The following is a 115,343-nucleotide window of genomic DNA, read 5'->3' on the forward strand; positions in this document are numbered from 1 at the left end:
GCCCACCGCGAGGTCGATCCCGCCGATGGTCACGCTGGCGGGGCGGTCGGCGCTCACCGCGGGGTACGGGGCCCAGCGGAAGTGCGGGAACAGCTCCGGCCGGTTGGCCTTCATCGAGGGGTAGACGAAGGGGTAGTTGAGTTCGAAGGCGGCCGTCCCGGACTCCATCGCGAGCCGGTTCTGGTCCTCCATCTGGTTCGGCAGCGAGGGGTCCGCGGCCACCGACGTCGCCAGGTCGTGCATCACCCCGGCGGCCGTGACGGCGGGCGCCCCGAGCGAGGGCGCCTGCGCGTCGGGGGTGAGGATCGTGCCGCCCGCGCTGGTGACCAGCGTGTTGAACCAGACCGTCAGCCCCTCGTACTGGGCGCCCTGGATCTCCACGAAGTGCGGCTTGCCCTCGGCGGCCAGCTGCTGCGCCCGGGAGAGCATCTCCGCCCAGGTCCCGGGCGGGGCCGGCACCAGGTCGTCGCGGTACCAGAGCAGCTGGGTGTTGGAGTTGTAGGGCACGGCGTACAGCCGGTCCCGCCAGGTCGCGGTCCGCACGGCCGCGTCGAGGGTGTCGGCGGTGGCCCGCGCGCGCATCTCCCCGGTCCACTCGCGGATCCAGCCGGCCTCGGCGAACTCGGCGGGCCAGGTGACGTCCAGGCCCAGGACGTCCACCTCGGTGTCGTGCGCCGCCATCCGGCGCACCAGCTGCTGGCGCTGGCCGTCGGCGCCGCGGGGCAGCTTGTTGTAGCGGATCGTGTAGCGGCCGCCGGACTGCTGCCCGCAGCGGTCGGCGGCCTGCTGGAGGGCGCCCGAGTCGTCCGGGAAGTTGTACCAGTTCAGGGTGACCGGGCCGCCGCTCCCACCGCCCCCGCAGCCCACCAGGGCGGAGGCGAACACGGCCAGTCCGGCGGCGGCGCTCGCCCACCGCGAGCGGAACGTGGGGACCCTCGGCATCGTTCTCCCGCGCTGGGACGGACCGGTCCGGCCGACCCTAGCCGGGCTCCCCCGGCCCGGCCCGGCCTCCCGGGCCGCCGGGCCGGGCGACCAGCCGGACGGCGGAACCCGGCCCCGGGCTCCCGGGAGGCGCCGGTCCGGGTCGGCACGGATACTGGCCGCACCGAAACCTCCGGAGGCTGGGACCGCACCGGAACCGAGGAGCACGCCGTGACCGGACCCGTCGTCGTCGGATTCGACGGCTCACCCGAGAGCCTGGCCGCCGCCGCCTGGGCCGCCCATGAGGCGCAGCGCCGCGGCCTGCGCCTGGACGTCCTCCAGGCCTGGCCCCGGCCGAAGCAGATCGCCCCCGGGAGCAGACCCGGCGACCACCCCGCGCTGGCACAACTCGCCGAGCGGGAGAGCGAGTTGCGCACGCTCGCGCCGGAGGTGGAGGTCGCCGCCACCTCCGTGGCCGCCGATCCCGTCGAGGCGCTGGAGGCGGCCGCGCGCGGGGCCGCCCTGCTGGTGCTCGGCTCGCGCGGGCTGGGCACCCTGCGCGGCTTCCTGGTCGGCTCGGTGAGCCAGGAGGTGCTGCGCCGGGCGGACTGCCCGGTGGTGCTGATCCGGGTCGGCGGGGACGAACCGGACGGCGCGGTGACGGTCGGCCTCGACCTGGCGCACCCGGCGGACGAGGTGCTGGCCTTCGCCTTCGAGGCCGCCGCCCTGCGCTCGGCGCCGCTGCGCGTCCTCCACGTCTGGTCCCCGCCGGCCGGCAGCGAGTACATGTCCTACGGGGCGATCGGCGGTCTGGAGGGCGAGGTCTCCGCCGTCGAGCGCAGCGGGCTCGACGGGGCCCTGGACCCCTGGCGGGCCCGGCACCCCGAGGTGACGGTGACCACCGACCTGATCCGCGGCAAGCCCGCCGTCGACCTGGTGGACGCCGCCGCGACGGCCCGGCTGCTGGTCGTCGGCCGCCGCGTCCGGCGGATGCCGCTGCGCCACCACCACCTCGGCCCGGTGGCGCACGCCGCGATCCACCACGTGCACTGCCCGGTCGCGGTCGTCCCGTACGGCTGACCGGGAGCCGGCCCGGGCGCGCTACAGTCCGGTGCCATGAGTGAGTCCGTACGCCCGCCCTTCGGGAACTTCGCCTCCGCCGTGGCCGCGCTGGAGGCCGGCGCGGAGCTCGCCGCGCCCGTCGCCGACGCGCTGAAGAACTGGGACGACCAGGAGGCCGCCGCCTCGGTGCTCTACGTGGACAGCGATCCGCTGAAGGCGGACACCGCCGTGTTCTGCGCGGCCTACGACACCCCGCCGGAGCTCTCGGCGAACTGTGTGGTGGTGGCCGCCAAGCGCGCCGGGGAGGTGACCCTGGCCGCGTGCCTGGCCCTGGCCACCACCCGGGTGGACGTGAACAAGGCGGTGCGCACCCACCTGGGGGCGCGCAAGGCGTCCTTCGCGCCGATGGACACCGCGGTCGAGCTGACCGGCATGGAGTACGGCGGAATCACCCCCGTCGGCCTGCCCGGCGACTGGCCGCTGCTGATCGACGAGGCGGTGGCCGCGGCCCCGTGGGTGCTGGTCGGCAGCGGGCGGCGGCGGGGCAAGCTCATCCTGCCCGGGTGGGCGCTGGCGAAGCTGCCGGGCGCCCGGGTGCTGCCGGGTCTGGCCGGCAGCACCGGCTGACCGGCCCGGCGGCACCCAGGCCCGGAGCCAGCGGAGCCGAGCCGGCGGGCCCGGAGTCAGCGGGCCCGGGGGGCGAGGCCGACCGGGCAGACCACCGGGGTGCCGTGCACCGGGTCGGTGAGGATCACGCTCTCCACCCCGTACAGCTCGCGCACCAGCTCCGGGGTGACGATGTCGCGCGGCGCGCCCTGGGCGGCCACCTCGCCGTCGCGCATGGCCACCATGTGGTCGGCGTAGCGGCAGGCGGTGCTGAGGTCGTGCAGGACGAGGACGACGGTGCGGCCGCGCCCGGTCGTCAGGCCGCGCACCATCTCCAGCACCTCCAGGGCGTGGCCCATGTCCAGCGCCGAGGTGGGTTCGTCGAGCATCAGGATGTCGGTGTCCTGGGCGACGGCCATGGCGATCCAGGCGCGCTGGCGCTGGCCGCCGGAGAGGGTGTCCAGCGGACGGTCGGCCAGCTCGTGCAGGTCGGCGGCGGTGAGCGCGTGCTCGACCGCCTCGGCGTCGGCGGCGGACCACTGCCGCAGCAGGCCCTGGTGCGGCTGGCGGCCGTAGCGGACCAGGTCACGGACGGTCAGCCCGTCCGGGGCGGTGGCGGACTGCGGCAGCAGGCCGATGATCCGGGCGATCGCGCGGGTGGACAGCGAGGTCAGCGGCTTGCCGTCGAGCAGCACGGCGCCGGAGCGCGGGGCGATGGTCCGGGCGAGGCCGCCGAGCAGGGTGGACTTGCCGCAGCCGTTCGGGCCGACGATGACAGTGACCTGCTGCCGCGGCAGTTCGAGGTCGAGCTCGCGGACCACGATGGTGCGGTCGTGGCCGAGGCTGAGCGCGCTGGTCGCCAGCCGGGGCGCTCCGGCGGCGGTCCCGTCGGGCGCGGTGGTCGCGTCGGGCACGGTGGTCGCGGCGGTCGCGGCGGTCGCGGCGGTCGCGCTGGTCGCGGTGCGGGCGGTCATGCGGTCCTCCGGGGACGGGTGGTGAGCAGCAGCCAGAGCAGGTACGGGCCGCCCACGACGGCGGTGACCAGGCCGGCCGGGACCTCGATCGGCGACAGGACGGTGCGGCCGAGCAGGTCGGCGAGCAGGGTGAAGGCGGCTCCGGCGGCGGCCGAGGTGAGCACCGGGACGCAGCGCGGTCCGGCGATCCGGCGGGCGGCCTCGGGCGCGGCGAGCGCGATCATGCCGAGCGGTCCGGCGACGGCCACCGCCAGGCCCGCGCAGACCACGGCGACCACCAGGACGCCGACCCGCAGGCCGCGCACCCGGACGCCCAGCCCGGTGGCGACGGCGTCGGAGAAGCGCAGCAGCGACAGCCGGCGGCCGAGCAGCACGGCGGCGGGCAGGCAGACCAGCAGGCCGAGCAGGAGCAGACCGACGGCGTCGGCGTCCCGACTGTTGAGGGTGCCGACCGTCCAGGCGTACGCGGAGTTGGCGGCGTCGATGGCGGCGCGGGAGAGCATCAGGTTGGTCACCGCTCCGAAGACCGCGCCGATGCCGAGGCCGACGACCAGGAAGCGGTAGCCGTTGCGGCCGGCCCCGCCACCGAGGGCGAAGGCGAGCGAGGCGGCGGTGGCGGCGCCCACCAGGGCGGCGGCGGAGGGCAGCAGCTGGGTGGCGACGCCGGTGACGGAGGCGACGGCGAAGGCGGTGGCGCCCTCGTTGAAGCCGACGGTGTCCGGGGTGGCCAGCCGGTTCTGGGCGAGGGTCTGCATCAGGCAGCCCGCGACGCCGAGGGCGGCGCCGACGGCCAGTGCGGCCTCGGCGCGGGGCAGCCGCAGTTTCTCCACCAGCAGCACGTCGCGTGCGGTGCCGTCACCGAAGGCGGCGCGCAGGGCGGTCACCGGGTCGAGGTTCGTCTCACCGACGGCCAGGCAGACGGCGGTCACCGCGACCAGGACGAGCAGCAGGGCGGCGCCGCCGAGCAGCGGCCGGACCGGGACGAGCACCGAGCGGCCGCCGAGGGCGAGCAGCCGGGTGCCTGGCGGGGTCGGCGGCCGGGTCGCGGCCGATGGCGTGTCGGGGCTCGCGGCGTTCTTCGCGGCGGCGGCTTTCGCGGTCTTCACGGTGGAGGTCACAGCGCGGGCATTCTGTGCGAGCGGACGACGGCGACCAGGACGGGGGCGCCGCACAGGGCGGTCATCACGCCGAGCGGCATCTCGTACGGGCGGGCCACCAGCCGGGAGGCCACGTCGGCGAGCAGCACGACGGCGGGCCCCAGCAGGGCGGAGACCACGAGCAGCCGGCGCAGGTCCGGGCCGACCAGGGCCCGGGCGGCGAAGGGCACCACCAGGCCGACGAAGGAGACCGGTCCGGCGATCGCGGTGGCGGCGCCGACCAGCAGGGCGACGGCGGTCACCGCGAGGGCGCGGGCCCGGCGGGGCTTGTGGCCGAGGCCGGTGGCGACGTCGTCGCCGAGGCTGAGCGCGGTCAGCGCCGGGCCGGAGAGCAGGGCCAGGACCAGACCGAGCAGCAGCACCGGCAGTACGGCCAGCAGTTGGTCGGTGCCGCGGCCGGCGACCGAGCCGATGGTCCAGAACCGGATCTCGTCGGCGGCCCGGGCGTCGGACAGCAGCAGGACGGAGGAGCCGGCGTTCATCAGTCCGCTCAGCGCCGCGCCGGCGAGCACCAGGCGGACGGGGTCGTCGCCGGCGCCGCGCAGCCGGGCCGCGCCGAGCGCCAGCAGGCAGCCGGCGGCGGCGCCCAGCACGGCGACGTACGGGCCGACGCTCGCGGCGCTGGCGCCGAGCACGATCGCGATCACGACGGCGAAGGAGGCGCCGGTGCTGACGCCGAGCAGGCCGGGCTCGGCCAGCGGGTTGCGGGCGGCGGCCTGCAGCACGGTGCCGGCCACGCCGAGCGCGAGCCCGACCGCGAGGGCCACGGCGGTCCGCGGGACGCGCAGGTGGAAGACGGTGAACCGGGAGTCGGAGTCGCCGTCACCGAGCAGGGTGGCGAACGCCCGTGACGGCCCCACGTCTCCCGCGCCGAGCAGCAGGCTCGCCAGCACGGCGAGCAGCAGTATCGCGCCGGCGGGCAGCAGTCCGCGCAGCAGGAGTGATCGGAATGTCACACCGGGCCTCCCCGTCAGGGCCTTACGTATGGTTAGGCTAACCTCAGAAAAACGGTTCGTCCGTAAACTACCATTCCTCGGAGAACACCCATGCTTGGCACCCGCTTTACCAAGACCCTGCTCGGAACGGCCGTCGTCGGCGCCCTCGCCCTGGGCCTGACCGCGTGCGGCTCCTCGGGTTCCGGCAGCTCCGCGGGTGGCTCCGACTCCTCCTCCACCGCCGCCAAGGGCGGCAAGCGCAGCATCGACACCGCCTTCGGCGCCGTGGAGGTCCCGGCCGAGGCCAAGAAGGTCGTCGCCCTCAACGACACCTCGCTGGACACCGCCCTCTCGCTCGGCGTCACCCCGGTGGGCACCAGCGCCAGCCGCGGCGGCACCACCGCCCCCGCCTACCTGAAGGCCGACGCCGTCCCGCTGGTCGCCACAGTCAAGGAGCCCAACATCGAGGCCATCCTCAAGGCCGGCCCCGACCTCATCCTGGCCTCCTCGGGCATCGAGAAGTCCCAGTACGAGAAGCTCTCCGCGGTGGCGCCGACCATCGTCCCCAAGGCCGGCGACTGGCGCTCGGTGCTCGCCGTGTACGGCGACGCCCTCGGCCGCAAGGACGACCTGACCGCCAAGCTGGACGCGCTGGACAAGCGCGCCGCCAAGGCCGGCGAGGGCAGGACCGGCAGCGCCGTCGTGATGCGCTGGATGCCCAACGGGCCGATCGTGATGAACACCACCAACATGCCCGGCGACCTGCTGAAGAAGGCCGGCGCCGGCACCATGCCGATCGCCGACGGCCTGGGCGCCCAGCCCCACTCGGACCCGCTGTCCCTGGAGAACCTCAACAAGGCCGACGCCGACCGGGTGTTCGTCGCCACCCTGAACGCCGAGGGCGAGAAGGCCCTGGAGACCGCCCGCAAGCAGGAGGCGTTCACCCGCCTCAAGGCCGTCGGCACCAACCAGCTCATGGGCGTCGACGGCCAGGTGTGGAGCAGCAGCTCCGGCCCGATCGCGGCGGAGAAGGTCGTCGAGGACATCGAGAAGGCCTTCGGCGCGAAGTAGCCGCCCCGGCCGGGGAATTACCCCCCCCCGAGCATTCCGAAGGGCCGCCGTCGCAGCGAATGCGGTGACGGCCCTTCCGGCGGTTCCCACCGGCGGCGCGGGCCGGCGGCGACGCGTTGTGGACAACGGACCCCCGGGCAGCTGCCCGGGGGTCCGCCGTCATGCCTCCAGGACCAGCCGCAGGAGTTCGCGCAGCGACCCGCGCTGCTCGGTGTCGAGCCGGGCCAGCGGGTCGCCGGCGAAGGGCATGCGGGCGCGCAGATCCGCGGCGACCTCGCGGCCGGCGGCGGTGGCGGCGACGTGCTTGACGCGACGGTCGGCGGGGTCGACGCTGCGCTCGACCAGGCCGCGGGACTCCAGGCGGTCGACGATCACCGTCACATTGGACGGCTCCGCGTGCAGCCGCTCGGCGATCCGGCGCGTCGGGACCGGAACCTCGGCGGCGAGCAGCGCCTTGGCCTGCAGCGCGGTCAGGTCGTGGGCCGCCGCGGCCGCCTCGGACTCCCGGCCGTAGCGGCGGTTGACGGCCGCGAAGAGTCCGACGATCTCCTGGGTGAGGTCATCCGATGGGTGGGACATGACCACCAGACTATCCAGGTGCTTGACAAAGTGAAATGTCAGCCCACATAGTTATGAATCATATTGGTTATGATCCATAAGCACTGGGAGTCCAGCGAGATGAGCGACCGGACCGTCCTGATCACCGGCACCTCCTCCGGCATCGGCCTGGCCACCGCCGTCGCCGCCGCCGCCCGCGCCGGCTGGCACGTCATCGCCACCATGCGCAACACCGCCAAGGCCGGCCCGCTGCTGGCGGCCGCCGAGGAAGCCGGGGTCACCGTCGACCTCCGGACGCTCGACGTCACCGACCCCGCGTCGGTCGAAGCCTGCCTGGCCGGCGTCGACCGGCTGGACGCGCTGGTCAACAACGCCGGCGCCGGCCACATCGGCACCCTGGAGCAGGAGAGCGTCGACGACGTCCGCGCCGTCATGGAGGTCAACTTCTTCGGGGTGCTGCACGTCACGAAGGCCGCCCTGCCCCTGCTGCGGGCGAGCAAGGGCCGCGTGCTGACCGTGACCAGCGTCGGCGGCGTGGTCGGCCAGCCCTTCAACGAGGCCTACTGCGCCGCCAAGTTCGCGGTCGAGGGCTACATGGAGTCCCTCGCCCCGGTCGCGGCCACCGCCGGTGTGTCCGTCAGCGTCGTCGAGCCGGGCGCGGTGGCCAGCGAGTTCGTCGGCAACGTGGGCCTGACGGACGACGCGACCGAACAGGCCGGGCCGTACGCCCCGGCCCTGGCCGCCTACCTGGACCGCACCCGCGGCGCCTTCGCCAACGCCCAGGCGCCCGAGGACGTGGCCGCCGGGATCCTCGACCTGCTCGCCGCCGAACGACCCGCCTTCCGGATGCTCACCTCCGACGCCGCCCGGGCCTTCGCCGGGGTCAAGCTCAAGGACCTCGACGGCTCGGCCGTCCAGGGCCTCACCTCCGGCTGGGTCGCCTAGCCGATCACCGGGCAGGAGGCCCGCGAGCGGCACGATGGCCGGGACCGGGGTGGGCGCGGCAAGGCTGCCGCGCCCACCCCGGCCGCCGTCAGCCGGCGAGTTCCTCGCGCAGCAGGCGGGCCGCGGCGACCAGGCTCTCCAGCGAGGCCCGGGTCTCCGGCCAGCCGCGGGTCTTCAGCCCGCAGTCCGGATTGACCCAGAGCCGCTCCGCCGGGATCGCCGCCAGGCCCGCGCGCAACAACGAGACGGCCTCGTCGGTGCTGGGGACGCGCGGGGAGTGGATGTCCCAGACGCCGGGGCCGACCTCGCGCGGATAGCCCGCCCCGGCCAGCTCGCCGGCCACCTCCATGTGGGAACGGGTGGCCTCCAACGAGATCACGTCCGCGTCGAGTTCGTCGATCGCCGTCATGATCGCGCCGAACTCGGCGTAGCACATGTGGGTGTGGATCTGGGTGTCCGCGCGGACACCGGAGGTGGCGAGGCGGAAGGCCTCGGTGGCCCACGCCAGGTACGCCGGGCGGGCGGCGGCCCGCAGCGGGAGGGTCTCGCGCAGCGCCGGCTCGTCGACCTGCACGACGGCGGCGCCGACCGCCTCCAGGTCGACGACCTCCTCGCGCAGGGCGAGGGCCACCTGCCGGGCGGTGTCGGCGAGCGGCTGGTCGTCGCGGACGAAGGACCAGGCGAGCATGGTGACCGGGCCGGTCAGCATGCCCTTGACCGGGCGGTCGGTCAGGCCCTGCGCGTAGCCGAACCAGTCGGTGGTCATCGGATGCGGACGGGAGATGTCCCCGGCCAGCACCGGCGGGCGCACGTACCGGGTGCCGTACGACTGGACCCAGCCGTGCCGGGTGGCGAGGTAGCCGGTGAGCTGCTCGGCGAAGTACTGGACCATGTCATTGCGCTCGGGCTCGCCGTGCACCAGGACGTCCAGCCCGGCTTTCTCCTGGTAGGCGACGACCTCGCGGACCTCCGCCTCCATCCGCTCCCGGTAGGCCGGGGCGTCGATCCGACCTGCCGTCAGATCGGCGCGGGCGGTGCGCAGTTCGGTGGTCTGCGGGAAGGAGCCGATGGTGGTGGTCGGCAGCAGCGGCAGCCCGAGCCGGGCGTGCTGGGCCTCGGCCCGTACGGGGTAGGGCTGGGCGCGCCGGGTGTCGTCGACGGTGACGGCGGCGGCGCGGGCGCGCACCGCCGGGTCGCGGGTGATCGGGGAGTTGGCGCGGGAGGCGAGGCCGGCGCGGTTGGCGGCGAGCTCGGCGGTGATCGCGCCGGTGCCCTCGCGCAGGCCCCGGGCGAGCAGTGCCGCCTCGCCGGCCTTCTGCCGGGCGAAGGCCAGCCAGCGGGCGATCTGCGGGTCGATGTCGCGCTCCGCGGCGGCGTCGATCGGCACATGCAGCAGCGAGCAGGACGGCGCCACGTCGACGGTGCCGGCGAGGCCCAGCAGGGTCGCCAGGGTCGCCAGCGACTTCTCCAGGTCGTTGATCCAGATGTTGCGCCCGTCGATCACCCCCGCCACCAGCCGCTTGCCGGGCAGGCCGCCGGCGGCGGCGAGGTCCTCCAGGTTGGCGGCGGCCGGGCCGGTGAAGTCCAGCGCCAGGCCCTCGACCGGGGCCTTGGCCAGCACCGGCAGCGCCTCGCCGAGCCGGTCGAAGTAGCTCGCGACCAGCAGCTTGGGCCGCTCGGTGAGACCGCCCAGCTCGCGGTAGGCGCGGGCGGCCGCGTTCAGCTCGGCCGGGGTGCGGTCCTGCACCAGCGCGGGCTCGTCCAGCTGCACCCACGCGGCGCCGGCGGCACGCAACTCGGCCAGCAGCCGGGCGTAGACGGGCAGCAGCCGGTCCAGCAGGGTGATCGGCTGGAAGTCGGCGGTCACCCCGGGCGCCGGCTTGGCGAGCAGCAGGTAGGTCACCGGGCCGACCAGCACCGGCCGGGCGGCGTGGCCGAGCAGCAGCGCCTCGCGCAGCTCGCCGACCGCCTTGGCCGGGTTCGCGGCGAACACCGTGTCCGGGCCCAACTCCGGCACCAGGTAGTGGTAGTTGGTGTCGAACCACTTGGTCATCTCCAACGGGGCGACGTCCTGGTTGCCGCGCGCCATCGCGAAGTACCCGTCCAGCGGGTCGGTGTCGACCGCCTCCCGGTGCCGCGGCGGGATCGCACCGACCGCCACGGTGGTGTCCAGCACGTGGTCGTAGAGCGAGAAGTCGCCGGTCGGCACCTCTTCGACGCCGGAGTCGGCGAGCTGCTGCCAGTTCGTCCGACGCAGGTCGGCGGCGGTCGCCAGCAGCGCCTCGGCCGCTACCGCGCCGTTCCAGTACCCCTCGATCGCCTTCTTCAATTCACGGCCCCGGCCCTGGCGGGGGTAGCCGTGGGCGGTGGCGACGCTCGCCGCGGCTGCGGACTTCGTGGTCAAGGGACTCTCCTTCGCGAGTCTGGATCCTCAAGTGCCCGGTGACGGCACGAGGACGCGAAGGGATGACGGACCGGACCGACGACCGCACCCGTGCGCGGCTCCGCCCGATATGGTCGCCGACCCGCCCACGAGGTCACCGGATGGCCGGGCGCGAACGCTCGCGCACGGGCAGTGGCAGGTCTTCGGACTCGCGGGCACACCCACCTCGGCCGAAACCGGGGCGGACACCTACTGGCCGTCGCTTCCCAGACCCGTCCCGGGTCCAGTGCGTATGACGGCGGTCGTTCCCACTCACCGCTGCGGGGCAGTCCCGGACTGGCCAGTTGAAAGGCGTCACCGGGTTCCCTCTTACGACACCCTGCCTGGCGGACAGGGCGAACCAGCTGCACCGCCAGCTTAGGGGCAAACCGTCGGCGTCGAGGCGGAAATCTCGCAAGGCGTCCGCGTGCTGAGACGCGGGCTCCGCGCCCGCTCCCGGGCGGCGCACCCGGGAGCGGGCGGCGCACCCGGGAGCGGGCGGCAGAATGGCTCCCATGCGGCACATCTTCGTCATCGGCATCGGCGCGGGCGACCCCGACCACCTCACCCTGCAGGCGGTCAAGGCGATCGGTCGCACCGACGTCTTCTTCATCCTCGACAAGAGCGAGGAACGGCAGGACCTGATCGGGCTGCGCCGCCGGATGCTGGCCGACCACGGACGGCCCGGGCACCGCGTGGTCGCGGCGCCGGACGCCGAACGGGACCGCGCCACCCCGGCGTACGCGGCCGCCGTGGACGACTGGCGCGTCCGCCGCGCCGATCTGGTCGAACGGCTGGTCGCCGAGCACCTCGGCCCGGGCGAGAACGGCGCCTTCCTGGTCTGGGGCGACCCCGCCCTCTACGACAGCGTCATCGCCGTGGTGGACGACGTGTCGAACCGGGGCGGCGTGCCCTTCGCGTACGAGGTGATCCCGGGCATCAGCAGCGTCTCCGCGCTCGCCGCCCGGCACCGCACCACGCTGACGCGGGTCGGCCGGCCGGTGCAGATCACCACCGGCCGCCGCCTCGCCGAGGGGTTCCCCGAGGGGGTGGACGACGTGGTGGTGATGCTCGACGGCCGGGCCGCCTTCGCCGGGATCGACCCCGAGGGGCTGGAGATCCACTACGGCGCCTACCTCGGCACCCCCGACGAGGTGCTCGTCTCCGGTCCGCTCGCCGAGGCCGCCCCGCGCATCCGCGAGCTGCGTGAGCGGGCCCGGGAGCGCAAGGGCTGGATCATGGACACCTACCTGCTGCGACGCTCGGACGGCGGCTCCGACGCCTGACGGACGGCCGGCACGCGGTCGGCGCGCACTCACGCGCCGCTCTCCCTCAGCATGGTGATGATGGCGGAGAAGTCCCGCCCGGCGTCCTCGCCGGAGCACCGGCCTGTCACGGCCCGCCGCATCGGGCGGCGGCCTCAGTCCAGGAGCTTCGCCACCACCCGGTCGAGCGCGCGGAGGTCCTCCGGCGGCAGCGCGAGCAGCGCGTCCGGCGGCGTGGCGAGGATCCCGGTGGCGAGCGCGGCCTTCGCCTCGCCCTCCTCGGTGAGGTGGACCAGCTTGGAGCGCCGGTCCGCCGGGTTGGTGATGCGCTCGGCGAGCCCGCGCCGCACCAGGTCGTCCACGATGACGCTGGTGTACGGCGGGTCGGCGGTCAGCCGCTCGGCCAGCTCCCGCAGGGTGATCGGGCCGGCGGCGAGCCGGCGCAGCGCCCTGACCCGGCTGAAGCTCATGCCGAGGGCTTCGGCGACGGTCCTGCGGCGGTCGTGGCGCTCCAGCACGAGCGCGTACATCCCCTGCCAGACCCGGGCCGCCGTCGCGGCGTCCGTCCCGCTCCCCTCCGGGTGCCCACCGGTGTCGAGGCGCTCCATCAGGCGTCCACCGTCTCCTTCGTCTCCGTGCTTCCCTCGGCCGACTCCTCGGCGGCGAGCCGCCGCGCCGTGCGCTCGGCCGTCGCCCGGGCCCAGCGGCCGGAAGTGAGCGTACCGGTGACCAGCACGGCGACGCCGCAGCCGGCGATGATCCACCATGCCGTCCGGGCCGCCCCGGTGAAGGCCGCCGGGTTCGCGAGGGCGCTGCCGGCCATCAGGGCGCCGGTGACCGCGACGCCCAGGGACTGGCCGACCTGTCGGCTGGTGGAGGCCACCGCCGCCGCCACGCCGGCCTGCGAGCGGGGCATCCCGGAGACGGCGGTGTTGGTGATGGGCGCGTTGACCAGGCCGAAGCCGGTACCGAAGAGCAGGAAGGCGAGGACCAGCAGCCAGCTCGGCAGGTGCTCGGAGTAGCCGACCGCCTGGAGCACGGCGCTCGCGGTCAGCGCCGCCCCGGCCAGCAGCAGCGGCGTGCGCGGCCCCCGGGCGGCCACCATCCGGCCGGACAGCGGCGCGGTGAGCAGCGACATGACCGCCATCGGCAGCATGAAGAGTCCGGCGTGCAGCGGGTCGAGCCCGCGGACGTCCTGGAGGTACAGGGAGGTGAGGAAGAGGAAGCCGCCGAGGCCGGCGAAGGCGGCGACCGCGATGACGGTGGCGCCGGAGAAGGGCGCGGAGCGGAAGAACCGCAGATCGATCAGCGGGTCGGTGCGCCGGGGTTCGTACCGCAGCAGGCCCAGCAGCGCGCCGAGGGAGGCCGCCGTGCAGCCGAGCACCACGGGCGAGGTCCAGCCGCGCTCCGGCGACTCGATGATCGCGTAGGTGAGGGCGGCGAGCACCACGACGACCAGCAGCTGGCCGACCGGGTCCACCCGGCGGGTGCGGGCCGCCCGCGACTCCGGCACGTAGCGGGTGGTGAGGAAGAGGGCGGCCAGGCCGATCGGGACGTTGATCCAGAAGATCGCCCGCCAGCCGGCCGACTCCACCAGCGCCCCGCCGATGATCGGCCCGGCGGCCATGCTGATGCCCACCACGCCGCTCCAGACGCCGATCGCCCGGGCGCGCTGCCGGGAGTCGGTGAAGGTGTTGCTGATGATCGACATGGCGACGGGGTTGAGCATCGATCCGCCGACCGCCTGGAGCATCCGCGCGGCGATCAGCCAGCCGAGCCCGGGGGCCAGGCTGCACAGCAGGGAGGCCGCGGTGAACACCACCAGTCCGATCCGGAACACCCGGCGGCGGCCGATCCGGTCGGCGGTCGAGCCGGAGAGCATCAGCAGGCTCGCCAGCACCAGGGTGTAGGCGTCGACCGTCCACTGCAGGCCGGACACCGTGGTGTCCAGGTCGCGCCGGACGGCGGGCAGGGCCACGTTCAGGATGGTGTTGTCGAGGCTGACGATCAGCAGGCTCATGCAGCAGATGGCGAGCACGAGCCAGGGCCGCGGTCGAGCGGCATCGGGCATGACGAACGCTCCAGAGTTAGTTGTGTTGTTGTAATCATTGTGATGCTACAACTAATCCGGGAGGCGACTCCACCCCCGACCGGCCCTGGACAGCGCAACGGCCGCGCCCCGCCGATCTCCTCGACGGGGCGCGGCCGTTGGAGGCCCGCGGATCAGGCCTTCTTGACCACGCCGGACTTGAGCTGCATGGCACCGAAGCCCTCGATGCGGCAGTCGATGTCGTGCCCGTCGACACCGTCCACCAGGCGGATGTTGCGGACCTTGGTGCCGGCCTTGATACCGGAGACGCTGCCCTTGACCTTCAGCGCCTTGACCACCGTCACGGTGTCGCCGTCGCTCAGCACGTTGCCGACGGCGTCCTTGATCACGCGCTCGCCGGCCGGCGCGCCGGCCTGGTCGGCGCCGCCGGGCACCCACTCGTGGGCGCACTCGGGGCAGACCATGAGGGCGTTCATCTCATACGTGTACTCACTGGAGCACTGCGGGCACGGGGGAAGGTTGTCGCTCATGTGTTCAGGATATCCAGCTGTTCGGAGCTGGTCCGGGGCACGAGTGAGGAGGTCAGCGGGGGTACCGGCACCGGTCGGCCGCCGCTGCCGGTGGGCACGGGGTCGTGGCCGGCCGCCGCACCCGCCCGGCCTTCCCCATCCGCCCCCCGCCGGGGCCGTCACTCCCCGCCCAGCGGCGCGGGCAGCGGACGGGAGTGCAGGACGTCCAGCCGGGAGACCGCCCGCGTCACCACCACGTACAGCCGGTGCAGGCCGCGCGCCTCGGCCTCCACGATGGCGGCCGGCTCCAGCACCACCACGTGGTCGTACTCCAGCCCCTTCACCAGCGAGGCGGGCAGCACCGTCACCCGCGCCGTGGTGCCGACCTGTTCGGCCGCCCCGGTCGGGATCCCCGCCGCGAGCAGCGCCTCGGCGGCCTCCGCCACCGCGCCGTCCGCCGCGATCACCGCGATCGAGCCCTCGCGCTCCAGCGCGGCCCGCACCGCCGCGACCGCCGCTCCGCCCAGGCCGCCCCCGGCCACCCGCCGCACCGTCAGCTCCCCGTCCTGCCGCAGCGACACGGCCGGCGGAACGTCCACGTCGAGCGCGCCCAGCAGGGTGTTGGCGAGGGCCGTCACTGCGGCCGGGACCCGGAAGCCGGTGGTCAGCGGCACCACCGCGGCCTGTGGCTTGCCCAGGTGGGCGAGCTGCTCGGGCCAGCTGCGGGCGGCCCACGGGGCGGTCGCCTGGGCGAGGTCGCCGAGAACGGTCAGGGAGCCGAAGGCGCTGCGGCGGGCGATCGCCCGGCACTGCATCGGGGAGAGGTCCTGGGCCTCGTCCACCACGACGTGGCCAAAGCCGGCCGGGCGCTCGATCAGGCCGGCCACCTCGTCCAGCAGCATCAGGTCGTGCTCGGACCACTTGGCGCTCTTCTCCGAGCGCGGCGGCCGGCGCCACAGGATCGCCGCCTGCTCCTCGGGGCCGAGCACCCCCTCGGCGGCCTCGGCCAGCAGGGCGGGGTCGCTCAGCAGCGCGGCGACCACGGCCTCCGGGCGCAGGTTCGGCCAGGCGGCCTCCAGAAAGGCGGCCACCGGCCCGCAGCGGCCGATCTTCCGCGACCAGGCGCCCGACCGGACACCGGTCCGCCGCTCGGCCTGATCCTGGAGCATCGCCACCAGCCGGGTGCGCAGGCTCTCCCGGCCGATCGCGTACGGCGGCGCCTGCTCGCGCAGTTCGGCGACCGTCCGTTCCAGCCGCTCCGGGGGCACCCGCCACCGGTAGGAGCCGTCCGGTACGACCAGCGGCTCCGGGCCCGTCGCCCGGATGCGGCCGTACAGCGCCCGGCGCAGCACCGTCGCCATCCGCGCGTCCTGCTTGACCGCGGCGGCCCGCTCGTCGTCCACGGCGGCGACCGGCCGGGTGGCGACCAGGTCCTCGACGGTGCGCTGGGTGACGTCGATCTCGCCGAGCGCGGGGAGCACCTCGGCGATGTAGCGCAGGAAGGTCCGGTTGGGGCCGATGACCAGCAGGCCGCCGCGCTGGATCCGCTGCGGGAAGCTGTACAGCAGGTACGCGGCGCGGTGCAGCCCGACCGCGGTCTTGCCGCTGCCGGGCGCGCCCTGCACGCAGACCGACTCGCTCAGCTCGCCCCGCACCAGCACGTCCTGTTCGGGCTGGATGGTGGCGACGATGTCCCGCATCGGGCCGGTGCGGGGCCGCTCGATCTCGGCGGCCAGGATGCCGCCGGCACCGGCCTCTCCGCCCTCGCCGCCCTCACTGCCGTCCGCCGCGGCGCCGGCCGCCGGGCCGTGCCCGCCGTCCGCGCCGAGGGGTTCGTCCTCCAGCCCGGTCAGCTCCTCCGGCGCGCCCAGACTCCACGGCGCCCAGCCGAACCGGCGGCGCCGCGCGAGCCCGAGCGGGGCGTGGGCGCTCGCCTGGTAGAACGCCCGGGAGACCGGGGCCCGCCAGTCGACCACCAGCGGCGGCACGGTCGGGTCCTCGGAGATCCGCCGGCGGCCCACGTAGTAGCGCTGCTGCCGGTGCTCCCCGGCCTCCGCGGTGTCGGCGAAGTCGAGGCGGCCGAAGAAGGACGGGCTCTCCGGCAGCTCGTTCATCCGCTTGGCGCGGGTGCGCAGGTACCGGCCGAGCGCCTCCGCGCTCGCACCGTCGCCGGAGACGTCCTCCGCGGCGACGACCTGGTGGCCCGCGTCCTCGACCTGCCGGGCCGTCGCGACCCGGCAGACCTCGACGTAGGCCCGCTCCCGTTCCAGTTCGCCGTCCAGGTTCCGGATTTCCGAGGTCATCGTTCGCGCCCCTTCCCGCACAACGGGCTCGCCTGCCGTTCGGAGTCCAGCATAACTTAACTCAGTAAAAATACTGACTTGGTTGCTACTCCAGGGGGCGGGTTCGACCCGGGCGCCTCAGGACACCAGGGGCGCCTCCTCCAGCTCGGTCAGCGTCACGGTGCACAGGCCGCCGCGCTCCGCCCGGACATCGGTGACCTCCAACTGCGTGCCGGGCAGCAGGATGAACTCCTCCTCGCCGGTGAACGCCGAGAAGTTCCTGATGCCGGCGGCCCGCACCGGACGCACCTCGAACAGCGTCCGCTTGCCCCGGCTGCCCAGGAAGGACCGCGCGACCCCGAGCTCGGAGGTGCAGGAGGAGACGCCCCACCACGTCACCGTCCTCCCGAGCGGATACTGCCGCCGCAGGTCCAGCGAGACTCCGCGCCACAGCGGCGCGGTGCGGACGGGCAGCCGCGACACCGCCGTGAACAGCAGCCGCAGGTACGGCAGGTAGGGCACCAGCCGGCTGCGGTCCGGCGAGCGCAGCACCGCGTTGATCTCCCGGTAGAACGCGGACTCGCAGGTGTACAGGTACAGCGCGGCGATCTCGTCGGCGGACAGGCCGGTGGCCGCCTCGTCCGCCCGCCGCTTGCCGAAGTCGTGCGACAGCGACACGTGCCGGTCCAGGCCGCGCAGCAGCTCGGCGACCGGCGACACCGCCTCCCGGAAGCCCGTCGGCGGGGTGTCGAACACACCGGTGATCGCCGGCAGGACGAGGCCCTCGTCCTTCACCCCGGCGAGTCGGTCCAGGTAGAGCTGGTGCAGCTCCATGGTGGAGGCGATGAAGGCACCCATCCGCTCGGCGACCCCGGCCTCCGCCCCGCCGCCCTGCACCGACGGCGCGTTCCACCCCGTGCTGGGCAGCCAGTCGACCTCGTCGGCGCCGAGCGAGGCCAGAGCGGCGTTCACCGTGGCGAAGTGCTCGCCGTCGCAGAAGATGTCACCCTGGGCCGCCGGGTTGGCGTGGTCAATGTGGCGGACCTCGACCTCGGGGTACTTCTCCTGCAGCCGCAGGACGACGTTCTTCAGGCTGCGGGCGTGCGCGCCCCACCAGGCGAAGACCACGTAGCGGTCCTCCTCGGCGGCCCGCTGCTTGGCGCGGAGGATCTCCTCGACGATCCGCTCGGCGACCGGCCGCCAGAACCCGGTGTGCTCGTCCGGCCCCATCGCGCCGTCGCTGCTCGCGGTGAGCGCCGCGTTCAGCAGCAGCACGCCCTGGGTCAGCATCGCCTGGAACCACTCCGGCGGCTGGACCGTCTCCTGCTTCTTCAGCAGCGCCCGTATGTCGGCGATCGGCGTCTTCTTGGGGATGCCGTACTTCCACATCGCCGCGGCCTTGATCAGGCAGCGGATGCTGATCACCCGGCCGAACTGGCTGTCCTTCCAGTCGTGGAAGGTGTTGTCGAACATCGCGATGCCGGTGGCGCTCTCCGGCCTCGGGTACGGGTTCTGGCCGAAGACGACGACCTTCCACCGGTGCGGCGCGTGCGGCTTGAGCGCCTGGAAGGTCAGCTCCCGGACCGGGACGACCTCCGGGCCGCGGCCCGGGCCGATGAACGAGGCCGCACCGGGCTGCGCCTCGATCACCGGCTTCAGCAGCGGCAGCCACGGCTCGCCGCCGCCCGTGAAGAGGTCGGCGAGGGCGAGCGGGTCGTTCGGGTCGGGCTGGGTGGCGGGGGTGTCGACAGCGCTCATGGTGGTGCGACTCCGGCTGGTCGGGACCGTACGAATGTCAGACGAACGGCAGGTGATGGCCCGTCAGCTTCCCTGGCGGACACCACAGTCCTACCAGCAGGGTCCGACAATCCGGCCCGCGCCGACCGACCGCCGACCGGCGCGGGCGAGGTGCCGACGGGGCCCGGACGGATTGTCAGTGCCGGGCGCTAGCTTCGTCGGTGTCACCAAGGAACCGGCCCACCGGGCACCCCCGACCGACAGGAGCCCAGCATGACCACGGACCGCACCGAGCCGCCGCTCAAGGTGGTGCTGACCGACCTCAACGCGACGGTCGTGGAGTCCTGGCGGGCGGCCTTCGCCGACGTCCCCGGGATCGACATCCGGCACGCCTCGCTGCTCACCGCGAAGGCGGACGCCTGGGTCAGCCCCACCAACTCCCGCGGCCGGATGGACGGCGGAACGGACGCCGCGATCAAGCGCCACCTGGGCGCGGGCATCCAGCTGCGGGTCCAGAAGGCGATCCGCGACCAGCACGCCGGCAGCCTCCCGGTCGGCAGCGCGGTCTGCGTCCCGTCCGGTGCCGTCAACCCGGCGTTCCTGATATCGGCCCCGACCATGCGGACCTCCTCGCAGAACGTCAGCGAGACCTTGAACGTGGCCCTGGCCTGCGCCGCCGCGTTCCAGGCCGTCCACCGGCAGAACCGGCTGCGGCCGGGCTCGATCCGGTCCGTCGCCCTGGTCGGCATGGGCGCCGCGACGGGCAAGGTCCCGCCCCGGGTCTGCGCCAACCTGATGTGGTCCGGCTACACCCTCTTCAACGACCACCACTTCGAGGACGACGACGACCTGCGCGCCACCGTCCTCGCCCAGTTGGACGACCTCGAAAAGGCGCCCGCCACCGAGCGGGTGCGCATCGTGCCGCCCGCCCGCCGCGGTTCGCCCGCCCGCCGGGCCTGACCCCGCCCCGGAGCGGCCACCCGCACCGCCGCCCTCTGCCCCACGGCCGCCGGGCGGCGGCGCCCCCCGCCCTGCTCACCCCGGCCGGACGCCCGGCCCGCGCACCCTCAGCCCGCCGTGAGCGCCAGCCGGATCCAGCGCTCGGACTCGGCGACCGCCAGCCCCACGTCGAAGGCCTTCGGAGCGGCCGCGGCCTGCACCACCAGCCCCTTGAGCAGCCCCACGAAGGCCAGCGCGAAGGCGCCCGGGTCCACGCCGGGGCGCAGCTCGCCCTCCCGCTGCCCCTGCCCGACCACCTCGGCCGCCCACTCCCGGGTCCGGGCGTCCAGCTCCGCCACCGCGGTGGTCAGCTCCGAGGCCCCGGCGAGCGCCTCCGCGCCCAGCACCACGAAGGCCCGGCCCAGGTCGGTCGGGTTGCGCACGCCCTCCAGGCAGCCGCGCGCGAACCCGCACAGCTCGTCCACCGCGCCCGCCCCGCTGCGCTCCGGCGCGGCCGCCGCCATCGCCTCGGCCAGCGCCGCCTCCTGGAGCCGGGCGAGCAGTGCGGCCTTCGACCCGAAGTAGTGGGTGGCCAGGCCCCGACTGAAGCCCGCCTCCTCCCCCACCCCGGCCAGCGTGACCCCGGTGCTGCCGTGCTCGGCGATCAGCCGGGCGGCGGCGGCGATCAGCGCGGACTCGGCCCGGGCCCGCCGTTCGGCCTGGGTGCGGCGCGCGGGCGCCTCCCGGAGCGTCCCGGGTCCGCCGGTTCGGCCCTCATCGTGCGTAGACATGCCACCATGCTACGGTGAACTTGCTTGTTGGATAACAAGTAACTTCCGGAGCGGCGGACACTCCCCCGGCCCGCCGCCCCCGCGAGAAGGGAAGTCCCGATGACCGCCACGATGCTCGCCGGCCGGCTCGACGTCGCCAAGGGCGCTTTCGCCGTGGAGGAGGTCCCCGTCCCGGTGCCCGGTCCGGGCGAGGTGCTGATCAAGGTCGAGGCCGCCGGCGTCTGCCTCTCCGACGTGCACCTGATCGAGGGCATGCTCAAGCCGCTCTTCCTCAAGGGCGACAAGGTCACCCTCGGCCACGAGGTCGCGGGCACCGTGCACACCCTCGGCGAGGGCGTGACCACCGCGGCCGTCGGCGACCGGGTGCTGCTGCAGGCCGGCGAGAACCGCGACGGCGTCGTGCACACCCGCGGCGTGGACTACGACGGCGGCTGGGCCGAGTACGCGCTCGCCACCGCCACCACCCTGGTGCCCATACCGGACGAACTCCCCTTCGAGCAGGCCTGCTTCATCCCCGACGCGGTCTCCACCCCCTGGGCCGCCATCACCGCCACCGGCGCCGTGCGGCCCGCCGAGGCGGTCGGCGTCTGGGGCGTCGGCGGCCTCGGCGCCCACGGCGTGCAGCTGCTGCGGGCCATCGGCGCCTTCCCGATCGTCGCCGTCGACCCGCTGCCGGCCGCCCGTGAGCGCGCCCTGGCCTTCGGCGCCGACGCCGCCCTCGACCCGGCCGACCCCGCGTTCGCCCAGCTGCTGCGCGAGGCCACTGGCGGTCGCCCGCTGTCCGTCGCCTTCGACTTCGCCGGGGTCGCCCCGGTGCGCGAGCAGGCCATGGCCACCCTGGGCGAGCACGGCCGCCTGGTGCTGGTCGGCCTCACCGACAAGCCGCTGACCGTCACCAACGGCACCCTGGTCAGCTACCTGCGCCAGCAGATCCGCGGCCACTACGGCTCCGAGGGCCAGGACGTCGTCGACCTGGTCAACCTGGTCCGCGGCGGCCGGCTCGACTTCTCCCGCTCGGTGAGCGGCACCTTCCCGCTGGCCGAGGCGGCCCGCGCGGTCGAGGCGCTGGAGCGCAAGGAGGGCAACCCGATCCGCCTGGTGCTCAAGCCCTGACCCGGCCCCGCCGACCCGGCGCCGCACCTCCGGACTGAGCCCGGCGGGTGCGGCGCCGCCGTTTCCCCGGCCGCTCCACCGCCGGGACCCGCGGCACCGGGCCCGGCACCGCCGCCACCACCTCGGCCGACTCCCGGGACAGCACGCCCCCGCACCCGACCCCGCACCTCGACCCCGCAGCCCGCAGCCCGACCCCGCTGCCCAAACGCCCCAACTCCGCGCCCCCGCCTAGAAAATGGCATGCACGCCACTAGCCAACCGGCCAGTAGCACCCCTACCGTCGACTCTTCCGTGAGACTTCGACGGAGGAGTCCGCCTTGCGTTCACGCCAGCGCCCCCGCCCCCGCTCCCTCCGACTCCCGGCCGCCGCCCTCGCCTCGGCCCTGCTCGTCACCGCCGCCCTGACCACCGGCCCCACCGCCACCGCCGCCCCCACCCCGGCGGTGACCGCCGCCGCCAACGACTACTGCGGCGGCCACTGCGCCGACATCCTGCCGCCCGGCGAGAACGGCAACGCCACCCTCGCCGACATCCTGCTCAACCGGGCCTTCGGCACCCGCCCCGCGCACACCGACGACCAGCTCGGCCCCTACGCCGCCCTCGCCTCCGGCTACCCCGGCCTGACCGAGGCCAAGCTGCGCGACTTCTTCAACGACGCCTCCTTCGGCGTCCCCGCCGACCAGGTGGCGAGCACCACCAGCCCGCGCCCGGACGTCACCATCGTGCGCGACAAGGCCACCGGCGTCCCGCACATCTCCGGGACCACCCGCTACGGCACCGAGTTCGGCGCGGGCTACGCCGCCGCCCAGGACCGCCTCTGGGTGATGGACCTCTTCCGGCACGTCGGCCGCGGCCAGCTGTCCGGCTTCGCGGGCGGCGCCGCCGCCAACCGCCAGCTGGAGCAGACCTTCTGGCAGGCCGCGCCGTACACCGAGGCGGAACTGCAGCAGCAGATCGACGCCATCGCCGCCCGCGGCGGCCGGGCCACCCAGGCGCTCGCCGACGCCAACGCCTACCTCGACGGCATCAACCAGTACGCCAAGGAGTCCTACAACGCCCGCACCTTCCCCGGCGAGTACGACCTCACCGGGCACATCGACCCGATCACCAACGCCGGCTCGATCGAGCCGTTCAAGCTGACCGACCTGGTGGCCCTCGCCTCCGTGGTCGGCGCGCTGTTCGGCTCCGGCGGCGGAGGCGAACTGGCCTCCGCCCAGGTCAAGTCGGCCGCCGAGGCCCGGTACGGCAAGGACGCCGGGGACGCGGTCTGGACGTCGCTGCGCGAGGCGGACGACCCGGAGGCCGTCCAGACCCTGCACGACGGGCAGAGCTTCCCGTACGCGACCGTCCCGGACCAGCCGCAGGGCACGGTGCTGCCGGACCCCGGCTCGGTGGTGCCCGAGCGGGTCGTCTACGACGCCACCGGCTCGGGCAACTCCGCCACCACCGAGGCGAACGGCGTCCTGCCCGGAAACCTGCTGACCGCCAAGCACGGCATGTCCAACGCCCTGCTGGTCTCCGGCGCGCACACCGACGACGGCCACCCGGTGGCCGTGTTCGGCCCGCAGACCGGCTACTTCGCCCCGCAGCTGCTGATGCTGGAGGAGATCCAGGGCCCCGGGATCAGCGCGCGCGGCGCCGCCTTCGCCGGCCTGAGCTTCTACGTGCAGCTCGGCCGCGGCCAGGACTACGCCTGGAGCGCGACCTCCGCCGGTCAGGACATCACCGACACCTACGCCGTCCCGCTCTGCACCACCGACGGCTCCCCGGTCACCACCGCCGCCAACTCCTACCTGTGGCACGGCCAGTGCCTGCCCTTCGACCGGCTGGAACGCAAGAACGCGTGGAAACCCACCACCGCCGACTCCACCCCGGCCGGCTCCTACACCCTGGTGATGTACCGCTCCAGGTACGGCCTGGTCAGCGCCCGCGGCACCGTCGGCGGCGCGCCCGTCGCCTTCACCTCGCTGCGCTCCACCTACCGGCACGAGGCCGACTCCATCATCGGCTTCCAGGAGCTGAACGACCCGGGCGCGGTGCAGGGCGCGGCGGGCTTCCAGCGGGCCGCGCAGGACATCAACTACACCTTCAACTGGTTCTACGCCGACTCGCGCGACATCGCGTACTACAACTCCGGCAGCAACCCGGTCCGCGCCCCCGGGGTGGACCCGGGCCTGCCCGTCCAGGCCCAACCCGCCTACGAGTGGGCCGACTTCGACCCGGTCGCCAACACCGCCCGGTACACCCCGGCGGCCGAGCACCCGCAGTCCGTCAACCAGGACTACTACATCTCCTGGAACAACAAGCAGGCGAACGGCTTCACCTCGGCCGGTTTCGGCAACGGCTCGGTGCACCGCGGCAACCTGCTGGACGACCGGGTCAAGTCCCTGCTGAGGAACGGCGGCAGGGCGAGCCGGGTCTCGCTCACCCAGGCGATGGAGAGCGCCGCCCTGGCCGACCTTCGGGCCGAGGACGTGCTGCCCGACCTGATCCGCGTGCTGCGCAGCGCGCCCGTCACCGACCAGGCCGCCCTCACCGCCCTGCAGCAGCTGGAGGCCTGGCTCGCCAACGGCGGCCAGCGGAGGGAGACTTCGGCGGGCAGCCACGGCTACGCGGACGCCACCGCGATCCGGGTGATGGACGCCTGGTGGCCACTGGTCGCCGAGGGCGTCATGCGGCCGGGCCTCGGTGACCCGCTGTTCGGCGCGCTGACCGGCGCCCTCCAGATCAACGAGTCCCCCTCGGGCGGGCAGACCGGCTCGGCCACCGGCCCGGTGAGCGCCAACGAGGCCATCCCGCACAAGGGTTCGGCCTTCCAGTACGGCTGGTGGAGCTACCTGGACAAGGACCTGCGCGCCGTCCTGGGCGACCAGGTGGCCGGCCCGCTGGCCCGGCCGTTCTGCGGCGGGGGCGACCTCGCGGCCTGCCGGACCGTCCTGCTGGACACCCTGAAGCAGGCCGCCGCCCGGACCTCCGCCCAGGTCTACCCGGGAGACGCGGACTGCTCGGCCGGTGACCAGTGGTGCGCCGACACGATCATCCAGCGTCCGCTGGGCGGCGTGACGGACGCCAAGACCACCTGGCAGAACCGCCCGACCTACCAGCAGGTGGTCCAGTTCCCGAGCCACCGCTGACCGACGCGGCCGGTGCCCCCGGCGAGGGGCACCGGCCGCCGGTCACTCAGCCGCGCCCACCCGCTTCACGACCGCCGCCGTGTCCTCGCGCAGGTACCGGGGCTGGACCCGCAGCCGCCGGACCGCCTTGATGTACGTCTCCCGGCTGTCACCCGTGGTCATCCGGTCCGAGGCGGCTTCGGCCAGCTCGACGATGGACTCCATCAGCCCGGCGAGCGCCCCCAGCAGAGCCGCCTCCTCCTTCTCCGGAACCCTCTCCCGGCTGCTGTCCCGCGCCTTCGGCAGCGCGTTCTCCCGCAGCTGCCGCCGCGCCTCGTCCACCGCGTCGACCATCGCCCGTACGCCACTGTCCATCGCGACCCCCTCGTCCCTTCGCTCCTCCGGTGTACTCCGCGAGCCTTCCCACCCCGCCCGCCACTCAGACCCGACCCGACGCGCGGCCCGCGGGAACTGCCCCTAGCGTGGTCCGGGGACCGCCCGACCACCCCCGGGCCGAGACCCGGGCCCCGCACCAGGAGGCATGCCGACCATGACCGCCAACCTCGCCGAGCTCACCGGCGACTACGTCCTCGATCCCACCCACACCCGGATCGGCTTCGTCGCCCGCCACGCCATGGTGACCAAGGTCCGCGGCGCGTTCCACCGCTTCGAGGGCACCGCCCACCTCGACGGCGGCGACCCGTCCAGCTCCTCCGGCCAGGTGGTGATCAAGGCCGAGAGCATCGACACCGGCGTGGAGCAGCGCGACCAGCACCTGCGCACCAACGACTTCCTGGACGCGCCGAACTTCCCCGACATCACCTTCCGCTCCACCGCGGTCGAGGTGCGCTCCGACACCGACTACCGGGTCACCGGGGACCTGACCATCAAGGACACCACCCGCCCGGTCACCATCGACTTCGAGTACACCGGCAACGCCGTCGACCCGTACGGCAACCTGCGGGTGGGCCTGGAGGGCTCGGTCACCATCAGCCGCAAGGAGTACGGCGTCACCTGGAACGCGGCACTGGAGGGCGGCGGCGTCCTGGTCGGCGACAAGGTCGTCCTGGAGTTCGACATCTCGGCGATCCGCCAGGGCTGACTCCTCCCCCGAACGGCCGGAACCGGTACCCCCGCGAACGGGTTCCCGCCGCGGCCCGCCAACCGCCGGACCGTGCGGCGGCCGCCCGGCTAGTCTCCTGGCATGCCAACAGAAGACTCCCTCGCGACCGGCCAGCGCTCCCTCGGCGATCCCGCCCTCGACTACCCGCTCTGGCCCCCGCTCACCGCCGGCTGCCCGCGCACCGGCACCGAGGACGTCTCCTACCCCGTCGAGGTCGACTACGCCTACGACAAGGCCGACCCGGCGGGCCTGTTCGCCCCTGCCCCGGTGCGCGGCGGCCTGGAGCGCTGGGCCCCGCTGCTGCCCCCGCTGCTCGCACCGGGTCTGGGCGAGGGCGCCACCCCGACGGTGGAGATCGAGCCCGGGGTGTACGTCAAGGACGAGTCCCGCAACCCCACGTGGAGCCACAAGGACCGGCTGAACCGCTGCACCACCAGTGCGGCCGTGGGCGTCGGCGCGCCGGGCCTCGCGGTCGCCTCCTCCGGCAACCACGGCGCCTCGGCCGCCGCCTACGCCGCCCGCGCCGGACTGCGCTGCGTGGTGTTCACCGGCCCGGACCTGCCGCCGAACGTCGACGCCTTCCTCAACGCCTACGGCGCGGTGGTGCTCCCGGTGCCGTGGGAGGCCCGCTGGCCGCTGCTGCGCCAGGTGGTCGACCGGCTGGGCCTGCACCCGGTCAGCAATCTGACCACCACCCACACCGGGCACGCGTACGGCCCCGAGGGCTACAAGACCGTCGCGTACGAGATCTTCCAGGACGTCGGCCTGCCGAGCGCGGTGTTCGTCCCGACCGGCTACGGCGAGCTGCTGTTCGGCGTCTGGAAGGGCTTCACCGAGCTGCGCCGGCTGGGCCTGACCGACCGCGTTCCGCGCATCCACTCCTGCGAGACGGCCGCCTCCGGGCCGCTCGCCCTGGCGATCGCCGAGGGCCTGCCGGCCGCCCGGGTGACGGTCGGCCCGAGCGACGCGTACTCGATCGCCTCCCCGGTCAGCGGCTACCGTGGCGTGCTCGCCGTCCGGGAGAGCGGCGGCCGGGCACTGACCCTGGACGACACTCAACTCGCCGACGCCCAGCGGGAGCTGGCCCGGGCCGGGCTCTGGACGGAGCTGTCCTCGGCGGCCGGCCTGGCGGGGCTGCGCAGCCTCGGCGAGCCGGACCTCGCCGAGGGCCCGGTGGTCTGCGTCTCGACCTCCAGCGGGTTCAAGGACAAGGGCGTCGGCACCGGTCGGACCGAGCCGGTCGCCCCCGACTGGGAGGCGGTCGCCCACCGCCTGCGCGCGGCCGGCATCACCGGCTGAGCCCGGTCCTTCACCGCCGCGAGGCCCGCTGTTCGCCCGCCCGCCCACGCTCGTAGGGTCGCCGTAGGGTCGGTGTTCGCCGAGCGCCAGCAGGCTTGCACTCTCCGTCAACTCCCGTCACCTGCCGAAGGGTAGCCACCGTGTCGCGTTCCCTCCGCCGCCTGCTGCCGCTCGCCGTCGCCGTCGCGGCGGTGCCCGTGCTCGCCCTGCCCGCCCTCCCGGCCGGCGCGGTCTCGTACGGCACCCCGACGATCACCTTCTCGGCCGGATACCTGTCCGGCGCGGTCGGCGCCACCGGCGACCCGACCGTGACCGTGACGGTCGCCCAGTCCGGCGCCGCGGCCTCGGCGCTGACCGTCGCCGCCTCGGCCACCACCCGCAGCTCCGTGGCCCGCACCGGCGACGTCACGGTGACCGGCACCGGCGGCACCCGCACCCTGGCGGTCGCCGCCCAGGGCGTGGGCTACGCCGACCTCACCGTCAAGGTCACCGGCCTCGGCGGCAAGAGCGCCACCCGCACCCTGCACTACGCGGCCTCCCCCGCCGTGCAGTCCTCCGCCACCAGCCGCTACCTGACCGGCTCCAGCGACGCCTCGGCCGCCGTGGACGCGGGCGGCGGCTACATCGTGGTCGGCGACGACGAGTCCAACACCCTGCGCCTGTACGACCGCAACAACTCCGGTGCGCCGATCCGCACCTGGGACTTCAGCTCGGCCCTCGGCGTCTCCAAGGAGATCGACATCGAGGCCGCCACCCGGGTCGGGAACACCATCTACTGGACCGGCTCGCTGGGCAACAACAAGGACGGCGTGGTCAAGCCCGACCGGCACACCGTCTTCACCACCACCGTCACCGGCTCCGGCGCCGACACCCAGCTGTCCCTGGCCGGCTCCTACGACGGCCTGCGCGACGACCTGATCGGCTGGGACAACGCCCACGGCAAGCGCTACGGCTTCGCGGCCGGAGCCGCCGACGGCCAGGCGCCCAAGCAGATCGACGGGTTCAACGTCGAGGGCCTGGAGTTCGCCCCCGGCAGCACCAGCACCGCCTACGTCGGCTTCCGCGCGCCGCTCACCCCGGCCGTCACCGGCGGCCGGGCGCTGCTCGTCCCGGTCACCAACCTCCCGTCCCTGCTGAACGGTTCGGCCGCCCACGCGACCTTCGGCGACCCGATCGAGCTGGACCTCGGCGGGCTGTCCGTCCGCGACATCCGGCGCAACGACCTCGGCCAGTACCTGATCGTGGCCGGCTCCTGGGCCGCCGAGGACAACTCCGCCCCGTACGCGCTCTACCGCTGGAACGGTCAGCCCGGCTCCGCCCCGACCAAGCTGATCGACCTGCCGACCAGCGACTACGGCGCCTGGGAGGCCGTCCCGGACGTCCCGGACCTGGACGCCCCCGGCGCCCGCGCCCAGCTGATCACCGACGACGGCTCCGCCGACCTCTACAACGACGCCACCGCCGCCAAGGACCTCACCCACCCCGAGTGGAAGAAGTCCCGCAGCACCTGGTTCACCCTGAACTGACCGTCCCGGACCGGCCGCGCGCCAGGGCCCTTCGGCACATCCGCCGAAGGGCCCGCGGGCATCCTGGAAACGAACACGCTCAGAGTTCGACCAGCACCTTCCCCTTGCTCGCCGACCGGTCCCGGTACAGGCCGCGGTAGGCCGCCGGAATGCTGTCGAACCCCTGGTGCACGGTCTCCTGGTAGGTCAGTTCCCCGCTGCGGACCAGCGCCCCGAGGTCCCGCCGCAGGGCGGCCCAGTTCTCCTCGGTGAACCACTCCAGCGAGAAGATGCCCCGGATCGTGGTGCGCGGGAACATGATCATCGGCAGCAGCCGCGGCCCCGCCCAGTCCCCGCCGACCTGGCTCCCCCACTGCCAGCAGACGGCCACCCGGCTCTCCACCGCGAGCATCCCGAAGACCACGTCGGTCAGCGTCCCGCCGAGGCTGTCGAAGTAGCGGTCGATGCCCCCCGGGGCCAGCTCGGCCAGCTCCTTCTCCAGCCGCTCCGGCGCGTCGCCGTCGCGGTACAGCAGCACCCCGTCGAAGCCCAGCTCCCACAGCCCCGCCGTCTTCTCCGGCGACGCCGTGGTCCCGATCACCCGTGCGCCCCGGTGCTTGGCCAGCTGCCCGACCAGCGAGCCGACCGCCCCGGAGGCGCCGCCGACCAGCACCGTCGACCCGGGGCGCACGTCCAGGAACTTCTCGACCGTCGCCCAGGCCGTCATCCCGGGCCCGCCCAGGATGCCGAGCGCGGTGGACAGCGGCAGGTCCTCGTCGTAGTCGGCCGGGTCCAGCCGGCGGAAGGCCGGGAAGACCATCGGGAACGTCCCGGTCTGCCAGAGCCTGGGCGCGCCGTTGCTGACCAGGTGGCTGCGCCAGCCGCCGAAGCCCTGCACCAGGTCGCCCGCCGCGAAGCGCGCGGCGGGCCCGGCGTCCAGCACCTCCATGATCGAGTCCGCTCCCATGTGGTCGCCGATCGGCGTGTCCAGCGCGATGCCCTGGAGGTACGGGTCGACCGAGACGTACCGGGTGCGCAGCAGCATCTCGTCCGGGGCGAGCCGGACGTCCAGTTCCTCCACGACCTTCCGGTACATCCGCTCGACGTCCGGCACGCCGTCCACGTGCTCCCCGACGACCCACTTCTCGATCCTCACGAGGTGACTCCAAACTGGCGGTCGGTGGGGCCGACCGGTTCGATGAGCACGGTGGGCAGCGGTGCGCTGTCGTCCACCTCCGCGGTGAAGGGCTTGCCGTCGTCCCGGCAGATGAACTGGACGACGTGCCGGCCGGCCGCCGCCGCCCGGATCAGTCCGCCGGTGGTCGCCCAGACCCCGGAGAGGTAGAAGTTCGCCAGGCCGGGCAACCCCGGGCCGTTGCGCTTGACCTCCTCCTCCAGCGTCTCGCCGCTCTCCACGAAGGGCTGCCAGCCCAGCACCGTCCCGTTGTAGTTGCCGGTGTAGCGGACCTGGGTGAGCGGGGTGGAGACGTCCTTGACGGCCACCGCCTCCCGGAGCCCGGGGTGGTGGCCGTCCAGGAACTCGACGATGGCGTCGCGCACCCGGCGCTTCTGCCGCTGGTACTCCCGTCCCCGGCCGACCGGCAGGGTGTGCAGTTCCTCGCCGCGCCGCACCCGGGGCTCCTGCTCCGGCCCGGTGCTCAGCTCCCGCCAGGGTTCGATGTCGCAGAAGTAGCTGGCGTACACCACGGTGGTGTCGGCGGGCGACAGCTCCGGGTAGTGGCGGCTGCGGAACTGGACGTTGATGCTCGGGTGCCGGATGCCGGTGAGCCGTTCGGCGACCTCGTCCTCCAGCAGGTAGGTGGTGCACGGGTCCCCGGCCGGGAAGGGCCGGCGCAGGCCGAGGAAGACGGTGACGTAGCCGGGGAAGACCATGCCCGGCTCGGTGATGGTCTGGGTGTACAGCCGACGGTAGGTGTCGCTCAGGTAGCGGCCCTTGAGCAGGTCCATCATGGTGGTCCGGCCGTCGCAGGCGGCCACCACGATGTCGGCCCGCACCTCCTGGCCGTCGCTCAGCCGCACCCCCACCGCCCGGTCGCCCTCGATCAGGACCTCGGTCACCTTGGTGTTGTACGTGATCTCGCCGCCCAGCCGCAGGTAGCGCTGCTCGATCGAGTTGGCCAGCCCCAGCGAGCCCCCCTCCGGCACCCCGGCCGACTGGCCGGCGTGGCAGGCGAGCTGGAAGTAGTTGGGCAGCACCGGGAAGTTGGGGTGCTTCTCGTACAGGATGAAGTTGAAGGCCTCGCGCAGCAGCGGGCTCCTGAACTTCGCCGAGTAGTCGCTCATCAACACCGTGATCGAGCGCCGGATCACGTTGAAGTACGGCAGGAAGGAGGCGAGCATCCGCGTCCGCTCCCACCGGCCCATCAGCCCGACCGGCTTGAGGAAGGGGTAACGGGCCAGCGCCAGACGGAACTTGCGCAGCCCCGCGCAGAACTGCCGGATCTGCCGGGCGTCCTCCGGGGCCAGTTCCAGCAGGTGGTCCTCCAGCCGGTCGGGGTCGGAGTAGAAGTAGACCGCCCCGCCGTCCCGGGTGCGCACCACGTTGAAGACGTCGAAGTTGCGCATCCGCTTGCCCTGCAGCGCGCCGAGTTCGAGCCAGATCTGGTGCATCTCGTTGCCCGGGCCGCTGCCCAGCAGCCAGCTGATGCAGCAGTCGAAGGTGAACTCCCCGCGGTCCCAGCCGGTGCAGCAGCCGCCGGGGATCTCGTGCATCTCCAGGATCCGGGTGCGGTAGCCGTTCATCCGCGCGAAGCAGCCGGTGGACAGGCCACCGAGCCCTCCGCCGATGATGACCATGCTCTGCCGGCCACCGGTCGTCGTCCCGCTCACTCCGCCGCTCCCACTTCCGCCACTCCCACTTCCGGCGCTCCCACGGTGGCCCGGCCGAGTTGCGGCAGCCGGCCCCACTTGCCCGCGTGCCAGGGTTCCCGGTTGTCGCTCGGCCAGGCCCGGAACGGCCGGCCGAGCTCCTGGCAGAGGTACTGCGCGGCGAACCGTCCGCTGGTGGCGGCCCGGATCAGCCCGCCGAGCGAGGTCCACTGGCCCGCCATGGAGAAGCCGCTCAGCCCGGGCAGTCGCATCCGGTCCCGGTTGACCAGCCGGTTGGCGGCGTCCTCGGCCTCGGAGAAGGCCTGCCAGGCGAGGATGCTGCCGTAGGTGTTACCGGTGAACCGCTCGGTGGTCACCGGCGACGCCACGTCGACGAGTTCGATCCGCGGGCCGAGCTCGGGGTAGGTCCGCTCCAGGAACTCCCGGACGAACGCGGCGACTTCCTGCTTGCGCGCCCGGTAGGCCCGGCGGTCGCTGCTCCGCAGGTCCTTCCAGGAGCGGTAGTCGCTGAAGTAGGTGCAGTGCAGCACCGACTTGCCGGGCGGGGCGAAGCCGTCCGCGTAGGTGGAGCGCAGCTGCACCACCAGGCTGCGCTGGAGCGAGCCGGGCAGCCGCGCACCGTCCTCGGGCGACAGCAGGTAGGTGGTGCTGTGCGGTTCGCCCTCGGGCAGCGGGCCGTCGACGCCGACGAAGGCGGAGACCACGGCCGGGTACAGGTTGCCCGGCTTGTCGAGCAGTTCGCCGTACAGCTTCTCGGTGGCGGGGCTGGAGTACCGGCCCTCCAGCAGCCGGTCGAGCACCGTCGGACCGTCGCAGGCGGCCACCACGTGGTCGGCGAAGTGCCGGGAGCCGTCCTTGAGTTCCACGCCGATCGCGCGCCCGTCCTCGATCAGGATGCGCTCCACCCGGCAGCGGTAGCCGATCACCCCGCCGAGCGAGGTGTAGCGCTCCTCCACCGAGCGGGCCAGCCCGAGCGAACCGCCCTCCGGGAACCCCGCGTTGCCGTTGTGGGCGGCCGCCAGGGTGTACAGGTACGGCAGCAGCGGGAAGCCCTCGGGCTCCTGGAGGAACATGTTGGGGAAGGCCCGCCGCAGCAGCGGGTCCTGGAACCGCTCGGCGAAGCCGCTCATCGGGGTGGTCGCGGTGCGCCAGAACAGCCGGAAGGCGGGCAGGACGGTGCGCAGGGTGCGCAGCCGTTCCGCCGTGGTGCGCAGCGGCGGCGGGGTGAGGTCCCAGGGCAGCTCGATCGCGGCGTAGCGGCGCAGGTCCCGGCAGAAGGCCCGGATCGGCTTGGCGTCGCCGGGCGCGATGGCCAGCAGGTGGGCCTCCAGCCGGTCCGGGTCGCCGTAGAAGGTGACGGCCCGGCCGTGTTCGTCGACCACCCGGTTGAAGGTGTCGAAGCGGGTAACCGACTTGCCGTCCAGGGCGCCGAGTTCGCTCCAGACCTGGTGCGCTCCGGTGCCCTCGGCGGTGCCGATCAGCCAGTCGATGCAGTAGTCGAACAGGTAGCCGTGCCGGGACCACGCGGTGCAGCAGCCGCCGGGCAGCACGTGCTTCTCGAAGATCCGGGTCTCCAGGCCGCTCATCTGCGCGTAGCAGCCGGTGGCGAGGCCGGCCAGGCCGGCCCCGATCACGATCACCCGGGGCGGGCCGCCGGCGGCCCGTTCCCTGGTGGACCAGTCCGGCCCGCGGTCAGCCGAGGACATCGGCGGTGCCCCCGGCCAGGATGGCGCCGGCCAGTTCGGCGTTGCGGGCGGCGAATTCCCCGTCGAGCATCTCGGCGTGGGCGCCGTGCCCGACGTACACCGCGGTGCCCGTGGTGGAGGCGCCGTGCCAGGCGCCCGGTTCGCCGCCCACGTGCACGGAGAGCCGGTCGCTTTCGCAGACCACGTCCAACTGGGCCCTGACGGTGCCGGTGTTGGGCGTCCTGCTGCTGAACTCCAGGTAGTCCCTGGCCTGTTCGATGGTCTCCCGGGCGACGATCCGCGAGCCGGTGTGGCGGTGCAGGTGCTCGTGGAGTTCCCGTTCGAAGACGGCCAGGTGCTCCTCGCCGAGGTCGAAGGCCTCGGTGACCCGATAGGCGTCCACCAGCAGCACCGAGGCCACCGCGCGTCCGCGCCGCTCCAGCTCCTTGGCCACCTCGAAGGCGAGGTTGCCGCCGAGCGAGTAGCCGAGCAGGACGTACGGCCCGGAGGGGTGCAGCTCCTCGACCAGGTCCGCGTAGCGGGCGGTCTTGTCGTCGCCGGTCAGGTAGTTGAAGGAGGCGATGCGGTGCTCCGGCAGGTGCGCGGCGAGCTGCCGGTAGACCAGCCCGTGGCCGCCGGCCGGCGGGAAGCAGAAGACCGTGCGGTCCTCGGGCGCCGCGGCGTTGAACCAGAGGTAGGGTTCGCCGCCGGCCACCTCGCCGGTGATGATCTGCTCGACGGTGCGGGCCATGCCGTGCAGGGTGGTGACCTTGAACAGCAGGCCGACCGGGATGCTGATGTTGAACTCGCTCTGCAGGTGGTGGATCAGCTCGATGAGCCGGATCGAGCTGCCGCCGAGTTCGAAGAAGTCGTGCTGGAGGCCGACTTCGTCCAGGCCGAGCAGGTTCTGCCAGTGCTCGGCGACCCTCGTCTCGTAGAGCGTGACGGGCGGTTCGTGCTGGGCCCCGGCGGTGTCGGCCTTCGGCTCGGGCAGGGCCGCGAGATCCACCTTGCCGTTCGGGGTGAGCGGCAGGGCGGGCAGCTCGGTGAGGTAGGAGGGGATCATCACGGTGGGCAGGTGCTCGGCCAGGTGGCGGCGCAGCTCGCGGCGGTCCAGCACGGTGCCCTCGGCGGGCACCACGTAGGCGGCGAGGGCGGCCTCGCCCCGGGCGTCCTGGCGGACCGTCACGCAGGCCTGGGCGAGTTCCGGACGGGCGGTGAGGTGGGCCTCGATCTCGCCGAGCTCGATCCGGTGGCCGCGGACCTTGACCTGGTTGTCGATGCGGCCGAGCAGGTGCAGGGTGCCGGCGGCGTCCCAGTGGCCGAGGTCGCCGGTGCGGTAGAGCCGCGCGGACGCGCCGTCGAGCTCCAGGGTGACGAAGCGCCGGGCGGTCTGCTCCGGGTCGTTGGGGTAGCCGGCCGCGACGCCCGCGCCGCCGATCCACAGCTCGCCGGGCACGCCCACCGGGACGGGCTCGCCGTACGGGTCCAGGACGTACACCGCGCTGTTCGGGAACGGCCGGCCGATCGGCACCATCCGGCCGGGTTCCAGCTGCTCGGTCGCGCCCTCGTAGTAGGTGCTGTCGACGCTGGCCTCGGTCAGCCCGTAGGAGTTGACCAGCCGGGTCCGCGGGCCGCACAGGGCGCGCACCCGCTGGTGCTCGGCGGCCTTCCAGGAGTCGGAGCCGACGATCAGCAGCCGCAGGAAGTCCAGCGTCAGGCCCTCGCGCTCGCAGTGGGCCAGCAGCCCGCGGGCCACGGCGGGCACGAACTCGCCGCCGTCCACGGCCTCCTCGCGCATCACCCGGTACAGCCGGGCGGTGTCGAAGAGCAGCTCGCGGTCGACCAGGACGAGGGTGCCGCCGGTGCTGAGCGCCCGGGCGAAGTCCCCGGAGAAGACGTCGAAGGCGGTGCCGGCCATCTGGAGGTGCACCCGGACCTCGGTGTCCAGCCGGTACTCGGCGCGCCAGCCGGCGGTGACGGCGGCCAGGTTCCGGTGGTCGACCCGGACTCCCTTCGGCCGGCCGGTGGAGCCCGAGGTGTGGATCAGGTAGGCGGGCCGGTCCGGGTCGGCGGCGGGCAGCGGCACGGCGCCCCCCAGGACCGGCCGGTCCAGCTCCTCCAGGGTGACCGGCTCGGCGGGCAGGTCGGCGGGGATCGGGCGCCGCTGGTCGACCACCACCAGCGCCGCTCCGGCGTCCGTCACCTGGTGGGCGAGTCGGTCGGCCGGGTGCCCGGGGTCGAGCGGCAGGTAGGCGGCGCCGGCCCGCCAGATCCCCAGCAGGGTGGTGATCAGCTCGGGCGACTTTTCCAGGCAGACCGCGACCACCGAGCCCTCGCCGACGCCGAGTTCGCGCAGTCTCACGGCAGTGCGCTGGGCCTGGCGCTCCAGTTCGCCGTAGGTCAGCCGGCGGACGCCGTCCCGGCCGGGCGCGACCACCGCGACGGCCTCGGGCCGTTCGGCGGCGGCCTTGGCGATCAGCTCGGGCACCGGGGTGTCGTGCTCGATCCGGCGCTCGGCGCCGCTGAATCCGGTGAGGATCTCCCGCCGTTCGGCGTCACCGAGCATCCGCAGCCGTCCGACCGGCTCGTCCTCGGCGGCGCGGGTCATGGCGTCCAGCAGGTTGCGGTAGTGCGCGGCCAGCCGCTGCACGGTGGCGGGCTCGAAGAGGTCCGAGTTGTACTTGAAGACGCAGTGGAAGCAGCCGTCCGCGCGGTCCTCGTAGGCGGACAGCGTGAGGTCGAACTGTCCTTCCTCCTCGGGGAGTTCGATGTACTCCAGGCGGTAGCCGAAGCGCTCCACGGCGACCTTGTGGGTGAGCAGGATGAACATCGCCTGGAACACCGCCGAGCGGCTCGGGTCGTGCTGGAGGCCCAACTGCTCGACCAGCAGCGGGAAGGGGTACTCCTGGTTGTCCAGCCCGCCGAGCACGCTCTCCCGCACCCGGCCCAGCAGCTCGGCCACGGTCGGCTCCCCGGCCAGGCTCACGTGCAGCGGCAGCGGGTTGACGAAGTAGCCGTAGACGGAGGCGAACTCCTCCTGGGTGCGGCCGGTGACCGGGCTGCCGACCACGATGTCCGGCTGCCCGGACCAGCGGTGCAGCAGCAGGTAGTAGGCGCTGAGCAGCACCATGAACGGGGTGGCGCCGTTGGCCCGGGCCAGCTCGTGCACCCGGGCGGTGAGTTCGGCGTCCAGCCGGAAGAACTCGGAGGCACCGTTGTGGGTCTGCACGGCCGGGCGCGGCTTGTCGGTGGGCAGGGCCAGCACCGGCATCTCGGCCGGCAGGTGGCCGCGCCAGTAGTCGAGCATCCGCCGCGCCTCGGGCCCGGCCAGGAAGCGGTTCTGGCGGTTGAGGAAGTCCAGGTAGCGGGCGGGCACCGGGGGCAGTTCCGGGGTTCGGCCCTGGCGCAGCGCCTCGTAGACCTCGAACAGCTCCTCGATGAAGGTGAAGGTGGAGATCGCGTCCGAGACGATGTGGTGGACGGCCTTCATCAGCACCCAGCGGTCCGGCCCGCGCCGGAACAGCCGGAGCCGCACCAGCGGGTCCTCGGCGAGGTCGTACGGCCGCCGGTACTCGTGGACGATCAGGTCGTGGATCTCCTCCCACGGCCGGCCCTCGACGTCGAACAGTCCGGTGTCGGCCTCGGCCTCCTCCCGGATCCGCTGGACCGGGCGGCCCTCCTCGGCGGTGAAGGCGGCGCGCAGTTCGGGGTGCCGGGCGACGAGGTGGCGGAAGGCCCCGAACATCAGCTCCGGGTCGAGCTCCGCGCGGACCTCGACGGCGCCGCCGATGTTGTACGCGAAGCCGTCCGGGTGCAGCAGCCGCAGGAACCAGAGCGCCTGCTGGTTGTGGGTGAGCGGGAAGCGGGACTCGTCGGCGTACAGCTCGACCTCGGCCTCGGCCGGGCCGCCGTCGGCGGTGAGCCGCTCGGCCAGGCCCTCGGTGAGCAGGTCGACCAGGTCGCCGACGGTGCCGTTGCTGAGCAGGGCCACCACCGGCAGGGCGACGCCCTGTTCGCCGTGCACCCGGGCGCGCAGCTCCATCGCGAGCAGCGAGTCCAGGCCGTGCGCGCCGAGCCTGGTCTCCGCGTCGATCCGTTCGGCGCCGATCCGCAGCACGGCCGCGGCGGCGGCGGTGAACCGTTCGACGACCAGCTCCCGGCGGGCCTGCGGGTCGGCCGCGCGGTAGGCGTCCAGGAAGCCCCCGGTCTCGACCGGGGCCTGCTCGGCGGCGCTCGCCGCCAGGTCGGCGACCAGCGGCGGCGGCGCCGGGTACCAGGCGAGGAAGGTCGGCCAGTCGACCACGGTGGCGACCAGCAGCTGGGCGCGGTCCTGGCCGAGGACGCGCTCCAGGACGGCCGTTCCGGCGTCCGGCGGCAGCGAGCTCATGCCCCGGGCGTCGCGGTAGTGGGCGACCAGGCCCAGCTCCTCGATCATGCCGGTGGCCCAGGGCCCCCAGTCCAGGCTGAGCCCGGGCAGCCCCTCGGCCCGGCGGTGGTGGGCCAGGGCGTCCAGGAAGGCGTTGCCGGCCGCGTAGTTGGTCTGGCCGGCGGTGGTGAGCAGCGAGGCGACGGAGGCGAACAGCACGAAGTGGTCGAGCGGTTCGTCCCGCAGCAGCCGGTGCAGCAGGTGGCCGCCGATCACCTTGGGGGCGTAGCCGGCGTCGAAGGCGGGCCGGTCCATCTGGGCCAGCAGGGTGTCCCTGACCTGTCCGGCCAGGTGGAACACGCCCCGGATCGGCGGGAGTTGGCGCTGCCGGTAGTCGGCGAGCCAGTCGGCGAGGGCGGCCTCGTCGGTGACGTCGATCGGGGCGAGCAGCGGTTCGGCGCCGAGCGCCTGGAGCTCGCGCAGGAAGGCGATCCGCTCCCCGACCGGGGTGTCCGGTTCGGTGTACGCCCACTCGGAGCGCTCGGGCAGGGCGGTGCGGCCGACCAGGATCAGCCGCCGGGCGCCGCGCCGGACGAGGGCGCGGCAGAGCAGCCGGCCGAGGGCGCCGAAGGCGCCGGTGACCAGATAGCTGCCATCGGGGCGCAGGACCGGCGGCAGCGGCCGGGTGAGGCCCTCGGCCTGCCGCAGCCGGCTGGTGAGCCGGCCGCCGGACCGCAGGGCGATCTCCTGCTCGTCCCGGGCGGCGAGTTCGCCGAGCAGCGCCTCGGCCTGGTCGGCGGCGTCGACGGCCGGGTCGAGGTCGATCAGGGTGCCGCGCTGGGCGACCAGCTCCTGCTGCCACAGCACCCGGCCGATGCCCCAGGCGGGGGCGCCGAGCGGTTCGACCCGGTCGCCGGGGGCGGCGGGCTGGGTGCCTCGGGTGACGATGTGCAGCCGGCCGTCCGGGCGGGCGGCGGGCAGGGCCTGGGCGAGGGCGATCAGGGAGTAGGCGCCGAGGGTCGCGAGCGGGCCGAGCCGGTCGGCGGTGGTGGCGGCGAGGGCGGGCTGGTCGAGGTTCCAGAGGTGGACGACGGCGGCGAAGCCTGGGTCGAGGTCGGCGAACAGTCGCCGGACGTCCTCGGCGGAGTCGGGCCGCACGGTCGAGTGTCCGTCGCCGTGCCGGTACTCGGTGCCGGGGCGGACCAGGTGGCAGCGGGCGCCCCGGCCGGCGGCCAGGGCGGCCAGCCGCTCGGCGAGGCCTCCCTCGTCGGCGAACAGCAGCAGGTCGCCGGGGGTCCCGTCGCCGGCCGGCGCGGCGGCCTCCACCCAGTCGACCTCGGTGAGCCAGCCGTCGATGGTGGCCAGCCCGACGGAGGCCGGGGCCTGGGCGACGTCGGCGACCCGGAAGCCGGTGACCCGGCCGACCGGGGTGCCGTCCTCGGTGTAGAGCGCGAGGTCGCCGACGAGTTCCTCGCCGCTGTCCCGGGTGACGGTGGCGTGCACCCACAGCGGGCGGTCACCGATCTCGTCGAGCCGGACCTCGGCGATCGAGACGGGGAGCCGGACGCTGCCGCCCTCGGGCTCCTCCAGCCGGGTGGTGAGCAGGGTCTGGAAGCAGCCGTCCAGCAGTACCGGGTGCAGGTGGTGGTCGGCCGCGTCCGGGCCGAGCTCGGCGGTCGGCCGGATCCGCGCGAGCGCCTCGCCGGGGCCCGCCCACACCTCGGCGATGGCCTGGAAGGCGGGCCCGTAGTCGTAGCCGCGCGCGGCCAGCTGCCGGTAGCAGTCCGGGCCGTCGAGGTGCCGCCCCCGGGCACGGAGGGCGTCCGCGTCCAGCGCGGGGCCGTAGCCGCGGCGCTGGCCGGTGCGGACCCGGCCGCCGGCGTGCACGGCGGGCTCGCCGCCGGCGGGGGTGGAGGCGATGGTGAAGCGGGCGTCCTCCGGCGCGTAGCCGAGCTGGACGGGGACGGGCTCGGTCTCGGAGAGGAACAGTGCCCGGTTCAGCTCGATCTCGGCCAGCGTCACCTCGGTGCCGCCAGTCAGGGTGCGGACGGCCTGGGCGGCCATCTCCAGGTACCCGGCGGCGGGGAAGACGACCTGGCCCTCGATCCGGTGGTCGGTCAGGTAGGGCAGCCGCTCGGGGTCGAGCGCCACGGTCCAGCCGGGCTGGGCGCTCGCGGTGCGGCGGCCGAGCAGCGGGTGGTCCAGCTGCCCGAGCCTGACCTGCTCGACCGGCTTGGGCTCCACCCAGTACCGGTCGCGCCGCCACGGGTAGGCCGGCAGCGGTACCGGGCGGCCCGCCGGGTGCAGCGCGTCCCAGCTCAACTCGACGCCGAGGGTGTGCAGTTCGGCGAGGCTGCGGGCGAGGCGCTCGGGCTCGTCCTGCTGCCGGCGGATCGACGGCAGGACGTGCGCCCGCTCCGCGCACTCGCGGATCGCGTGGCCGAGCACCGGGTGCGGGCCGATTTCCAGGAACAGTCCGTGGCCGTCCTCGGCCATCCGCTCGACGGCGGCCCGGAAGCGCACCGGGTTGCGGACGTTCTGCCACCAGTACTCGCCGTCCAGCTCCGGCCCGCGGGCGAGCTCCTCGCGGGCGGTCAGGTAGAGCGGCAGCCGCGCCTCCTGGGGCTTGATGACGGCGAGCGCGGCCACCAGCTCGTCCCGGATCGGGTCCATCCGCACGCTGTGGTAAGGGACTTCGACGTCCAGCAGGCGGGCGAAGACGCCCTGCTGCCGCAGCTCCTCGGCCAGCTCGGCCAGCGCCTCGGTGTCCCCGGCCAGGGTCACCGCGGAGGGGCTGTTGATCGCGCCGAGCGAGATCCGGGAGCGGTACGGGCGGATGCGGCGCTCGGCCTCGGCCTCCGGCAGACCGACCGCGAGCATGCTGCCGCTGCCCGCCAGGCGCTGCTGGAGGCGGCTGCGGGCGAGCACCACCCGCACGGCGTCGGCCAGGTCGTACACCCCGGCCTCGTGGAAGGCGGCGACCTCGCCGGTGCTGTGGCCGACCACCGCGTCGGGGCGCAGGCCGTGGCTCCGCCAGAGCGCCGAAAGACCCACCTGGACGGCGAAGTTGGCGGGCTGGGCGAGCCAGGTCTCGGCCATCCTGGAGTCCGCCTCGTCCCGGCCCAGCTCGGCCAGCAGCGACCAGCCGGCCTGCGCGCGGATCTCCTGGTCGACGGCCTGCACGGCCTCCCGGTAGACCGGCTCGTGCTCGTACAGCCCCCGGCCCATGCCCCACCACTGCGGGCCCATGCCGGTGAACACCCAGGCCAGCCGGCGCTGCCGGCGTTCCCGGGCGCGGCCCTGGACCACTCGCGGGTGCTCCTCGCCGCGCGCGTACGCGGCCAGCGCCTCGTCCAGGTCCTCCCGGGTGGAGTAGACCACCCCGAGCCGCTCGGGCAGGTGCTGGCGGCGGTGGGCCAGGGTGTGGCCGAGGTCGGCCAGGGAGGTCCCGCCGGCGAGCTCCTGCCGTACGGCGTCGGCCAGTTCGGGAAGTGCGGCGGTGTCCTTGGTGCTCAGCGGCAGCACCGAGCGGGCCGGCCCGGCCACCGCTGCGGCGGGATCGGGCCGCGGCGGCTCCTCCAGCAGCACGTGGGCGTTGGTGCCGCCGAAGCCGAAGGAGTTGACGCCCGCGCGGGCCGGCCCCCGGTGCTCGGGCCAGTCCACCGGGACGGTCGGGATCTCGAACGGCAGCGCGTCCAGGTCGATGCCGGGGTTGGGCCGCTCCAGGTTGAGGTGCGGCGGGATGCGGCGGTGCTTGATCGCGAGCGCGGTCTTGATCAGCCCGGCGACGCCGGCCGCCGCCTCGGTGTGTCCGATGTTGGTCTTGACCGAGCCGACGTAGCAGCGGTCCCCGGGCCGGCGGCCGATGCCGAGCACCCGGCCGAGGGCGGCGGCCTCGATCGGGTCGCCGACCGGGGTGGAGGTGCCGTGCGCCTCGACGTACTGGAGGCTGCCGGGCACCACCCCGGCCTCGGCGCAGACCCGCTCGATCAGGGTGACCTGGGCGTCCGCGCTGGGGACGGTGATGCCGTTGGTGCGCCCGTCCTGGTTGACGCCGGTGCCGAGGATGACGGCGTGCACCGGATCCCCGTCGCGCAGCGCGTCGGAGAGCCGCTTGAGCACGACCACGCCGACGCCCTCGGCCCGGACGTAGCCGTCGGCGGAGGCGTCGAAGGCGCGCGACCGGCCGTCCGCGGAGAGGAAGCCGCCCTTGGTCTCGGCGATCGTGTACTGCGGTGCCATGTGCAGCAACGCCCCGCCTGCCAGGGCGAGTTCGGTCTCGCCGCGGAGCAGGCTCTGGCAGGCGAGGTGGACCGCGACCAGCGAGGAGCTGCACGCGGTGTCGATCGAGACGCTGGGCCCGCGGAAGTCGAAGCAGTGCGAGATCCGGTTGGACACCATCGTCATCATGGTGCCGGTGGCGGTGTGCGCCGCGATGGTGCCGAAGTCGAGGTCGGCGAACTGGAGGATCTTCCAGTCGAGGGTGAAGGCGCCCATGTAGACGCCGACCTCGCGGCCGGCCAGTTCGCCGGGGCGCAGGCCGCCGTCCTCCAGGGCTTCCCAGCTGACCTCCAGGAGCTTGCGCTGCTGCGGGTCCATGTGTTCGGCCTCGCGCGGGCTGATCCCGAAGAAGTCCGGGTCGAAGGTGTCGAAGCCGTCGATGTAACCGCCCCGGCCGCCGATCAGCCGCCCCGGCTTGGCCCGGTCCCTGCTGCCCAGGGTGCCGGTGTCGTAGCGGTCGGCGGGCGTCTCTGCGAGACAGTCCCGGCCCTCGATCAGGTTGCTCCAGTAGGACCGGTGGTCGTTGGCGTGTCCTGGCAGGCGGCAGCCGATACCGGTGATCGCGATGCGTTCGCGGGGCACGGCGAAGGGCGAGGAGGTCATGGTCCAATCCGGGGGTGATGGCGTGGCGCCGGGGACACGGGCAAGTGGGAGCGGCCGCTCGGGCCGGGGTTCAGACGGACTGCTCGGTGGTCTTCGCCCGGCGCCAGGGGTGCAGCAGAGTGGCACCGAGCTCCCCGGTGGTGGGGAACGCGGCCGGGTCGGTGAGGCCGACGGCCTTCGGCACCCTGCCGGGCCGCCAGGTGAAGCTCCCGAACACGTGGTCCCAGAGCGAGAGGTCGGAGGCGTAGTGGCCGGCTTCGGCGAGGTCGGTGCTGTGGTGCAGGCGGTGGAGTTCCGGCCCGGCCAGGACGTGGCCGAGCGGGCCGATTCGGACTTCGATGTTGGCGTGGACGAAATACCCCTGAGCCAGGACGAATATTCCGACCACGAACACTGAATCCGGCGAGAATCCGATCAGCGCCAGCGACAGTTGGACCACGGACTGTGCGACGAGCACGTCCAGGAAATGATTCACGCCGTTGTTCGCGACGTTCACCTTGTCCGGGACGTGGTGCACCCCGTGCAGCCGCCAGAGCCACCGGTTGCGGTGGGACCAGCGGTGCACGAGGTAGTCGCCGAGCGAGCCGACCAGCAGCGCGAGTGGGATCTCCATCGCGAACGGCAGCGCCGGGTGGGCCGGGCCGAGCACCTCCACCAGCGTCGCCACCAGCCCCTGGGCCAGCGCTCCGCCGACCATGCTCAGCACGAAGTAGACGCTGTACCAGCCGAGTTCGCGTCGACTCGGATGCCAGTCGACCCGGTACGGGATCACCCGTTCCAGGACCGCCAGGTATCCGAGGACGGCGACCAGGAAGAGCGGGGAGACCCGGTCCGGCGCCCAGTGGAAGTGCAGGGTCGCGACGGCCGTGCACAGCACACCCAGCAGCAGCAGCGGGTGGGCGAGCCGGCGGGCAATGGCTGACAGCACGCGCCCCCCGTTCTTCGCGGACTAACGACTGGAAACGTCAGAGACTCTAGCGGCAGACACGCGCCGTGACAGTCATTCGACGTGTTAACTCCATGAATGACCCGATCGGCGGACTATACGCTCACGAAGTTGACGTTCGTACGGCGTGAAGGGGGCGCATTTTCGAGAAGTCATGGAAATTGGCGGCGTGCGACTGCAGCTGTCCAGGTCGGCGGGCGCTGGTGTGCGCCCCTTTCGCGCCACCCCGCGCGGCCACCTGATCCGGCCAATCGGGCGGCCGGCGCCGCGGCCCCCGGAGCACCGCCCGATCAGGAGCGGGCCGGCTCCGCCAACCGGTGTGCGGCACGGGGCGCGTGCGCCGCGAGACGGTCGCGCAGACCGCGCAGCTCGTACTCGACCAGCGCGGGCAGGGCGGTCACGCCGGTCGCCTCCAGGGCGGGGCCGAGCAGTTCGACGGCCGTCGCCGGGTCGTGCGCGCAGACGTGGCAGTCGGCCGCCCGGACGATGAAGAGCAGTCGGCTGGAGGGCAGTTGGTCCGGACCCAGCAGGCCGAGGGCGGTCTCGGTGGCGTCCAGCGCGCGGCGGGCCAGCCGGGGGTCGTCGGTGGCGGCGGCCAGGTCGCGCAGCGCGGCGGCCGCGGCGGACTCCACCCGCATCCGCATCGAGGCGATCGAGAGCCAGGGCACGTCGACCTCGTCCTCCGCGCCGATGTGGTCCAGGTGCGCCCGCGCCAGCCCGATCTGCCGGACGGTCGCCCGCACGTCACCGGTGAGCGCGTACGCCCGGGCCCGGCTGATCCGGCCCATCGCGCCGGCCCAGTGCCGGTCCGGAGCGACCCGTTCGATCTCGCGGGCGTAACCGAGCGCCGCGACCGGGTCGCCGTCCAGCCGGGCCAGGATGCTCATGTCACTGAGCGTGCCGACCTGGGTGGCCCGGTCCACGGCCAGCCCGGCCCAGGTGAGGGCGCGGTCGTAGCAGGCCATCGCGGTGGCGTTGCGACCGTCCTGCATCCGCAGCGCACCGGCCGCGTGGGCGTGCTCGGCGGCCAGCCGGACCAGCGGACCGCGCTGCACGGCGGGGGCGCCGGCGAGCCGGGCGAGCACCGCGTGCAGGGTGCGCTCCACGGCGGCGGCCAGGCCCGGCCGGTCACCGGTCTCGCCGGAGCGCAGGTGGGCGGCGAGCAGCCCGGTCAGGGCGTGCGCGGTGACGTCGTCCAGCGGGCGACCGGCGGCCGGGCCGGCCGGGCCCTCCGGGGCGCAGAACTCGGCGTGCAGGGCGACGAGTTCTCCGGCCTCGGGGACCGCGCAGCCCTCGGCGCCGTGCAGCGGGCAGAGCAGGCCGTAGTCCGGCAGTCGCAGCGGAGCGGGGGCCGGGGGCGGGACGGGCGCGCCGGGCGCTGCCCCGCCCGGCAGCGGAGGTCGGAGCAGAGCGGGTGAGAAGGCGTCCAGCACGCACAGCTCGGCGCTCTCGGCGCGCTGGCAGGCGGCGCTCAACTCGCCTTCCGCGCCGAGGAGCTCGTCGATCCGGTCGGCGACCCGGGGGGTGACCCGGCGGGCGCCGTGCTCGATCTTGCTGACCGCGGTGTGGTCGTAGCCGATCCCGGCGCCGAGCTGCGCCTGGGTGAGTCCGGCCCGGCGCCGCCAGTGCCGCAGCCGGGCACCGAACTCGCGCCAGGCGTCCTGCCCCCGGCCGGTCGGCGGTGCCGGCACCGCCGCCGCAGGGACCACACGGTTGCGCTGCACGGCTGCCTCCCCGGGCGGGTCGTCCTCGGCCGGTCGCAGGGACTGCCGACGGTTCCAGTGATTCCGACGACTCCGATGACGAGGACGGTACTCGATCGCCACCCGCTCCGTACATGAGGTGGTCTCAACCACTTGAAGGAAAGCCCAGCTTGACGCAAAGCCGGACCTGCGGGCTTGACGGAATTTGCCAACCCCTTGCCTCGCACGCACCAGGCATTGACCTGGGCATGACGCCGTGTGAGGGTTCGGGCACCCGAGCGCGGACGGCCCGCACGGCCGTCCCCCAGATGCGGCCCCCTGCGGTGTGCCACCGGCCTGCCGTCCGCGGTCGAGGACCCCCCACACGCGAGGAGCCCCGATGCAACGCAGGATTTCCGCGGGAAGGTTGCTGACCGCGGCGACCACCCTGACCGTGCTGGCCGGCATGATCGCCGCCACCGCGGGGCCGGCCACCGCCGCACCCGCCCCCTCCCCGGCGCCGCCGAGCGCCCTGGCCGCCGCCGTCAACGCCGCCGACGCGGCTGCGAACGCGGGATTGGACGCGCTGGCCAAGGGCCCGGGCGAGACGTACGAGCGCAAGGCCGTCACGCCCTGGCTCGGCGGCCTGTACTCCGTCTCGTACGAGCGCAGTTACCACGGCCTGCCGGTGGTCGGCGGCGACGCGGTCGTCCTCGCCGACTCCCGGGGCACGGTCCGCGCCCTGCAGTCCGCCGCCACCGGCCCCGTCGGCGGCTCGACCACCCCGCAGGTCAGCGCGGCGGACGCGGAGAAGACCGCCCGTACGAAGCTGGCCACCGTGGACTCGGTGGACTCCCGCCGCCTGGTCGTCCGGGTCAAGGACGGCACCGGCCGGCTCGCCTGGGAGACCGTCCTCAAGGGCCGCACCGCGTCGGCGCCCAGCACGCTGCACGTCTTCGTGGACGCGGCCACCGGCGAGGTGCTCGACAGCTACGACGACGTGCGCGCCGGCACCGTCAACAGCAAGTGGAACGGACCCGCCCCGGTCACCATCAGCACCACGAGCTCGGGCGGCTCCTACTCGCTGCGCGATCCCAACCGGCCCGGCCTGTCGTGTTCCGACTACAGCACCGGACAGGTCTTCTCCAAGTCCTCCGACTCCTGGGGCACCGGCAGCCCGTCCAGCAAGGAGACCGGCTGCGGTGACGCGATGTTCGCGGCCCAGAAGGAATGGGACATGCTCCGCGACTGGTTGGGGCGCAACGGCCACAACGGCAACGGCGGCAGCTGGCCCGTCAAGGTCGGCCTCAGTGACGTCAACGCCTACTGGGACGGCAGCACGATATCCATCGGCCACAGCCAGGCCAACGAGTGGATCGCCGCGATCGACGTGGTCGGCCACGAGTTCGGCCACGGCATCGACCAGTACACCCCGGGCGGCGCCAACAACGAGTCCGGCCTGGGCGAGGCCACCGGCGACATCATGGGCGCGCTGACCGAGTCGTACGCCAACGAGCCCTCGCCGTACGACACCCCGGACTACACCGTCGGCGAGATGATCAACCTGGTCGGCAACGGCCCGATCCGCAACATGTACAACCCCTCCCTGGTGAGCAACAACCCCAACTGCTACTCCGCGTCCATCCCGAACACCGAGGAACACGCCGCGGCCGGCCCGCTCAACCACTGGTTCTACCTCCTCGCCGAGGGCTCCGCCCCCGGCGGCGGCAAGCCCACCAGCCCCACCTGCAACAACTCCTCCGTCACCGGCATCGGCATCAAGGACGCCGGCCGGGTCTTCTACGGCGGCATGCTCCTCAAGACCAGCGGCATGACCTACAAGCGCTACCGCACCGCCACCCTGACCGCCGCCAAGAACCTCGACCCCACCTGCACCTTCTTCAACCGCGCCAAGGCCGCCTGGGACGCCGTCAGCGTCCCCGCCCAGACCGGCGACCCCACCTGCACGCCGTCCGGCACCAACGACTTCTCGCTGTCGCTCGGTCCGGCCTCCGGGTCCGTCCAGCCCGGCGCCTCCACCTCCTCCACGGTGAGCACCACGGTGACCTCCGGCACCGCCCAGACCGTCGCCCTGACCGCCTCCGGCCTCCCCGCCGGCGTCACCGCGAGCTTCAACCCCTCCTCGGTCCAGGCCGGCTCCTCCGCCACCCTGACCCTGAACGCCTCCGCGGCGGCAGTGGCCGGGACCTACCAGATCACCGTCACCGGCACCGCCGGCACCACCACCCACACCGCCCAGTACGGCCTCACCGTCGGTGGCGGGGGCAACCCCGGTGGTTCCGCGCCCGACATCGACGTCGCCAAGATCCAGGCCCACCTGTCCCAGCTGAACAGCATCGCGAGCCAGAACGGCGGCCACCGCCGGGCGGGCAGCGCCGGGCACAGCCAGTCGCTGGCGTACATCAAGGGCAAGCTCCAGGCGGCCGGTTACAGCGTCACCGAGCAGACCTGCACCTCCTGCACCTACCAGTCCAACAACCTGATCGCCGACTGGCCCGGCGGCCCGGCCGACCAGGTCACCATGTTCGGCGCCCACCTGGACAGCGTCTCGGCCGGCCCCGGCATCAACGACAACGGCTCCGGCTCGGCCACCCTGCTGGAGAACGCGCTCGTGCTCGCCCAGCAGAACCCCAGCCTGACCCGGCACGTGCGGTTCGCCTGGTGGACCGGTGAGGAGCAGGGCCTGCAGGGCTCGCAGTCCTACGTCGGCCAGCTGGGCTCCGCCCAGCGCTCCGCGATCAAGGCGTACTACAACTTCGACATGATCGCCTCGACCAACGCCGGCTACTTCATCAACAACATCAACTCCGCGGCCTCCGCACCGATGAAGGCCTACTGGGACTCGCTGAACCTCAAGCCGGAGGAGAACGTCGAGGGCCAGGGCCGCTCGGACGACTACTCCTTCCAGCAGGCCGGCATCCCGACCTCCGGCTACGCGGCCGGCGCCAGCGACACCAAGACCTCGGCCCAGGCGGCCAAGTGGGGCGGCACGGCGGGCCGTTCCTACGACTCCTGCTACCACTCCTCCTGCGACACCACCGCCAACATCGACGCGACGGTGCTGAACCGCAGCGCCGACGGCGTGGCGTACACCATCTGGAAGACCTCGGTCGGCGGCACCACGCCCACCAACGACTTCTCCGTCTCGGTGAACCCCGCCACCGCCACCGTCAAGCCCGGTGAGACCACCACCGCGACGGTCGCCACCTCGACCACCTCCGGCTCGGCCCAGACGGTCAACCTGACCGCCTCGGGCGCGCCGACCGGCGTGACGGTCTCCTTCAACCCGTCCTCGGTGCAGTCCGGCGGCTCGGCGACGCTCACCGTCGCCACCTCCGCCTCGACCCCCACCGGCACCTACAACATCACCCTGACCGGGACCGGCTCGGCCACCCACAGCACCAGCTTCTCGCTGGTGGTGGGCAGCGACTCGCCCAACCCCGGCGGCACCTGGGCCGCCGGCACCACCTACCAGGCCGGCGACATCGTGACCTACAACGGCGTCAGCTACCGCTGCCTCCAGGGCCACACCGCCCAGGTCGGCTGGGAGCCGCCGATCGTGCCCGCGCTCTGGCAGCAGGTGTGACCGGGACGTCCTGACACCCGGTGAAGCCGCTGCGCCGCGGTCCGTCGAGGGGACGGACCGCGGCGCAGCCGTGCGCCCGGGCCGTCGGGGTCCCGACCCGGGCCGTCTCGGCCCGCGCCGTCTCAGCCCGGGTGGAAGGCGACCCGGACGGTCTCGTCGAATGGGACGATCAGGCCGTTGCCCGTCTCCCAGGTCCAGGTGCGCGGGATCAGGAACATCCGGCCGCCGGAGTGGGCCAGCAGGCGCAGGCCCTCGTAGCGGTAGCGGAACCGCGCCCCCGGCTCCACGCCCGGCAGCGCCGTCTCCCGCACCCCGGACCACCCCAGGTGGAGGTGCTCCGGGGTGTCCAGGACGACCGCCGGACGCCGGTAGAGGTGCCGGGCCAGCTGCTCCGCGTCGGCCGTGCCCTTCTGCTGGGCGTAGCCGCCGACCGCCCAGAACGCGCAGAGCACGACGATCGCCACGCTGATCCCCAGCGCCGCCCGCTCGCCGGTCAGCGGGTACGGCGCGCCGGTGCCGCGCACGTACAGCAGCCGGGCCAGGACCGCGAGCAGCAGTCCGCCGCCGATCAGCAGCGGGGTGCCCATCGGGCCGGCGTCGAACACCTCGAAGCCGGCCAGGAAGCCGAGCAGCAGCAGCGGGACGACCAGTACGGCGACGGCCGAACAGGCCCGTCGCACCGTCCGGGCGCCGACCGTGCCGGCCTCGGCCGCCCTGGTCGCGACGTGGTAGCCGAGCGCGCCGACCAACGCCCCGCACAGGGCGACCCCGGCCGGCACGTACAGCGCGGGGGAACTGCGGAGCAGCAGGTCCTGGGTGGCGAAGCCGATCATGCCGGCGTCGATGCCGAAGTAACCGTAGAGCGAACTGGTGTAGGCGTAGCCGAAGAAGAAGAGCAGCGCGGTGAGGAGGGTGGTCGGGGCGACCCAGGTGGCGAGCTTGGCGATCCAGTCCGACCAGGAACGCGAGGACGGCCGCTCCGGCTCCCCCGGGGGTGCCTCCTCGGCAGGGCTCAGTAGGTGCTCCCGGTGCCGGTGGGGGCACCGGTGTACGGGCTCGACCCGCCGGTGGGGGTCGAGCCGTTGGTCCCGCCGTTGCCGGTGCTGGCCCCTGCGCCGGGGTTGCTGATGATCACCGAGCCCACGGCCTCGATCCGCTTGGTGGAGTTGTCGGCCGTCACCGTGAGGCAGATGTTCCGGCTCTCGGTGCCGGGCTTCCACGGCGGGAGCTGGAACTCGACCCGCTCGCTCTGCCCGTTGATCACCTGGACCTGCTGCGAGGCGGGGGTGGCGTACTCCGTACTGCCGCAGTCGGACACCTTGCTGATCACGGCCGTGAAGTCGGTCGTGGTGCTCGACGGGAAGGACAGGCTGATCCGCGCGGTGCGGTCGCTGCCCTGGACGTTCGCCGAGGGCTCGCCGGCGTTCCGGAAGCTGCCCTGGTCCCCCTCGTCCTTGGTCCGCTGGTCGTCCGGCTGCCCCGAGGCGCTGTTCTGGCCGGTCTGCCCGGCCTGGGGGGCACCGGCCGACCCGGAGCCGCCACCGCCGCCACCGCCGCCGCAGGCCGTGAGGGCCGGGAGGAGCAGGGCCACCGCCAGCCACCGGGCCGCTCGGCGGGTCCGGCCGCCTCCGAAGTGCCGGGTCCCGGGCATGCGTTCTCCCATCCGCGCAACGAGCAGGGGCCGGTCGGCCCGGTCGCACGCTAGCCGTGCGCGGACGTCCCGGCGGGCCCCCGCGCCGTCCCGGGCCGGGGCCGCCACCCGTTCGGCGCAACCCGGACGGGCCCGCCCTGGCATAGAGTCGGGCCGCAACGGACGCACCGTCAGCCGAACGGAAGGACCCGCCCCGTGAGCACGGACACCCGCCCGGTACCGGAGCTGGCCGCCGAGGCCGTCGAGCAGTGGCGGGCCGAGGAGGCCGAGCTCGTCGAGCTGCTGGCCCGGACGCGGCGCGGCGTCGGCGGCATCGCAGCGTTCCGGCTCGGCCCGACGCCGACCGTCCTGGTCACCGACCCGGCCGCCGTGCAGCACGTCCTGGGCCACCACCCGGACCGGTACGTCAAGCGCTCGCACCGCGCCCGGATGCTGGTCGGGGACGGCGTGCTGTCCGCCGCCGGCGACGCCTGGAAGCGTCAACGGCGGCTGCTGCAGTCGCAGTTCACCGGCACCGGGATGCGCCGCTACGAACACCGGATCGCCGCGGCGGCGCGCCGCACCGCCGAGCGCTGGGAGGGGTACCGGCGCACCGGGGAGACCTTCGACGTCGGCGAGGAGATGCGCGGCTTCGCCCTGGACACCGTCTGGCGGGCGCTCACCGGGCAGCCGCTGGACGACCGGACCGACGGCGAACTCCGGTCGGTGGAACGGGTGGTGGCCGCCATGCCGACGCTGCCGACCAACGCGGCGGACGCCCGCGACGCGGTCGCCGCGGACCTCGCCCGGATCGACGCGGTGGCGCACGCGGCGATCGAAGCGGCCCGCTCGGCCGACCCGACCGAGGAGCCCGGGGTGCTGCGGATGCTGGTCGAGGCGGGCGAGCGGCACCCCGAGTACACCGACCGGCTGATCCGGGACGAGCTGGTCACCCTGCTCGTCGCCGGCCACGAGACCACGGCCACCACGCTCACCTGGCTCTTCCTGCTGCTCGACCGCCACCCCGAGGCCCGGACGGCCGATCCGCAGGCGCTGGTGAGCGAGACACTGCGGCTCTACCCCTCCGCCTGGCTCCTCCCCCGGCACGCACTGGAGGACGACGTCATCGCCGGGCACCGCATCGCCGCCGGGACGGACGTGCTGGTCTGCCCGTACCTCACCCACCGGGACCCGGCACTGTGGCCCGACCCGGAGCGCTTCGACCCCGCCCGCTTCGCCACCGACGCCGACCGCCCCGGGCAGCTCGGCGCCTACTTCCCGTTCGGCCTCGGCGCCCGCGCCTGCCTGGGCACCCGGTTCGCGCTGCGCGAGACCACGGCGCTGCTGGAACTCCTGTTGCCGATGGGGCCGTTGGTTTTCCGTTCACGGCCGGCGGGGGCGGCGTACAGCATCACCGTACGGCCGGACGGGCCGACGCCGGCGGTGCTGGGCTGAGGCCTCCTACGGCGCGGAGCCGTCCGGCAGCGGGTGCTCCGGCAGCGGGCCGTCCGGCAGCCCGGGCAGGAAGCCGTCGGAGAGCTCCTCGCCCGCCAGGGCGGCGTCCACCCGGGCGCTGATGTGGGCCCGGGTGGTCGGACAGTCGAGCGGGCGGTCCCGACTGCACAGCAGCATGTGGGTGAGGACGGCCGCGGCGTGTTCCAGCCGGCGGGCGCGGACGAGCATCCCGTCCCGCTGGGCGTGCAGCAGCGCCCTGCGCTCGGCCGCCTGCTCGCTGGCCAGCACGGCGGCGGTCCCGCCGACCGGGATCATCCCGTCCACGTGCCAGAGCTGGACCAGGGCGAGGCGTTCCAGCGCCTCCCGGTCGTAGTGGCGGACCCGGCCGCGGCGCGCGGCGGGGGCGACCAGGCCGCACTCCTCGTAGTAGCGCAGGGCCGGTACCGAGAGACCGAAGGCCGTCGCGACCTCGGTGATCGAGTGGAGCTCCGCCATCTGCCGCCTCCTCCGTCGGGGGTGGGCCCGGACCTGATCATGTTCGGACCGGATCGTGTTCGGGCCGGGTTGCGCTCAAGCGCGCTTGAGCGAGAAAGCTTAGGCAAGCCTAACCTCTTGTCGAAGCGAAGGGCCCTCCTCTCATGCCGCCCACCGATGCGCCCGCCACCACCGCGCCGGTCACCGCCGTACCCGCGCCCGGCACCCCCCGGGCCTCCGGAGCCCTGCTCGTGCTCGGCTTCGTCCTGCTCAGCCTCAACACCCGGGTCGCGTTCGGGCAGATCGGGCCGCTCGCGCCGGTCGCCGGGTGGGGCCCGGGCACCGTGACGCTGCTCGCGCTGCTGCCGCCGCTGTGCATGGGCCTGTTCGCCCCGCTCGGCGCCCTGGCCCGGCGGCGGCTCGGCGAGGAGCGCGGACTGTTCTGGGCGAGCGTGCTGCTGCTGGTCGGAGCGACACTGCGGACGGCGGGCCTGACCGGGCTGTATGCGGGCACGGTGCTGGTCGCGGTCGCGGTGGCGGTGGTGAACGTGCTGATCCCGGTGTTCGTCCGGGCCCGCTTCGCACCCCGGCGGATCGGCACCATGACGGGCGTCTACGCGCTGTCCATGGGCGCCGGTTCGGCGGTCGTCGCCGCGCTGGTCGCGCCGGTCGCGGACGCCTGGTCCTGGCAGGCCGCGATCGCGATCGCCGTCGTCCCCGCGGCCCTGGCGGCGGCCGGCCTGGTACCGCAGCTGCGGGTCGCACGGGAGCTTCGGGCCGCACCGGAGCCGGCCGGGCCCGCCGCACCCGTCGGACGCCGACCGGTCGGGCGGACGGCGCTCGGCTGGAGCCTGACGGCCTTCTTCGGCGTCCAGACCCTGGTCTTCTACGCGACGCTGGCCTGGCTGCCCACCCTCCTGGTCGACGCGGGAGTGAGCCGGACCGCCGCAGGCACCGACCAGGCCGTGCTGATCCTCGGCCTCGCCGTCGGCGGGTTCCTCGTCCCGACCCTGGCCGCCGCCCGGAGCGACCAACGGCCGCACATCCTGGGCGTGGTGGCCGTCTGCGTCCTCGGTCTGCTCGGCCTGGTGCTCGCCCCGGCCGGCGGGGCCCCGCTCTGGGCCGCCGTCCTCGGCATCGGCATGGGCGGCGGGCAGGCGCTCGCCGCCGTCCTGTTCGCCCGCCGGGGCACCGACCCGGAACACGTCGCCGCGCTCTCCACCATGGCCCAGACCTGGGGCTACCTGCTCGCCGCCACCGGCCCCGCGCTCGCGTCGGCGCTGCGCACCGCGAGCGGCACCTGGACGGCACCGTTGCTCGCGATGGCCGGCCTGCTGGTGGCCGGCTGCGTCCTCGGACTGCGGGCGGGGAGGGCTGTCACAAACCCGCGCCGGGATCCGTCGGACAGGTGACCGCACGGTCCACCCACCCGCTCGGAAGAAGAGGAACGCCAGCATGAACGCCAGCACGAACACCCGCCCGATCACCGCCGAGGTCCCGCTGCGCCCGCGCATGGCCCAGGATCCGGTGGAGCTCGTCCCCGAGATCACCGAGGTCTCGGCCGCGCTGTTCAGGGCCACCGGCAACGGGTCCGTCCCCCGGAGCACCATCGGCCTGGTCCAGCTGCGGGCCGGCCAGATCGCCGGCAGCACCTACCTGACCGTCCTGCACACCGGTTTCCTCCGCGCGGCCGGCGAGTCCGAGGAGCGGATCGCCTCGGTCGCCGGCTGGCCGGACTCGCCCTGGTTCACGGCCCCCGAGCGCGCGGCGCTCGCCCTGGTCGAGGCCGTCCTCCGGCCCAGTCCGCACGGCGAGCGGGTGTCGGACGCGCTGTACGCCGAGGTCGCCGGGCACTACGACGACAAGGCGCTGACCACGCTCATGCTCGCCATCGGCCAGGTCAACTTCTTCACCGCCATCGCCCTGGTCGCCAAGCCCGTCCCCGGCCGGTCCTTCACCGACCCCTGGGCCTGACCGGCCCGCACCCCTGCGGCCCGCCCGGCCGATCACCGGGCGGGCCGCACCGGTCGACCGATCACCCGTCCCGGCATAGGCTGATCCGCGCCCGAACGGACTTTCGTCCGGCCGGGCCGGGGCGGGCCGACATACCGGAGGGGGCGTGCCCGCGGCACACGAGGGATCACAGGGGGGACGGCGGCATGTCCGGGGAGCGGAAGAACGACCGGCACGACCAGCACGACGAGTACGACCGATATGACCAGTACGACGAGGACGACGGGCACAGCGGGCACAGCGGGCACAGCGGGCACGCCGGGGTCCACGGGCACGAGGGGCTTCACGGGCACGACGGGCTCCAGCCGCACGAGGGGCTCCAGCCGCAGGACGGCTACGGCGCCCACCGGGAGTACGACGAACTCGCCGACGACGACGTCCGGTACGAGCCGTTCGACGAGGACGAGGAGCAGGACGGTGGCGGGGCCCCGCGCGGATCGACCACGCGCCGGGTCGTGATGGTGGCGGCCGGAGGGGTGTTCGCCGCCCTGCTGGCGGTCGGCGGCTACGGCGCCTACAACGTGCTGAACGCCGTGACGGACAACGGCCCGTCCGGCGCTCACCAGGGTGCCGGCACCGTGTCGAAGGCCCCGCAGGACCCGCCGACCGCCGAGCAGGCCGAGGCGGCGGCCAAGGAGTTCCTGGCCGCCTGGAGCCGCGGCGACATCGCGGCCGCCTCCGGTCTGACCGACCGGCCGGAGACCGCCCGCGCCGCGCTGACCACGTTCCAGGAGCAGGTGGGCCCCCGCTCGCTCGCCCTGACCGGGACGGGCCGCGCCCAGGCCGACTCCCCGAGCGAACCGGCCCTGGGCTTCCGGGTGAAGGCGGAGTTCGAGGGCACCCCGGACGCCTGGGAGTACGACGGGGTGCTGAGCGTCGTCCGCTCCCAGGACGGCCGGCCCGTGGTGCGCTGGAAGCCGTCCGTGATCCACCCGCAGCTCGCCCAGGGCGGGACCATCGCGGTGAAGGCACTGCCCAACGCCGTCTCCAAGCCCACCGACCGCAAGGGCCGGCCGCTCGACACCTTCCCGTCGCTGCGCGCCGTCCTCCCCCAGATCACCCCGCCGGACGGCGCCGCCACCGTCACCGGCCGGGCCGTCATGCTCTCGGGCCCGGGCGGCGGCAGCGAGCCGGAGCAGTTGTTCGTGCTGACCCCGCCGAGCGCCCCGCAGGTCAAGCTCACCCTGGACGCCGACCTGCAGCAGGTGGCCGAGGAGGCGGTCAAGCAGCAGTCGGCGAACGGCAATCCGGCCTCGCTGGTGGCCGTCCAGCCGAGCACCGGGAACATCCTGGCGATGGCGTACGCCCCGCAGGGCGGCTTCAACCGCGCGATCGCGGGCGGCCAGGCGCCCGGCTCGACGATGAAGGTGATCACCGCGGCCGCCCTGCTGGAGGCCGGGGTCGGCCCGGACACCGTGGTGCCCTGCAAGGCCACCACCTACTCGCCGCGCGCCTGGCACAACGACGAGCCCGGCGACTTCCCGTCCTACACGCTCGCCGACGACTTCTCCCACTCCTGCAACACCGGCTTCATCGACAAGGGACTGGAGAAGCTCCAGCCCGGCACCCTGGGCACGGTGGCCCGCGACCAGTTCGGCCTCGGGCTGGAGTGGCACATCGGCGTCCCGAGCCGGGACGCGACCGTCCCGGCGCCCGGGAACAAGGACGAGGCCGCGGCCTCGTACATCGGCCAGGGCCGGATCCAGGCCAACTCGCTGGCGATGGCCTCGGTCGCCGCCACCGTGCAGAGCGGGACGTTCCGCCAGCCCGTGCTGCGCGAGGACGCCAAGCGGGCGACGGCACCCGGCAAGCTCCCGGCCGACGTCGCCCGGGACCTGCGCGCCATGATGGCGAAGACCGCCACCCAGGGCACCGCCCGTACCCCGATGGCCGGCCTGTCCGGCCAGATCGGCGCCAAGACCGGCACCGTCGAGGCCGGCGGCCAGGCCAACAACAGCTGGTTCATCGCCTACCGCGGCGACCTCGCCGTCGCCGCCGAGGTCGAGGGCGGCGGGCACGGCTTCAGCGCGGCGGGCGTGGCCGCGGCCCAGGTGCTGAAGGCGGGCGGCAAGGGCTGAGCCGACCGCCCACGGCCGCCGGGCTACGCCTCGCCGGCGGCCGGGCCGGGACGTCCGGCGCGCACCGCCCACGTGCGCGCCGGGGCGCGTGCGCGGGGGTGGATTGGAGCAAGTGCTGTGGCGCGGGGGGTGGTTCAGGCGGTTCCTTCGCCGTGGATCAGGCGGAGGTCCGGCACGCCGGGGAACGGAGGAGTGCGCTCCGCCTCCCGTTCGGCGATCAGGTCGGCCAGCATCCGGGCGCCCATCGCGCGGAACCCGGCCTTGCGCTCCTCGTCGGCTTCCTCCTCGCCCGGGTAGAGGATGGCGTGGACGGCCCCGTGCTCGTCGTCCCAGGTGTAGCTGCGGTACGGCGGCGGGCCGGGCTCGCCCGCCTCTTCGGCTTCGCCCGTCCCTCCGGTCCCGCACGTCGTTCCGGTCTCGTCCGTCGTTCCGGTCTCGTCCGTCATGGGAACCTCCGGTGGTCGTCCTCGGGTGCTCTTCCGGTATGGGAAACGAATCGGGAGCAAAAAGGGCCCGGCCCCGCCGGGGAATCCGGACGGCTTCCGCGGGGCCAACTTCCGTATGCCGACCGTCCACTTAACGGCACGTCAGCGCTTGATAGCGTCGACCGGGACGCCGCGTCACCACGGCGCCGCACCTCCCACGAAACGAGAGAGCGCCACATGGCCCCCAGGACGATCCGCCGAGCCGTCATCCCCGCCGCCGGCCTCGGCTCCCGCCTCCTGCCGCTGACCAAGGCCACGCCGAAGGAGATGCTGCCCGTCGGCGACAAGCCGGTCATCGAGCACACCGTGCGCGAGCTGATCGAGAGCGGAATCACCGACATCACCATCGTCGTGAACGGCGACAAGGGCCTGATCCAGGAGCACTTCCGCCCCAACCCCGTCCTGGTCGAGCAGTTGCGCCGGGACGGCAAGGAGGCCTTCGCGGCGGCGGTCGAGGAGGTCGGCGAGCTGGCCCGCAAGGGCCACATCAGCTACCTCTACCAGCACGGCCCGTACGGCAACGGCACCCCGGTGCTCAACGCCGCCCGCCACTTCGGCGACGAGCCCTGCCTGGTGCTCTGGCCCGACGACGTCTTCGTGGCCGAGGTCCCCCGCGCGCAGCAGCTGATCCGGGCGTACGAGCAGACCAACGCGCCGGTGCTCGCGCTGATGCCGATGGCCCCCGAGGACTCCTACCGCTACGGCGTGCCGGTGGTGAAGGAGGACCTCGGCGGCGGCTCGCTGCGGATCACCGGTCTGGTCGAGAAGCCGAAGCCGGCCGACGCGCCCTCCTCGTACGCGGCGATCGGCGGCTACGTCATCACCCCCGGCATCGTCGACGAGCTGCGCGAACTGACGCTCCGCTGGCACGAGAAGCCCGAGGACGAGGTCTACCTGACCGACGCCATCAACGCCTACGCGGCGCGGCGCGCGGTCTACGGGCAGGTCATCGCCGGCACCTGGTACGACACCGGCAACCCCGCCGCCTACCTGCGCGCCCAGTTCGCCGCGGCGCTCGCCAACCCCGAGTACGGCCCCGATCTGCGCCGGCTCGCCGCGGAGCTCTCCCCGGCCGTCGCCGGCTAGGCGGTACGGCCCGTGCCCGGCGGGCCGGCGCCCGAACCTCCCGGGCGCGGGCCGTCCGGGCACGGGCCGTCCGGGCACGGGCCGGTGAGCGGCGCCCCGCCGGCCGGCGGTCCGGCAGATCAGTAGTCCGGCAGGTCGAAGTCGAGGGCCGCCCGGAAGGCCGCCTCCAGCTTCGGGTCGGACTGCCCGAGGTTCGTGACGGTCTCGGACCGGGCCTTCCGGTCCCCGGTCACGTCGAGGATCGCCTGGTTGGCGGCCACGTGGTCGCGCAGCCGCCGCTCGTAGGCGGGGTAGGCCGCGCGGTGGTCGCCGTCGGCCGCGCGCAGTTCGCCCGCCAGGACGTAGGCGGCGGTCAGCGCCACGCTGGTGCCCTGGCCGGTGGCCGGGGAGCAGCAGTAGCCGGCGTCGCCGAGCAGGACGACGCGGTCGTTGGACCAGCGGTCCATCCGGATCTGGGCGACGACGTCGTAGTGGAAGGCGTCGGACTCCCGCATCGCCTCCAGGAAGCGCGGCAGCTCCCAGCGCGCGTGGGCGGAGCGCTCGGCCACCAACTGCCGCTGGCGGGCCGGGTCGCGCGGGAGCATGTCGTCGATCGGCTCGTCGCTGTGGAAGCCGACGAAGACGCGCAGTTCGCTGTTGCCGCGGACGGTCATCGCCATGCAGAACCAGTTCGGGTCGTCGCCGTCCCGGTGGGCGATCTCCCAGCGGTCGAGACCGAGGTGATTGGGCGCGCTCCAGCCGGCGACGTAGGTGTTGATGGGGTGGAGGTAGTCCGCCTCGGGGCCGAAGACGAGGCGCCGGGTGTTCGAGTGCAGGCCGTCGGCGCCGACGACCAGGTCGAAGGAGCGCTCGGTGCCGCTGCGGAACCGGACGTCGACGCCTCCCGGGTGCTGCGCCAGGGTGGCGATCGAGTCGTCGAAGCGGTACTCGACACCGGGCCCGGCGGTCCCGTCACCCGCGCCGCCACCGTCCGCTCCGGCGATCAGCTCGGCGAGTTCGTCGCGCAGGATCTCCACGTCCGGGCCGCCGATCGGCCCGCCGCTGGCCGTCCACTCGGTGGTGCTGCGCAGCTCGCGGCCGTCCGCGTCGACCACGGACATCCCGCGCAGCCCGGTCCGGCGGGCCCGGACCTCCTCCAGCAGCCCCATCCGCTCGACCACCGTCAGGGCGGTGCCGCGGATGTCCACCGCCTGCCCGCCGCCGCGCAGCGAGGGGGCCCGCTCCACGACCGTGACGCGGAAGCCGTAGCGGTTCAGCCAGTGGGCGAGCGCGGTGCCGGCGATCCCGGCGCCGGAGACCAGGACCGAGGTGGGGCGGGTGCCGGAGTGCGGCCGGATGCTGTTGGACATGGTGACCTCCCGTGGGTTGCTCTGTTTCAACACCAGCGTGGGCCGGGGCACTTGCACCGTGCGGACAGGACGCGGACACGGCGCTGTCACCGCTGACAGGGCACCGGCGGCGCGCTGACAGGACGGCGCCCGGTCGAGCCCCGGCGGGGCACCGTGGCCGATCGGTGGACGGTGTGTCATGAATCTGCAACAGCGCCCCCACCAGGCGCGATACGAATTGCCCGGGCACCGGGCGGCCCGTATGGTGCTCGGACGCCGTCGCGCGGACGGCTCGGGGGACGCACGAGGGGTGAACCATGGCGCAGGGGTCGGGGTACGCGATCCAGGCCGGCGGGGCCGAGGGTCAGGCGAAGGCGCTGGACAAGGCGTCCGGGGACGAGGGCACGATCGGGACGGCGATCAGCGACCCGGTGTGCTACACCGCTGACGTGTTCGGGGGCGAGGACGTCGATCCGGCGTACCAGAACTTCAGCAGCTCCTGGCAGGCGCAGAGCGCGACGATCAAGAGCGCGCTGAGCGAGCTGGCGGGCAAGGTGCGCGGTTCCTCGGCCGGCTACCAGTCGGCCGACGGCGCTGTGGTGAAGGACCTCGTGGCGGCCTCGGGCAGCGGCGGGTACCGGCCCTTCGGCTGAGTCCGGCACAGGGGCCGCGGCTGTACGCACGGCCGAACGCGCGGTTGTACGCGCGGCCGAACGCGCGCCCTGGCGGCCGACGAGGAGCCGGCGGGCAGCGGCAGGAACCACACCACGGGCAACGGGAACGGGGCGAACGAGCCGCCATGGCAGGCGAATCCACCACGCAGCGCTGCAAGGCGCTGAGCGACCGGTTGAAGGACGTCCGCGAGGCGGACAGCAAGAACGGGCTGATCTCCGCGATCAAGGGAGCCCTCGCGGTCCACGCGCCGGTCGGGGACCCGGGCACCATCGAGGCCACCGGCAACCGCTACAAGAACGCGGCCGCCGACTCGAACCAGCTCCACCAGGACGTCCTGGCGGTCGCCACCGCCGGGCTGCCGGACGTCTGGACCGGTTCCACGGGGGCGAAGGCCGCCGAGGTGGTGGCCGCCGCGGCCCGCGCCGTCGACGAGCAGACCAGCGCGCTCCACAACGGCGGGATAGCCCTGCTCCGCCTCGCGGACGCGCTGCGCAACGCCCAGGGCCAGGACGGCGCCGCGCGGTCCGCGCTCCAGCAGGTGCTGGGCTCGCTGGGCGGTGAGGACGGCTGGTTCGACGGCTGGTTCGAGGACGACGAAGACGAGGCGGCGCGCAAGAAGGCGCAGCAGGCCGCCGTCCCCCAGGTCGACGCGATGCTGAGCGCCGCCAAGCGCGCCGACGAGGCGGCCCGTGCGGCGGCCCGCGACCTGAACAAGCTGGCCTCCGAGGCCCGCGCGGGCAAGATGAAGACCGGTGCGGTCACCGCCGCCGACAAGCTCGTGCTGGCCGAGACCTCCGGTCCTGACGGTCCGACCGAGCTGAACGAGCTGTTGACCGCCAACGACATGAAGCGGTCCGGCGAGTACCTGGACAAGATGAACGAGAAGGACCGCGCGGACTTCGAGAAGCTGCTCGCCGACTCCAAGTCCCCGCAGGAGCGCGCCTATCTGATGAAGGCGCTGGCGGCCGGTCACAACCTGGACGAGATCCGCGCGTTCCAGGGCAAGATCCACGGCAAGGACCCGGAGTGGCTCCGGACGCACCTGACGCCCGTCCGCACCGAGGACGACGACACCACCAGCGGCGGGACCAACGACGACGGTTCCAACAAGAACACGGACGAGGTCACCTTCGACGGTGCCCGCTGGCAGCAGGCGAACACCGAGGGCACCTGCGTCGCCTCCTCCACCGTCACCGCCCGGGCGATGGTCGATCCGCTCTACGCGCTGGACCTGACCGGCGGGCCGACCGGCCAGGAGGACGACCCGGCGGCGTTCCAGCAGCGGCTGCTGGCCGAACAGCACCGGGTGCACCAGGAGGGCGACGGCGGCGACAACTGGGACGGCATGGGGGCGGACGGCAAGGAGAAGGTGCTGGAGAAGGAGGTCAGCCCGCACACCGGCGCCGACTTCGACTACAAGAAGATGCCGAACCCCGACGACCGGCGCGAGCTCCTGCCGGACATCGAGAAGGCGGTCGCCGACGGCAAGCCGGTGCCGGTCGGGGTGGAGGGCTACGACAAGGACGGCAAGCGGTCGGGCCACGCCATGATGATCGTCGGCCAGGAGGGCAACATGCTGCAGATCTACAACCCGTGGGGCACCACCACCTGGGTCAGTGAGGACGACTTCGTCAACGGCCACATGGGCGGCGCCTCGGACAACCGGCTGCCCACCGCCTACGCCGTCCACCTGCCGAAGTGACCGGGACGGTACGGGTGTTCACGAGGGTTCCGGTCCGGGCGGTGGCACTGGCGGCCGGCCTGGGCGTCCTTGCGGCCGTCCTGGCGGCCGGGCTGACGGCCTGCGGGCAGGACGCGACGGCCGCGCGGAGCGGGCCGGAGCGCGGCCGGGTGCTCGGCGCGCAGGAGCGCTCGGTCGACCTCGCCGTCGGCGAGCGCTTCACGGTCGCCGTCCCGGACAACACCTCGGCCGGCGACCGCTGGAGCGTCGTGGACCCGAGGCCGGACGCCGCCGTCGCCGCCCTGGCCGACGAGCGGCTCGACCTCCCGGAGAAGTCGAAGACCTCGGACGGCGTCGGCGGCACCCGCTTCTACACTTTCGAGGCCAAGGGCCGCGGGACCACCGCCGTCACCCTCCTCAACTGCTTCCGCAGCTACTGCAACCTCCCCGCCCCCAGCGACGAGAACAGGAAACTGGTCGTGCGCAACACCTACACGGTGACGGTCCGATGAGCCCCGACGACCGCTTCCGCCCCAGGACGGACGACGAGCTGCGGCAGCTCGACGTGTCCGCCATGCTCCGCTACGGCCTGGCCTTCGCCGGCCCGCACCGGGCCGCACTGTTCGGCGAGGGCGCCGTCGCGGCCGCGCTGGCCGCCGACCGGCTGGGGGTGTTCCCCCGGTCGCTCGCCTTCCTCGCCGAGGTGGTGCGCAGCGGCGGCGCCCGCTACGCCGCCGACCTCCCCGAGCCTCTCCCCGGGACGGAACCGGCCCGGCTCGCCCGGGACTGGCTGGGTTCGGCGGCCACCACCGTCACCACCGTCGACGGCGACCAGTTGCTCGCCCGCTGGCTGGAGGCCGTCGCGGAGATCCTGGGACTGCGCCGGGACGTCCGCGGTGGAGCGGGGGGCTGAGGGGCGGGGGGCTGAGGGGCGGCCCGGCCCGGGGCCGGTACCTGCGGATCGGGGCCGTCCGGGCGTCCCCTCTCCCGGGGCCGGTACCTGCGCCGGAACGGAGCGTTACTGCTTGACAGGGTGCGTAATACTGTAACGCGGTACGCCCGCGGACCACGGCCTCGCGGCCCCGCCGGGTCCCTGTCCCCGCAGCTCGGAGCAGCACATGCACCCCTTCCTCGACCACCCCGGGCCGCTCGCCTTCGCGCACCGGGGCGGTGACCTCGGGCGCCCCGAGAACTCGTTCGCCGCCTTCGAGGCCGCCGTCGCGCTCGGGTACCGCTACCTGGAGACGGATGTTCACGCCACCGCCGACGGCGTGCTGGTGGCCTTCCACGACTCACGCCTCGACCGGGTCACCGACCGCGCCGGGGCGGTGGCGGAGCTGCCCTGGGAGGCCGTCGGGCGGGCCCGGATCGGCGGGACCGAGCCGGTGCCGCTGCTGGAGGACCTGCTCGGCGCGTTCCCCGGCGCCCGCTTCAACATCGACGTCAAGGCGGCGCCGGCCGTCGGTCCGCTGGTCGAGGCGATCCGCCGGACCGACGCCTGGGACCGGGTCTGCGTCGGCGGCTTCTCCGACACCCGGCTGGCCGCCGTCCGCGCCGCCGCCGGCCCCCGGCTGGCCACCTCGCTCGGCCCCCGCGAGGTCGCCCGGCTGCGGCTGCGTTCGCTGGCCGAATCGTTCCTGCCGTCCGCCGGTCCGGGGTCGCTGTCCCGGCGCCGGGGGGCGCCGTTCGCCGGGCTGTGCGCCCAGGTGCCGGAGCGTCACCGGGGCGTCCGGGTGGTCGACCGGGCCTTCGTCCGCACCGCCCACCGGCTCGGGCTCCAGGTGCACGTCTGGACTGTGGACGATCCCACACGGATCAGGGCTCTCCTCGACCTGGGCGTGGATGGCATCATGGCCGATCGCATCGACGTCCTGCGGGACGTCCTCGGCGAGCGCGGCTGCTGGACGGACGGCAGTACCGGCTCCAGCACGGTGATGGGAACCCCATGAGCACCACGAACTCGGCGACGCACCTGCCGGACGACCCACCGACCGATCCCGCCGCCGGTCCCGCGGCCGCCGCCGACGACGGACGGGCCCTGCGCCGAATACAGTTCGGCTGGTACGTCAACGACTGGGCCAACGCCGCCTTCTCGGCCACCGTCCTGACGGTGTTCCTCGGCCCGTACCTGACCTCCGTCGCCAAGGACGCCGCCGACGCGGCCGGCAATGTGCACCCGCTCGGCCTGACGATCCGTGCAGGATCGTTCTTCCCGTACACGGTCTCCTTCTCCGTGCTGCTCTCGGTCGCGGTGATGCTGTTCACCGGCACGGTCGCCGACCGCACCGGCCGGCACAAGGAACTGATGTGCGGCTTCGCGTACCTCGGCTCGCTCGCCACGATGGGGATGTTCCTCCTCCAGGGCGACCGCTACCTGCTCGGCGGCGCGCTGCTGGTGGTCGCCAACATCTCGTACGCGGTCTCGGTCGCGCTCTCCTACGCCTACCTGCCCGGCCTGGCCTCCCCCGACGAGCGCGACAAGGTCTCCTCCAAGGGCTGGGCCTACGGCTACGCGGGCGGCGGACTGCTGCTGATCGCCAACCTGGCGCTCTTCCAGGGCCACGACGCGTTCGGCCTGGACTCCGGCACCGCCGTGCGGATCTGCCTCGCCTCGGCCGGCCTGTGGTGGGCGCTGTTCACCGTCGTCCCGATGCTGCGGCTGCCCTCCCGGGCCGGCATCGCCCCCAGCCCCACCGCCGCCCCGGCCGAGGACGGCGAGCCCGCCGGCGGCAGCCTGCGCCAACTCGCCGACACCCTGCGTGGCATGCGCAAGCATCCGCTCACGCTGCTCTACCTCGCCGCCTTCCTCTGCTACAACGACGGCATCCAGACCGTCGTCTCCCAGGCCTCGCTCTACGGCAGCGAGGAACTCGGCATGGAGCAGACCTCGCTGGTCACCGCCGTCCTCCTGGTCCAGGTCGTGGCGATCGGCGGCGCCCTGCTGCTCGGCCGGATCGCCCACCGGTACGGCGCCAAGCGGACCATCCTCGGCTCGCTGGTGGGCTGGGTCGTCACGCTGGCCCTGGGCTACTTCATGCCTGCCCACCAGCCCGTCTGGTTCTACGTCCTGGCCTGCATGATCGGCCTGGTGCTCGGCGGCAGCCAGGCGCTCTCGCGCTCCCTGTTCTCCCACCTCGTCCCGCCTGGCAAGGAGGCCGAGTACTTCAGCTTCTACAAGGTCAGCGACCGCGGCACCAGCTGGATGGGCCCGCTGGTCTTCGGCCTCGCCTACCAGATCACCGGCAGCTACCGCTCGGCGATCATCTCGCTGCTGATCTTCTTCGTCATCGGTTTCGTCGTCCTGCTGAAGGTGCCGGTCCGCCGCGCCATCGAGGCCGTCGGCAACCCGGTTCCCGAACGGCTCTGACGGCTCGCACTCCGGCGGCTCGCACGACGACCCGGGCCCGGCCGTTCCCCCGACTGATCGGGGGAACGGCCGGGCCCGGAGTGCTTCCAGCGCTCCGCCGCGCGTCAGCCGGTGATCATCGTCCTGCCTTCGATCGTCGTCCAGCCGCCCCAAGCGCCCGGGACCGGGTCGGCCTTGTAGGTGACGTGGTTCAGGGCGCCGTTCTGCCCGGTGGCGAAGAGGTCCAGCACGCCCGCCGTCGCGTTGAACGTCACGGTCGGGAAGCGGCCGGTGGTGAACTTCCAGTCCCCGACGGAGGTCCAGTCGCGCCACCGCTTGTCGTCGGGCTGCCACTCGGCGCGGGCGAGGACACCGTCACCGCCGACCACGAACAGCTTGAAACCGCCGGTGGCGGGGTCGAAGACCGCCGACGGCGAGCCCGCGAACTGCCGGCCGGGGATCTCGTACCAGCCGCTCCACCTCGTCATGCCCGGCGTGTAGTACGCGTGCGCGACGACCCCGCTGGTCCGGGTGGCGAAGACCTCCACGGTCTGGGTGACCGGGTTGTAGGCGGACGTGGGACTGCCGGAGAACGTCCAGCCGGAGTCCTGGGCGTACCAGTCGCGCCAGCCCTGGCCGTCCGACTTCCAGTAGGTCTGCTTGAGCACGCCGTTGTTGTTGATCGCGAACAGCTCGATGCCACCGGTGGAGGGGTTGTACACGGCGCTCGGGCTGCTCACGAACTCCCCGTTGCCGCGGAGGTCGGTCCAGCCGCTCCACCCCTTCGTGCCCTGGGTGTAGTACGAGTGCGCGACGAGCCCGGTGGTCCGGGTGGCGAAGACCTCCGCGGTCCTCGTCGCCGGGTTGTAGACGGCGGTGGGGCTGCCGGTGAACCTCGGGGCGCGGTCCTGGAAGTACCACTCGCGCCAGCCCTGGCCGTCCGGCATCCAGTAGGTCTGGGACAGCACGCCGTCCGTGCCGATCGCGAACAGCTCGGTGCCGCCGGTGGAGGGGTTGTACAGCGCGGTGGGAACGCTCGCGAACTCCCAGTCGCCGCCGACCTGCGCCCAGCCGCTCCAGGTCGTGCCGTCCGGGCTGGTGGAGAACACCACGTGGTGGTTGCTGTCGACGGCGAAGACCGTGGAGATCTTCCGGACCGGGTCGTAGACCGAGCTGCGGGCGGCCGGGTTGGCGGTGACGGTGTCCCACCAGCCGCCGCGGACCTGGTCGATCCACGCGCCGAGGTCGTCGACGCGGGAGGAGTACGCGCCGGTGCGGGTCTCGGTGGCGGGCACGCCCAGGCAGCCGCCCTGCCAGGAACGGGAGGCCACGGCGACCAGTTCGGCCCTGCCGTTGACCTGACGGATCGCCGGGGCGCCGGTGTCGCCCTTGCAGACCGCCGCGCCACCGGTACCGGTGGTGCCGATGCCGGTCGGACTCACGGTGTCGAGGCTGAACGCGCCACTGTGCAGCTTGTTCGTGATCCACTCGGCCTTGGTCCGGCCGTAGCCGGGCACCCGCAGCGTCTCCCCGGCGCTGGGGGCGGTGGTGGCGACCGCGATCGGGGCGATGTCGGTGACGGGCTTGGCCAGCCGGGCGAGGACCAGGTCACGGTCCTGGCGCGGGGCCAGCTCCACGACCTCCGTCACCGTGCCCGCGCCGGTCGTCAGGTCGGTGCGGCCGATGGTGGCGGTGGTCTTCCACTTGGGCGCGCCCGCCGCGAGGGCCTGCGGCTGCGCCGGGTCGTCGGAGAAGCAGGAGGCCGCGGTGGCCACCCAGTAGCGGTCCACCAGCACGCCGGTGCAGGCGCGCACGTTGTCGCCGATCACCAGGCGCGCGGTGTAGGCGTAGGTGCCGTCGGCGGCCGGGTCGCCGACCACGGCGACGGCCGGGGTGAAGGTGCTCAGCGTGCCGGCGGCAGCGGCCGCGACCAGCACGCCGGCCCGCCAGGAGCGGACCTGGGACTTGCGGGACATGAGGGATCTCCCTGGAACGTTCGAGAGGGACGGCACTCCGCGGGTGCGCGGGGTGCGGAGAGGCTTCACCGTCGACGGTGCGCCGACCCGGGACGGCCCACCCCGCGGGTGGCGGGGCGGGCCGTCCCGGGTCTGCGGCGGGTCAGGGGGCGGAGGGGCCGCCGTGGAAGCGGACCCAGCCCGGGCCCTGCGGGTCGACGGACCACAGGGTGTTGTTGACGTCCCGCACGTAGGTGACCAGGTGCTGGGTGGCCGGGTCGACGACGGTCTGCGGGACGGCGTCCGCGGCGAGCGCGGTGCCGGACGGGGTGAGGAGGAACTCGGTCCACGTACCGGTGGAGAAGTCCAGCGAGTTCAGCCGGTTGTTCGGCCCGTTGACGTACACCACGGTCCGGTTGCCGGTCTTGTCGGCGACCGCGACCGGGTCGGTGGCGGCCCGTACGCCCCAGTCGCGCCAGCCCGGGCCGAACGGGTCGACGGACCACAGGTGGTTCGCGGCGTCCCGGACGAACGTGGTGAAGTGCCCGGTGGCCGGGTCGACCACGGTCGAGGGGACGGCGTCGGGGGCCAGGGCCGGCGGGACGAACTCGACCCGGCCGGCGCCGCGGCGGTCGATGGAGTTCAGCCGGTTGTCCGGCCCGTTGACGTGGACGACGATGTGGCCGTCGTTCGGGTTGACGATCGGGACGGGGTCGGTGGCGGCCAGGCCGCCGTAGTCGTACCAGCCCTCGCCCTGCGGGTCCACCGACCACAGGTGGTGGGCGGTGTCGCGGACGAAGGTGACCAGGTGGTTGGTGGCCGGGTCGACGACGGTGCGCGGCACCGCGTCAGGGGCCAGCACCGTGCCGGACGGGGTCGGGACGAACTCGGTCCAGTGCTTGGTGGTGCGGTCGTAGGACCAGAGCTTGTGGTCCGGCCCGTTGACGTACACCATCACGTGGTTGGTGACCGGGTCGACGATCGCGGTGGGGCGGGTCGCGGCGTAGGGGCCCAGGTTGACCCAGCCCTCGGCCAGCGGGTCGACGGACCACAGGTTGTTCCTGTCGTCCTGGACGAAGGTCAGCCGGTGGCCGGTGGCGGGGTCGACCACGGTGAACGGCGAGGCCTTCACCACGGTCCCCGAGGGGGTCGAGTGGCGGACCTTGGTGATCCACATGCCGAGGTCGTCCACCCGGGTGGCGTACGCGCCGGTGCGGGTCTCGGCGGCGGGCACGCCCAGGCAGCCGCCCTGCCAGGACCGGGAGGCCACGGCGACCAGCTCGGCCCTGCCGTTGAGCTCGCGGACCACCGGAGCACCGGTGTCGCCCTTGCAGACCGCCGCACCGCCCGTCCCCGTGATACCGACGCCGGTCGCGCTCACCGTGTCGAGGCTGAACGCCCCGGTGTGCGCCTTGTCCGGGACCCATTCGGCCTTGGTGCGCCCGAAGCCGGACACCCGCAGCGACTGCCCGGCCGTCGGCGCGGCGGTGCCCACGTCCAGCGGCGTGACGCCGTCGACGGGCGTGCCGAGGCGGGCCATCACCAGGTCCCGGCCCTCGGCCTTCACCAGCTCGACCACCTGGGCCGACTTCGCGCCGACGGTGGCGGTGGTGTTCCACTTCGGCGCGCCGTCGGCGAGCGTCTGCGGCTGCGCCGGGTCGTCGGCGAAGCACGACGCCGCGCTGAGCAGCCAGTACTGGTCGATCAGCGCGCCGGTGCAGCCGCGCAGGTGGTCGCCGATGACGATCCGCGCGGTGGTGGCGGAGGTGTTGTCGGCCGCCGCGTCGCCGGAGACGGCGCCGGCCGGGGCGAAGGTGGTCAGCGTGCCGGCGGCGGCGGCCGCCACGGCGGCCAGCACACCAGCCCGCCGGGAGCGGAACTGGGACTTGCGGGACATGCGGACTTTCCCTTCGAGTGGGCCTGCGGAGACCCGCGGGGGCGGTCGGTCTCGTGCCGACGGCCCCCGCGGGGCAACGGGTGCGGGGCGGGTCAGCCGGTGGTGGCGGCGATGCCCTGGATGGCGCTGCTGTCGACCTTGTAGAAGGTGGTCCAGCTGCCGTCGGCCTTCTTGTCGGCGGTCCAGATCGCGTCGTCGGTGCCGATCGCGAACAGCCGGACGGTGTCGCCGATGGTGGTGGTGGCGACCTGCTTGACGCCCAGAACGCCGGGCACCTGGTCGAAGGTGGTCCAGGGGCCGTTGGCGGTGCTGTCGGTGGTCCAGATCTGCTGGTCGCCGCCGACGGCGAACAGGCGCACCGTGCTGCCGACCGTGGTGGCGGCGATGTGCCGGATGGAGCTGCTGGCGATCTGCTCGAAGGTGGTCCACGTCCCGGCGGTGTAGTCGCCGGTGGTGGTCCAGATCTTGTCGTCGCCGCCGATCGCGAACAGGCGCACGGTGTTGCCGACGGCGGTGGCGGTCACCTGCTTGATGGAGCTGCTGGGCAGGGCCTCGAACCCGGTCCAGGTGCCGGTGGTGTCGTTGCCCGCGGCAGTGTAGATGCGCTGGTCGCCGCCGATCGCGTACAGCCGGACCGTGTCGCCCATGGCGACGGCGGTCACCTGCCGCATGCCGCTGTTGTTCGGCACGGGCTGGAGCGGGCTCCAGGTGCCGGTGGTGCTGTCCTTCGCGGCGGTCCAGATCCGCTGGTCGCCACCGATCGTGAACAGGCGCACCTTGTCGCCCATGGTGACCGCGCTGACCTGACGCGTGCCGATGCTGTCCGGCACCGCGTCGAAGGTGCCCCACACGTTCGTGGTGTACGCGCCCTCGTTGGTCCAGATCTTGCTGTCCCCGCCGAGCGCGAACAGCTCGCTGGCCGGACGGGAGGCCTTCACCTGCTTGACCCAGGCGCCGAGGTCGTCGACCCGGGAGCTGTAGGCGCCGGTGCGGGTCTCGGTGGCCGGGGTGCCCAGGCAGCCGCCCTGCCAGGAGCGGGAGGCGACGGCGACCAGTTCGGCCTTTCCGTTGACCTCACGGATCGCCGGGGCGCCGGTGTCGCCCTTGCAGACCGCCGCGCCACCGGTGCCGGTGATGCCGATGCCATTCGCGCTCACGGTGTCGAGGCTGAAGACACCGGTGTGGAGCTTGGACGGCACCCACTCGTCCTTGGTCCGGCCGAAGCCGGGAACACGCAGCGACTGCCCGGCCGTCGGCGCGGTGGTCGCCAGCGGCAGCACCGCGACACCGTCCACCGCCGTGGCCAGACGCGCCATCACCAGGTCACGATCCGTACGCGGCACCAACTCGGCCACCTGGGCCGACTTCGCGCCCACCGTCACGGTCGTCTTCCACTTCGGCGCACCCGCGGCGAGCGCCTGCGGCTGGGCGGGGTCGTCGGAGAAGCACGACGCGGCCGTGACCACCCAGTAGCGGTCCACCAGCGCACCGGTGCAGCCGCGCAGGTTGTCACCGATCACCAGCCGCGCGGTGGAGGCGTAGGAACCGTCGGCGGCCGGGTCGCCGACCACGGCACCGGCCGGAGTGAAGCTGCTCAGCGTGCCGGCGGCGGCGGCCGCGACCAGCACACCCGCCCGACGGGCGCGGACCTGGGACTTGCGGGACATCAGGAATTCCCCCCTGAGGAGTACGAGAAGTGGGTGCCCCGCCGGACCGGCGGCCGGATGGCGGCCGGCCCGGCGGGACGTGGTGCGGGCCGGGTCAGCCGGTGGTGGCGGCGGTGATCGCCTTCACGCCGGTGGCACCGCCGGGGACCTCGACCCACGGCGTCCAGTTGCCGGCGTTGTAGTCGGCGTCGCGGGTGTAGACCTTGGTGTCCTCGTTGACGGCGACGAGGTGGACGACGTTGCCCTCGACGCTGCTGGAGATGGCCTTCAGGCGGTTCTCGCTGACCTTCTGCCACTGCGGGTCCCAGTGGCCGAGGTCGAAGTGGCCGTAGGTGGTGAACAGGTCGCCGGCGCCGCCGATGATCTGGAGGTCGACGGTGTTGCCGCGGGCGGCGGCGGTGATGCCCTGGACGCTGACGGCGCCGCCGGGGATCTCGCCCCACGGGGTCCAGCTGCCGTCGGGCCTGTTGTCACGGCCGTAGACGCGAAGGTCCTCGTTGATGGCGAAGACGTGGACGACGCCGTCCGCGGTGGTGGTGCTGGTGATGGACTTCAGCTTGTTGACGCCGACCTGCTCCCAGCTTCCGCGCCAGCCGCCGGCCGCGTAGTCGGCGTGGGTGCTGTAGAGGGAGCCGTCGGAGCCGATGATCTGGAGGCTGACGGTGTTGCCGCGGACCGCGGCGGTGATGCCCTGGGCGCCGCCGGCGCCGCCCGGCACCTCGACCCACGGGGTCCACGCGCCACCGACCTTGCCGTCGTGGGTGTAGACCTTGCCGTCGGAACCGACGGCGTAGACGTGCACGGTGTCACCGATGGCGACGCTGTCCACGGCGGTCGGCGAAGGGCTGCTGGCGGTCGACCAGCTGCCCAGCCAGCCGCCCTTGGAGTCGTCGACGGTGTTCCACACCCTGCTGTTGATGTCGATGATCTGCAAGTGCAGGCCGGCCTTGACCTCCGCCGTGCGGTAGCGCAGGTCGTTCACCCAGTCGCCGAGGTTGTCGACCCGGGAGCTGTAGGCGCCGGTGCGGGTCTCAGTGGCCGGGGTGCCCAGGCAGCCGCCCTGCCACGAGCGGGAGGCCACGGCCACCAGCTCGGCCTTTCCGTTGACCTCGCGGATCGCCGGGGCCCCGGTGTCGCCCTTGCAGACCGCCGCACCACCGGTACCGGTGGTGCCGATGCCCGTCGCGGCCACGGAGTCGAGGCTGAAGACACCGGAGTGGAGCTTGCCCGGCACCCACTCGTCCTTGGTCCGGCCGAAACCGGGAACACGCAGCGACTGCCCGGCCGTCGGAGCGGAGGTCGCCAGCGCCAGCGGAGCGACACCGTCCACGGGCGTGGCGAGGCGAGCCATCACCAGGTCACGGTCCGTACGCGGCACCAGCTCGGCCACCTGGGCCGACTTCGCGCCCACCGTCACGGTGGTGGTCCACTTCGGCGCGCCGGCCACCAGGGCCTGCGGCTGCGCCGGGTCGTCGGAGAAGCACGACGCGGCGGTGAGCACCCAGTAGCGGTCCACCAGCGTGCCGGTGCAGCCGCGCAGGTGGTCACCGACGACGATCCGGGCGGTGGCGGCGTAGGTACCGTCGGCGGGCGTGTCACCGGGGACGGCAACGGCCGGAGTGAAGCTGCTCAACGTGCCGGCGGCAGCGGCCGCGACCAGCACTCCCGCCCGACGGGAGCGGGACGAGGTCCTGTGGAGCATTCTCGTTGTCCTTCAGTCGGTTGGATGGATAGGGCGTCCGGCTCAGCCGGTGACGCGCAGTTCGACCAGGGTGGTCGGGGCCTGGCCCAGGCCCTCGCCGATGGCCTTGAAGCCGTCCTTGGGCACGTCCACGCTCTGGGAAGCGCCCGCGGCGGTGAGCCCCACCCGCACGGAACGGCCCGAGGTCTGCACGAAGTACACGTCCGGCAGCTCAAGCGTCAGGAAGCCGCTCGTGGCGGTGGACGTGAAGCAGATCCTGTTGTCGGGGTTGCCAGGCGCGCGGGTCCACAGCTGGATCTGCGTGGGCTTGGAGCAGTCGCCCAGCAGGATGCTGCTGTCGCCGCGTACCAGCTTGACCTTGCTGATGCCGGCTGCGCCGGGGTAGGAGAAGTCCTCGACGGCCGGCGGCATGGCGGCCTCGGCGGTCGGAGGTGGCGGAGGCGTGGTGTCCGCGGTGGCGAGCGCGGAGCCGCCCACAGCGGCGGCCACGGCCGCGACGGCGGCGACGAACCAGCGCACACCGGAGGTCCGACCTTCGCTGCGCGTGGTACCTGGACGGTTGCGAGACAAGGAAGGCTCCGAGGGACCAGGAGGAATGGACGGCATCCGGGTCAGCCGGTGACACGCAGTTCGAGCAGCGTGGTCGGCACCCGGTTGGTGCTACTGCCCATGCCGATGCTCGCGCCGTCATTCTTGGCGATCTCAACGGTGCGAGACACGCCCTCAGCCGTGACCTTGGCGCTGACCGGGTGCTGCTCGGCCCTGATGTGGATCACGTTGGGGACCTCCACCGCGAGGTAACCGGTGTTGGCCGTGGCACGGAAGCAGATCTGGTTGCCCTTGTCGGCCGGCAGCTCCATGCTGATCACCCGGATCTGCGCATCGACGTTGCAGTCGGCCAGCAGGATGTGACCGTCGCCGCGCAGCAGGTTCACGTTGGGAAACGGCGAGGGGCCAGGGTAGTTGAAGTCCTCGACGGCCGGCGGCGCCGACGAGTTGTCGGCAGGCGCGACGTCCGCGCTAGCCAGCGCCGAAGCCGTGAGGGTGGCGCTCGCCGCGACAGCACCGGCAGCAATCCACCTGATTATGCGAGGGTTCACGGGTATTCCTCTCGATGGGCGTTCAAGGGTCTTCCACCGGTCCGACGGGCGGGCGGCAACCCTCTGGAAGGGCGCAGGAAAGGGCCGCCGATGTTCGTCGGAGAAACGAAGTCGACAGCCCTGGCCTGTGATGACAATGCGAAGGCAAATAGTAGGCCATGGGACGGCTGTGCAACGCTCTCGATGACAACGATTTGACAAGTCGACCCACACGGAGATGTTTTGACTGCTTGACATCCCACACGCACGGAATGTCTGTTTTGACTGACTCTTCATCAATGTGGCATACGGCTATATCCATGGCAGCCTGACGGCACGACCGGGTCACCTGCCAAAAGGTTGCCCGCACCGGCGACGCCCGGTATACGCTCCACTGCGCCAGATATCGACCGGCGGATCTCAATGGAGGGTTCTCGTGCGAAGTTTTGACGTTCGTTCACGCGGCGGAGGGAGGCGCGCAATACTCTCGCTACGTACACTGTGCGTCCGGCTGCTGCCCTTGACACTCATGACAGGCTTGCTCAGCACCGGTGTGCCCGCCCTCGCGGTGGATCCGTCCGGAGGTCCCGCGGTGCCGGAGAGCGAGCGCAGCCGCGCGGTCGCCGCCTGGCTCTCCGGCGGCCCGACCGTCCAAAAGCTCGCCGAGACAGCACTCATCGGCTCCGACCAGGACGTCCGGCGCTTCCTCGACACCGAGCTGGCGAACGCCCGCCGTTCCGACCAACTCCTCGACGTCGCCCAGATCTTCGACCTCGGTGGACCGAAGGTCAGGGAGACCGCGGGCAAGGCCATCGTGGGCACCCCCGCCGAGCTGGACACCTACCTGACCAGCGGCTGGCAGCCGGCTCTGGAGACCGACCAGCGGGTCTGGACCGCCCGGACCATCGACGGCGCGGGCCCGGGCGTCAAGGCCGCGGGCGAGGCTGCCCTCAAGGGCACGATCGATGACGTCAAGGCCTTCCTGACAGACGGCCAGTACCAGGCCCGCGACGCCGACGACCGGGTCAAGCTGGTCCAGATCCTCAGCGCCGGCGGGCCCAACACCCAGGCCGCCGCCAGGAACGCGCTCAACGGGTCCATCGAGGACGTCCGCGAGTTCCTGACGGTTGGACAGTACGTCGCCCAGAACCGCGACTTGGAGCGGGCTAGCATCGCCCAGCTCGCCCAGCAGGCCAGAACGGCCAGCGACCAGGCGGTGGTCGAGTCCAAGGCCGCCGTCGAGGCCTCCAACAAGGCCGTGGAGACCGCCCGCCTGGCCCAGGAGGACGCGGCCAGGGCGGCCCAGGAGACCGTGGCCGCCGGGAACGACACCGTCAAGGCCGGCCTCGCCGCCGACAAGGCGGCCAGCGCCGCCACCCGCGCCGGCAACGCCGCGCAGACGGCCATCGCCGCCGCCAGGTCGGCCAACGGGTCCGCCCGGACCGCCGCCTACGCCGCCTCGCAGGCCGCCGCTGCCGCCTCCGCCGCGTCGCAGGCCGCCGCCCGGGCCCGCAGCGCCGCCGCGGACGCGGCCGGCGACGCGAGCAAGGCGTCCGCCGCCCGCCAGGCCGCGGAGGCCGCGGACGCCGCGGCCAAGATCGCCGCAGAGTCCCAGAAGTCCCTGGAGCAGGCCAACAAGGCCTCCGAGGACAGCAAGACCGCGGCCGGGGCCGCGCTCAGCGCCAGGGGCAACGCCGACCTCGCCGCGGGATCTGCCGACCAGGCCGGTGACGCCGCAGGCCGTGCCGGAGCCCAGTCCGCCAAGGCCAAGCGCGCGGCCGAGGCCACCCGCCGCCAGGCCGCCGAGGCCGGCCGTGCCGCCGCCGCTTCCCAGGCCCTGGCCGGCGAGGCCGCGCAGGCCGCCAACGACGCCAAGACGCTCCTCACCTCCGCCGCAGGCCACGCCGCGGCTGCCGCCCAGGCCGCCCGGGACGCCGCCGACCACGCCGGTCAGAGCGCCACCGCCGCGCAGGACTCCGTCAACCACGCGAGCGCCGCCGCGGGCTTCGCGCAGGAGTCCAAGGACGCGGTCGACAAGGCCAACCAGGTCCAGGAGCTGGCCCGCCGCACCGAGGCCGAGGACCTCAAGAACCGCACCGCCGCCGCGCTCGAGGTGGCAAAGACCGAGCGGATCGCCGAGGCCGACAAGCAGACCGAGGTCGACCAGGCCCGTCAGGAGGTCCAGAAGGCAGGGGCCGAGGCCACCCGCCTCGCCCAGCTCGCGGCCCAGCCCGGCGCCACGCCAGATCAGGTCGCGACGGACGGGCGCAAGCTCGCCCTGCTCTCGCGCAAGATCTCCGGCCCCTGGGGCGCCGCCGCCGCCGAGGCCGCCCTCGCGGGCTCGAACGTCGCCGTGCTCTCCTACGTCAAGACCGGCCGTGCCAAGGCCGCCGAGCAGGACGACCGCGCGCAGACCGACGACCTGTACTGGAACTCCGAGAACACCGCGGTCCGGGCCGCCGCCTTCGACGCAATCAGCGCCGGTAGTGCCGCCGTCACCACGTTCGTGGCCACCGGTCAGTACCAGGCCGCGGCTCCCGACAACCGCCTCCGGATCGCCCGGATCACCGACACCGCCGGCCCGGCCGTCAAGGCCGCCGGCCTCGCCGCACTGAAGACCAACACCCCCGAGGCACTGCGGGACTTCCTGGACAAGGGGTACTCCGACGCCCAGAGCGCCGATGACCGCCTGACCACCGCCCAGCTCGCGGACTCTGCGGGCGACGAGCGGAAGGCCGCCGCCAACATCGCCCTCGAAGGACCGGCGGCCAAGCTGCGCGCCTTCGTCGCCGAGGGCCAGTACAGCGCCCAGCGCAAGGACCAGTTGGCGGCCGTGCACGTCGCCGACGTCACCTCACTGATCGCCCAGGCCGCCGCCGCCTCGGCCCGCGCACAGCAGGTCGCCGCCCAGGCCCAGAGCGCTGCCGCCACCGCCGTCGGTGCCGCAGAGCAGGCCAAGGGCTTCGCCGCCACCGCTCAGCAGGCGGCCACCACCGCGGCGGACTACGTCACCAACGCCCAGGCCTCCGCCGACCGGGCCCAGGCCGCCGCCGATTCGGCCGCCAAGGCCTCCCAGGCCGCCAAGGCCGCGGAGGGCTCGGCCCGGCGGGACGCGGCGAGGGCCTCCTACTCGGCCAAGCAGGCCGCCGGGTCCGCGCGGGCGGCCCAGATGGACGCGGAGAGCGCGTACGGCGCCGCAGCCTCGGCGCGGGCCTCGGCGGAGGCCGCGGGCAAGGACGCCACCGCCGCCCAAGCCGCTGCCGACGACGCCTTCGGTGCCTACCAGGGCAAGTACGAGGCGGAGCAGAAGGCCGCCGCCGAAGCCGTCGAGAAGGCCAAGCGCGAGGCCGCCGAGGCCGAGCGGACGGCCAAGGAACAGAAGGAGACGCAGCAGAAGCAGGACGCCGTCAAGGCGATCGAAGAGGAGATCAAGAAGCAGAAGGAGAAGAACGACGAGGCGAACTCCCTCTACCGCATCATCTCCGAGGGCATCCACTTCACCCTGGACGTCATCGGAGGAGTCGGCGGAATCTTCGCGCCCGGCCTGGCCGACATCGCCGACCTGATCAACTGCGCGTACTACGCCGTCGAAGGCAATATGAAGGACGCGACCACCTCGTGCATCGGTGCCATCCCCATCGCGGGTGACGCAGCCCTGGTCGCCAAGTTCGTCCAGTGGACGAAGAAGTTCGGGTCCTGGGGCGAGAAGGCCGTCGAGTTCATCCAGAAGCTGTTCAAGCGGCTCCCGGACTCGTGCCCATTGCCGAACAGCTTCCCCGCGGGCACCCGGGTCCTCATGGGCGACGGCAGCAGCCGGCCCATCGAGACGATCAGGCCCGGGGACACTGTCCTCGCCGCCGACCCGGGCACGGCACTGCCGCAGCCCCGACGGGTCGAAGACGTCATCTACACTCCGGACGACCGGGACTTCACCCGCCTCACCCTCGTCGGCGGCGGTTCGCTCACCAGCACGGACCATCACCCCTTCTGGTCGGACGACCGCAAGGACTGGGTCGACGCCGGCGACCTGAAGGCCGGGGACGCATTGCGGACGCCGTCCGGCCAGGCCGTGCGCGTCGAGAGTGTCGCGGACCTCAGCACCCTGCAGCCCGCCTACAACCTGACGGTCCAGAACCTGCACACGTACTTCGTCGTGGCGGGGAACATCCCGGTCCTGGTCCACAACGCCGGGAAGCAGCCGTTCAAGCTCTGTGGCGCGGACGCCAAGGCGCTCGACGACTGGTACGGAACCAACATGACCCTCATGGAGACCGCGGAGCACCACCTGGGCAAGCACGGCAAGGGCCGCACCTTCGCCGAGTACACCGCGGAAGCCAAGAAGCTCTTCGCGGATCCGAAGGCTCCCCGCACCGATGAACGCCTCGCGAACGGGGAGATGGGCGTTAGGATCGACGGCGGCCTCATGGGAGGCACGGGAGTCTTCACGAAGGACGGAAAGATTGTCACCTGGTGGGACTGACGACCCGGGCTTCCTGGCCGCGTACACCGAGTTTCGCGACCACCCTTTCCCGGGCTATCCGAAGAGCCTGAAATTCATCGACGCGGGCTTCGAGCTCCTGCGACTGGACACCCACATCGCGGGAATCGCGGTCAGCGTGTTCAAGGGCCGGACCCGGGCCCGGGACGTCCCGGAACTCGGGGACCTTGCCGAGGATCTCGCCAGACTTGACGGTCTGCTCGATTCGGTGACGGTGGAGAACGATCAGGACGCGGTCACCGTCAGCGAATTCCGTGACTATGGGCGGCTGTTGGCGAGGCTGGTCCGGGAACTCCGGAAGGCGGCCGCCGGGTAGCTTCTTCAGCTCCCGCCCGCTGCGGCAGTACGTCGGCCCCCTCCGAATCCGGAGGGGGCCGACGTGCGTCGGGAGCGCGGCCCAGGGCCTCAGCTGCACAGGGCGGCGTCGACCGCGTCGGCCACGCGCTGCTTGACCTCGGGTGACGGGGTGGTGGTCACCGCGACGTCGGCGGCGCGGCCGTCCTCGGTGGCGCCGCCGCGGGTGACGTAGCCCGGAATGGAGCCGCCGTGGCCCCAGTACAGGCCGCCGCAGGACAGCGGGCGGCCGGCGATGCCCAGTCCGTACCGGGCGCCCGGGCCCATGTACTCGGCGGGGACGGTGGTGCGCATCTGGGCGAGCTGCGCCGGGGGCAGCAGTTCGCCGCTGAGGAGGGCGAGGAAGAAGCGGTTGAGGTCGGTGTTGGTGGAGACCAGCGCTCCGGCGGTCCAGGCCCAGGAGGGGTCCTCCTCGGTGACGTCCAGCGGGGCACTGCCGGGCTGTTCGGTGAGGTAGCCGTGCGGGTGGCGCTCGTGGACGGACATGTCGCCCTGGGCCGGGAAGTAGGTGTGGCGCAGGCCGATGCGGTCGATCACGCGTCGGGTGATCTCCTCGCCGGCGGGTCGGCCGGTGACCTTCTGGATGATCAGGCCGGCCACCACGTACCCGGTGTTGCTGTACTTCCAGCCGGTGCCGGGGGCGAAGTCGGGGGCCTGGCCGAGCGCGAGGTCGAGCAGCTCGCGCGGCTCGTAGTATCGGGTGGCCTCCTGGTCGCCGAGCAGCGCGGTGTACTCGGGCAGGCCGCTGGTGTGCTGGAGGATCTGACGGACGGTGATGATCCGTCCGTCGGCGGGGGCGCGGCCGGCCGTGCCGCGGACGACCCCGGGCAGGTAGGTGTCGAGGGGGGCGTCCAGGTCGACCTTGCCCTCGGCCACGAGCTGCAGGACGACGGTGGCGGTGAACGCCTTGGTGTTGCTGCCGACCCGGATCTGGCCGTCGACGGGCACCCGCGCTCCGGTCGTGAGGTCGCCGACCCCGGCGGTGAGGTTCCGGGTCCGGCCGTCGCGGTCGCGGACGGCGGCCAGTGCGCCCGGCACGCCGTCCTGGGCGACGAGCGCGTCGAGGCGCTGCTGGACGGGGTTCGGGCGGGCCAGCGCGGCGTGGGCGGACGCCGGGAGGGCGGCCGTGCCGAGGGCGGACGTGCCGAGTGCGACGGCGATGGCGACGGCTGACGCGCCGAGGCCGGGCGGGCGGGTACGGCTGCGGCTGCAGGTGCGGTGCTGGGCGGGCGGGTTCACGAGGCTTCTCCTCTCGCGGCCGCGGCCTCCGCCGGAAGTCCCGGGTGCGGTTCGGGCGGCGTGCCGGCCGTGGTCCCGTCCAGGGCATCACGCGCAGCCCGGGGCGGTCGTCGGTGCGCAGGAGGAGAGACGGCCGGGAGCCTGCTTCCGACGGCGTATCAGCATCCCTGAGGGAACCCCGAAGAGGCTTCCGGTGACACCCGCCCGCCCGGCGTCGGCGTCAGCAGCCGATGGAGCGCATGGTGACGCTGGTGAAGTGGGTGCCCGAGGGGGCGTAGAGGGTGATGGCGCGGGACTTGCCCTTGCCGCCGGCCCAGTCGCTGTCGACGCGGCCGCCGTTGGAGAGGTTGCCGCGCACGTACGGACAGCGGCCGTCCGCCTTGGTGTCGTGCACCGTGCCGACGACCTTGGTGTTGTTGTTGCACCACTTGCCGTTCGCGTAGCCCTCGCCGGAGCTGACGCTCCAGTTCTGGGTGCACGAGTCGGCGGGCGGCGCGGCGTGGGCGCCGGTGGCCGGGAGGAGCAGGGCGGCGAGGGTCAGAGCGGCGACGGCGGCTCCGGGGACGGCGAGACGGCGCTTGGACATGGCGGTACCTCCACACGGGTGCACGGTGGACATCCGGGCCGGGGCGTCGGGCGGCGCGAGGGCTCGCGGCGTGCGGCCCGCGGTACGGCCGACGGCCCGTCCTCGGCGGTCCGACGAGCGTGACGTAGTCGAACGACCGTCGTCAACGGCGGAGTCGGGCGCGGGCGACGGCCGACCGCCCCGGGGGCACCGGGCCGGTACGGGCGACCCAAGGGGTACGTCCCGCACCATGGGGGTGGGGTCGCCGGACCGGATCGGTGTACGAACCCAGCGCGGGGGTTCGGCCGCGGCGGGGGCGGGGAACGGCCTCCTCCCCCGCCCTCAGACCCGGTCCTCCCGCTGCGCGCGGTGGGCGGCGACGCGGACGCGGGTGGCGCAGCGCGGGGTGCAGTAGCGCTGCGGGGTGCGGCGGCCGGTGTCGATGAAGAAGCGTTCGCAGCCCGGGGCGGCGCAGCGGCCCCAGGCGCAGCCGCCGCGTTCGCCGAGCCACAGGCCGAGGGCGAGGGCGGCGGTGGAGAGCAGCCAGTGGGTGAGGCCGGCGTCGGCGGGGGCGCGGGTGTGCAGGGACCAGGGCCGGCCGGGGAGGCGGACCAGGCGGGGGCTGGCCGGGTGGCGGTCGAGCAGGGCGTTGATCAGTTCGGCCGCCCGGTCCGGGTCGTCCGTGTCGAGGACGGCGATCACCTCGGCGGTGGCCTCGCGCAGTTCGCGGGCGTCGGCGTCGGTGAGCCGGAAGGGCGGGCCGCCGTGGCGCTCCAGGAGGGCCTGGAGTTCGGCGGCGCCCGCGCCGGGGTCCTCGCGGACGGTGTTCGCGAGCTCGGCGAGGAAGTGGAGACCGCGGGGGTTGCCGGCATCGGTGCCCTGGGGCTTGGACTCGGACACGGACTTGGGTTCGGACTCGGACTTGGGTTCGGACTCGGACTTGGGCTGGGGCTGAGGCCTGCGCGGGGGCGGGGGCGGGGAGTCGGACCGGGCCATGGGTCGCCTAGGAATCTCGGAGGGGTTGCCGTCCGGACCATGGTAACTTCAAAAACTCCCATTAGGCGTTACCGAGGAGTGGTGGCATGCAATTCCCGGAGACCACGTCCGTGCTCGTCGTCGGCGCGGGCCCGGTCGGCCTGACCCTGTCCGTCCTGCTGTCCGGCCACGGCGTGCCGCACCTGCTCGTCGAGGCGCACCCCGGCACCTCGCGCCACCCCAAGGCCCGCGGGGTGTCGGCCCGTTCGATGGAGGTCTTCCGGCGGTGCGGCCTGGAGGAGGAGATCCGGCGGGCCGGACTCCCGGCCTCCCAGGTGTTCTTCTACCGGGGCCGCGACCTGGTCGACCCGGACTTCGTCCGCACCGGCCTGGCCGGCGGCCCGGCGGAGAGCGCCGAGCGAACCCCCTCCCCGGGGCTGATCTGCCCGCAGGACGCCCTGGAGGCCGTCCTGCTGCGGCGCGCCCGCCGACTCGCCCCGGACGGCGTCCGGTTCGCCACCCGCCTGCTCTCCTTCACCCAACGGGACGGACACGTCCACGCCCTGCTGGAGGACCGGGACTCCGGCGAGCGCCGCACCGTGCGCGCCGACCGGCTGGTCGGCTGCGACGGCGCGTCGAGCACCGTCCGCGAGGCGGCCGGGATCGCGATGACGGGGCCGACCGGCCTCGGCCACTACCTGAGCGTCCGCTTCGAGGCGCCGCTCGGCGAGGTCGTCGCCGACCGCGCCAGCGCCTCGTACTTCCTCACCGAGCCGGGCCGCGGCGGCTTCCTCGCCGTCGACAACGACCGGCAGTGGATCTACCAGTACCCGTACGATCCCGGACGCGAGGACGCCGCCGCCCTGTCGGCCGACCACCGGGCGCTCGCCCGGCTGGTCCGGGACGCCGCCGGGCTGCCCGAGCTCGCGGTCACCGTCCAGGACACCATGACCTGGCGGATGGACGCCCGCCTCGCCGACACCTACCGAAGCGCGCGGGTGCTGCTCGCGGGCGACGCCGCCCATGTGGTGCCGCCGACCGGCGGGCACGGCATGAACACCGGCATCGGCGACGCGGACAACCTCGCCTGGAAGCTCGCGGCGGTCACCGCCGGGACGGCCGGCGAGGCACTGCTGGACACCTACGAGGCCGAACGCCGCCCGGTGGCCCGGCAGGTCGTCGACATCTCGCTCGCCAACTCCCGTGCCCGGGCCGGCTACCGGATCGACGACGAACTGCTGCTCACCGCCGCCTACCGCTCGACGGCGGTCCTCACCGACCCGGCCGACCCCGCGCTCCCGCCCCTGGACCCCGGCCTCTCCGGCCTCGAACACCCCGACGGCACACCCGGCACCCGCCTGCCCCACCTGCGGCTCGCCGGCCCGCCCGGGGCCGCGTCCACCCTGGACCTGGTCGGGCCGGGCTTCACCCTCCTCACGGCCACCGGGGACACCGCCTGGCGGCGACAGGCGGCCACCGCCGCGGCGGCAGGACTGCCGGTCACCGTGCACGCACTGCCGGCACCCGACCGGTCCGGGGCCGCCGGCCTCCCGCCCACCGGCGCCGTCCTCGTCCGCCCGGACGGCCACATCGCCTGGCGGGCACGGCAAGCTCCCGCCGAGGACGGGCGGCTGCTCACCGTCCTGCGACGGGTGCTGTCCGCTTCGGACACCGGAATCTCCGAACGGTCATTTCCTGATGGTCCGTCATAACAGTTCGGCCGCACAGGGAAACAGCGCGCCCCGCCCCGCCGCCCTGCCCGTTCCGTTCCCGCTCCGACCCCGCCCCGGACCTCCAAGCGGGGTGAAGTACGCCTGGGGGATGGGGACTTCGAGCGCACCCCGACCCCGGGGAGGATGCCGGGCAGCACCTCCGGTGGATGCCGCGGCCGGAGGCCCACCGGCAGACTCGGCAAGAGGGGCGGCGACGCGCCCCCGACAGGGGAGGGAAGCAGACATGACGCCACATCCGCGCACATCGAGGGCCGGCATCCGCTCGGCCGCCGCACTCCTGGCCGCCACCGCGCTGCTCGGCGCCGGCGCCACGACGGGCTTTGCCGCACCCTCCGCCGGACCCCCGGTCGTGATCCAACCCGCCGACGAGGAGTGGGAGTTCCTTCCGGACAGTGCCGAGTCCACCGCGCTGAGCACCACCTTGCGGGGCATCGTCGACGGCGGCTCCTCGGCCTCCGTCGGCGAGGTCCGCCAGGACGGGCGGACCGTCTGGCGCGGGCGCGCCGGGGTGGCCGACCCGGTCACCGGAGCGGCGGTGCCCGCGCAAGCCCGGTTCAGGATCGGCAGCGTCACCAAGACCTTCGTCGCCACCGTCGTGCTCCAGCTCTCCGCCGAGCGGCGCATCGCCCTGGACGACCCGGTCGACGCCCGCCTTCCCGGCGCGGTGCCGAACGGCGCGGCCATCACCGTCCGCCAACTGCTCAACCACACCAGCGGGTTGTACAACTACACCGATGCTCCCGGCATGGATCCCCAGGACGAGGACCAGTACCGCAGCTGGCTGGCCGGACCGCGCTGGCACACCTACCGGCCTGCCGACCTGCTCGCGCTCGCCAACGGCCGTGCCCCGTACTTCCCGCCGGGGCAGGGCTGGCACTACTCCAACACCAACTACCTGCTCGCCGGCCTGCTCATCGAGAAGGTCACCGGTCGCTCCTGGCAGCGGGAGGTCGAGCAGCGGATCATCCGGCCACTGGGACTGCGCGACACCACCATGCCCGGCCTGTCGCCGCGGCTGCCCGGCCCCCACGCCCACGGCTACGTGAAGCTCTCGACCGGACCGGTGGACGTCACCGAGCTCAACCCGTCCGTCATGGGCGCCGCCGGGCAGGGCATCTCCAGCGCCGCCGACCTCAACCGGTTCATCGCCGCCCTCCTGGACGGCCGGCTGCTGCGCCCCGCCGAACTCGCCGAGATGACCAGGACGGCGGACGCCGGACCGGGACGCGGCTACGGACTGGGGCTGGCCCGCTTCGACACCCCGTGCGGGGTGTTCTGGGGCCACAGCGGAGACCTCCCCGGCTACTCGACGATGGCCGCCGGCACGGCCGACGGCCGACGCCAACTCGCGCTCTCCCACAACCCGTTCGACCGCTCCGACCCGCGCGCCGCCAAGACCGCCGTCACGGCCTTCCTCACCACGGCGGCCTGCGGGACCGCCCCCGGGCGGTGATCATCGGGGCAGCAACGCAGGGCACAGCGGGCCGGGGCGCGGCAACCAGGGTGCGGCGGCCGGGGATCAGCGCCCGGTGGTGACGACCATGCGGAAGCGGGCCCGGCCGCCGGCCATCCTGGCCACCGCAGCCGCGGTCTCCTCCAGCGGCACCTCCTCGATCCACGCCCGCACGCCGGTTCGGGCGGCGAAACGCAGGGTGTCCTCGGTGTCGACGGCCGTGCCCGAGGAGTGGCCGTAGACCCTCCGGTCCCCGGTGATCAGCTGCAGCGGGCTGATCGGGAGGGCGTCGGCGGAGACGCCGACGACGACGAGCTCGCCGCGCCGACCGAGCCCGTCGACGACGGCGGACATGGCGTCGGCGTTGGTGACCGTGGACAGGACCACCTTCGCGCCGCCGAGCGACCGCAGGGCCCCGGCGACGTCACCGGCGGTGCTGTCGATGTAGTGCTCGGCGCCGAGCTCGTGCGCCAGCGGCTCCTTCTCCGCACCGCGTGCGACGGCCACCGTACGGAAGCCCATCGCGCGGGCGAACTGCACCCCCAGATGGCCGAGCCCGCCCAGGCCCAGGACCGCGACCGTGTCGCCGGGCCCGGCGGCGGAGCGGCGCAGGGCGTTGAAGACGGTGATCCCGGCGCAGGCCAGCGGGGCCGCCTCGGCGGCGGTCAGCCCGTCGGGGATCGCGGCCAGGGCCATGGCCGGGACGACGACACTGTCGGCGTAACCCCCGGGGTAGGCCGCCCCGGGGACCTGCAGCTCGGGGCAGTGGATGCCGTCACCCGAACGGCAGGCGTCACAACGGCCGCAGCTGCCGCCGTACCAGCCGACGGCGACCCGGTCACCGACCTTCCAGCCCTCCACCCCCTCGCCGAGGGCGTCGATGCGGCCCGCGATCTCATGACCGGGGGTGACCGGGAACGTCGTGCCCGGCAGGGCGCCACCGGCGATCAGGAGGTCGGAGTGGCAGACGCCGCACGCCTCGACGGCGACGCGCACCGCCCCGCGCCCCGGTTCGCGGACCGGCACCTCGGACAGTTCGGGCGCCGCCCCCGGGGCTGCGACCAGCACGGCGCGCTGCAGGCCGTCGGAGGAGGTGGACGAGGTGGCAGCCATGGTGGAGAACCCTTCCGTACGGAGTCGAAGGCCGAAGGCCGGATGTCGGAGGCCGGAAGTCGGAGGCCAACGGCGGGCGGCGGGCGGCGGGCGTCACCCGCGCCCCGGCGCTCCCACCAGCTTCGTCCCTCCGCCGCCGTTTGTCCGCGCACGCCCGCCGCACCGACTCCCGGGCCCGGCGGGCGTCATCGGGCGAACGGCCGCACCGTCGGTGCCCCGGCGGCGAGAATGTGGTCCGCGTCCCGCTGGGAACGGTCCCGACCCCGAGGAAGGCTTGTGATGACGCAGAGCGCACCCGACTTCGCCGAGCTGCTGAGGGGCGCCACGCGCTCCGCCGCGCACCTGGAGATGCGCGACACCTACTCGGTCGGCGAGGAGGTCGAGCCCTTCGACCGCTTCAGGAGGACCGGCGAGGTGGACAACGACCCGAACACCTCGTTCTGGCCGACGTGGATCCCCCTGGTGGAGGACGCGGTCTCCCGGGGTGTCGTCCTGCGCCGCGCCCGGATCGTCTCGGAGCCGGTGACCGACTACATCAGGTACGAGCACGCCGTCACCCCCGTCAACCTCGCGGCCGGCGAACAGGTCCGGTGGCTGCCCCGGAGCCGGGCATCGACCATCGCCCTCCCGGGCAACGACTTCTGGCTGATCGACCGGCGACTGGTGCTCTTCCACTGGTTCACGGGCGACGGCGACTGGGCGGGCCACGCCTTCACGGAGGACCGGGCCGCGGTGGACCTCTGCTCCGCGGCCTTCGAGGCCGTCTGGGCGGCGGGCGTCCCCCACGACAAGTTCACCGTCGAGTAGTCCACCATCGAGAGGTTCACCGTCCGACGCCACGGGCACCGGACGCCTGCCGCGCCTCTCTCCGAGGCGCGGCAGGCGAGGCGCGGCAGGCGAGGTGCGCGGTTCTCAGTGCCGGTGGTGGTTGTCGGGTTGGGCGGGGTCGCCGGGGTGTTCCAGGCCTTCGACCAGGGTGAGGCGGCGGGCGCGTGCGTGGTCGAGCCAGCGGACGAAGGCGGCGCGGCGGGAGGCGTCGCGGAGGGCGGGGGCGGGGTCGGGGGGCTCCGGGGGCGTGGTCACGGTGAGCAGGGCGGCTTTCCAGGGGCCGGCGGTGACCCATGTGCCGGGCGGGGCGGTGCGGAGGGCTTCGGCGAGGGCGGTCGGGAGGGTGTCCGGGTCGGCCTCCAGTTCGCCGTCGGGGAGGGCGAGGTGCCAGCGCTCCGCCGGTGGGCGGGTGGTCATGGTGCGGTAGTGGGCGATGTCGGCGGGTGCGGGTTCGACGTCGGCGGTGACGGCCGCGTAGACGGCGCGGACGGCCGGGTTGCCCTCGAAGGCGGCCGCCGTGATGGAGCCGAGTTCGACGGCGGCCTGCTGGTCGAGGCGGGCGGGGCCGTCGGGGGCCACGGGCAGCCGGCGTTCGGCGGCGACCGCCTCGCACAGCGCCTCGGTCAGCAGGACCTGGGCGACCCACCGGGTGAGCTGGCGGTCCTCCGAACTGCCGGGCTGCGGCAGGGCGGTGGCGCGCGGGCCGTTCCGCAGGGCGGCGAGGCGGTGGTCGAGCGCCGTCCGCGGGAGCGGGCGTCCGTCGAGCAGGCCGAGCGTGGTCATGCCTCCACCACCAGGGCGGCGGTCGGGGCGTACTGGCAGCGGCCGAACCACATGACCTTGGCGAGGGCCCAGTACGCGCCCGGGTCGGTGGATTCGGGGACGGCGACGGGGAAGTCGACGGTCGTGGCGGTTCCGGCCGGGGCGGTGAAGCCGCGGACGGGGTCGGCGATGGCCTCCCAGGTGCCCCACGGGGAGACGAGCTGGAGTTCGCCGCGGATCTCGCCGCGCGTGCGGTTGGTGAGGACGAGGGACAGGGTGGCCCGGCCGCCGGGGGCCACACGCAGGGTCTCGGTGGAGACTTCGACGTCCAGCCCGGTGTCGCGGCCGGTGGTGGCCTTGGTGCCCTGGGCGATCGTCCAGTCCTCGGGAGTGTCGCCGGGGACGGGGAGCAGGTCGGGCAGCTCGCCGACGGCGATGGTCACCACGTCCTCGATCCGCTGGCCGTCGTGCTCGATGCGGACGGCGGCGAAGTACAGCCCGGGCTCGGCCCCGGCCGGCGGGGTGACGGTGACCGGGAAGCGCAGGTGTCCGCCGGCCTCCAGTCGGTACGGGCGGCTGCCGAGGCCGGTCGTCCAGCCCTCGGGCGGCAGCACGACGGCCGTGCCCTCAACGGCGGCATCGCGGAGCTGGGAGGAGAGCGCGACCGACAGCGTCACCGGCTCCCCCGCCGTTCGCAGCAGCCCGGGCGAGGCGCCGACGGACACCGGCAGGTAGCCGAGCGGGGCCGGGCCCCGGTTGTGGAGCCAGTAGCGGGCGTGGACGGGCTGGGCGGGCTCCGCGGTCGGGCCGAGGTCCGTCGCGGACGCCGGGGCGGTGACGGCCGGGGTCGCGAGCAGGGTGGCGATCTGCGAACCGGCGAGGTCGAGAGCGGAGTCGCCGGAGGGAAGCGGTCGTTCCAGCAGGTCCGCGGCCCGGATCTCGCCCAGGCCGAGCGCGCCGACGAGCCGCGCCGTGCGCCCGAGGCCGGTGGATTCGACGAGCCGGACGGTCAGTTCGCGCCCGAGTGGCGACGTCGAGCCGTGCGCGATCGGGTTGCCGGCCGGTTTGAGCGTCCCGAGCAGCACCTCGCGCTGCGGCTCGACCCGCAGCCAGGACAGGGTGGCGGGCAGCGGCCCGTCCTGCGCCGGGGCGATCCGGGCGTACAGCGGGTGGTTGAACTCCTGGCCCTGGGCGGGCAGTGTCCGGTCCCGCCAGTCGCCGTCCCCTCCCACCAGTGCGTAGCTGAACTCATGGGTCCAGTGCTGGAGTTGGAAGGACGTGCCGTCGGGCAGGGTGCGCCGGGGCGGGTCGATCCAGACTCCCGAGGGCCAGCCGGTGCAGGAGCGCATCAGTGACAGGTGCAGGGCGCCGGTGGTGTCGACGGCGAAGCCGGGCAGCCCGAAGCTCAGCAACGCGACGGTGCGGTCGGCCAGTTGCTCCTGGACCGGGGACGGGCAGACGGCGGTGATCCGGGCGTCGGCCAGGTCGTCGACCAGCGCCGCCACGTCGGAGACGACGAGCGCCGGCAGCGCCCGCAGGTCGCGCAGGTCGGCGTCCGGCCGCCAAGCCTCGGCGAGCGGGGTCACGGCGGGCACCCACACCGCGCCGTGCGCCTTCAGGGCGGCGGCGTACTCCTCCCCCGCCAGCGAGATCAACTCCCGCGCCGCATTGTTGACTTCGGGCCCACCGACGACGATCCGGAAGTCCGGCAGATTGGAGTCCACCTCCAGCCAGCCGTACCGCGCCCAGTCCGCCCCCGAGGTGGTGGCGGTGACCCCGACCCGGGCGAGCGCGACCACCAGCGGACGGGCGTCGGCGGCGTCGTCCAGCGCGGGGACGACGACCTCCGCCACCCCGAGGGCGCGCGAGCCGGCCGCCGCACCCAGTGCGTCGGTGAGGTCGACGCGCGCGGTGGCGCCGAGCCCGAACCAGGTGTTGGCGGGGTTGTCCAGGGTCCACGGCGCCTCCGCCGAGTCCACGTCCGGCATCGCGAAGCCGCGCCCGACGACCGCGCCCGCGACCTCGCTGACCGGCAGGCCGCCGGGGACGTCCACCGGGAAGCGCAGCCGCAGCAGCCGGTCGGCGCCGGAGTGGTCCACCACCCGGGTGCGGCAGTCCACCCGGTCGAGGCCGCGCCAGAGCGTGACGGTCTGCTCGTACCGGACGGAGTCGACCGTGCCCTCGATCACGAGGCGCTCGCCGAGCGGCCCGGTCTCCCGGCGGACGGACGCCTCGCCGTCGCCCGAACCGACGACCGGACCGCTGGGCACCAGGTGCCAGGGGCCCTCGCCGAAGTCGGGGTGCTGCGGGTACTCCTCGTACACCCGCAGCTCGTTGCCGATCCGGCCCTCCTGGATCAACTCCCTTCGGTTCGGCAGGTCGTGGACCGAGGTGAGCCCGCCACCGCGCGCCGGGTCGGCGGTGACGCGGTACCGGTCGCCCTCGATCACGAAGCCGTCGGCCGCCGTCCACGGCTGCTCCGCCGCGCCCTCCACCAGTCGCCAGGTGCGCCAGCCGAGCGCTGGCACCTCGGCGGCCAGGAAGCGCAGCGTCCCCCGGTCGACGGCGCTCGGCACGGGCTCGCCCCGGTCGTCGAGCACTCGCACCGACCGCATGCCGTCCGGCAGTTCGACCGTGACGAGGTCGGTCCGGTCGAAGGAGAGCGTGTTGGTCACCACGATCGCCGAGCCCGCGCCCGCGGCCGGTCCCGCACTCGCCGTGGGTCCCGCGCTCGTGGCGGGTCCCGCCCCCGCCGTGCAGATCCGCCCCGCGAGGGCGTCCAGAGCCGCGTCGCGTACGCCGGACGCCAGGTCGTACGCCTCCCGCCAGCCACCGAGCAGGTCCAGGTACACCTGGTCGGACTCGGAGCCGGTGATCGCGTCGTGGTGGGCGCCGTAGGCGAGTTGGCGCCAGACCTTGTCGAGCGCGGCGGCCGGGTAGCGGCCGAGGCCGTGCACGGAGGCGAGCGTGGCGAGCTTCTCCGCGTCCACGGCCGCGACCTCGCCGGCTCGTTGGGCCTGCTTGGTGTCGATGTAGGAGACGTCCTTGCCGGTGTACACCGGGTTCATGTCGCGGGTCTGCGGGCTGGGCCGCCTTCCGGTGGCGGCGAGTTCGGCGCGGACGGCGTCGAGGAAGTCGCGCGGGACGGCGCAGACGAACCGGGGCCAGAGGTACTTGGCGGCCCAGGAGCGGTGGATCTCGGTGACCCACTTGTTCGGCGGGGTGTAGTCCGTTCCCACCGGCAGCAGCAGGTTCTTCGTCGCCCCGACGGGCTTGAGCTTGCGGTACAGCTCGTAGACGGCCTGTTCGGCGGTGGCGAGGTCCGGGGAGGAGTCCATCCACCAGCCGGCCGAGTAGTGGTGCGGCATGTAATGGGTGAGCACGCCCTCGCCGCCGGGGGCGATCCACTCGAACTCGCTCGGGAACTGCATCACCCGGGCGTCGTCCTTGGCCTCCCGGAAGTTCTTCTGGATCGGGCCCCACTGGTGGAAGGGGCCGCGAGCCCAGGCGCTGCCGGTGAGGCCGGCCGCGGCGAGGTGGCCGGGGAACTGCGGGTCGTGCCCGAACACGTCGAGCTGCCAGGCGGTCCGCGGGTCGCCGCCGAGGATGTCACGCTGGTAGCCGATGCCGTGGACGATGTTGCGGATGGTGGTCTCCGCGCCGGTGAGGTTGGTGTTCGGCTCGTTGTAGGTGCCGCCGACGAGTTCGACCTGGCCGCGTTCCAGCAGCAGCCGCAGGGTCTCGCGGCGCTCCGGGTGCTGGTCGAAGTACGGCTTCAGGTAGTCGACTTCGGCGAGCACGAACTTGTACACCGGGTCCCGCAGGGCGAGGTCCAGATGCGCGTCGACGAGGGCGAAGCCGTTGCGCTCCCACAGCGGCCGGGTGGTGGCGTCGGCGGAGAGCAGTTCCCACGGGGAGGTGTAGGCGGCCTGGGTGTTCCACCAGACCGGGTCGTAGTGGAAGTGCGAGACCAGGAACATCGTCCAGCCGGGCTCAGCGACGTCCACGCTCGCCTCCGCGACGGCGTCCGAGGCCCGCACGGTGACGGGCAGCCGGTCGCCGGGCGAGGCCCCGCCGATCTCCAGCGGGACCTCGACCGACCCCGTGCCGGTCGCCTCGCCGCGGACGCCCGGGCCGCTGACCGTGATCCGGGCGGCCGGGCCCTCCAACGTCACCCGCAGCACTTGGCGCGGGGCGTCCTCGGGGCCGACGAACAGATCGGTGCTCTCGACGGCGGTGATGGTGACCGGCACGGGGGTGCTTCCTTTCCTCGGACAGGGCAGCGCTGGGCAGCGCGGGACGGCGGAGCTACGCGCCCCAGGCCTCGAACTCGTAGACGCGGGCGGCCGGATCGCCGTTCTGGGTCGGCGTGTTGACCACCAGCCGGACGTAGCGGGCGGTGGTGTTCACCGGGTGGGTGGTGGTGCCGGCCGTGTTCCCGGTGACGTCGGCGACGGTCGTCCAGGGGTCGTTCGCACCCGAGCGGACCTGGATGGCGAAGTCACGGGTGTTGTACGAGGCGCTCTCGCCGCCCGCCGCCGCGTGCTTGACCACGAACTTCGACAGCTGCTTCGCCGAACCGAGGTCCACCTCCAGCCACTTGGCGGAGGTCAGCGCGCACCACTTGTCGCCGGTCCCGCCGCCGACGCTGCCGTTGACGGCCTTGGCCGGGCCCTCGTTGGCGTTGCACTGGCCGGAGGCGGTGGCCGGGCGGTTGAGCGCCAGGTTGACGGAGGTCGGCGGGGTGCCGTTCCAGCTCACCGTGGTGGAGGCGGCGGCCGAGCGGCCGTAGGTGGTGGACACCGCTTCGACGTCGAGCGTGGTGGCGTTCTCGCCGCCCGCCCGGTCGAGCCGCCCGACGAAGTACGCGTCGTTGGGCGTGGCTCCGAGGAAGCTGCGGCTGCCGTCCGCGTTGCGCCGGTAGACCTCGTAGTGGTGGACGTTGCCGCCGGGCGCCGCCGTCCAGGACAGCCGCAGGGACTGGCTGGTACCGGCGGTGACGTCGCTCGCGCCGAGCACGGTGAGGCCGGCCGGCGCCGCCGGGGTCTCCACCGCACCGTCGTAGAGGGCGATCTGTCCGACCCGGAGGTCGTACGCCGGGTCGCTGCCCTCGACCCGCAGGGCGATCTGGGCGACGGTGCGGCCCGCGTACGGAGAAAGGTCGAGGGTGTGCCGTTCCCAGCCGCTGCCGGTGTTGGCGCCGACGTCGACCGTGCTGAAGCTGCTCGGCGAGTCCGTGAACGACACGGCGGCCTTGAGCTTCGTGGGCCCGGCGGCCGGGGTCTTGACCACCAGGTCCAGCCTGGTGGTCGCGGCGACCGGCAGCTTGGTCTGGTACAGCCGTACGGTGTTGGCGGCGTCGAGCTTTCCGCTCAACCGCAGTGAGGAGCCGCCCTGGTAGGCGTCGGTGAAGTCGACGGACGGGGTGAGCCTGCTGCCGGTCGACTCCACCATCCAGCGGTAGGTGGGCGGGACGTCCTGGAGCGAGAGGTTGTTCCAGCCGCCGGTGGCGACCCGAGTACCGGCCGCGTTGTAGAAGTCGCCCTGTCCCGTGTCGAAGTTGGTGACGAAGGGCTTGGCGGTGATCGGCGAGGACTCGGCCACGTAACCGGCCAGCCCGGGCCAGCCCGCCGAGAGGTCGATCCGGGACGGGTCGTTGTTGGCGCCGACCCAGTAGCGGGCGTCCTTGGCGTAGAAGTCGGCGCGGTCGGTGGCGGACTTCCAGGTCCACTCCGGGCGGTAGAGGCCGAGCGAGGTGGTGTGCGGCTGCCCGGACGGGAAGAGGGTGCTCCAGTCCACGCCGGTGTTGTAGCCGTTGGCCTCGGTGTCGATGCCGGAGTAGAGGTCGTACTCGCTGCGGCCGAGCTGCCGGGCCAGCGCCCGGGAGGAGTTCAGGCCGCTCGCCGACCAGCCGAAGTTCAGGAACATCGAGTCCGAGGTCCGCTTGGAACCCTCTTGCAGGAAGGGCGAGTTGGCGGAGGTGAGGGCGTTCTGCCAGTTGACGGAGCCGGAGGTGGTCATCGCGTCGTACCACATGAACTCGGTGCCGCTCTGCGCCTTGCTGTACTGCATCAGGTTGCGCACTTCGCCCGCCAGCGCCGAATCGCCGCCGCCGGTCTCCTGGTTGATGAACCAGCCGTCGAAACCGTAGTACTGCGCGGCCTGGACGAGCTTGTCGGCGACGGGGTAGCGGCTGCCGGACTTCTGGACGAAGTCGCGCACCCACTGGAGCTGGCCGCCGTACGCGCCGGGCGGGAAGAAGACCGTGCCGTACACCTTGACGCCGTTGCGGTGGGCGGCGTCGATCACGGTCGGGTTGGGGGCGAGGATCAGGCCCTCGCCGGCCGAACCGCCCCAGAACACCAGCTTGTCGACGTACTGCCAGTAGCCGAAGGCGTAGTAGTTGGGATCGGCGGAACCCTGCGAGGGGTTGTTGGAGGTGGGACCGAAGGAGACCAGGGAGGCGATCTTCCCTTCACCGGCACGGGCGTTGGGGTTGGCCCGCAGCGCCGGGTCGCCGGTGCGCGGCTGGAGCGGGACGCGGGAGCGGTTGAAGCGGGCGTCCGGGTCGGTGGCCGGGTCCCAGGTCAGGATGCTGTTGGGGTACCAGTACGAGGCGAAGGGCTGGGTGCCCGAGCCGGCGGTGACGGCGGGCGCCGCGGCGGGTATCGGGTCGGCCCGGGCCGCGGGGACGGCGGTCAGCGCGGCCGTCGCGAGGGCGGCGCTGAGCAGCAGGGGGAGGCGTCGTGACATGCGGTGACTCCGATCGAGCGGAGGAGGGTGGGGGCGGGCCCGCCGTCGCGGACGGGCCCGACTGCATGCGGGCGTGCCGGTGCTGGATCGAGTGGGAGTCGCGCCGCCGCCGGGCTTCCTCGGCGCACGGGAGCGCACGGGAAGGTGCGGGGACGTACGGGGATGTACGGGAACGTACGGGCGCGGCGGGGAGCGGGACGGGCGGCGGGAGCCGGACGGAGTGCGGCGGAGCGCGCCGAGCGGAGCCCGCTCGGCGCTGCGAGGCTAAACCGGTTCAGAACCGCTGTCAACGATGCGCGCAGCATCCACCCGGCCGGGGGAACCCTCGACGGAACCGGCGACGGAACCGGCGGGCGAACCGGCCGCGGACCCGGAAGGCGGCCCGCCGGGCGACGCGGCAACGGGCCCGGCGGGCGAAGCGCCGGAGGAGGCCTCCGGGGAGCCGGCCGACGCGGCCCCCGGCGGCGAGGTGGACTCCCGCACGGTCAGCCGCGGCGTGGGCATCTGGAGGTCCCGCCCCGGCCCGGCCTCGTCCAGCGCCGCCAGCAGGCTGCGCGCGACCTGCTCCCCGAGCGCGAAGGTGTCCCGGCTGAGCGCGGTCAGCGGCGGGTGGACGATCCGGGCGAGCACCGAGTCGTCGAAGGAGACGATGGACAGCTCGCCGGGCACCGCGACGCCCATCTCCCCCGCCACACCGAGCCCGGCGACGGCCATCACGTCGCTGTCGTAGACGATCGCGGTGGGCCGCCTGGACCGGGACAGCAGGGTCCGGGTGGCGGCCGCGCCCTCGGCGTCGCTGAAGTCGGTGGGCACCGACACCGCCTCCTCCAGCCCGAGCCGGCGCGAGGCGTCGCGCAGCGCGCGGATCCGCCGCTGGGTGTGCTGGAAGTGCGGCAGCCCGGCGAGGTGGGCGATCCGGCGGTGCCCGATGGCGGCCAGGTAGTCGACGATCGAGAGCATCGCCTCCCGGTCGTCGGCCCAGATCCGCAGCTGGTTGCCGCCCTTGCCGGGCCCGCCCAGCACCACCGCGGGCAGCCCGAGTTCGTCGAGGACCGGCAGCCGCGGGTCCTTGACCTGCAGGTCGACCACGATGAAGCCGTCCACCCGGTGCTCGGAGGCCCAGCCCCGGTAGACCTCGATCTCGGCGGCGGTGTCCTCGACCACCATCAGGTGCAGCGCGACCGCTCTGGCCGAGAGCACCGCTTGGAGCCCGGACAGCAGTTGGCTGAAGAACGGCTCGACGCCGATGGTGCGGGCCGGCCGGGCGATCACCAGGCCGACGGCGTCGGCCCGGGCTCCGCCGAGGGCGCGCGCGGCGCTGTGCGGGCGCCAGTTCATCTCCTCGGCGACACCCAGGATCCGGGCCCTGGTCGCCTCGCTGACGCCGGGGCGGCCGTTGAGCGCGAAGGACACCGCGCCCTTGGAGACACCGGCCCGGCGGGCGATGTCGGCGATCGTCGGTCTGCCCACTGAACCCGACTCCTTCTCTTGACATCCAAGTTTAGGCGGGAGCATAGTCCCTGGCATAGCTAGACCGGTTTAGTTAGTCAGGTTGCGGAATCCGGCACAACCCCCGAGCTCGGCACGATCCCCCACCCACCCCCAGGACCGGGAGACCCTCATGCGAAGAATCTGGGCGGCACTGACCACGACCGCGCTCGCCACCGCCGCGCTCACCGGCTGCGGACTCGGCTCCGGCGACACCAAGGACAGCGACGCGGTGGCGAGTGCGGCCGCCACCGGCGAGGTCAAGGGCAAGGTCTCGCTCCAGACCTGGGCGCTCAAGCCGAAGTTCACCGACTACATGCAGGGCGTGATCGACGGCTTCAAGAAGAAGTACCCCGGCGTCGAGGTCGACTGGCTGGACCAGCCCGGCGAGGGCTACTCCGACAAGGTGCTCAGCCAGGCCGCCTCCAGCAGCCTGCCCGACGTGGTCAACCTCCCGCCGGACTTCGCCTTCCCGCTGGCCAAGAAGGACGTCCTGCTGGACGTCGCCAAGGCCGACCCGAAGCTCGCCGAGGAGTACGTCCCCGGCGGCGTCGACGCCTACCGGTTCAACGGCCACCAGGGCACCTTCGGCTACCCCTGGTACCTCAACACCGATGTGAACTACTGGAGTTCGGAACTCCTGACGAAGAACGGCCTGGACCCGCAGAAGCCCCCGGCCGGCCTGGACGAGCTGATCGCCCAGGCCCGGACGATGAAGGAGAAGTCCGGCGGCCAGACCTATCTGATGAGCCGCAAGCCGGGCATCGGGGACCTGTACAACATCGGCGTGAAGATCATGTCCGACGACGGCAAGTCCTTCACCTTCAACACCCCCGAGGCCGCCGCGCTGCTCGACAAGTACCGCGACGCCTTCAAGGAGGGCCTGATGCCGAACGGAGTGCTGACCGACACCTACGCCGGCAACTCCAAGCTCTTCAGCTCCGGCACGGTGGCCTGGACCACCGGCGGCGGCAACTACATCACCAGCCTCGCCACCGACAACCCGACCCTCGCCCCGAAGGTCGTCCCCTCCCCCGCGATGGCCACCCCGCCGCTGTACGTCCAGGGCCTGTCCATCCCGAAGAACACCAAGAACCCGGCCGCCGCCGTGGCCCTCGCCCGCTGGGTGACCAGCCCCGAGAACCAGGCCGCCTTCGCCCACCTGACCAGCGTGTTCCCATCCACCAAGGCCTCCGCGAACGACCCGTTCTTCAGCAAGAGCGACGGCACCAACGCGGGCGACGCCAAGGTGATCGCCTTCACCTCGCTCGCCAAGGCCAAGCTGATCCAGCCCGTCGAGGTGGACGACGCGATGGGCACCGTCATCAAGCAGCAGTTCGCGCTGGCCATCAGCGGTGACACCAGCTCCAAGCAGGCGCTGGACACCGCCGTCGAGCAGTGCAACAAGCTGCTCAAGGGCTGACCCCACCGAGCCCCACCGGTCCCCACCGGGCCTCGCCCGAACCCCGCCGGGCCCGCGGCGCCGCACCGGCACCACCTCACCGCACCGGCGCGACCTCCCGCACCGGCGCACCCTCCCTGCGGCGCCCCACCCCCTCGTACCGGCGACCGGCGGCGGGCTCCCCCGCGCCCGCCGCTCCCGGGAACCGCCCGCACCACCCCCAGGCCCCAGGAAGGCACGGCATGACCCACCGGCGTTGGTTCACCCCCTGGCTGCTCGCCGGGCCCGCGATAGTCTGGCTGGCCGTCTTCAACCTCTGGCCGGCCGTCAACACGGTGATCCTGTCCTTCACCAACGCCAAGCCCCTGGGCGGCGGGCGGTTCACCGGACTGGAGAACTTCGGCCGGCTGCTGGACGACGAGCAGCTCGCCGACGCCCTGCTCAACAGCATCGTGTTCATGCTGGTCTGCCTGCCCCTGCTGACCGTCCTACCGCTGCTGCTCGCCCTGCTGGTGCAGCGCAGGATCCCCGGCATCACGTTCTTCCGCACCGCCTTCTACACCCCGGTGATCGCCTCCGCCGTCGTGGTGGCACTGATCTGGGGCTGGGTGCTGGACGAACGGGGCCTGGCCAACGGTCTGCTGCACCAGGCCGGGCTGGCCGGCTCCCCGGTCGCCTTCCTGACCGACCGCTGGCTGCTGCTGTTCAGCGCGATCGCCCTGACCGTCTGGAAGGGCCTCGGCTACTACATGGTCATCTACCTGTCCGCGCTCGCCAACGTCCCGCGCGAGCTGCACGAGGCCGCGGCCGTGGACGGCGCCGGCCCGCTGCACCGGTTCTGGCACGTCACCCTGCCCGGGGTGCGCCCGACCATGATCCTGATCTCGGCGCTGATCTCGGTGAGCTCGCTGCGCGTCTTCTCCGAGCTGTACGTGCTCTCCAACGGCCTGGGCGGCCCCGGCGGCCGGGACATGTCGGTGGTGATGCTGATCCAGATGTACAGCCGCGGCTTCAACGGGCACCTGGGCTACGCCTCGGCGCTCAGCCTGCTGCTGTTCGTCGTCACCCTCGGCCCGATGCTGTTCCTGATGCGGCTGAACCGGAAGGCGGCCTGACCTCCCATGACCACCGTCCGTACGTCCCGGTCCCACGACACGACCGCCGAGCCCGCCGGCCCCGTCGGGCCCGCCAGGCGCTCCCGGGGCTTCAACTCCCCCTCCACCGCGCAGACCGCCGCCCGCTACCTGCTCCTGGTGCTGGTCCTGCTGCTGGTCATCGGCCCCTTCCTGTGGCAGCTGTCCACCTCCCTCAAGGGCCCCGCCGAGGACGTCTACACCCGCACCCCGAGCTTCCTGCCCGACCAGCCCACCCTGGGCAACTACGGCAAGGTCGCCGACGTCATCCCGGTGTGGACCTACGCGCTCAACTCGGTGATCGTCGCCGTGGTCTGCATCACCGGCAACGTGGTCGGCTGCACTCTGGCCGGCTACGCGCTCGCCCGGCTGCGCTTCCGCGGGGCGAAGCTCGTCCTCGGCCTCTTCCTCGCCACCCTGATCCTGCCCGGCGAGGTCACCATCGTCTCCCAGTACGTGCTGGTGCGCGGTCTCGGCCTGGCCGACAGCCTGGCCGGGGTCGCGCTGCCCGGCTCGATCGCGATGCTCAACGTACTGCTGATGCGCACCGCCTTCGCCGCCGTGCCGGCCGAACTCGACCAGGCCGCTCTGGTGGACGGCGCCAACGTCTGGCAGCGGCTGTGGCACATCGGCCTGCCGAACGTGCGCGGGATGCTCAGCGTGATCGTGATCTTCACCTTCATCGGCGCGTGGGACGACTTCCTGTGGCCGCTGATCGTGCTCAACGACCCGCAGAAGTACACCCTCACCGTCGGGCTCCAGTACCTCAACGGCACCTTCTCCGCCAACCCGCGGCTGATCGCGGCCGGCACCATGATCGCCTTCCTGCCGATCGTCGTGGTGTTCGGCGTCTGCCAGCGCTTCTTCTTCAAGGGCGTCGAGGAGGGAGCCGTCAAGGGATAGCCCGCCCCAGGGATGGCCCACCGTCCGTACGCCCCACACCCGTTGAGGAAGCTCTCCGATGGCCACCGCCCCCCGTTTCGGCGTCAACTACACCCCCAGCGCCGGCTGGTTCCACCACTGGCTCGACTTCGACCTCGACGCCGTGCGCGCCGACTTCGACTCCATCGCCGCCCTCGGCCTGGACCACGTCCGGGTCTTCCCGCTCTGGCCGGTCTTCCAGCCCAACCGCACCCTGATCCGCCCGCGCGCCGTCGAGCAGCTGACGGCCCTGGTGGACGCGGCCGGCGAGCGCGGACTGGACGTCGCCGTGGACGGCCTGCAGGGCCACCTGTCCAGCTTCGACTTCCTCCCGTCCTGGACGCGGACCTGGCACCGGCGCAACATCTTCACCGACCCCGAGGTGCTCGACGGCCAGGCCGCCTACCTGCGCACCCTCGCCGGGGCGCTGCGCGAGCGGCCCAACTTCCTCGGAATGACGCTCGGCAACGAGATCAACCAGTTCTCCGGCGCCCCGCACCCCGACCCGGACCCGGCCACCCCCGCCGAGGCGGAGGCCTGGCTGCGCCGGATGCTCGACGCCTGCGAGCAGGGCGCCCCCGGCCGGCTGCACCTGCACGCCTCGTACGACGCGGCCTGGTACCTGGACGAGCACCCGTTCACGCCCTGGCACTCGGCCCGGATCGGCGCCGCGACCGCCGTGCACTCCTGGGTGTTCAACGGCACCGCCCAGCGCTACGGCGCGCACTCCACCGCCACCGCGCAGCACGCCGCGTACCTGGTCGAGCTGTCCAAGGCCTGGGCGGACGACCCGGCCCGCCCGGTCTGGCTGCAGGAGGTCGGCGCACCCGCCCCGCACATCACGGCCGAGGACGCCGCGCGCTTCACCGGCGCCACCGTGGAGGCCGTCCTGGACTGCCCGGACCTGTGGGGCGTCACCTGGTGGTGCTCGCACGACGTGGACCGCTCGCTCGCCGACTTCCCCGAACTGGAGTACAGCCTCGGCCTGTTGACCACCGACCGGAAGGTCAAGCCGGCCGGTGCCCGGCTCGCCGAGGCCGCCGCCGAGGCCCGCCGGTCCTGGCAGCCGCCGAAGCCGCGCAGCACCGCCGTGGTGATCGCCACCGGCGACGAGGTCACCTCGCCCGGCCGCTCGGTCTGCGGCCCCGGCGGTTCGGCGTACGAGGCGTTCATGCGCCTCGCCGAGGCGGGCGCCCGCCCGACCGCGGTCCTCGCCGAGCGCGCCGAGGACCGCGCCCACCTCGCCGCGCGCGGCATCACCGAGGTGGTCCACCCCGGCGACGTACGTTCTCTCTGACCGCGACCCAGCCCGCAACCCAGCCCGCAACGGAGCCCGCTGACATGCACGATGACCGCACCCTGGTCGAGTCCCGCCTCAAGCGCGTCCTGGACGAGCGCATTCGCCCGGCCGTGTACCCCGAGTCCGTCCCGCTGGAGGTCGGCATCTGGACGGCCCCCGGCGAGCCCGTCCCGGTCGCCGAGGGCCTGGCCGCCCCGCGCACCCCGATCGCGGTGGGCGACGCCTGGGGCGCGCCCTGGGGCACCAGCTGGATCACCGTGACCGGTACCGTCCCCGAGGCCTGGGCCGGACGCACCGTCGAGGCGCTGATCGACCTCGGTTTCGACGCCAACATGCCCGGTTTCCAGTGCGAGGGCCTGGTCTACCGCCCGGACGGCTCCCCGATGAAGGGCCTCAACCCGCAGAACCAGTGGGTGCGGATCGCCGCCCCGGCGGCCGGCGGCGAGCAGGTGCTGCTGCACGTCGAGGCCGCCTCCAACCCGGTCATCCTGGACTACCACCCCTTCCTGCCCACCGAGTTGGGCGACAAGGAGACGTCCGGCGACCAGCCGCAGTACAAGCTGGCCCGGATGGACCTGGCCGTCTTCGACGAGACGGTCTGGCAGCTGGTGCTGGACCTGGAGGTGCTCGGCGAGCTGATGGCCGAGCTGCCGGTGGAGGGCGCCCGCCGCTGGGACATCCTGCGCGCGGTCGAGCGGGCGCTCGACGCCGTCGACCTCCAGGACGTCAACGGCACGGCCGCGGCCGCCCGTTCGCAGCTCGAAGGGGTGCTGGCCGCGCCCGCCGTGCCCTCCGCGCACCGGATCAGCGCGATCGGGCACGCGCACATCGACTCGGCCTGGCTCTGGCCGCTGCGCGAGACCGTCCGCAAGGTGGCCCGCACCACCGCCAACATGACGGCGCTGCTGGAGGACGAGCCGGACTTCCGCTACACCATGTCCCAGGCGCAGCAGTTCGCCTGGATCAAGGCGCACCGCCCCGAGGTGTACGCGCGGGTGCGGAAGGCCGTCGCCGAGGGCCGGTTCGTCCCGGCGGGCGGCATGTGGGTGGAGTCCGACACCAACATGCCTAGCTCGGAGGCGATGGCCCGGCAGTTCGTGCACGGCAAGCGGTTCTTCCTGGACGAGTTCGGGGTGGAGAACCACGAGGCCTGGCTGCCGGACACCTTCGGCTTCACCGGCGGCCTGCCGCAGATCATCCGCAACGCCGGCTCCAAGTGGCTGCTGACGCAGAAGATCTCGTGGAGCCAGATCAACAAGTTCCCGCACCACACCTTCCTCTGGGAGGGCATCGACGGGACCAGGATCTTCACCCACTTCCCGCCCGTGGACACCTACAACTGCTCGATGAAGGGCAGCGAGATCGCCCACGCGGCGAAGAACTTCAAGGACAAGGGCGTGGCCCGGCACTCGCTCGCCCCGACCGGCTGGGGCGACGGCGGCGGCGGCACGACGCGCGAGATGGTCGCCAAGGCGGCCCGGATGAACGACCTGGAGGGCTCGGCCACCGTCCGCTGGGAGAACCCCGCCGAGTTCTTCGCCAAGGCCGAGGCCGAGTACCCGAACCCGCCGGTCTGGGTCGGCGAGCTCTACCTGGAGCTGCACCGGGCCACCCTGACCAGCCAGGCGAAGACCAAGCAGGGCAACCGGCGCAGCGAGAACCTGTTGCGCGAGGCCGAACTCTGGTGCGCCACCGCCACCTCGCGCACCGGTGCGGAGTACCCGTACGAGCAGCTGGACCGGATCTGGAAGACCGTACTGCTGCACCAGTTCCACGACATCCTGCCCGGCTCGTCCATCGCCTGGGTGCACCGCGAGGCCGAGGCGACGTACGCGGCGCTGGCCGGCGAGCTGGAGGGGCTGATCGGCGCGGCCCAGCAGGCACTGGCCGGGGCGCCCTCGGGCGGGCGCGAGCTGGTGTTCAACGCGGCGCCGCACACCCGCTCGGCGGTGCCGGGCGGCGGGGCCGGCGCCACCGCCCCGCCGAGCGGAACCTGCGAGGCCGTCGAGCGCGCCGAGGGCGGCGTCACGCTGCGCAACGGCCTGCTGGAGGTCGTCGTGGACGCGGACGGGCTGATCGCCTCGGTGGTCGAGCTCGCGACCGGCCGGGAGAGCGTCGCCCCCGGCAGCCGGGCCAACCTGCTCCAGCTGCACCCCGACTTCCCCAACATGTGGGACGCCTGGGACGTGGACCAGTTCTACCGCAACACCGTCACCGACCTGACCGGCGTGGACTCGCTCACCGCCGCCGCGTCCCCCACCGCGGCCTCGGCGCGGATCACCCGCTCCTTCGGCTCCTCCACCGTCGTCCAGACCCTCACCCTGCCGGCCGGCGAACAGCGCGTGGACATCGACACCGAGGTCGACTGGCACGAGACCGAGAAGTTCCTCAAGGCCGCCTTCCCGCTCGACGTCCACACCGAGCGCTACGCCGCCGAGACCCAGTTCGGCCACCTCTACCGGCCCACCCACACCAACACCAGCTGGGACGCCGCCAAGTTCGAGGCCTGCAACCACCGCTTCGTCCACTTCGACGAGCCCGGCTGGGGCGTCGCCCTGGTCACCGCCTCCACCTACGGCCACGACGTCACCCGCACGGTACGCCCCGACGACGGCGGGACCACCACCACGGTCCGCTTCTCGCTGCTGCGCGCCCCGCGCTTCCCCGACCCGAGGACCGACCAGGGCCTGCACCGCTTCCGGCACGCCCTGGTGCCCGGCGCGGCGATCGGCGACGCCGTCCGCGAGGGCTACCGGATCGGCCTGCCCGAGCGGCGCGTCACCGGCAGCGCCGAGCAGGTCGCGCCGCTGGTGGAGCTGGACAACGACGCCCTGGTGGTGAGCGCCGTCAAGCTCGCCGACGACCGCAGCGGGGACCTGATCGTGCGGGTCTACGAGGCCGGCGGCGGCCGCGCCCGGGGCCGGCTGACCACCTCCTTCCCGCTGGCCGGCGCCGTCCCCTGCGACCTGCTGGAGCGGCCCTGGGACGGCACCCGCGGCGAGGTGTCCGTCGAGGACGGCGCGGTGCGCCTCGCGCTGCGCCCGTTCGAGCTGGTCACCCTGCGCCTGCGGGCGACGGCCTGACGTCTACGCTGTTCGGCGCCCCGGCCCCGCAGCCGGGGCGCCGCCCCCTACTTCCTGGAGCCCACCGTGCCGCTCACCCCGCTGTTCGCCGCCCTCGACATCGGCGGCACCAAGATCGCCGGGGCACTGGTCGACGCCGACGGACGGCTGCGGCACCGGCTCCAGCTGCCCACCCCGGCCGCCGAGCCGGGCACGGCCGTGCTCGCCGTGGTGCACCGGGTGCTGGACGAACTCTCCGGCACGGCCGACTGGGCCGCCGTGACGGCCGTCGGGATCGGCAGCGCCGGCCCGGTCGACCTCGCCGACGGCACCGTCAGCCCGGTCAACATCCCCGGCTGGCGCGGTTTCCCGCTGGTCGCCGAGGTCGCCGCGCATCCGGCGGTGGCAGCGCGCACGCTGCCCGTCCGCCTCGCCGGGGACGGCGTCGCGATGGCCGCCGCCGAGCACTGGCAGGGCGCGGCCCGGGGCGCCGGCAACGCGCTCTGCCTGGTGGTGTCGACCGGGGTCGGCGCCGGACTGGTCCTCGACGGCGCGGTCCGCCCCGGCCCCAGCGGCAACGCCGGCCACCTCGGGCACATCACCGTCGACCTGGACGGCGAACCCTGCCCGTGCGGCTCGCGCGGCTGTCTGGAGGGCCTCGCCAGCGGCACCGCCATCGCCCGCCGGGCGCTCGCCCAGGGCTGGCAGCCGGCGGACGGCGACCGGACGGCCCGCGCCGTCGCCGCCTCCGCCGCCGCGGGCGACCCGCTCGCGATCGCCTCCTTCGACCGCGCCGCCCAGGCGCTGGCCGCCGGGATCGCCGCCACGGCCGCCCTGGTGGACCTCTCCCGGGTCGTCGTCGGCGGCGGCGTGGCCGGCGCCGGGGACGTGCTGTTCACCCCGCTCGCCCGCCACCTGGACCGCTACGCCGCCCTCTCGTACATCCGCGGCCTGGACGTGCGCCGCGCCGAACTCGGCACCGACGCCGGGCTGATCGGCGCGGCCGCACTCTGCCGCTGAGCCTCCCCGGAGCCGCCCGCATGCCGCCGACCACCCTTCCGCCACCCGCTTCGCCGCGGCCCGCTCTCCCGCCGTTCGCCCTCCTGCGCAACCCCGTCCGCCGCTACGCCTGGGGCTCGCCCACCGCGATCCCCGCGCTCACCGGCGTCGCGCCCGACGGCGGCCCGCAGGCCGAACTCTGGCTGGGCGCCCACCCGTCGGCGCCCTCCCTGCTGTCCGGCCTCGGCGGCGACAGCACCGGTGTCGGCGTCGGCCCGCAGCCGCTGGACCGGCTGATCGAGGCCGACCCGGAAGGCCTGCTCGGCGCGGACACCGTACGGCGGTTCGGCCCGGCACTGCCGTTCCTGTTCAAGGTGCTGGCCGCCGACCGGGCGCTCTCCCTCCAGGTCCACCCCACCCGCGCCCAGGCCGAGGCCGGGTACGCGGCGGAGCAGGCCCGGGGCATCCCGGCGGACGCGCCGGAGCGGGTGTTCAAGGATCGCGGGCACAAGCCCGAACTCATCTGCGCACTCGGCGACTTCGAGGCCCTCTGCGGCTTCCGGCCGGCCGCCGCCACCGCCCGGCTGCTGGACGCGCTCGGTGTGCTGTCCCCCTGGGCCGCCGCCCTGCGCGCCCGGCCCGCCGAGGCCGTGCTGCCCGAGCTGCTGCGCTCCGGGCCGGACGCCTCCGGCGGCGAACTCGCCGCCGTCACCGAGTCCCTGCGCCGCACGGCGGCCGCCGGTGGACCGTACGGCGCGAGCTGCGCCGCGTACGCCCGCCTCGCCGAGGAGTACCCCGGTGACCGGGGACTGCTCGCCGCGCTGCTGCTCAACCACGTCCGGCTCGCGGCCGGGCAGGCGCTGTTCCTGGACTCCGGGGTTCCGCACGCCTACCTGCGGGGCGTGGGCGTGGAGTTGATGGCCAACTCGGACAACGTGCTGCGCTGCGGGCTCACCCCCAAGCACGTCGACGTGGACGGTCTGCTGGCGGTCACGTCCTTCCGGCCCGGGGAGCCGGAGGTGCTGGCGCCGCGCCGGATCGGGGACGCCCCGGGCTCCGGCTCCGGCGCGGGTGGTGGAACAGGCACCGGAACCGGCGTCGAGGAGGTCTTCCCCTCCCCCGCCGAGGAGTTCAGGCTCTCCCGCCTGCGCCCCGGCCCGGCCGCCGCCCGGGTCGACCTCCCCACCCCGCAGATCCTGCTCTGCGTCTCCGGGCAGGCCCGGCTGCGGGCGCCCGGCGGTGCCGAACTCCCCCTTCCGGCGGGCGCGTCGGCCTACCTGCGCCCGGGCGCCGGGCCGGTCGAACTGACCGGCCCGGGCGCCGAGCTGTTCCGGGCCACCACGGGGTAGCGGCACCCGACGGCCACCCGGACGGGCTCAGGCCGGCGCCGGGTGGCCGAACAGCAGGTCGTAGCCGTCCGGGAGTTGCTCGATCACCTGGTCCAGCAACTCCCCGGGGACCAGGTCGGCGACCGTGCTGAGCACGGCCCCGATGTCCCACTGCACCGTCGCCGGGGTCGCCCCGTCGATCCACCCCACCACGGCCTGCACGAAGCGTTCGGCGGTCAGCGGCTCGGCCGCGGGCACGGCGTCGCGCAGCAGCGAGGCGTAGCCGACGGGCAGCGCATCGGCGAGTTCGACCCGAGCGGACCCCACCAGGTGCTCACCGAGCAGGGCCAGTACGACCCGGGCGGCGTGATCCGCCTCGGCGTCGCCCCGGTACTCTCCGCGCTCCACGACGCGGGCGAGGAAGTCCTCCGAGGAGATGGTCATCGCGTCCTCCTTCCGGTCGGCGGGCTCCGGCCGGACCGGCGGCCTGCTCGCCCCGGGCCAGGAGGGGGATCGCAGCCCGTGACCACCGTGGGACGTACCGGTGCCCGTGCTGCTCAGCGTAACTCGCCCCGGCGCCTTCGGAACCGGCCTGCCGCCGTGGGCCCGCGGAACCGTGCCTGCGGACGGCCGGGACACCCGGCCGCCGGGGCTCCGGAATGCTCGGGGCGCGGGGAGGGCCGGGGGCGGCGCGGGGAGGGCCGGGGAGGCCGTGCGGCGGGGAACGCCGGCCCCGGCGGATCGGCGCCGTCGTCGATCACGCCGCCGGCCCGCGGCGGGGGCTCACCCCGCCGAGGCGTGGCACCGCCTGCGCGGCCGCCGGGACGGCACCATCGCACCGGCGGCCGCGCCGCCCGGTACGCGCTGCGCCGGGGTCGTCGGGGTCACCGCCGCCGCGGCCACCGTCGTGGCGGCACCCACCACCGCCGGGGCCGTCACCGTCGCCGGGGCCGTCACCGTGGTCGCCGCGGTCACCGTCGTGGCCGCCAGGACCGCCTGGGCGCGGGCCGCGTCCGCCATAAACGCCGAGAGAAAGATCCGCTCGGCCGGGCTCAGCGCCCGCGAGCGGCCGGATTCGCGGTCCCGCGCGACCACCACGGTCCGCGCCCGCATAAAGGTGAGCCGATCCCGGCAGACATTCACCTCGACCTGCACCGAACTGCGCCCCAGCCGTTCCACGGTGAGTCGCACCGACAGCGGCTCGGGCCGGTGGTGCAACTGCTCCAGGTAGTCGATCTCGTGCCTCGCGATAATGAATCCGGAGGAGAACAGCGATTCCCTCACCGCGGTTTCGTGGTGACGGAACAGGTCGTAAATCCCCTCCTGGACGTAGCCGACCAGACGGGCGTTGTTGATGTGCCCGTTCTCGTCGACGTCGCTCCACCGGGTCGGGCAGGACAGCACGTGCACGCCCGGCTGCACCGTGTTCACGGCCGGGTCAGCCCGGCACCGGCGGGGAGCAGCGCGCGCTGCAACCTGGCGTAGTAGCCGGAGTGTTCGGCCGCCATCCGGGCCGCGGTCCACCCTTCTTCGGCGGCCTCGGCGGCGGCCTGGACGACGAGGCTGTCCAGTACCGCGTCGACGGCGCGGCACAGATCGTGAACGGCGGCGAGCCGCTCGGTCACATCGGCCCCGCTTCCGGCGTTCCGGGACGGGAAGGCGGCCAGTGATTCCATCGCGAGCTGGAGATCGTCCACTCCGTCCGGCCGGTTTTCCGCAGGGAAATTCCGCATGTTTTTCTCCATGACTCATTCGGCCGTTACGGCCCAGTAGCTAGCGTTCGATTGCACCGGATCGGTGTCGACCCCCCGACCCCAAGACGCTATCCCAGCCGACCGGGGGCGACGGATGGTTTGCGGACCGCGACGGGAAACTGACCCCCATCGGAGTAGTTTGTCGGTGTACACAATATGCCCCATCAGCCGAATGCCGTCCGCATTTCGGGTGGTATCTCCGACGCGCGCACCGAGATCGGCACCCCGGAGTCCAAAGTCTGCTACCAGCCACTCCACCACCTCGCCTTGTACAGGTGCGTGCCGCGCAGCGACCGCGCCCCGTCGGGACGGTGCAGGGTGATCACCGAGGTGCACCAGTCGCACGGAGCGGCGTGCTCGGGCGCCACCGTGAGCAGCCGGCCGGTGTTGGGCTCGTCACCGACGCTCTTGACGTCCCGCTCGGCGGCCGGATCGGCCAGGTGCACGGCGGTGAAACGGTCGGTGGCCGGGTCGAAGCGCCACAGGCCGGTCAGCGTGGTCACCCAGAACTGCCCCGGAGCCGCCAGGACACCCGCCAGGTCGTGCCCGCCGTGCCCCGGCAACGGGCTGCTGCGCACCGCGGTGAGAGTGGGCGCGGCCGCGGTACCGCCCACCCTCAGCCCGGTCAGCGACGTGTCGCCGAGCACCCAGAGCAGGCCGCTCCGCCCGTCCCAGTGCACCCCGTGCGCGCCGGGCAGCGGGAACTCCGCGTACGCGGCGGCCCGCGGGCCCTGCGAGGCCGCGTACAGCCGCACCCAGCCGCCCGTGCTCGCCGCCACGGCCACGTTGCCGTCCGGCAGCAGCTCGATGCTGTGCGGGTTGACGGACGTCCCCAGGTCCGCCGCCCAGTGGACGCGGCCCACGGTGGTCTCCACGACGGCGGCCAACCCGCCGGAGGCCGTCGTCAGCAGGTAGCGGCGCCCCTGCCGCACACGGGACTTCGCCTCGTCCGGGTTCGTCCAGCTGCGCGCGGGCGTCAGATCCGCCAACTCCGGTGCCCGGTCGGCACTCCAGCCCCAGACCACCGGCAGCCGGCCCGGCCCGCGGTAGGCCATCAGCTCCTCGGCGCTCTGCAGCACCAGCACGCTCCGCGAGGCCTGGTCCACGACCGCCACCTGTCGGCCCGGCGACCTGGCCCACGCGCCGCTCCCGGGCACGCAGAGCAGCAGGGCGACCGCAAGGGCCGGCAGGGTTCTCCTCAGCACGCCTTCACCGTCGGTGCTGCGGGCCGAGTCCGCTCGGCGGCACGTCCGAACGGACCATCGACGCGGCGGCCGCGGACCGGGCGACGCCGTCGGCGGATGCGGCTCGTTCACTGTCATCCGCCCATCCTGGCCGGGCGACGGCACCGGCGGCCGCCGCCACACGGTCCGGCACGCCGGGCCGTCAACCGGGCGCTGACCGCACTCCTCCAGCGCCCGGTCGACGGGCCGGTGTTGGACGGCCCGTGCGGCGGCGACCCGGTGTTCGGCGGCCCGGCGCCCGGGGTCCCGACGTCCGACGGCTCGTCGTCCGGCGACTCAGCGCCCGGCGACCACGTCCGCGACCCGGGCGATCGGCGAGGTGGTGGCCCGCCCGGCCGACTCCTGCCGGTCGGCGGCGTGGTACGCGGCGTACATCGCGTGCACGCCCAGCCAGCGCAGCGGCTCCGGCTCCCAACGCCGCACGGTGTGGCCGACCCACGGCAGCCGGGTCAGCTCGGTGTCCCGGCCGAGCACCAGGTCCCGCAGGGTGCGGCCGGCCAGGTTGGTGGTGGTCACCCCGCTGCCGACGTACCCGCCCGCCCAGCCGAGCCCGCTCACCCGGTCCAGTTCGACGGTGGCACACCAGTCCCGGGGCACGCCGAGCACGCCCGCCCAGGCGTGGTCGATCCGGGCCTGCGCGGCGGCCGGGAAGAACCGGTCGAGGATCCGGCGGAGCTGGCGCACCGTCTCCACCTGGGTGCCGCCGTCCGAGTCCGTCCGCGAGCCGAACCGGTACGGCACTCCGCGCCCGCCGAGCGCGATCCGGTCGTCGGCGGTGCGCTGGGCGTACATGTACGCGTGCGCGAAGTCGCCCAGCAGCTCCCGGCCCTGCCAGCCGGCCTCCGCCCAGAACCCGGCCGGCAGCGGCTCGGTGGCGACCATCGCGGAGTTCATCGGCAGCCAGGTGCGCTTCTCGCCGCGCAGCCCGGCGGTGAACCCCTCGGTGGCGCGCAGCACATGGTCGGCGGTGACGGTCCCGCGCGGGGTGACGGCGTGGGGCTTGCGGTGGCCGGAGCCGGGCAGGATCGCGGTGACCGCCGTACCCTCGTACACCTCGACGCCCAACTCCCGTACGGTGCGGGCGAGTCCGCGGGCGAGGCGGGCGGGCTGGATGCGGGCGCCGTACCGGGTCCAGCAGCCGCCGAGGGTGCCGGCAACGTCGATCCGCTCCCTCGCCTCCTTCTCGCCGAGCAGCTCGACGCGCCCCTCGCCGTAGGCCCGCTCGGCCTCGACATGGGCGCGGAGGCGATCCAACTGCGGCTTGCTGCGGGCGACTTCGAGGACCCCTCCGCGGACGATGTCCGCCTCGATCCCCTCGGCCTCCGCCACGCCGACGACCTCACCGACCGCCTCGTCCATCACCCGCTGCATCGCCGCCGCGCGCTGCTGCCCGTACTTCCTGGCGAACGCGCCGCGGCCCGCGAAGCCGTTGTACAGCCAGCCGCCGTTGCGCCCGGAGGCGCCGTAGCCGCAGAAGCGCCGTTCGAGGACGGCGATCCGCAGGCCGGGGTCGGCCTTCTTCAGGTAGTAGGCCGTCCACAGCCCGGTGTACCCGCCGCCGACGACGCACACGTCGACGTCCCGGTCCCCCGGCAGTCCGGGGCCCGCCCCGGGCACTCCGTCCGCCGCGTACCAGAACGACACCTCACCGTTGACCGCCGCCACCGGAAACCTCCCACACCCTCGCCGACCTGCCCGGACGCTACCTCCGCGGGTCCGCCGCGGGCCACCCCCCACAGTGCAAGGATCGCCGCCGCCGATCAGCCACCCTGTCAGTCCCGGAGCAGGTCCAGGGCCCGCGTCCAGCTGTACGAGCCCGGCGTGAAGTCCGCGATCCGCACCCCCATCCGCCGCAGCTTCGCCAGGCTCTCCCGGTAGGCCGGGTGCGCCGCCTGCGCCGCGCTCAGGCAGGGCTGCACGGCGACCGGGACGCCCCAGCCGTACGACTCGCAGAGGATGCCGAGGGCGAGGGTGTCCGAGATGCCGAGGGCCCACTTGTTGATCGAGTTGAAGGTGGCCGGGGCGACGACGATCGCGTCCGGGTCCGGCAGCGGCCGCGGATCCCCCGGCCTGCGCCAGGCCGAACGGATCGGATGCCCCGTCCGCGCGACGATCGCGTCGGCGTCGACGAGCGCCATGGCGTTGGGGGTCGCCACCACCCCGACGTCCCAGTTCCGCTCCTGCGCGGCGGAGATCAGCTCCCCCACCCCGCCCGCGACCCCCGCCGCGCACACCACGACGTACAGCACCGGCTTCCTGCCCTCGGACACCCTCGGAATCCCCACGCTCGACCCACCTGCGGACCCCAGAACAGTAAGCTGCCCGCATGGTCCGCTCCGTGGTGTTCGACATCGGCGGACTGGGGCACCGCCAAGCCCTCCCCGGAGTTCTTCGACCGCCTGCGCGCCTGGGCCCCCGGCGACCCGCACGAGATCCTCTACGTCGGCGACCACCCCGCCAACGACATCACCCCGGCCCGGGCGGCGGGCCTGCGAACCGCCCACCTCCGCCGGGGCCACATCGGCCTCACGACCCGGGCCCCCGAGGCGGACTGGACGGTCGACTCGCTGACCGCCCTCGCCGACCTCCTCACGGGGCGGTAGCGTCCACCGGCCTCCCGCGGCCGTCGCACGCCGCGTCCGAACCCGTCCGCACCGGGCCCGCCCCCGCGCGACGGCGGAGGCGGGCCCGTCCCCATGGGCCTCAGGCCAGGATCCGAACGGGCGGGGCGATGGAGGGCGGGGAGCACCGGGGCGTGGTGGCGCAGACGGTGAGCGGTCTCGGGTGGGGGCCGTCGAGGATCCGGACGGACCAGAGCACGGGGTAACTTCCGCCGCAGATACCGCAGTTCGGGCGGGGCGGGGCCGCCGGCATCGGAGGCGCGCCGGGCGGCGGTGGGGTCGGCGGGGCGAGCGGTGGGGTCGACGGGGCGAGCGGTGGGGTCGGCGGCACGAGCGGGGGCGGCGGGGTGCCGGCCCACCCGGGGAGGTCCGGGGCGAGAGCCTGGAAGTCGTGGCCGCACTCGGAGCAGGTGTCGAGGACGGACTCGGTGCGCATGTCGCCGCAGCTCGGGCAGAAGGTGACCGGCTGCTCGTCGGCGTCAGTGCTCTCGCAGCGCACGCAGACGAAGTCGGGGTCGATCCTGGACCGTTGGAAGATCGACCCGAAGATCAGGAAGGGATTGGGCTCGCCGTCCTTCTCGTACGTCGTCTGCACGACGGAGGCGATCAGCTTGAGGCGGTTCTTGCGCTGCCGCAGCCGCTTGAGGTCCAGGTTCACCACCTTGGTCTGCCGGCAGGCGCGGCAGGTGCAGAGCGTGCGGACGGGCAGCCGCGAGCGGATGCCGAACTGGCGGTGCAGGAAGTCGAAGGCCGGGCGGTCCGCCTCGGCGACGGCCACCTCCACCGAGCCGAACCCGCCCGCACTGAGCCGGCCTTCCACCACGGCCGCCAACCGTGCGACGTCGGCCGCCAGCTGGTCCGGCACGCCCTCCGGCCGGCTGCCGATCATCACCGGGATCGCCAGCAGGGTTCGGGCGGTGGCCATGTCCATCGTGAGGTAGCCGGCCGGGGAGCGGAACACGATCCGCTCGATGCCCTCCCACAGCGCCGGGCCGGTGGAGCGGCGCCCGCCGGAGAGCCGCTCGGTGACGAGGGCGGCGACTCCGCCGACGAGGCGCTGCCCGGTCTCGTGGTGCCGGGCCAGCGTGTCGGCCCGGGGCCCGCTGGCCCACCACCGGGGCTGTGGGAAGCCCGCCCCGGCCGCCGCCGGATCCAGGCCGGTGAGGGCCTGGTCGAGGGCGCCCAGCGCGGCCTGGAAGGCAGCCACGTACGGGTCCTGGACACCCAGGGCGATCACCGAGACCGCCCGGTCCGAGAGGTGCAGGGACACCGCGGTGCGGTCGCCGTCGGCGGGCGCGAGGTGGAGACGGGCCGTCACCGGCACCTGGTCGGGCAGGAGCATCGCCGAGCGGACGGCGGAGCCGCGCCGGGCCTCCACCACGGTGGCCATCTCCGAGGTGATCTGGAAGCCGAGCGAGCGCAGCGCGTCCACGGCGGCGACCCGGACGCGCCCGGTGTCGGCGTGGACACGGCGTTCGGCGTCGAGCGTGATCGAGGCCAAGGTTCCTCCGGAGGAAGGGAATTGGTGAGCGGAGGCGGGAGCGGAGCGATCCCGGCGCGCAACCGTAGCGAAAACGCCGCGCCGGAGTCCCCCGCTATGTGCACGTATTGACCGGACACCCGGCCGGACCTGCCCGTATGCTCGGCCCGGTGCAGCCGTCTCCCGACACCCGTACCGCCCCCTTGACCGCGGCGTTCCCGGTCGCGCTCGCCGACGACGCCGAGGCGGTTCTCGCCCTCATGCCCGCTTCGCGGCTCCGGCCGGCCGGCCCGTTCCCGGTCGTCGTCGAGGGCGAGCGGGTGACCGTCCCCGGGCGTCTCTACCACGACGAGCCGCCCGCCGGGGCGGTGGCGCTGCTCCCGCCCCGGCAACGCCGGCTCCTGCACTGCCTGTACTCGCGGCACCATGACGGGACGGTCCGGCAGCGGCACCTGGCGGAGATCGTCGGCTCGACCGACCCGTGGGTCGTCCCGTTCGTCGTGCAGCTGGTCGGCGAGTACGTCCTGGAGATCCTGGTCGACATCCGGGACGAGCTGCGCTCGCTCGCCGCGCCGGGGTCCCCCGGACGGCTCGCCTACGGGCGGTTCCTCGTCGACAACCCCGCCTTCTTCGCCCGCACGCAACGGCGGGTGGTGAGCTACTGGAGCTGCTACCACCGCAGTACCCACCGCGACTTCCGGGCCTATCCGGGCTCCACGGTCCTCGACCTCCTGCGGTCCGCCGCCTCCGACCGGGCGGGCCGCCCCTGGCCGGACCTCACGCCCTCGGGAACGGGGTGAGGTGGCGCGCCCCCGTCCTTCTCCCGGCGGGCGGGGAGGCCGCGCCTACGACTCAGGGCGCGGCGTAGCGGGTGACGTTGGTGATCCGGCAGCTGACCTTGCCCGACACCTGCGCCGTTCCCGAGGCCTTCTGCACGGCGGCCTGGTTCGGGGCGAGGTTGCTGGTCGCGGCGGCGCCCTCGGCGACGCGCGTGCCGGAGGTGTCGGCGAACTCCAGCTGCACGATGTAGTTGCTGCTCCTGCCGCTGTGGTTGGTGATCCTGACCTCGGCCTCGGGCATCTTCAGCACGTCGTTGATCGCGCACTTGGTGATCTCGGCGTCCTTGGCGGCGTCACCACCGCCGACCGGGGCCGCGGCCGGCGGTGCGGCCGCGGGGGCGGTGTCGCTTGCGGCGGGTGCCGCCGGGGCGGGGACACTCCCCGTGGTCGGGGCGACGGCGGGAGCGGTGCTCCTGCTGCTGCTGGTGCTGAGGCTGGGGTCGCAGGCCGCCAGGCCGAGAACGGTGGCGCCGGCGGCGAGCAGGGTGAGGGTGGTGCGACGCATTGGTTCCTCTGGGGCGTGGTGCGGGCAATGGGAGCGACCGTAGCGAGCCCGCACTGTTCGGTGCGGACCGTGTGATGGATCTGTGACCGGTCCGGGACCTACCCGTCGGTCAGGACCGAACAGGGCGGCGGAAGTCCGCAAATACTTTCGAGCCCATAGTCGTTGACGAACCATCAGATCTTGCTTCGCCCCCAGGGCCCGACTCGCCTCAGTGCGGCTCCACCAGGGCCGCCGCGGCGTCGGCGCAGCCCCAGCTGAGAGTGACGCCGGCGCCGCCGTGGCCGTAGTTGTGGACGACCCGGCCGCCGGGGTCGGCTTCGAGGCGGGGGCCGCCGTGGCGGGCGGGGCGCAGGCCGACGGCGTGGGCGAGGACGCGGGCGTCGCGGAGTTGCGGGATGCGGGCCGTGCAGCGGGCGAGGATGGCCTCGGCGGTGGCCGGGTCGGGTGCGGTGTTCCAGTCGTCCGGCTCGAAGGTGCCGCCGAGGACGACGTCGGTGCTGCGGGGGTGGATGTAGGTGTAGCCGGCCGGGTCGTCCTGGATGCGGGTCGAGCTGGGCAGTCCGGGGTTGTGGACCAGGACGAGCTGGCCGCGCACCGGGTGCACGGCCGGGTCGTCGCAGAGCTTCCGGGCGCCGAGTCCGGTGGCGTTGACCACCACGGGGGCCCGGTCCAGGGCCTGGTCGAGGGCGTCGAGGCGGCGGTGGACGAGCTCGCCGCCGTTGTCGGTGAACCGGCCGAACAGCCAGGGCAGGTAGCGCGGCATCTCGACGGCGGGGGCGGTGAACGACCAGCCGTCCGCGCACTCCGGTCCGCGTTCGGCGGCCGTCAGCCGGCGCAGGTCGGGGACGGCGTCGCCCCACCAGGGCAGGCCTTCCGACTGCCGCTCGTGCTCCAGCATCCGGGTGCTGCGCATCGAGACGCCGGGTACGCCGTCCGCGGCCTGGCGGGCGAACTCGGCGAAGGCGGTCGCGGACCAGTCCGCCACCCGGCTGTCGGTGCCCGTGGCGACGGGGAACCAGACGGCCGCGGCCACCGCCGAGGTCGTCGACAGCAGGCCGTCGGCCGTCACCACGACCACCCGAAGTCCCTTCTCCTGCAGGCGGATCGCTGTGGTGAGCCCGATGATTCCGCTTCCGACCACGACGACGTCCATCGCGAACCCCTCCGTCCGAGGGCCGCCGACCCGATGTCGGCGGCCGTGTCCAGGTAAGCCGGTCGCGCCCGGTCCCGTCCAAGACCAGTTCTGCCCCCGGGCGATAAGGCGCGCTTATCATCGCCGGATGGACAGGCGGACGGATCTGCGGACGGATCTGCGGACGGATCTCCGGATGGATCTGCGCCGGATGCGCTACTTCTCCGTACTGGCCGAGGAGTTGAACTTCACCCGGGCCGCCGGCCGGCTGCGGATCGCACAGCCGGCGCTGAGTCAGCAGGTCAAGGCGCTGGAGCGGCAGCTGGGCGTGGAGCTGGTGGAACGCACCGGCAGGGGCTGCGCGCTGACCCCGGTCGGGCGGGCCGTCGCGGAGGAGGCCCGGCGGATACTGCGGGAGGTGGCGGCGGCCGAGGAGCGGCTGGCGGCGGTGGTCCAGGGGCGGGAGGGGCGGCTGCGGGTGGCGTACACCCGCTCCGCCCGGGGCGGGGTCTGCGACGCCCTGGTGACGGAGTTCCGCAACCGCTACCCCCGGCTGGACGTCGCCCTGCAGACCGGCTGGACCTCGCACAACGTGGCCGAGCTGCTGGCCGGGCGGCTGGACGCGGCGTTCGTCCGGCCGCCCTTGGACGTCCCCGGGCTCGACTGCCGGATCATCGCCGAGGAGGAGCTGCTGCTCGCCGTGCCGGCGGGCCATCCGCTCGCCCGCACCCGGGCCCGGATCGGCCGGCACCGGATCGCGGACGAGCCGGTGGTGCTGTGGCCGAGGGAGAACGGGCCCGGGATGCACGCGTTGATCACCGAGCAGCTGTGGCCGGGCCGCTCGCCCCGGATCGTGCGGGAGGAGCCGGACGACGAGCAGTTGCTGCTGGCGGTCGCGGCGGGGTACGGCA

General features: G+C 73.7%; 85 protein-coding genes and 1 riboswitch (2 of these 86 cut by a window edge). Of the genes, 38 read left to right on the forward strand and 47 right to left on the reverse strand.

Translation table 11 applies throughout. From position 1 onward, the window contains the following. Positions 1 to 942, reverse strand: partial view of an ABC transporter substrate-binding protein gene (locus ACFVVA_RS07300; protein ID WP_387686541.1) — the 5' portion only. 336 nt of this gene lie to the left of the window's left edge; 942 of the gene's 1,278 nt are visible here — the first part of the coding sequence; the start codon lies at positions 940 to 942; its stop codon lies off the left edge, out of view. A gap of 210 nt (positions 943 to 1,152) precedes the next feature. Here ACFVVA_RS07300 and ACFVVA_RS07305 point away from each other — a divergent pair, with 210 nt between their 5' ends. Together ACFVVA_RS07305 and ACFVVA_RS07310 are read left to right on the forward strand one after the other, a co-directional pair. Beyond that, complete coding sequence (locus ACFVVA_RS07305) at positions 1,153 to 2,001, forward strand: universal stress protein (RefSeq protein ID WP_387686543.1); 849 nt, start codon at positions 1,153 to 1,155, stop codon at positions 1,999 to 2,001. Positions 2,002 to 2,037: 36 nt separating this feature from the next. Next, positions 2,038 to 2,610 (forward strand): YbaK/EbsC family protein, encoded by a 573-nt coding sequence (locus ACFVVA_RS07310; RefSeq protein ID WP_387686545.1) that lies wholly within the window; start codon positions 2,038 to 2,040, stop codon positions 2,608 to 2,610. 56 nt (positions 2,611 to 2,666) lie between these two features. On the opposite strand, the gene ACFVVA_RS07315 is transcribed toward ACFVVA_RS07310, so the two are convergent. The 3 genes from ACFVVA_RS07315 to ACFVVA_RS07325 are packed head-to-tail and all read right to left on the reverse strand — an operon-like array spanning position 2,667 to position 5,676. Next, a complete protein-coding gene (locus tag ACFVVA_RS07315; protein ID WP_387686547.1) occupies positions 2,667 to 3,563 on the reverse strand; it encodes an ABC transporter ATP-binding protein in 897 nt (298 codons plus the stop codon). Beyond that, positions 3,560 to 4,681, reverse strand: a complete 1,122-nt coding sequence (locus tag ACFVVA_RS07320) for a FecCD family ABC transporter permease (protein ID WP_387686549.1) — start codon at positions 4,679 to 4,681, stop codon at positions 3,560 to 3,562. Before ACFVVA_RS07320 ends, ACFVVA_RS07315 begins: the two co-directional genes overlap by 4 nt. After that, positions 4,678 to 5,676 carry an iron ABC transporter permease gene (locus ACFVVA_RS07325; protein WP_359898319.1) on the reverse strand — a complete coding sequence of 333 codons (999 nt, stop codon included), beginning with the start codon at positions 5,674 to 5,676 and terminating at the stop codon, positions 4,678 to 4,680. The genes ACFVVA_RS07320 and ACFVVA_RS07325 overlap by 4 nt, the downstream gene beginning before the upstream one ends. Positions 5,677 to 5,766: 90 nt before the next feature. Between ACFVVA_RS07325 and ACFVVA_RS07330 the strand changes: the two genes are divergently transcribed. Beyond that, the gene (locus tag ACFVVA_RS07330) at positions 5,767 to 6,726 is read left to right on the forward strand and encodes an ABC transporter substrate-binding protein (protein ID WP_387686552.1); all 960 of its coding nucleotides are present in this window, start codon (positions 5,767 to 5,769) and stop codon (positions 6,724 to 6,726) included. 159 nt (positions 6,727 to 6,885) lie between these two features. Here the strand turns inward: ACFVVA_RS07330 and ACFVVA_RS07335 are convergent, their stop codons facing one another. Continuing rightward, positions 6,886 to 7,305 (reverse strand): MarR family winged helix-turn-helix transcriptional regulator, encoded by a 420-nt coding sequence (locus ACFVVA_RS07335; protein ID WP_387686555.1) that lies wholly within the window; start codon positions 7,303 to 7,305, stop codon positions 6,886 to 6,888. A gap of 69 nt (positions 7,306 to 7,374) precedes the next feature. Here ACFVVA_RS07335 and ACFVVA_RS07340 point away from each other — a divergent pair, with 69 nt between their 5' ends. Then, entirely contained in the window at positions 7,375 to 8,229 is an 855-nt protein-coding gene (locus tag ACFVVA_RS07340) for an SDR family oxidoreductase (protein ID WP_387686557.1), read from the forward strand. 88 nt (positions 8,230 to 8,317) lie between these two features. Here ACFVVA_RS07340 and metE read toward each other — a convergent pair whose 3' ends face one another. Beyond that, a complete protein-coding gene (gene metE / locus ACFVVA_RS07345) occupies positions 8,318 to 10,633 on the reverse strand; it encodes a 5-methyltetrahydropteroyltriglutamate--homocysteine S-methyltransferase (protein ID WP_387686560.1) in 2,316 nt (771 codons plus the stop codon). Positions 10,634 to 10,788: 155 nt separating this feature from the next. Beyond that, positions 10,789 to 11,032, reverse strand: a riboswitch (cobalamin riboswitch). A gap of 134 nt (positions 11,033 to 11,166) precedes the next feature. Between metE and cobF the strand changes: the two genes are divergently transcribed. Further along, the gene (cobF, locus tag ACFVVA_RS07350) at positions 11,167 to 11,937 is read left to right on the forward strand and encodes a precorrin-6A synthase (deacetylating) (RefSeq protein WP_387686563.1); all 771 of its coding nucleotides are present in this window, start codon (positions 11,167 to 11,169) and stop codon (positions 11,935 to 11,937) included. Positions 11,938 to 12,071: 134 nt separating this feature from the next. Here the strand turns inward: cobF and ACFVVA_RS07355 are convergent, their stop codons facing one another. From ACFVVA_RS07355 to ACFVVA_RS07375, 5 genes are all read right to left on the reverse strand, one after another. After that, entirely contained in the window at positions 12,072 to 12,524 is a 453-nt protein-coding gene (locus tag ACFVVA_RS07355) for a MarR family transcriptional regulator (RefSeq protein WP_359898326.1), read from the reverse strand. Beyond that, on the reverse strand, positions 12,524 to 13,987 hold the full coding sequence (locus tag ACFVVA_RS07360; protein WP_387686566.1) for an MFS transporter: 1,464 nt from the start codon (positions 13,985 to 13,987) through the stop codon (positions 12,524 to 12,526). Before ACFVVA_RS07360 ends, ACFVVA_RS07355 begins: the two co-directional genes overlap by 1 nt. 152 nt (positions 13,988 to 14,139) lie before the next feature. Then, positions 14,140 to 14,496 carry a zinc ribbon domain-containing protein YjdM gene (locus ACFVVA_RS07365; RefSeq protein ID WP_387686568.1) on the reverse strand — a complete coding sequence of 119 codons (357 nt, stop codon included), beginning with the start codon at positions 14,494 to 14,496 and terminating at the stop codon, positions 14,140 to 14,142. A 158-nt stretch (positions 14,497 to 14,654) separates the two neighbouring features. Continuing rightward, positions 14,655 to 16,778, reverse strand: coding sequence for a HelD family protein (locus ACFVVA_RS07370; RefSeq protein ID WP_387686574.1), 2,124 nt, complete (start codon positions 16,776 to 16,778; stop codon positions 14,655 to 14,657). A 117-nt stretch (positions 16,779 to 16,895) separates the two neighbouring features. Continuing rightward, positions 16,896 to 18,515 (reverse strand): ADP-ribosyltransferase domain-containing protein, encoded by a 1,620-nt coding sequence (locus tag ACFVVA_RS07375; protein ID WP_387686576.1) that lies wholly within the window; start codon positions 18,513 to 18,515, stop codon positions 16,896 to 16,898. Positions 18,516 to 18,767: 252 nt separating this feature from the next. Between ACFVVA_RS07375 and ACFVVA_RS07380 the strand changes: the two genes are divergently transcribed. Beyond that, on the forward strand, positions 18,768 to 19,454 hold the full coding sequence (locus ACFVVA_RS07380) for a macro domain-containing protein (RefSeq protein WP_387686578.1): 687 nt from the start codon (positions 18,768 to 18,770) through the stop codon (positions 19,452 to 19,454). Positions 19,455 to 19,561: 107 nt separating this feature from the next. Here ACFVVA_RS07380 and ACFVVA_RS07385 read toward each other — a convergent pair whose 3' ends face one another. Further along, positions 19,562 to 20,224: a TetR/AcrR family transcriptional regulator gene (locus tag ACFVVA_RS07385; RefSeq protein ID WP_387686581.1), complete on the reverse strand. Its 663-nt coding sequence runs from the start codon at positions 20,222 to 20,224 to the stop codon at positions 19,562 to 19,564. Between the two features lie 99 nt (positions 20,225 to 20,323). Here ACFVVA_RS07385 and ACFVVA_RS07390 point away from each other — a divergent pair, with 99 nt between their 5' ends. Continuing rightward, positions 20,324 to 21,337 carry a zinc-binding dehydrogenase gene (locus ACFVVA_RS07390; RefSeq protein ID WP_387686583.1) on the forward strand — a complete coding sequence of 338 codons (1,014 nt, stop codon included), beginning with the start codon at positions 20,324 to 20,326 and terminating at the stop codon, positions 21,335 to 21,337. A 317-nt stretch (positions 21,338 to 21,654) separates the two neighbouring features. After that, a complete protein-coding gene (locus ACFVVA_RS07395) occupies positions 21,655 to 24,471 on the forward strand; it encodes a penicillin acylase family protein (protein ID WP_387686585.1) in 2,817 nt (938 codons plus the stop codon). A 42-nt stretch (positions 24,472 to 24,513) separates the two neighbouring features. Here the strand turns inward: ACFVVA_RS07395 and ACFVVA_RS07400 are convergent, their stop codons facing one another. Next, positions 24,514 to 24,825, reverse strand: a complete 312-nt coding sequence (locus ACFVVA_RS07400) for a hypothetical protein (RefSeq protein ID WP_387686587.1) — start codon at positions 24,823 to 24,825, stop codon at positions 24,514 to 24,516. A gap of 175 nt (positions 24,826 to 25,000) precedes the next feature. Between ACFVVA_RS07400 and ACFVVA_RS07405 the strand changes: the two genes are divergently transcribed. The 3 genes from ACFVVA_RS07405 to ACFVVA_RS07415 all read left to right on the forward strand — a co-directional run bounded on the left by ACFVVA_RS07405 (position 25,001) and on the right by ACFVVA_RS07415 (position 28,398). Continuing rightward, positions 25,001 to 25,552: a YceI family protein gene (locus ACFVVA_RS07405; RefSeq protein ID WP_387686867.1), complete on the forward strand. Its 552-nt coding sequence runs from the start codon at positions 25,001 to 25,003 to the stop codon at positions 25,550 to 25,552. Positions 25,553 to 25,654: 102 nt separating this feature from the next. Further along, positions 25,655 to 26,872 (forward strand): pyridoxal-phosphate dependent enzyme, encoded by a 1,218-nt coding sequence (locus tag ACFVVA_RS07410; protein ID WP_387686589.1) that lies wholly within the window; start codon positions 25,655 to 25,657, stop codon positions 26,870 to 26,872. A gap of 140 nt (positions 26,873 to 27,012) precedes the next feature. Further along, complete coding sequence (locus ACFVVA_RS07415) at positions 27,013 to 28,398, forward strand: hypothetical protein (protein WP_387686591.1); 1,386 nt, start codon at positions 27,013 to 27,015, stop codon at positions 28,396 to 28,398. A 79-nt stretch (positions 28,399 to 28,477) separates the two neighbouring features. Here the strand turns inward: ACFVVA_RS07415 and ACFVVA_RS07420 are convergent, their stop codons facing one another. From ACFVVA_RS07420 to ACFVVA_RS07445, 6 genes are all read right to left on the reverse strand, one after another. Next, positions 28,478 to 29,533 carry a zinc-binding dehydrogenase gene (locus tag ACFVVA_RS07420; protein ID WP_387686593.1) on the reverse strand — a complete coding sequence of 352 codons (1,056 nt, stop codon included), beginning with the start codon at positions 29,531 to 29,533 and terminating at the stop codon, positions 28,478 to 28,480. After that, a complete protein-coding gene (locus tag ACFVVA_RS07425) occupies positions 29,530 to 31,194 on the reverse strand; it encodes a phytoene desaturase family protein (protein ID WP_387686868.1) in 1,665 nt (554 codons plus the stop codon). The genes ACFVVA_RS07420 and ACFVVA_RS07425 overlap by 4 nt, the downstream gene beginning before the upstream one ends. Before the next feature lie 29 nt (positions 31,195 to 31,223). Next, positions 31,224 to 32,933, reverse strand: coding sequence for a phytoene desaturase family protein (locus ACFVVA_RS07430; RefSeq protein WP_387686595.1), 1,710 nt, complete (start codon positions 32,931 to 32,933; stop codon positions 31,224 to 31,226). Continuing rightward, on the reverse strand, positions 32,920 to 42,165 hold the full coding sequence (locus ACFVVA_RS07435) for an amino acid adenylation domain-containing protein (RefSeq protein WP_387686597.1): 9,246 nt from the start codon (positions 42,163 to 42,165) through the stop codon (positions 32,920 to 32,922). Before ACFVVA_RS07435 ends, ACFVVA_RS07430 begins: the two co-directional genes overlap by 14 nt. A gap of 70 nt (positions 42,166 to 42,235) precedes the next feature. Next, entirely contained in the window at positions 42,236 to 43,093 is an 858-nt protein-coding gene (locus ACFVVA_RS07440) for a sterol desaturase family protein (RefSeq protein WP_387686599.1), read from the reverse strand. 308 nt (positions 43,094 to 43,401) lie between these two features. Further along, complete coding sequence (locus ACFVVA_RS07445) at positions 43,402 to 44,835, reverse strand: helix-turn-helix domain-containing protein (protein ID WP_387686601.1); 1,434 nt, start codon at positions 44,833 to 44,835, stop codon at positions 43,402 to 43,404. Between the two features lie 358 nt (positions 44,836 to 45,193). Here ACFVVA_RS07445 and ACFVVA_RS07450 point away from each other — a divergent pair, with 358 nt between their 5' ends. Next, the gene (locus ACFVVA_RS07450; protein ID WP_387686603.1) at positions 45,194 to 48,400 is read left to right on the forward strand and encodes a M28 family peptidase; all 3,207 of its coding nucleotides are present in this window, start codon (positions 45,194 to 45,196) and stop codon (positions 48,398 to 48,400) included. Positions 48,401 to 48,522: 122 nt separating this feature from the next. Here ACFVVA_RS07450 and ACFVVA_RS07455 read toward each other — a convergent pair whose 3' ends face one another. Together ACFVVA_RS07455 and ACFVVA_RS07460 are read right to left on the reverse strand one after the other, a co-directional pair. Next, the gene (locus tag ACFVVA_RS07455; RefSeq protein WP_387686605.1) at positions 48,523 to 49,233 is read right to left on the reverse strand and encodes a hypothetical protein; all 711 of its coding nucleotides are present in this window, start codon (positions 49,231 to 49,233) and stop codon (positions 48,523 to 48,525) included. 179 nt (positions 49,234 to 49,412) lie between these two features. Beyond that, positions 49,413 to 50,051, reverse strand: a complete 639-nt coding sequence (locus ACFVVA_RS07460) for a hypothetical protein (RefSeq protein ID WP_387686607.1) — start codon at positions 50,049 to 50,051, stop codon at positions 49,413 to 49,415. 195 nt (positions 50,052 to 50,246) lie between these two features. On the opposite strand from ACFVVA_RS07460, the gene ACFVVA_RS07465 reads away from it, so the two are divergent. Continuing rightward, positions 50,247 to 51,485 carry a cytochrome P450 gene (locus ACFVVA_RS07465; RefSeq protein ID WP_387686609.1) on the forward strand — a complete coding sequence of 413 codons (1,239 nt, stop codon included), beginning with the start codon at positions 50,247 to 50,249 and terminating at the stop codon, positions 51,483 to 51,485. Positions 51,486 to 51,491: 6 nt separating this feature from the next. Here ACFVVA_RS07465 and ACFVVA_RS07470 read toward each other — a convergent pair whose 3' ends face one another. Then, on the reverse strand, positions 51,492 to 51,980 hold the full coding sequence (locus tag ACFVVA_RS07470) for a MerR family transcriptional regulator (RefSeq protein WP_387686611.1): 489 nt from the start codon (positions 51,978 to 51,980) through the stop codon (positions 51,492 to 51,494). A 143-nt stretch (positions 51,981 to 52,123) separates the two neighbouring features. Here ACFVVA_RS07470 and ACFVVA_RS07475 point away from each other — a divergent pair, with 143 nt between their 5' ends. The 3 genes from ACFVVA_RS07475 (at position 52,124) to ACFVVA_RS07485 (ending at position 56,050) form a co-directional block, all read left to right on the forward strand. Further along, complete coding sequence (locus ACFVVA_RS07475; protein WP_387686614.1) at positions 52,124 to 53,371, forward strand: CynX/NimT family MFS transporter; 1,248 nt, start codon at positions 52,124 to 52,126, stop codon at positions 53,369 to 53,371. A gap of 43 nt (positions 53,372 to 53,414) precedes the next feature. After that, entirely contained in the window at positions 53,415 to 53,933 is a 519-nt protein-coding gene (locus ACFVVA_RS07480; RefSeq protein ID WP_387686617.1) for a carboxymuconolactone decarboxylase family protein, read from the forward strand. Between the two features lie 185 nt (positions 53,934 to 54,118). Continuing rightward, on the forward strand, positions 54,119 to 56,050 hold the full coding sequence (locus tag ACFVVA_RS07485) for a penicillin-binding transpeptidase domain-containing protein (protein WP_387686620.1): 1,932 nt from the start codon (positions 54,119 to 54,121) through the stop codon (positions 56,048 to 56,050). A gap of 134 nt (positions 56,051 to 56,184) precedes the next feature. On the opposite strand, the gene ACFVVA_RS07490 is transcribed toward ACFVVA_RS07485, so the two are convergent. Next, on the reverse strand, positions 56,185 to 56,496 hold the full coding sequence (locus tag ACFVVA_RS07490; RefSeq protein ID WP_387686623.1) for a hypothetical protein: 312 nt from the start codon (positions 56,494 to 56,496) through the stop codon (positions 56,185 to 56,187). Positions 56,497 to 56,712: 216 nt separating this feature from the next. Here ACFVVA_RS07490 and ACFVVA_RS07495 point away from each other — a divergent pair, with 216 nt between their 5' ends. Continuing rightward, complete coding sequence (locus tag ACFVVA_RS07495) at positions 56,713 to 57,621, forward strand: UTP--glucose-1-phosphate uridylyltransferase (protein ID WP_387686625.1); 909 nt, start codon at positions 56,713 to 56,715, stop codon at positions 57,619 to 57,621. A gap of 119 nt (positions 57,622 to 57,740) precedes the next feature. Here the strand turns inward: ACFVVA_RS07495 and ACFVVA_RS07500 are convergent, their stop codons facing one another. Continuing rightward, positions 57,741 to 58,970: an FAD-dependent monooxygenase gene (locus ACFVVA_RS07500; protein ID WP_387686628.1), complete on the reverse strand. Its 1,230-nt coding sequence runs from the start codon at positions 58,968 to 58,970 to the stop codon at positions 57,741 to 57,743. A gap of 296 nt (positions 58,971 to 59,266) precedes the next feature. On the opposite strand from ACFVVA_RS07500, the gene ACFVVA_RS07505 reads away from it, so the two are divergent. From ACFVVA_RS07505 to ACFVVA_RS07530, 6 genes are all read left to right on the forward strand, one after another. Then, positions 59,267 to 59,602, forward strand: coding sequence for a hypothetical protein (locus tag ACFVVA_RS07505; RefSeq protein WP_359914846.1), 336 nt, complete (start codon positions 59,267 to 59,269; stop codon positions 59,600 to 59,602). Between the two features lie 146 nt (positions 59,603 to 59,748). Continuing rightward, complete coding sequence (locus ACFVVA_RS07510) at positions 59,749 to 61,326, forward strand: peptidoglycan-binding protein (protein WP_387686631.1); 1,578 nt, start codon at positions 59,749 to 59,751, stop codon at positions 61,324 to 61,326. Between the two features lie 14 nt (positions 61,327 to 61,340). Further along, entirely contained in the window at positions 61,341 to 61,817 is a 477-nt protein-coding gene (locus ACFVVA_RS07515; protein ID WP_387686634.1) for a protease inhibitor I42 family protein, read from the forward strand. Next, a complete protein-coding gene (locus ACFVVA_RS07520) occupies positions 61,814 to 62,218 on the forward strand; it encodes a hypothetical protein (protein WP_387686636.1) in 405 nt (134 codons plus the stop codon). The genes ACFVVA_RS07515 and ACFVVA_RS07520 overlap by 4 nt, the downstream gene beginning before the upstream one ends. Before the next feature lie 205 nt (positions 62,219 to 62,423). Then, a complete protein-coding gene (locus ACFVVA_RS07525) occupies positions 62,424 to 63,254 on the forward strand; it encodes a glycerophosphodiester phosphodiesterase (RefSeq protein ID WP_387686639.1) in 831 nt (276 codons plus the stop codon). Beyond that, positions 63,251 to 64,672, forward strand: a complete 1,422-nt coding sequence (locus tag ACFVVA_RS07530; protein ID WP_387686641.1) for an MFS transporter — start codon at positions 63,251 to 63,253, stop codon at positions 64,670 to 64,672. Before ACFVVA_RS07525 ends, ACFVVA_RS07530 begins: the two co-directional genes overlap by 4 nt. A gap of 104 nt (positions 64,673 to 64,776) precedes the next feature. Here ACFVVA_RS07530 and ACFVVA_RS07535 read toward each other — a convergent pair whose 3' ends face one another. The 6 genes from ACFVVA_RS07535 to ACFVVA_RS07560 all read right to left on the reverse strand — a co-directional run bounded on the left by ACFVVA_RS07535 (position 64,777) and on the right by ACFVVA_RS07560 (position 72,972). After that, positions 64,777 to 66,627 (reverse strand): trypsin-like serine protease, encoded by a 1,851-nt coding sequence (locus ACFVVA_RS07535; protein WP_387686644.1) that lies wholly within the window; start codon positions 66,625 to 66,627, stop codon positions 64,777 to 64,779. A 142-nt stretch (positions 66,628 to 66,769) separates the two neighbouring features. After that, positions 66,770 to 68,503 (reverse strand): trypsin-like serine protease, encoded by a 1,734-nt coding sequence (locus ACFVVA_RS07540; protein ID WP_387686647.1) that lies wholly within the window; start codon positions 68,501 to 68,503, stop codon positions 66,770 to 66,772. Positions 68,504 to 68,595: 92 nt separating this feature from the next. Continuing rightward, positions 68,596 to 70,170, reverse strand: a complete 1,575-nt coding sequence (locus tag ACFVVA_RS07545; RefSeq protein WP_387686650.1) for a trypsin-like serine protease — start codon at positions 70,168 to 70,170, stop codon at positions 68,596 to 68,598. A gap of 94 nt (positions 70,171 to 70,264) precedes the next feature. After that, complete coding sequence (locus tag ACFVVA_RS07550; protein WP_387686652.1) at positions 70,265 to 71,872, reverse strand: trypsin-like serine protease; 1,608 nt, start codon at positions 71,870 to 71,872, stop codon at positions 70,265 to 70,267. Positions 71,873 to 71,914: 42 nt separating this feature from the next. Further along, entirely contained in the window at positions 71,915 to 72,391 is a 477-nt protein-coding gene (locus ACFVVA_RS07555; RefSeq protein WP_387686654.1) for a hypothetical protein, read from the reverse strand. 92 nt (positions 72,392 to 72,483) lie between these two features. Continuing rightward, positions 72,484 to 72,972, reverse strand: coding sequence for a hypothetical protein (locus ACFVVA_RS07560; RefSeq protein ID WP_387686657.1), 489 nt, complete (start codon positions 72,970 to 72,972; stop codon positions 72,484 to 72,486). A 508-nt stretch (positions 72,973 to 73,480) separates the two neighbouring features. On the opposite strand from ACFVVA_RS07560, the gene ACFVVA_RS07565 reads away from it, so the two are divergent. Together ACFVVA_RS07565 and ACFVVA_RS07570 are read left to right on the forward strand one after the other, a co-directional pair. Then, positions 73,481 to 77,431 carry a polymorphic toxin-type HINT domain-containing protein gene (locus ACFVVA_RS07565; RefSeq protein WP_387686660.1) on the forward strand — a complete coding sequence of 1,317 codons (3,951 nt, stop codon included), beginning with the start codon at positions 73,481 to 73,483 and terminating at the stop codon, positions 77,429 to 77,431. Further along, positions 77,412 to 77,765, forward strand: a complete 354-nt coding sequence (locus tag ACFVVA_RS07570; protein ID WP_387686663.1) for a hypothetical protein — start codon at positions 77,412 to 77,414, stop codon at positions 77,763 to 77,765. Before ACFVVA_RS07565 ends, ACFVVA_RS07570 begins: the two co-directional genes overlap by 20 nt. Positions 77,766 to 77,854: 89 nt before the next feature. Here ACFVVA_RS07570 and ACFVVA_RS07575 read toward each other — a convergent pair whose 3' ends face one another. The 3 genes from ACFVVA_RS07575 to ACFVVA_RS07585 form a co-directional block, all read right to left on the reverse strand. Beyond that, complete coding sequence (locus tag ACFVVA_RS07575; RefSeq protein WP_387686666.1) at positions 77,855 to 79,042, reverse strand: serine hydrolase domain-containing protein; 1,188 nt, start codon at positions 79,040 to 79,042, stop codon at positions 77,855 to 77,857. A 220-nt stretch (positions 79,043 to 79,262) separates the two neighbouring features. After that, positions 79,263 to 79,628: a hypothetical protein gene (locus ACFVVA_RS07580; protein WP_387686669.1), complete on the reverse strand. Its 366-nt coding sequence runs from the start codon at positions 79,626 to 79,628 to the stop codon at positions 79,263 to 79,265. A 321-nt stretch (positions 79,629 to 79,949) separates the two neighbouring features. Next, on the reverse strand, positions 79,950 to 80,507 hold the full coding sequence (locus ACFVVA_RS07585) for a CGNR zinc finger domain-containing protein (RefSeq protein WP_387686672.1): 558 nt from the start codon (positions 80,505 to 80,507) through the stop codon (positions 79,950 to 79,952). Positions 80,508 to 80,689: 182 nt separating this feature from the next. Between ACFVVA_RS07585 and ACFVVA_RS07590 the strand changes: the two genes are divergently transcribed. Next, a complete protein-coding gene (locus ACFVVA_RS07590; RefSeq protein WP_387686674.1) occupies positions 80,690 to 82,294 on the forward strand; it encodes an FAD-dependent monooxygenase in 1,605 nt (534 codons plus the stop codon). A gap of 244 nt (positions 82,295 to 82,538) precedes the next feature. Then, positions 82,539 to 83,768: a serine hydrolase domain-containing protein gene (locus tag ACFVVA_RS07595; RefSeq protein ID WP_387686676.1), complete on the forward strand. Its 1,230-nt coding sequence runs from the start codon at positions 82,539 to 82,541 to the stop codon at positions 83,766 to 83,768. Positions 83,769 to 83,834: 66 nt separating this feature from the next. Here the strand turns inward: ACFVVA_RS07595 and ACFVVA_RS07600 are convergent, their stop codons facing one another. Beyond that, the gene (locus ACFVVA_RS07600; RefSeq protein WP_387686679.1) at positions 83,835 to 84,881 is read right to left on the reverse strand and encodes an alcohol dehydrogenase catalytic domain-containing protein; all 1,047 of its coding nucleotides are present in this window, start codon (positions 84,879 to 84,881) and stop codon (positions 83,835 to 83,837) included. 279 nt (positions 84,882 to 85,160) lie between these two features. Between ACFVVA_RS07600 and ACFVVA_RS07605 the strand changes: the two genes are divergently transcribed. Further along, the gene (locus ACFVVA_RS07605) at positions 85,161 to 85,688 is read left to right on the forward strand and encodes a DUF6879 family protein (protein ID WP_387686682.1); all 528 of its coding nucleotides are present in this window, start codon (positions 85,161 to 85,163) and stop codon (positions 85,686 to 85,688) included. Positions 85,689 to 85,793: 105 nt separating this feature from the next. On the opposite strand, the gene ACFVVA_RS07610 is transcribed toward ACFVVA_RS07605, so the two are convergent. The 4 genes from ACFVVA_RS07610 to ACFVVA_RS07625 form a co-directional block, all read right to left on the reverse strand. After that, entirely contained in the window at positions 85,794 to 86,492 is a 699-nt protein-coding gene (locus tag ACFVVA_RS07610; RefSeq protein ID WP_387686685.1) for a hypothetical protein, read from the reverse strand. Beyond that, entirely contained in the window at positions 86,489 to 90,724 is a 4,236-nt protein-coding gene (locus tag ACFVVA_RS07615) for an NEW3 domain-containing protein (protein ID WP_387686688.1), read from the reverse strand. Before ACFVVA_RS07615 ends, ACFVVA_RS07610 begins: the two co-directional genes overlap by 4 nt. 55 nt (positions 90,725 to 90,779) lie before the next feature. Then, positions 90,780 to 93,224 (reverse strand): discoidin domain-containing protein, encoded by a 2,445-nt coding sequence (locus tag ACFVVA_RS07620; protein ID WP_387686691.1) that lies wholly within the window; start codon positions 93,222 to 93,224, stop codon positions 90,780 to 90,782. A 264-nt stretch (positions 93,225 to 93,488) separates the two neighbouring features. Then, positions 93,489 to 94,694: a LacI family DNA-binding transcriptional regulator gene (locus tag ACFVVA_RS07625; protein ID WP_387686693.1), complete on the reverse strand. Its 1,206-nt coding sequence runs from the start codon at positions 94,692 to 94,694 to the stop codon at positions 93,489 to 93,491. A 151-nt stretch (positions 94,695 to 94,845) separates the two neighbouring features. Here ACFVVA_RS07625 and ACFVVA_RS07630 point away from each other — a divergent pair, with 151 nt between their 5' ends. The 7 genes from ACFVVA_RS07630 (at position 94,846) to manA (ending at position 104,878) form a co-directional block, all read left to right on the forward strand. Then, positions 94,846 to 96,135: an ABC transporter substrate-binding protein gene (locus ACFVVA_RS07630; protein WP_387686696.1), complete on the forward strand. Its 1,290-nt coding sequence runs from the start codon at positions 94,846 to 94,848 to the stop codon at positions 96,133 to 96,135. Positions 96,136 to 96,356: 221 nt separating this feature from the next. Continuing rightward, the gene (locus tag ACFVVA_RS07635) at positions 96,357 to 97,229 is read left to right on the forward strand and encodes a carbohydrate ABC transporter permease (protein ID WP_380353865.1); all 873 of its coding nucleotides are present in this window, start codon (positions 96,357 to 96,359) and stop codon (positions 97,227 to 97,229) included. Between the two features lie 6 nt (positions 97,230 to 97,235). Next, complete coding sequence (locus tag ACFVVA_RS07640) at positions 97,236 to 98,150, forward strand: carbohydrate ABC transporter permease (protein ID WP_387686699.1); 915 nt, start codon at positions 97,236 to 97,238, stop codon at positions 98,148 to 98,150. A 58-nt stretch (positions 98,151 to 98,208) separates the two neighbouring features. Beyond that, complete coding sequence (locus tag ACFVVA_RS07645; protein WP_387686701.1) at positions 98,209 to 99,465, forward strand: glycosyl hydrolase; 1,257 nt, start codon at positions 98,209 to 98,211, stop codon at positions 99,463 to 99,465. 44 nt (positions 99,466 to 99,509) lie between these two features. Continuing rightward, positions 99,510 to 102,551 (forward strand): alpha-mannosidase, encoded by a 3,042-nt coding sequence (locus ACFVVA_RS07650; RefSeq protein ID WP_387686703.1) that lies wholly within the window; start codon positions 99,510 to 99,512, stop codon positions 102,549 to 102,551. Positions 102,552 to 102,617: 66 nt separating this feature from the next. Then, complete coding sequence (locus tag ACFVVA_RS07655; RefSeq protein ID WP_387686705.1) at positions 102,618 to 103,550, forward strand: ROK family protein; 933 nt, start codon at positions 102,618 to 102,620, stop codon at positions 103,548 to 103,550. Between the two features lie 20 nt (positions 103,551 to 103,570). Further along, entirely contained in the window at positions 103,571 to 104,878 is a 1,308-nt protein-coding gene (manA, locus tag ACFVVA_RS07660; protein WP_387686707.1) for a mannose-6-phosphate isomerase, class I, read from the forward strand. 27 nt (positions 104,879 to 104,905) lie between these two features. On the opposite strand, the gene ACFVVA_RS07665 is transcribed toward manA, so the two are convergent. The 6 genes from ACFVVA_RS07665 to ACFVVA_RS07690 form a co-directional block, all read right to left on the reverse strand. Next, the gene (locus ACFVVA_RS07665) at positions 104,906 to 105,301 is read right to left on the reverse strand and encodes a DUF2267 domain-containing protein (RefSeq protein WP_387686709.1); all 396 of its coding nucleotides are present in this window, start codon (positions 105,299 to 105,301) and stop codon (positions 104,906 to 104,908) included. A 339-nt stretch (positions 105,302 to 105,640) separates the two neighbouring features. Next, positions 105,641 to 106,288, reverse strand: coding sequence for an acyl-CoA thioesterase (locus ACFVVA_RS07670; protein ID WP_387686711.1), 648 nt, complete (start codon positions 106,286 to 106,288; stop codon positions 105,641 to 105,643). Continuing rightward, entirely contained in the window at positions 106,285 to 106,590 is a 306-nt protein-coding gene (locus tag ACFVVA_RS07675) for a hypothetical protein (RefSeq protein WP_359904794.1), read from the reverse strand. Before ACFVVA_RS07675 ends, ACFVVA_RS07670 begins: the two co-directional genes overlap by 4 nt. A gap of 263 nt (positions 106,591 to 106,853) precedes the next feature. After that, on the reverse strand, positions 106,854 to 107,816 hold the full coding sequence (locus ACFVVA_RS07680; protein ID WP_387686714.1) for a DUF6528 family protein: 963 nt from the start codon (positions 107,814 to 107,816) through the stop codon (positions 106,854 to 106,856). Positions 107,817 to 108,131: 315 nt separating this feature from the next. Next, entirely contained in the window at positions 108,132 to 109,520 is a 1,389-nt protein-coding gene (locus ACFVVA_RS07685) for an NAD(P)/FAD-dependent oxidoreductase (RefSeq protein WP_387686717.1), read from the reverse strand. Positions 109,521 to 109,627: 107 nt separating this feature from the next. Further along, on the reverse strand, positions 109,628 to 110,125 hold the full coding sequence (locus ACFVVA_RS07690) for a flavoprotein (RefSeq protein WP_387686719.1): 498 nt from the start codon (positions 110,123 to 110,125) through the stop codon (positions 109,628 to 109,630). Between the two features lie 48 nt (positions 110,126 to 110,173). Here ACFVVA_RS07690 and ACFVVA_RS07695 point away from each other — a divergent pair, with 48 nt between their 5' ends. Then, the gene (locus ACFVVA_RS07695; protein WP_387686871.1) at positions 110,174 to 110,458 is read left to right on the forward strand and encodes an HAD family hydrolase; all 285 of its coding nucleotides are present in this window, start codon (positions 110,174 to 110,176) and stop codon (positions 110,456 to 110,458) included. Positions 110,459 to 110,558: 100 nt separating this feature from the next. Here the strand turns inward: ACFVVA_RS07695 and ACFVVA_RS07700 are convergent, their stop codons facing one another. Continuing rightward, entirely contained in the window at positions 110,559 to 111,977 is a 1,419-nt protein-coding gene (locus tag ACFVVA_RS07700; protein WP_387686722.1) for a hypothetical protein, read from the reverse strand. A 149-nt stretch (positions 111,978 to 112,126) separates the two neighbouring features. Between ACFVVA_RS07700 and ACFVVA_RS07705 the strand changes: the two genes are divergently transcribed. After that, positions 112,127 to 112,756 carry a hypothetical protein gene (locus ACFVVA_RS07705; protein ID WP_387686724.1) on the forward strand — a complete coding sequence of 210 codons (630 nt, stop codon included), beginning with the start codon at positions 112,127 to 112,129 and terminating at the stop codon, positions 112,754 to 112,756. A gap of 52 nt (positions 112,757 to 112,808) precedes the next feature. On the opposite strand, the gene ACFVVA_RS07710 is transcribed toward ACFVVA_RS07705, so the two are convergent. After that, positions 112,809 to 113,300: a hypothetical protein gene (locus tag ACFVVA_RS07710; protein ID WP_387686726.1), complete on the reverse strand. Its 492-nt coding sequence runs from the start codon at positions 113,298 to 113,300 to the stop codon at positions 112,809 to 112,811. Between the two features lie 208 nt (positions 113,301 to 113,508). Further along, complete coding sequence (locus tag ACFVVA_RS07715) at positions 113,509 to 114,453, reverse strand: FAD-dependent oxidoreductase (protein ID WP_387686729.1); 945 nt, start codon at positions 114,451 to 114,453, stop codon at positions 113,509 to 113,511. Positions 114,454 to 114,580: 127 nt separating this feature from the next. Here ACFVVA_RS07715 and ACFVVA_RS07720 point away from each other — a divergent pair, with 127 nt between their 5' ends. Further along, on the forward strand, positions 114,581 to 115,343 hold the 5' portion of the coding sequence (locus ACFVVA_RS07720) for a LysR family transcriptional regulator (RefSeq protein ID WP_387686732.1). The gene runs 194 nt beyond the window's last position; only the first 763 of its 957 coding nucleotides appear in the window; its start codon is at positions 114,581 to 114,583; its stop codon lies off the right edge, out of view.

This window comes from Kitasatospora sp. NPDC058048, from assembly GCF_042885555.1.
Classification (GTDB): Bacteria; Actinomycetota; Actinomycetes; order Streptomycetales; family Streptomycetaceae; genus Kitasatospora; species Kitasatospora lactacystinica.

What these genes read in the sequence shown, in the direction of transcription:
- ACFVVA_RS07590 (WP_387686674.1), top strand. Translation starts at nt 80,690, where the DNA reads ATGCAATTCCCGGAGACCACGTCCGTGCTCGTCGTCGGCGCGGGCCCG.
- ACFVVA_RS07600 (WP_387686679.1), bottom strand. Translation starts at nt 84,881, where the DNA reads ATGGCTGCCACCTCGTCCACCTCCTCCGACGGCCTGCAGCGCGCCGTG.
- ACFVVA_RS07435 (WP_387686597.1), bottom strand. Translation starts at nt 42,165, where the DNA reads ATGACCTCCTCGCCCTTCGCCGTGCCCCGCGAACGCATCGCGATCACC.
- ACFVVA_RS07340 (WP_387686557.1), top strand. Translation starts at nt 7,375, where the DNA reads ATGATCCATAAGCACTGGGAGTCCAGCGAGATGAGCGACCGGACCGTC.
- ACFVVA_RS07550 (WP_387686652.1), bottom strand. Translation starts at nt 71,872, where the DNA reads ATGCTCCACAGGACCTCGTCCCGCTCCCGTCGGGCGGGAGTGCTGGTC.
- ACFVVA_RS07540 (WP_387686647.1), bottom strand. Translation starts at nt 68,503, where the DNA reads ATGTCCCGCAAGTCCCAGTTCCGCTCCCGGCGGGCTGGTGTGCTGGCC.
- ACFVVA_RS07470 (WP_387686611.1), bottom strand. Translation starts at nt 51,980, where the DNA reads ATGGCGGAGCTCCACTCGATCACCGAGGTCGCGACGGCCTTCGGTCTC.
- ACFVVA_RS07635 (WP_380353865.1), top strand. Translation starts at nt 96,357, where the DNA reads ATGACCCACCGGCGTTGGTTCACCCCCTGGCTGCTCGCCGGGCCCGCG.
- ACFVVA_RS07580 (WP_387686669.1), bottom strand. Translation starts at nt 79,628, where the DNA reads ATGTCCAAGCGCCGTCTCGCCGTCCCCGGAGCCGCCGTCGCCGCTCTG.
- ACFVVA_RS07605 (WP_387686682.1), top strand. Translation starts at nt 85,161, where the DNA reads ATGACGCAGAGCGCACCCGACTTCGCCGAGCTGCTGAGGGGCGCCACG.
- ACFVVA_RS07520 (WP_387686636.1), top strand. Translation starts at nt 61,814, where the DNA reads ATGAGCCCCGACGACCGCTTCCGCCCCAGGACGGACGACGAGCTGCGG.
- ACFVVA_RS07380 (WP_387686578.1), top strand. Translation starts at nt 18,768, where the DNA reads ATGACCACGGACCGCACCGAGCCGCCGCTCAAGGTGGTGCTGACCGAC.
- ACFVVA_RS07535 (WP_387686644.1), bottom strand. Translation starts at nt 66,627, where the DNA reads ATGTCCCGCAAGTCCCAGGTCCGCTCCTGGCGGGCCGGCGTGCTGGTC.
- ACFVVA_RS07485 (WP_387686620.1), top strand. Translation starts at nt 54,119, where the DNA reads ATGTCCGGGGAGCGGAAGAACGACCGGCACGACCAGCACGACGAGTAC.
- cobF (WP_387686563.1), top strand. Translation starts at nt 11,167, where the DNA reads ATGCGGCACATCTTCGTCATCGGCATCGGCGCGGGCGACCCCGACCAC.
- ACFVVA_RS07385 (WP_387686581.1), bottom strand. Translation starts at nt 20,224, where the DNA reads ATGTCTACGCACGATGAGGGCCGAACCGGCGGACCCGGGACGCTCCGG.
- manA (WP_387686707.1), top strand. Translation starts at nt 103,571, where the DNA reads ATGCCGCCGACCACCCTTCCGCCACCCGCTTCGCCGCGGCCCGCTCTC.
- ACFVVA_RS07450 (WP_387686603.1), top strand. Translation starts at nt 45,194, where the DNA reads ATGCAACGCAGGATTTCCGCGGGAAGGTTGCTGACCGCGGCGACCACC.
- ACFVVA_RS07675 (WP_359904794.1), bottom strand. Translation starts at nt 106,590, where the DNA reads ATGCGGAATTTCCCTGCGGAAAACCGGCCGGACGGAGTGGACGATCTC.
- ACFVVA_RS07495 (WP_387686625.1), top strand. Translation starts at nt 56,713, where the DNA reads ATGGCCCCCAGGACGATCCGCCGAGCCGTCATCCCCGCCGCCGGCCTC.
- ACFVVA_RS07455 (WP_387686605.1), bottom strand. Translation starts at nt 49,233, where the DNA reads ATGATCGGCTTCGCCACCCAGGACCTGCTGCTCCGCAGTTCCCCCGCG.
- ACFVVA_RS07405 (WP_387686867.1), top strand. Translation starts at nt 25,001, where the DNA reads ATGACCGCCAACCTCGCCGAGCTCACCGGCGACTACGTCCTCGATCCC.
- ACFVVA_RS07630 (WP_387686696.1), top strand. Translation starts at nt 94,846, where the DNA reads ATGCGAAGAATCTGGGCGGCACTGACCACGACCGCGCTCGCCACCGCC.
- ACFVVA_RS07545 (WP_387686650.1), bottom strand. Translation starts at nt 70,170, where the DNA reads ATGTCCCGCAAGTCCCAGGTCCGCGCCCGTCGGGCGGGTGTGCTGGTC.
- ACFVVA_RS07480 (WP_387686617.1), top strand. Translation starts at nt 53,415, where the DNA reads ATGAACGCCAGCACGAACACCCGCCCGATCACCGCCGAGGTCCCGCTG.
- ACFVVA_RS07640 (WP_387686699.1), top strand. Translation starts at nt 97,236, where the DNA reads ATGACCACCGTCCGTACGTCCCGGTCCCACGACACGACCGCCGAGCCC.
- ACFVVA_RS07715 (WP_387686729.1), bottom strand. Translation starts at nt 114,453, where the DNA reads ATGGACGTCGTCGTGGTCGGAAGCGGAATCATCGGGCTCACCACAGCG.
- ACFVVA_RS07525 (WP_387686639.1), top strand. Translation starts at nt 62,424, where the DNA reads ATGCACCCCTTCCTCGACCACCCCGGGCCGCTCGCCTTCGCGCACCGG.
- ACFVVA_RS07645 (WP_387686701.1), top strand. Translation starts at nt 98,209, where the DNA reads ATGGCCACCGCCCCCCGTTTCGGCGTCAACTACACCCCCAGCGCCGGC.
- ACFVVA_RS07425 (WP_387686868.1), bottom strand. Translation starts at nt 31,194, where the DNA reads ATGGTCATCATCGGCGGAGGGCTCGGTGGCCTGTCCACCGGCTGCTTC.
- ACFVVA_RS07410 (WP_387686589.1), top strand. Translation starts at nt 25,655, where the DNA reads ATGCCAACAGAAGACTCCCTCGCGACCGGCCAGCGCTCCCTCGGCGAT.
- ACFVVA_RS07650 (WP_387686703.1), top strand. Translation starts at nt 99,510, where the DNA reads ATGCACGATGACCGCACCCTGGTCGAGTCCCGCCTCAAGCGCGTCCTG.
- ACFVVA_RS07505 (WP_359914846.1), top strand. Translation starts at nt 59,267, where the DNA reads ATGGCGCAGGGGTCGGGGTACGCGATCCAGGCCGGCGGGGCCGAGGGT.
- ACFVVA_RS07620 (WP_387686691.1), bottom strand. Translation starts at nt 93,224, where the DNA reads ATGTCACGACGCCTCCCCCTGCTGCTCAGCGCCGCCCTCGCGACGGCC.
- ACFVVA_RS07315 (WP_387686547.1), bottom strand. Translation starts at nt 3,563, where the DNA reads ATGACCGCCCGCACCGCGACCAGCGCGACCGCCGCGACCGCCGCGACC.
- ACFVVA_RS07500 (WP_387686628.1), bottom strand. Translation starts at nt 58,970, where the DNA reads ATGTCCAACAGCATCCGGCCGCACTCCGGCACCCGCCCCACCTCGGTC.
- ACFVVA_RS07430 (WP_387686595.1), bottom strand. Translation starts at nt 32,933, where the DNA reads ATGTCCTCGGCTGACCGCGGGCCGGACTGGTCCACCAGGGAACGGGCC.
- ACFVVA_RS07400 (WP_387686587.1), bottom strand. Translation starts at nt 24,825, where the DNA reads ATGGACAGTGGCGTACGGGCGATGGTCGACGCGGTGGACGAGGCGCGG.
- ACFVVA_RS07595 (WP_387686676.1), top strand. Translation starts at nt 82,539, where the DNA reads ATGACGCCACATCCGCGCACATCGAGGGCCGGCATCCGCTCGGCCGCC.
- ACFVVA_RS07460 (WP_387686607.1), bottom strand. Translation starts at nt 50,051, where the DNA reads ATGCCCGGGACCCGGCACTTCGGAGGCGGCCGGACCCGCCGAGCGGCC.
- ACFVVA_RS07490 (WP_387686623.1), bottom strand. Translation starts at nt 56,496, where the DNA reads ATGACGGACGAGACCGGAACGACGGACGAGACCGGAACGACGTGCGGG.
- ACFVVA_RS07365 (WP_387686568.1), bottom strand. Translation starts at nt 14,496, where the DNA reads ATGAGCGACAACCTTCCCCCGTGCCCGCAGTGCTCCAGTGAGTACACG.
- ACFVVA_RS07610 (WP_387686685.1), bottom strand. Translation starts at nt 86,492, where the DNA reads ATGACCACGCTCGGCCTGCTCGACGGACGCCCGCTCCCGCGGACGGCG.
- ACFVVA_RS07475 (WP_387686614.1), top strand. Translation starts at nt 52,124, where the DNA reads ATGCCGCCCACCGATGCGCCCGCCACCACCGCGCCGGTCACCGCCGTA.
- ACFVVA_RS07375 (WP_387686576.1), bottom strand. Translation starts at nt 18,515, where the DNA reads ATGAGCGCTGTCGACACCCCCGCCACCCAGCCCGACCCGAACGACCCG.
- ACFVVA_RS07355 (WP_359898326.1), bottom strand. Translation starts at nt 12,524, where the DNA reads ATGGAGCGCCTCGACACCGGTGGGCACCCGGAGGGGAGCGGGACGGAC.
- ACFVVA_RS07665 (WP_387686709.1), bottom strand. Translation starts at nt 105,301, where the DNA reads ATGACCATCTCCTCGGAGGACTTCCTCGCCCGCGTCGTGGAGCGCGGA.
- ACFVVA_RS07335 (WP_387686555.1), bottom strand. Translation starts at nt 7,305, where the DNA reads ATGTCCCACCCATCGGATGACCTCACCCAGGAGATCGTCGGACTCTTC.
- ACFVVA_RS07565 (WP_387686660.1), top strand. Translation starts at nt 73,481, where the DNA reads ATGACAGGCTTGCTCAGCACCGGTGTGCCCGCCCTCGCGGTGGATCCG.
- ACFVVA_RS07360 (WP_387686566.1), bottom strand. Translation starts at nt 13,987, where the DNA reads ATGCCCGATGCCGCTCGACCGCGGCCCTGGCTCGTGCTCGCCATCTGC.
- ACFVVA_RS07390 (WP_387686583.1), top strand. Translation starts at nt 20,324, where the DNA reads ATGACCGCCACGATGCTCGCCGGCCGGCTCGACGTCGCCAAGGGCGCT.
- ACFVVA_RS07330 (WP_387686552.1), top strand. Translation starts at nt 5,767, where the DNA reads ATGCTTGGCACCCGCTTTACCAAGACCCTGCTCGGAACGGCCGTCGTC.
- ACFVVA_RS07370 (WP_387686574.1), bottom strand. Translation starts at nt 16,778, where the DNA reads ATGACCTCGGAAATCCGGAACCTGGACGGCGAACTGGAACGGGAGCGG.
- ACFVVA_RS07530 (WP_387686641.1), top strand. Translation starts at nt 63,251, where the DNA reads ATGAGCACCACGAACTCGGCGACGCACCTGCCGGACGACCCACCGACC.
- ACFVVA_RS07510 (WP_387686631.1), top strand. Translation starts at nt 59,749, where the DNA reads ATGGCAGGCGAATCCACCACGCAGCGCTGCAAGGCGCTGAGCGACCGG.
- ACFVVA_RS07310 (WP_387686545.1), top strand. Translation starts at nt 2,038, where the DNA reads ATGAGTGAGTCCGTACGCCCGCCCTTCGGGAACTTCGCCTCCGCCGTG.
- ACFVVA_RS07710 (WP_387686726.1), bottom strand. Translation starts at nt 113,300, where the DNA reads ATGCGTCGCACCACCCTCACCCTGCTCGCCGCCGGCGCCACCGTTCTC.